This window comes from Stutzerimonas stutzeri (genome assembly GCF_000952685.1).
Lineage (GTDB): Bacteria > Pseudomonadota > Gammaproteobacteria > Pseudomonadales > Pseudomonadaceae > Stutzerimonas > Stutzerimonas stutzeri_E.
The window spans coordinates 1-115,085 of the sequence record NZ_JYHV01000019.1 but is presented as its reverse complement, the minus strand read 5'-3'; the positions used below and the strand labels follow the sequence as shown (position 1 = coordinate 115,085).

Here is a 115,085-nt window from a genome sequence, read left to right as displayed (position 1 = left end):
TGCAGCAATGACGTTGTGAAGGATTGAACTACCGCCCATATGTATTGCGCGCCGTCCTAAGGACGGCGCTTTCATCATGCCACTTCCTACTGCCGAACCAGCACTCCTAACGGCAATCGCTGACTAATAGATACAGCCGCAGCGATAGGAAGCAGATTGTGAACTCAACTCTTGAGCAGAAAGTTTTTCTTGCTCTGTTGCTCATCGTAACCCTTGCGTTCTGCTGGATACTCTTCCCGTTCTACGGGGCAGTATTCTGGGCCGTCATTCTTGCCATCATTTTTGCGCCCCTCCAGCGTCGCCTATACAGCCGTCTTGGTAATAGGCGAAATTTGACTGCACTGATTACCTTGTCGGTATGTCTGGTCGTTGCGATTCTTCCAGTTATCCTGATTGCCGGCCTGCTGGTTCAAGAGGGCACTTCGCTTTATAAACAGATCGAAAGCGGTGAACTCGATATAGGCAGCTTCGTAGGTGGCGCAAAAGAACTGTTGCCCACATCGTTTCAGCTGCAGTTGCAGAGGTTTGGCCTTGGTGATATGGACCAAATACGCGAGCGGCTTGCAAGCGGGGCGCTGGAAGGGAGTCAGTTTCTGGCTACCAAGGCATTTAGTTTTGGCCAAGGAACCTTCCAGTTTCTGATCAGCTTTTTTGTGATGCTATACCTGCTGTTCTTCCTCATTCGAGACGGGCGAGAACTGGTAGCAATGATCCGGCGGGCGCTGCCTTTGAGCGATAATCAAAAACGTAGATTGTTCAGCAAGTTCACGCGCGTGGTCAGGGCAACGGTTAAAGGAAATATCGTCGTAGCGGCCACTCAAGGATTTCTTGGCGGTGTGATTTTCGCTGTGTTGGGTATTCCTGCTGCGTTGCTCTGGGGCGTACTCATGGCGTTCTTGTCATTGCTGCCAGCGGTCGGTGCAGGATTGATATGGACGCCAGTTGCAATTTACTTCCTTATGAAGGGAATGGTCGTACAGAGTGTAATTCTCACCCTGTACGGTGTTTTGGTGATTGGCTTGGTGGATAACATCCTTCGGCCGATTCTGGTAGGGAAGGACACCAAGATGCCCGACTACTTGGTGTTGATCTCGACGCTGGGCGGGCTCGCTCTGTTCGGCCTTAATGGCTTCGTGATCGGCCCGCTCATTGCTGCGCTGTTCATGTCCACGTGGGGGTTGTTTACCGCCCCCGAATCCAAACCGTTAGCTTAGGCGCGCCCGGTCGTACCGGGCGCACCTCGGGATCAAAGCACTCGTCCGCCATCGTCACGAGTGATGATTACCGTAGCAGAACGGGGCCTACGTCCTGGACCATCGGGCCAGGCGCTGGTGTATTCGGTGGAGGTCGAACCTTCTCCAGGGTGCTGAATATTGACGAACAGGGTGCGGAAGTCGGGAGTGGCTGTAATGCCTGTCACCTCGGCTCCTCTTGGCCCAACCAGGAATCTCTTGGTCTCACCCGTCCTGGGGTCCGACACCAGCATTTGGTTGTTGCCAAAAGGACCACCGCTCAGCTGGCTGCCGCTCATGTCAGTCTGGATCCAGAGACGTCCCTCATCGTCGAACCAGAGGCCGTCCGGGCTGGCCAGGATGCTCGCTTCGTCCAGTGATTTGCCACGCGGGTCGAGACTGTCGTTCTGTGGCCCGGCAAGTAGATAAAGGTCCCAGTGGAATTGGGTACCGATGTGATTTCGTCCAACCTCGCGCCAGCGGATGATATGTCCGTAAGGGTTCGGTGCTCGGGGATTGGCTGCGTCGGCCTCCTGTCGAGCGCTGTTGTTGGTCAGTGTGAAATACACTTCGCCCGTGTCAGGATGCACCGCGCCCCATTCCGGGCGATCCATTTTGGTCGCTCCGACAATGTCCGCTGCGACTCGAGTATTGATCATTACATCGCCCTGATCGGCGAATTCGACGCCAGCGTTGGCACACGCCTGTTGAAAACCTGCGTCGTCGATGTCCAGCGGTAACCAATCGCCGCTGCCATCCGGATTGAAGCGAGCGACGTACAGAGTGCCTTCATCGAGAAGGCGGCTATCGCCGCGCATTGGACGGTACTTGTCGCGGCTGACGTATTTATAGATGTACTCGTTTTGCGAGTCGTCTCCCGAATAGCAGACCACTGGCCAACCCGGCTTGACGGGTGCGAACACCAGTCCTTCATGGGCAAAACGGCCCAGCGCGGTGTGCTTTACCGGTGTGGAGTCAGGATCGAACGGGTCGATCTCGACGATCCAGCCAAATGTATTGGGTTCGTTGCGATAGTCGGCACGGGCGTCTTCGGCTGTTATGGTGGCATCGAAGCGCTGGAACTCATCACCTTGAATGGTTTCCCAGCCGTAACGGCTCGTCGAGCGGAGTCCGTAGCGCTGCAGGTGCCGAGGAAGCTCTGCGTCGCGAGTCGCGAAATAGCCCGCCCAGTTTTCCTCGCAGGTCAGATAGGTTCCCCAAGGTGTGTAACCATTTGCGCAATTGTTCAGGGTCCCACGAGTGGAGGTGCCGCTTGGGCTATAGCGGGTTTTCATCAGGTCATGACCGCGGGCGGGGCCTTCGATCCGCATCGGTGTCGCGCCGGTGATGCGTCGGTTGCGGGCGGATGGCAGTACAGCCCACTCGCCGCGGGCATTGCGACGGATTTCTACGATCGATACGCCGTGGGCGTTGATCTCCTTTCGGACCTCATCGGCATCGACGCGTCTGTCGCCCACGACAGTGGGCCCGTTTCGATGCAGCAACGGCGGATCTATATATTCGTGATTCAGTGCGAGCAGGCCATGGTCACTCTTGCGTCCTTTGAACTTTGCGTCCATCGGGAAGAAGTGCATCCCGTCGTGGTGCATTCCGGTCTGTTGCGCTTGGTGTTCCGCGCTGTTGCTGCCGTCTTCCAGATACGCCGGATAGCTTCCGCAGATAGGCGTGCCCCAAGGAATGAACACTTGTGTAGAAAAGCCGGATGGGACCGTGACAGTGTCCGCTCTGGTGACGTTTACGGCGCCGAACGGGAGGCGGGTACGTCGCTGAAAGGGCAACTTGTTGGCTGCGCCTGCAGGTTCGGCTGCGCCCGCGATGGCAGGCAAACCACCTAAAAAGGCCAACGCTCCAAGCGCCGCGCCGCCTGCCAGAACCTTGCGTCGACCCGCACTGACGACATCCTGAATATGGCAGTTGTTTGAGCGGTTGCTCGGCAGTTCATCGCCATTGCCGAACATGATGTTTTGATTATCGTCAGTCACGACGCAGCTCCATAGGTAATCGACGGAACTGTGACGCTAGGCTGAGGTTGCGACAATTTAATGACAGGTGAGCGGCTGCCGACAAGCGGCTCGCTTGTTTGGCTACAGACACCGTGGAGGCGCCGCCCTAGGGGCGGCGCAACAGCTTCAGAGCCAGCCTTTCTCCTTATAGAACCGCTCAGCGCCCTCATGCAATGGCGCGGTGAGGCCGACGTGGATCATGTCCTTGGCGTCCAAGTCGGCAAACGCCGGGTGCAGGCGTTTGAAGCGCTCAAGGTTGTCAAACACGGTCTTAACCAGCTGATAAACGATTTCCGGGTCGGTATTCGCGGTTGTCGCCAGCACCGCCTTGCCGCCGATCGAGGGGACGGCTGCATCTACACCTGGGTAGAGCCCGGCGGGAATCTCGGCTGCGGTGTAGTAATCGGCGCCCTTTAGAAAGGTGTCGATCTGCGCACCATCGACCGGAATCAGCCTGGCTTTAACGTTGGTCAGTGCTTCCTGAATCGCCCCGCTGGGATGTCCGACTACATAGGTAATCGCGTCGAGGTTGTTATCGCCGAGTGCCGAGGCCATCTCTGCTGGCTTGAGTTCGCTGGCCAGGGCGAAGTCGGCGTTGGTCCAGCCTTTGGCCTTCATAACCTCTTCGAACGTATCGCGGCTACCAGATCCCGGTACCCCAATGTTCACTCGCTTGCCCTTGAGGTCATCGAACGACTCGATACCACTATCGCTTCGAGCGACCACAGTGAGAATCTCGGTCTGCAATGAGAATACGGCTCGCAGTTCCTTGATAGGGCCGTCCTTGTCGAAAGGGGCGAGCCCGTTCAGGGCTTTATGCTGATGGTCGGACTGAATGAAGCCGAATTCATATTCGCCGTTTTGCAGCGACATGATGTTGGTCACACTACCGGCGGTAGACGGCGCGTTGCACTTGATCGCTGGCTGCACTTCGGCGCGGTTGAGAAAGCGGCACACCGACTGACCCGCCGTGTAATAGACCCCGGTCTGGCCACCGGTACCGATAGTGACGAAACGCTCCTGGGCCATGCCGGTATTCGCACCCAGGGACCCGGCAAGTACGCAGCCGAGCAAACCGATACGGATCTTCTTATTCATCGTGAGTCCCTCTCATGTTTTTGTTGGTTGGGTTTGCCACCGTATCGTCCGTGACGACCACGGCATCATCTCAGCGATCGCGATAGAGCATGAACCGGTGCTAGCGGATCAGGCGCTGGCGGCGATCACCATGATTTCCACGAGCACGTCTGCTGAGGCGAGGCGGGCTTCCACAGTCGCTCGCGCCGGCGCGCATTCGGCCGGCAGCCATTCGCTCCACACTGCATTCATCGCTGCGAAGTCGGCTTCGATGTCCTTCAGCCAGATCTGCGCACTGAGGATCCTTGAGCGATCGGAGCCGGCCTCGGCAAGCAAGTTGTCTATCTTCGCCAGCACCTGCCGGGTCTGCCCATCCGCGTTCTCGCTGCGGTTATCGGGTACTTGGCCAGCCAGAAAAACCAGGTTGGCGAACGTGACGGCTGCGGACATACGTTCATTACTGCGGATACGTTGCAAAGTCATGCGGAATCCTTTTGGGTGCGTGGTCAGGAAGCAAGAGTGAGGCCGTCCAGAGCAACGGCCGGACGTCGATCGCCAATCAGGTCGCAAAGCAGATCGGCGCTGCCACAGGCCAGGGTGAAACCGAGGCTGCCATGACCCACGTTGAGCCAGAGATTGTCGATTGCAGTGGCACCGAGCAGCGGTGTTCCCTTCGGGGTCGCCGGACGTAACCCCGCCCATTGAGCCGCCGTACGGTAGTCTCCTGCGGCGGGAAAGGTTTCGCTGGCGAGGCGCTGCAACATGGCGATCCGACCCTGATCGAGACTGGCATCCCAGCCACCGATATCGACCATCGCGGCCACCCGCAACTGGTCACCCAAGCGCGCATACACCACCTTATTGTCGTAGTCGGTCACGTTGGTTTCCGGAATGCCGATGTGACTGCTCAACGGCAGCGTCAGGCTGTAGCCCTTGAGTGGATAAATCGGCAATTCGATCCCCAACGGCCGCAGCAATGCGACGCTGGCGGTGCCGGCGGCGATTACCAAGTGGTCCAGCTCCAGCCGCTTGCCACCGACATTCAGCGAGCGAATCCGGCCGTTCTCCTTGTGCAGCGCCCCGACTTCCCATCCACAGTGCAAGCGAAAGTTCGGCGATCGTTCCAGCCGTTCGAGTAGCCGTCGGCAGAACAAGAGGCAATCGGCGACTTCGTCGCCAGGCGAATAGATGCCGCCGTGCAGCTCACCGGATAAGGGCAGCAGCGCCGGCTCGATTTCGATGCACCGCGGGCCATTAAGCACTAATTGGCCTGCGCTTGTATCGAGCCCGGCAGCTGACTTTTCGAAACTGGTTCGGTTGCGATAGATCACCAGCTTGCCATTGGCGCGCCAACCGAAGTCACTGAGGCCGTCTTCTTCCCGCCAGCTGCGCAATACCTGCTGGCTGTGCAGGGCGAGGCGTAGCAGATGCTGTGCGTTGCGCCGATTGGTGGAGCGCCGGCAGGCGAGCAAGAAGCGCAGACACCAGCGCCACTGCTGTCTGCTGATTTTCGGCCGGAACCGCAGGGGCGCATCGTTGCCACGCAGCATCCAGCCCAGCGCCTGCATGGGAACGCCTGCATCGGCCAGCGGCGATACGTAGCGGTAGCTAAGCTGGCCGCCATTGGCGAAGCTGGTCTCCATCGCCACCTGATCGCGCTTTTCGACCAGTTCGACCTGATGCCCCTGGCGCACCAGTGCATAGGCCGTGGTCAGCCCAATGACACCGCCACCGATTACCGCGATTTGCATCGTGCCGCTCCCAGACATTTGATGACAGCAGCCTAGAATCAGCGGGAGCGAAGCGGCCAATGAAAGGATGAAGGTAAGTCATAACCCGGGGTTATGGTTATGCTTCGGCACTCAGATCAGAGGATTGCGCATGCGCCTTCGCCACATCGAATTGTTCCAGGCCATCTTGCAGACGGGCAGCCTGACTGCCGCCGCGCAGCTACTGCACATATCCCAGCCAGCGGCGAGCAAAATTCTCAAACATGCCGAGCAGCAGCTCGGTTTTGCGCTGTTCAATCGGGTGCGGGGCAAGCTCCAACCGAGCGCCGAAGCGCGGATCTTGCAGCAGGAAACGGAGCGGCTCGCGGCCGATCTGCAGAATCTCCGGCGGCTGGCTGGCAATCTCGGTCGGGGCGAGGAGCGTGCGTTGCGACTGATCTGCACGCCTGCATTAGCGCAAGCGCTGGTGCCCGAGGCGCTGCGCCTTTGGCGTACGCGATTCACCAGTACGCAATGCCACCTGGCCACCCAGCACACCGCTGAGATCATCCAGGCCTTGTTATTGCGCGAGGCCGATCTAGGGCTGACTTTGCAGGCGGTGGAACATCCGGGTCTGAGCAGCCAGCTCCTCGCGCAGGGACAGATGATGGTGATCGCTCCGGTCGGCTGGTGGTCAGACGAAACGCTTTCGCATCCCTTTCGGTTGGAGCAATTGGCCGATGCCCCGCTGATCGGTCTGGATACGCATGATGCGCTCGGCGGTCTGCTGCGCGGCCATCTGGAAGCGCTCGATCCGCCGCCGCGCATCGATACCTGGGTACAGACGTACCAACTGGCGCGCACGCTTGTTGCTGCCGGGCAAGGGTTGGCCCTGGTTGATCCTTTGACCGCGCAGGCAGGGGACGGGCAGCGGGTACTGGCACGCCCCTTAGAGCCGCTGATCCCCGTACCGCTCTATGCGCTGGAGAGAACCCAGGAAGCGGCGTCCGCAGCGCAGCTCGAACTGCTTGAGCAGGTACGCAAGCAAGCCAACAGCCTGATGGGCGATCAGCTCCGACCGTAGTCATCGGCTGGCTTGTCCTGCGATTCAGATGTGCCTGAGTTACCATCGCGATACATATCACCATCGCCTATTTTTTCATGGAACTCAGCTCCCCGCTTGCCCTGTACCAGCAGACCATCGTCGATCAAGGCTTTGTCAGTGACGCTGCTCAGCTGCGCGCCGTTGCCTTGCTGCAGCACTGCCACGACGCCTTGCACGGCACTGCCATGGAGACGCCGCGCGGCGTCTATCTATGGGGGCCGGTGGGACGTGGCAAAACCTGGCTGATGAACATGTTTCACCGCAGCTTGCGAGTACCGTCACGCCGGCAGCATTTTCACCATTTCATGCGCTGGGTGCATATCCGGTTGTTCCAGCTCAACGGCACGGCTGATCCACTGCAGGTGCTGGCCAAAGAACTAAGCCAGGAAGTGCGTGTACTGTGCTTCGATGAGCTGTTCGTTGGCGATATCGGCGATGCGATCATCCTTGGACGCCTGTTTCAGGTCATGTTCGAGCACGGGGTGGTCATCGTCGCCACCTCCAATCAGCCGCCTGGCCAGCTATACGCCGATGGCTTCAACCGGGAGCGATTCGTGCCGGCTATCGATGCCATCGAGCGGCACATGAACGTAATCGAAGTGGATGGCGGCGCGGACCACCGACAGCGACCAGGCGCCGCGCTACAGCGCTATTGGTTAACCATGCCAGATAGCGTCAGCGCGCTGTGGTCCGTATTCGATGAGCTGGCGGGCGGCGAGGATTCCAATACAACTGTGGTGACCGTTGGCCATCGTCCGGTGCAGACCGTACGCAATAGCGGATCGGTGATCTGGTGTCGTTTTGCCGATCTCTGTGAGCAGCCGTTTTCGGCTTTGGATTTCATCGAGCTGTGCGACCGCTTCTCTGCGATTCTGATCAGTGAAATTCCGAAGCTCGGCAGCGAGCAGAGGGAAGGGCGCATTGCTCGGGGTACCGAAGATGCTGCGGCGCAGGTAGAGGCGGGGGATCGAGAGTTACCGAGGTTGGCCCCGCGCGACGATGCGGTCAGACGTTTTATTGCGCTGGTGGATGAGTGTTACGACCGCGGTGTGCCGCTGTATCTGGAGGCCCGGGTGCCGCTGGAGGCGCTGTACACCCAGGGATATCTATCGTTCGCGTTTCGTCGCACCCTGAGCCGGCTACGGGAAATGCAACTGCAGCGATTCGGCACAGCCGGGGCAGGCACCGTTTAGTCGCGGTAGAACACTTGCACCAAGTGATAACCGAACTGGCTTTTTACTGGGCCATGTATCTCGCCCAGTGCTTTCTTGAAGATGATCTGATCGATGCTTCGGACCATCTGTCCTGGTCGCACCTCGCCCAGATCGCCACCTTTCTTGCCCGACGGGCAAGTCGAATACTTCCTCGCCAGCACATCGAAGGCCTCGCCGCCGGCTATGCGCTTTTTCAGCTGTGCAGCTTCGGCTTCGGTCTTCACCAGAATATGGCGGGCCATGGCTTTGGGCATTGCGTTTCTCCTTGCGTGCGGCGGCGATTGTAGTCAGGGCAGATGCAAAACCGAAGCAGCATCGCCCAAGGCCGACCGTTCGTCCGCCACCTGACCCGACGAACGGTAGTTATGGGTGCTTCATGTTAGCGCTACCATTCTGCTCAACAATCATAACGCAGCACTTCGATGCTGCTGGAGAGCCGATAGTGGATTCCCACTCCAACAGCGATTTTCCTGCGACCTGTCGAGCGTTGGTGGTGATGGGCGTCAGCGGTTCGGGCAAGACCGATACCAGCCACGCCGTCGCCGAAGCACTGGGTTTTCGACATATCGAAGCCGACCATTTCCATCCCGAAGAAAACGTGGCACGCATGCGTGCCGGCACACCGCTGTCGGACGCTGACCGTGTCGAGTGGTTGCAGAAGCTGACGGTCGAGATGCAGCGCGCCATTGATGACGACGTTGGTTTCGTTCTGGCCTGTTCCGCCCTCAAGTGCCGCTATCGTGACTTGCTGCGCCATGCTGTTCCCGGCCTGCGTTTCGCTCACCTAGCCATCGACTACGACATCGCCGTGCAGCGTGTTGGCGGGCGTGCCGGGCACTTCATGCCTATTTCGCTGGTGGACAGCCAGTTCGCCACTCTCGAATCACCGGAAGGTGAGCCGGGCGTACTTGTAGTTGACGCCAGCCAGCCGCGTGAGCGGGTGCTGGAGGCAATCGTTGGCTGGATGCAGCAAGGCCCGGGTCTGGAGATCAGCGAGCGTGAGGGGCTTTCGGCGGCTCCGCTTGATAGCGCTAACACGTCGACGGTGCGAGGTGCCGAGCTGACCAGCCCGCCAATCTATAGTGGACGAGTCGCCCAGGGCTTCGATCGCATTACCGACTGGCTGATGGCCGCGTTGCTGGCCTTCATGGTCATCGTGGTATTCAGCAGCGTGGTGTTGCGCTACGCCTTTGGCACTGGCTGGACCGGTGCCGAAGAGCTGTCCCGGCTGGCCTTCGTCTGGCTGGTTTTCGTCGGCGTCGCGTCTAGCATGCGGCGAGGCGAGCTGATGGCCTTCAGCATGATCCGGGACCGCTTTCCCTTGCTGTTTCGCCGTGTCGTGGATTCGATCAGCTGGATCATGGTGGCCGTCGCCAGCGGCATGGCCGCCCTGGGCGGCTGGCACCAAATGCAGTTCGGCTGGAACATCAATAGCCCGGTAGTGGGTTATCCGCTGGCGATCGCCATGGTTCCGGTCGCCGCTAGCATGCTCGCGCTGACGGTGCTGGCCTTGCTCCAGCTGATCAACGTCTGGCGTCGACAACCGCCCGCGCATATCGCCGAAGCCAATGTAACGGCCGATTGATTTCCTGATAACAACAAGGGCAGACGCCCAACCGAGGTCCGTACATGACTGTCGTCGTCTTTCTCTCGTCATTATTTGGCTTCATGGCCTTCGGTATGCCGATCGCCTTCGCGCTGATCCTCACTGGCGCGGTGCTGATGTGGTATCTGGATTTCTGGGATGTGCAGCTGCTCGCGCAGAATCTGCAGGCCGGGGCTGACAGCTTCCCGCTGCTGGCCGTGCCGTTCTTCATCCTTGCGGGCGAACTGATGAACGCCGGCGGTATTTCCCGGCGCATCATCAACATGGCGCAGGCTTATTTCGGCCATAAGCGTGGTGGTCTCGGCTACGTGGCGATCGCCGCGTCGGTGCTGCTGGCGAGCATGTCCGGCTCGGCGTTGGCGGACACCGCCGCGCTGGCGACGCTGCTGTTGCCGATGATGCGCGAGCGTGGTTATCCGTTGAGCTCGTCCTCGGGCTTGGTGGCGGCCGGCGGCATCATTGCGCCGATCATTCCACCGTCGATGCCGTTCGTGATCTACGGCGTGGTGACCAACACCTCGATCAGCCAGTTGTTTCTCGCCGGTATGGTGCCGGGCTTGATCATGGGCGCCGGGCTGGTGATTGCCTGGACCCTGATCGCGCGCAAGATCGAAGAGCCACCACAGGCGAAGGCCAGCGGAGCTGAGCGCCGCAAGGCTCTGGTCGATGGTTCGGCTGCGTTGATGCTGCCGGTGATCATTGTCGGTGGCTTGCGTTTTGGCCTGTTCACGCCTACCGAAGCGGCTGTTGTGGCTGCGGTCTATGCGTTGCTGGTGTCGACGCTGCTGTACCGCGAGCTGAGCTGGAGCGGAGTGATAGAAGTGCTGACCCGCGCCAGCCGCACCACGGCTTCGGTCATGTTCCTTTGCGCAGCCGCGATCGTTTCCGCCTACATGATTACGCTCGCCCAGTTGCCAGACGAGATTGCCGCCATGCTCGGGCCTTTGGCCGAGGATCCGAAACTGCTCATGGTTGCCATCATGGTGCTGATGATCGCGATCGGCATGGTGCTCGACCTGACCCCGACGATCCTGATTCTCGGTCCGGTACTTGCGCCCATTGCGGTCAAGGCGGGCATCGATCCTGTGTATTTCGGCGTGATGTTCGTGCTGATCGGCTCGATCGGCTTGATTACACCACCAGTCGGTACGGTGCTCAACGTCGTCGGCGGAATCGGGCGGCTACGCATGGAAACCCTGGTCCGTGGTGTGACTCCGTTCTTCGCCATTTACCTCGTTATCGTCGCACTGCTGGTCGCGGTGCCGTCGATCATCACCGTGCCGCTGCAGTGGCTCAGGTAATCGGTCAAAACAACAATCGCTTCACCCAATCCTCCACAACAACAAAAGGTACGTCAGCATGAAACGTTTTCTGATCGCGGCCCTGGCCGCTACCACCCTTGGCAGTGCCATCAGCGCTGTTACCGCACAGGCGGCCGACGATATCCGTCCGCGGATGATCCGCTTCGGCTACGGTCTCAATGAGGACAGTAACCAGGGGCGCGCGGCCAAGGTACTCGCCGAAGAGATCGCCAAGGCGTCGGACAACAAGCTCAAGGTCCGCACCTTCGGCTCCGCCAGTTTGGGCTCGGACGATCAAATGCAGAACGCGCTGATGGGCGGGGCGCAGGAAATGATGGTCGGCTCGACGGCGACCCTGGTTGGTATCGCCAAGGAAATGGCCGTGTGGGATACACCTTTCCTGTTTGAAAGTGAAAAGCAGGCGGACTACGTGCTGGACGGCCCCGTGGGTCAGAAGGTCATGGATGCGCTGGAAGCCAAGGGCCTGGTCGGCCTCGTTTACTGGGAGAACGGCTTTCGTAACTTGACCAACAACGTGCGCCCGGTCGAGAAGATGGAAGACTTCAACGGCATCAAGTTGCGCGTGATGCCTAACCCGGTGTTCATTGACACCTTCAAACAGATGGGCGCCAATGCGGTGCCTCTGCCGTTCTCTGAGCTGTTTACGGCGCTGGAAACCAAGGCGGTAGACGGCCAGGAAAACCCCTACAACACCATCCTCTCTTCGAAATTCTACGAAGTGCAGAAGTATCTGAGCGTGACCAATCACGTCTACAGCCCATGGATCGTCACGGCGTCCAAGCGCTGGTGGGATGGCCTGTCCGAGACCGAGCAGAAGATCATCATGGACGCCGCGAAGAAATCACGCGATTCGGAGCGTGCGGACACCCGTGCCGAAGCGCAAGAAGCCTTGGCCAAAATCAAGGAGCAGGGCATGGAAATCAACAAGGTCAGCCCTGAAGAGATTCAGCGCATGCGCGAGAAGGCCAAGCCAGCGATTCAGACCGTGGTCGACACGGTGGGCGAGCCCTTGTTCAACGAAGTCCAGGCGGAAATTGCCAAAGCGCCGAAGTGAGCGGCCGCGCCCCTGCGGGGGCGCCGTCCCGTTATAGAATTCCCGTCCTTGGTCGCTGGATGCCGCTATGAGTTCTCGCCGTCGTCGTTCTCTGGAACGGGCCACGCTCTCCGATGTTGCCCGCAGCGCAGGCTGTTCGCTGATGTCCGCCTCACGTGCGCTGTCGCAACCCGAACGGGTGTCGGACGCCTTGCGCGAGCGCGTGATGGCAGCGGTCAAGACACTGGGTTACGTGCCGCATACCGCCGCGCGCAACCTTGCCAGCGCCCGGTCGAATCTGGTCGCGGTGATCATCCCATCGCTATCGAACGCGGTGTTCGTCGATACGGTCGAGGCCATTCAGCGTGTGCTGATGCCGGCTGGCTATGAGCTGATGATCGGTGTCAGCCATTACCACCCCGAAGAAGATGAGCGTCTGCTACGCGCCTATCTGGCGCATCAGCCGGCCGGACTGTTGGTCACCGGATTCGAACGCAGTGACGCCGCGCGCGAAGTGCTCGGCAGTTACAACAGCCCGATCGTTACCCTGATGGAGCTGAGTGATGCGGAGGAAGACTACTGCGTCGGCTTCTCACAGTACGAGGCGGGTGCGGAAATGACCCGCAAGCTGCTCGAACGCGGCTACCGCAATATCGCTTTCGCTGCCGCTCAGCTCGACCCCCGCACGCTGCAACGCGCCGAAGGGTATCGGCAGGCCATGCGCGACGCGTCGCGCTACGCCGCCGCGTTGGAATTGCTGACGCCTGAGGTTTCCTCCATTGGTTTGGGCGCGCAATTGCTGGACCGACTGCTGGCGCAGCATCCTCAGATCGATGCGATTTTCTTCAACAATGACGATTTGGCGCTGGGCGCGCTGTTCCGTGCGCGTCAGCTGCAGCTTGCCGTCCCGCAACGACTGGCGATCGCAGGCTTCAACGACCTGCCAGCGGCCGCCTGGATGCATCCGGCTCTGACGACGGTGCGAACCATTCGTGGCGAAATTGGCAAGCTGGCCGGGCAGATGCTGTTGAGCCTCATGCGTGGCGAAACTCCGTCGCAACGGCGGATCGACGTCGGATTCGAAGTGGTGATGCGCGAAAGTGTGTAGTTGGAGAGCCGGCAAGGGGGCCTGCCGGCCGTATTGCTACTCGGCTTGCTGTGCCGCGGTGACCTGCTGAGCGATCTCGATCATCTGTTCGCGCATCCAGCGGTTGGCGGGGTCCTGATCGGTGCTTTCGTGCCAGTAGATGTGCGTCTCCAATGGCGGAATGTCCACCGGCAACGGGATCTGATGTAGATCGTGACGACGGGCGAAACGCTCTGGCACGGTGACCGCCATGTCGGTCTGCTGAATCACCTGAGTAGCCATCATGTAGTGCTGTGAGCGCAGGGCGATCTTGCGCTGCTGGCCCATCTTCCCCAGGGCCAGATCGACCATGCCCAGACCGCTGCGCCGGCTGGAGATGTGGATGTGCGACAGCGACAGGTATTCCTCGACGCTGAGCTTGTCCTTCGCCATTGGATGGCCACGGCGCATGGCGCATACGTAGCGGTCTTCCAACAGCTTGACGTGGCGAACCTGTGGGTCGGTATTGAGCGGCGCGTCCATGGCGAAATCCAGGCGGCCGGCGGCTAACTCTTTGGTGGTTTCGCGGCGCTTGGCCAGCATGCTTTCGATCTTCACATTCGGCGCCAGCCGTCGCAGCCGCTGGAACAACGGTGGCAGTACCACGGCCTCGGTAAGGTCGGTCATGCTGATGCGGAAAGTCTTGTTTGCCTGTAGCGGATTGAAGGTACGGCTTTCCTGCACCGACACCCGCAGTAACTGCAATGCGTTACGCACCGGCCCGATGATGTTCTGTGCCATCGGGGTCGGCACCATGCCTTGGGCGGTACGCACGAACAGCGGGTCGTTGAAGGTCTCGCGCAACCGTGCCAGGGCATTGGAGACGGCCGGCTGGGTGATGCCTACGATCTGCCCGGCGCGGGTCAGGTTGGCCTCGGTGTAGATGGCGTCGAAGACAATGAATAGATTCAGATCGACCTTGTTCAGGTTCATTGTTGTGCTCTCTGGCGTATATCGGAATTGGCCGATCATATATCGGTGATGAATGTTTATACACGAGGAAAATAGCTTAGATAAATCACTGAGTGTCCTCTAGCATTCAAAACTACAAAACATTACGTGCAGAAGGTCGCCATGAATTTCGCCTATTCCCCCAAGGTTCAAGAGCTGCGTGAGCGCGTCCAGGCGTTCATGGATGCCCATGTCTATCCTGCTGAAAAGATCTTCTACCAACAGGTGAGCGAGGGAGACCGCTGGCAGCCCACCGCGATTGTCGAAGAACTCAAGGCCAAAGCCAAAGCCGAAGGGCTATGGAACCTGTTCTTGCCAGAGTCCGAGCTCGGTGCCGGCCTGACCAACACCGAATACGCACCGCTTGCCGAGATCATGGGCAGCTCAGGTCTCGGCCCGGAGGCATTCAACTGCTCGGCGCCGGACACCGGCAATATGGAAGTGCTGGTGCGCTACGGCAGTGAAGAGCAGAAGAAGCAATGGCTTGAGCCACTGCTGCGTGGGGAAATCCGCTCCGCCTTCGGCATGACTGAACCAGGTGTGGCGTCTTCCGATGCCACCAACATGGAGGCTCGTGCGGTTCGCGAGGGTGACGAGTGGGTTATCAATGGTCGTAAATGGTGGACGTCCGGTGCCTGCGATCCACGCTGCAAGATCATGATCTTCATGGGCCTCACCAACCCGGATGCACCGCGCCACCAGCAGCATTCGATGATCCTCGTACCGATGGACGCGCCTGGCCTGAAGGTGCTGCGTCCACTGCCGGTTTTTGGCTACGACGACGCGCCGCACGGCCACGCCGAAGTGTTGTTGGAAAACGTGCGGGTGCCGTACGAGAACGTGCTGCTCGGTGAAGGTCGTGGCTTCGAGATCGCCCAGGGTCGCCTTGGCCCAGGCCGTATCCATCACTGCATGCGTTCCGTCGGTGTCGCTGAGCGCGCGCTGAAGCTGATGTGCGAGCGATCGGTGAACCGTACTGCTTTCGGCAAGCCGCTGGCGCGCTTGGGGGCGAACTTCGACCACATCGCCGAATGCCGCATCGAAATCAACATGGCACGCCTGCTGACACTCAATGCGGCGTACATGATGGATACCGTGGGCAACAAGATTGCCGCCAGCGAGATCGCTCAGATCAAGGTGGTCGCACCTAACGTCGCGCTGAAGGTCATCGACCGCGCCATTCAGATCCATGGTGGTGCGGGTGTTTCCGAAGACTTCCCGCTGGCGCACTGGTGGGCGATGCAGCGCACCCTGCGCCTGGCTGACGGCCCGGACGAAGTGCATCGCGCATCGATTGCCAAGCACGAGTTGGGTAAGTACTTCCCGCGGGAAATGCTGCGTAGCCGCTGATTCCGGCTCGTTGTTGTTCAAAAGGCAAAGCCACATTCGGTGGCTTTGCCTTTTTTTTGCCTGACCGCTTCGTTGATAGCAGGCGACTGAGTATGGCGTCCCACGTCGCAGCCTGGCACGCCTCAGGGGGCGACCGTCACCAGGTCCGGTGGGGTGTGCCGACCATAGGTGGCGACGATCAGCTCTCGGTAGCGTCGATAGACCCGCTCGTAGGCCTCCACGGCCTCGGCGCGGGGTTCGACAGCGGTTGTTTCGTCGAAGCTGACGCAACGCTCACACAGCTCGTCAAGACTCGCCTGTGGATCGCTTTGCCGCGCATGACACCAGGCGGCCTGAATGGCACCGCCCAGCGCGGCGGCTTCGCTATAGGTGGTGCAGACCACCGGAGTCGCCATCATGTCGGCGATCATCTGCCGCCATAGCGGATTCTTCGCACCGCCACCGATCAGCTGGATCCGTTCGCTGCGAACACCGCTATCACGCAGCAGGTCCAGACCGTAGCGCAGGCCGAAGCTCACGCTTTCGACCACAGCGCGGCACAGGTTGGGGCGGGTGAGATTGTCGCTGGTCAACCCGTGCAGGCTGGCTGTGGCGTGCGGCAGGGCGGGAACCCGCTCGCCGTTGAGAAACGGCAACATGCAGACGCCTTCAGCACCGATCGGCGCCTGGGCCAGCAAAGCATTGAACTGCTCGAGATCCAGTTGCAGCAGGTCGCGAACGGCACCATTGGCATTGGTCAGGTTCATGGTGCAGATCAGCGGCAGCCAGCCACCGCTCGAGCTGCAAAAGGTTGCGACCGAGGGCTGCGGGCTGATACGTGGCTGGTCAGTATAGGCGTACAACGTGCCGGACGTGCCGAGGCTCATGGTGATCGCGCCGGTGCTGATATTGCCGGTGCCGATCGCGCCCATCATGTTGTCACCACCGCCGCTCGATACGATGGCGTGTGGGTTCAAGCCCAGGCACTTCGCCAGCTCTGGGCGCAGCCGGCCGACGGGCTGGTCTGGCTCGATCAGCTCCGGTAGCGCTGCCGCGATGCGACCGCTTGGATCGATATGCCGCAGGATCTCGAAGTCCCATTCCCGGCTGCGCACGTTGAAGTAGCCGGTTCCGGAGGCGTCGCCGTATTCGCTGCAGCAGCGGCCCGTGAGCCAGTAGTTGAGATAATCGTGGGGCAGCAGGGTATGCGCGATGCGTTCGAACAGTTGCGGATGCTGTTCTTTCATCCAGAGGAGCTTGGAAACGGTGTAGCCCGGCGCAATGGCAACACCGAGGCGCTGTAGCGATCCGCTTTCGCCGCCCAGCCAGTCAAGTAGCCGTTGATTTTCAGCCGCTGATTCCGTGTCGCACCAGAGCTTGGCCGGGCGAAGCACCGCACCCTGTGCGTCGAGCGTGACCAGGCCGTGTTGCTGGCCGGAAACGCCGATGCCCAATATCGCACCGCCCTGTACGCCGGCCTCGCTCAAGGCCGCGGCGGTGGCCGTTTCGAAGGCGCAGGTCCACTGTTCGGTGCGCTGTTCGCGGCGGCCATTGGGGCCACTGATCAGCTCATGACTGGCTGAGCCCTGGCCCAAGACGCGGCCGCTGGTGGCATCGAGCAGCAGCGCCTTGGTGCCCTGGGTTCCGCAATCGATGCCGAGAAACATGGTGGCCTCCGTCAGCGTGTCAGCAGGAGATCTAGCGTGCCGCTCACGCCGAGCGTACGCAGCCGCAACAGGTTGCGCTCGAAGGCGTCGCGGAACGCCATGGACCGGGGAATCTGCGCGCCGAAGATCTCTTCGCGCCCGAGCAATCGTTCGGCGAGGCCCTCGTCCTCTTCCACCAGCGCCTGGCAGAACTCGGCTCGCGGATCGGGAATCCGATAGCGGTCACCGTTCTCGTCGACGCCCCGCAAGTACATGGCCCAGGCGGCCACCACCAGCGCGGCGCGGTCCAGCTCTGCGCCGTCGGCGATCAGACGGTTGATGGTCGGTACCGTGAACTTGGGAAATTTCGATGAGCCGTCGGAACAGACGCGCTCCAGCTGATCGGCGATGGCGCAATTGGAGAAGCGCTCGATCAGGGTCTGCTTGTACTCGGTCAGGTCGATGCCAGGCACGGGCGCCAGCTGCGGCGTGACGTCATCGTCCATGTAGCGACGGATGTACTCGACGAACAACGGATCGGCCATGGTCTCGTGGACGAAGCGGTAGCCGCGCAAGAAGCCCAGGTAGGTCAACGCCAGGTGGCTACCGTTGAGCAGCTTGATCTTCATCTCCTCATAGGGCGTGACATCGTCGGTGAACTGCACGCCGACCTTTTCCCAGGCCGGACGTCCGGCAACGAACTTGTCTTCTAGCACCCATTGCACGAAGGGCTCACAGACCACCGGCCAGGCGTCGTCGACACCGTGCTGCTGCCTGAGATCCTTGCGATGCGCGACGCTGGTCATCGGTGTAATCCGGTCGACCATGGCGTTGGGAAAGCTGACGTTGCCTTCTATCCAGCCTGCCAGCTCGGCATCGATCAGGTTGGCGAAGGCCAGGGTCGCCTTGCGGGTGACATCGCCATTGTGCGGCAGGTTGTCGCAGGACATCACGGTAAACGGCCCGCTGCCTTCGCTGCGACGTTTGGCCAACGCGGCGCAGAGTAGCCCGAATACGCTGATCGGCGCGCGCGGATGAGCGAGGTCATGCTGAATTTGCGGCAGTGCGGCGTTGAACTGGCCTGTGCTGTCATCCATGCAGTAGCCGCCTTCGGTGATGGTCAGCGAGACGATGCGAATGGCCGGGTCGGCCAGCCGGGTGACTACCGCTTCGGAGCCATCCTCGGTCACCAGCAGCATGTCGCGGATGCTGCCCATCACCCGCACCTCGGTGTCCGGCCGGTCATCCAGCTCGACCAGGGTGTAGAGGTAATCCTGCGATGCTAGAGCGTTGCGCATGGTGATCTCGCCCGCTCGGGTGCCGATACCGCAGATGCCCCAGTCGAGGCCTTCGCCCGTGTTCATCAGGGCGTCGGTGTAGGCCGCCTCGTGGGCACGGTGGAAACCGCCAACACCGATGTGGGCGATGCCAGTACGCACGGACTGCAGGTCATAAGAAGGCCGGACGATGGATGCCGGCAGCTGTGGCAGATTCTGTCGTTTCAACTTCATATCAGGCCTCGCGGGGCGTGAATTCAAAAAAACGAAGGCGTGACTCGCTGCGACTGGTCAACAGCGACGCGCCAGCAACCTGGTTCGGGCAGGAGCGGAAACTCAGGCGGCCTGTTGTAATGGCTGACCGACCGCCAGCCCGCTGCTGTCGAACAGATGGCAGTGAGCGGCGTCCAGCGTCAGCTGTAACGACTCGCCGTAGCGTGGCGTGAAATCGCCGCGGATTCGCATGGTGAGCGGTTCGCCGGCCTGGCTGATGACGTGGCAATAGGTATCGCTACCCAGCCGCTCACTGACGTCAGCTTTCACTTCCAACTGGCAGCTGCCATCGGTGCTGCGATTGAGGTGCTCCGGTCGAATGCCGAGCGTGACCGGATCGCCCGCAGTCAGCGTCGCGCCGCCCAGCGGCAGGAACAACTTGCAGTTGGCGTCTAGCTCGACTTCGCAGCCAGTTGCATCGACACGACTGACCTTGCCTTTGAGAAAACCCATCTTCGGCGTGCCGAGAAAGCCCGCGACGAACAGGTTGGCGGGGTGGTGGTAGAGCTCCATGGGCGAACCGACCTGCTCGATGCGGCCACCGTTGAGTACCACGACCTTGTCGGCCAGGGTCATGGCTTCGACCTGGTCATGGGTGACGTAGATCATCGTCGCCTGCAGTTCCTGATGCAGGCGCGAGAGCTCCAGGCGCATCTGCACACGCAATGCCGCATCGAGGTTCGACAGTGGTTCGTCGAAGAGGAACACCTTGGGGTTGCGCACGATGGCGCGGCCGATGGCGACGCGTTGGCGCTGGCCGCCAGAGAGCTGACGCGGTTTGCGTTCAAGTAGCGGCTCGAGTTCGAGCGTGCGGGCCGCTGCTTCGATCTTGTGTGCCACCTCCTGCTTGTCCGCACCGGCAAGGTCGAGGGCGAAAGACATGTTCTTGCGAACCGTCATGTGCGGATACAGCGCGTAGGTCTGAAAAACCATGGCCAGGTCGCGCTTGGCCGGGCTGAGATCGGTGATGTCGCGGCCGTCGAGTTCGATCTTGCCGCTGCTGACTTCTTCCAACCCCGCAATCAGGCGCAGCAGGGTGGATTTGCCGCAGCCGGATGGGCCGACGAAGACGACGAATTCACGGTCGCGAATATCCAGGTCGATGCCCTTGATGATGTCGTTGCCGTCGAAGCTTTTCTTCAGGTTGTGGACTTTAAGGTCTGCCATGTTCGAATCCTTTTATTCTTGTCGATCTTGTTAATACCGAGGCGGCGAGCTATTTCACGGCGCCGAACGACAGGCCGCGAACCAGCTGCTTCTGGCTGATCCAGCCGAATATCAGGATGGGCGCGCAGGCGAGGGTGGAGACGGCCGAGAGCTTGGCCCAGAACAGCCCTTCTGGACTGGAGTAGGAGGCGATCAACGCGGTCAGCGGGGCGGCGTTCGAGGAGGTCAGGTTCAGCGACCAGAAGGCCTCGTTCCAACATAGGATCAGCGACAGCAGCATGGTCGAAGCGAGTCCGCCCTTGCTGATCGGCAGCAGCACGCGAACCATTTCCTGCATCAAGGTGGCGCCGTCCATTCGCGCCGCTTCGAGGATGTCGCGCGGGATGTCCTTGAAGTAGGTGTAAATCATCCAGACCAGGATCGGCAGGTTGATCAGCGTGTAGATAATGATCAGCACCGTACGGCTGTCGAGCAGGCCAAACTGCTTGGCCAGCAGGTAGATCGGCACCAGCACGCCCACTGGCGGCAGCATCTTGGTGGAGAGCATCCAGAGCAGCGTGCCCTTGGTCCGCTTGGTCTCGTAGAAGGCCATCGAATAGGCCGCAGGGACCGCGATCAGCATCCCGAGCGCGGTTGCGCCGAAGGAGATGGTTACCGAGTTCCAGGCGTACTTGAAGTAGCCGCTGCGGTCCTGGATGTGCAGGTAGTTCTCCAGCGTCGGGGTGAAAATGAACTGCGGCGGCGTCGCGAAGGCGTCGATCTCGGTCTTGAAGCTGGTCAGCAGCATCCAGAAAATCGGGAAGAACAGCAGCAGCGCCACGGCCCAGGCCAGCAACCCGACCACCAGGGTATTGAGGCGGCGACTTTGTTTGAGCGTCAGCATCGGTCTGTCCTCAGTATTTTTCGGTGAGATTCTTGCCGAGCATCCGCACCAGGATGATCGCCGCGATATTGGCGATCAGCACTGCGATCAGGCCGCCGGCCGAGGCCATGCCGACGTCGAATTGCAGCAGCGCCTGGTTGTAGATCAGGTAGGCAAGGTTGGTCGATGCGTAGCCGGGACCACCGCTGGTGGTAGTGAAGATTTCGGCGAACACCGACAGCAGGAAGATCGTCTCGATCATCACCACCACCGCGATCGGTCGCGCCAGGTGCGGCAGGGTCAGGTGCCAGAAGATGGCGATCGGGCCAGCGCCATCGAGGCGGGCGGCTTCCTTCTGCTCCTGGTCGAGGGACTGCATGGCCGTCATCAGGATCAGGATCGCGAAGGGCAACCATTGCCAGGAGACGATGATTACGATCGACGCCAGCGGGTGCTGGGCCAGCCAGTCCACCGGCTGCGCGCCGAAGAATTTCCAGACGGCGGCGAGAATTCCGGAGACTGGATGGTAGATCAGGTTCTTCCAAACCAGGGCGCTCACCGTGGGCATGATGAAGAACGGCGAAATCAGCATGACGCGCACGATGCCGCGACCGGCAAAGTCCGCTGCTTCCAGCAGGGCGGAAATCAGCACGCCGAGGACCACGCTGATCAGCAGCACGCTGCCGACCAGAATCAGCGTGTTGACCATGCCGGGCATGAAGCCGGCGTCGGTCAGGAAATACTCGAAGTTCTCCAGCCCGACGAAGTCGTTTTCGCCGGGATAGAGCAGGTTGTAGCGAATCGTCGAGAAGTAGATGGTCATCGCCAGCGGCACCAGCATCCACAGCAGCAGAAGCGCAACGGACGGACTGACGAGGAACCAGCTGGGTCCGAACCGTCGTGGCTTGCGCTCGTTCGCCGTGTCGGTGACGGGGACCTTGGGCAAGGCTGTGGTAGTGGTGGCCATGGGCGTGCTCCGGATGAAAGAAGGCCATAAGGGCTCAGGCGAGCCCTGTCCGATGGAGTGCCTACTTGGGATAGCCGGCGCGCTTCATCTCACGGGCGGTGGACTGCTGGACCGCGGTGAGCATCTGCTCGACCGGCATCTGGCCGGTCAGCGCGGCGGAGAACATCTTGCCGACCTGGGTACCGATGGCCTGGAACTCTGGAATGGTCACCAGCTGGATGCCGACATAGGGCACCGGCTTGGTCGACGGCGAGGCGGGATCAGCCTGTTTCAGCGACTCCAGGGTGATCTGGGCAAAGGGCGCAGCGGCCATGTATTCGTCGCTGTAGGTCGATTCGCGGGTGCCCGGCGGTACGTTGGCGACACCATCGGTTTCGGCGACGAGCTTGGCATAGTCTTTCGAGGTGGCCCAGGCGGCGAAGGTCTTGGCGGCGTCTTTCTGCTGCGAACTGGTCGGAATCGCCAATGCCCATGAATACAGCCAGGCCGAGCCCTTGTCAGTCTCCTGCTGCGGCGCGAAGGCGAAGCCGACCTTGTCGGCGACCTTGCTTTGCGATGCGTCGGTGACGAAGGAGCCGGCAACCGTCGCATCGACCCACATGGCGCACTTGCCGCTGTTGAACAGTGCCAGGTTTTCGTTGAATCCGTTGCTGGAGGCACCCGGCGGGCCGTATTTGCTCAGCGTATCGACGTAGAACTTGGCCGCCTTGGTCCACTCCGGACCGTTGAATTCGGGTTGCCACTTCTCATCGAACCAGCGCGCGCCGAATGAATTGGCCACAGTGGTCACCAGCGCCATGTTCTCGCCCCAGCCAGCCTTGCCGCGCAGGCAGATGCCGTATTGGTCTTCTCCCGGCTTGTGCAGCTTCTCGGCGAACTCCGCCATCTGCGCCCAGGTGGGATGCTCGGGCATCTCCAGGCCTGCCTGCTTGAACAGATCGGTGCGGTAGTAGGTCATCGAGCTTTCGGCATAGAACGGCAGGGCGTACAGGGTGCCATCGACCGAAAGACCTTCGCGCACCGAGGGAAAGACATCGTCGAGGTCGTAGTCGTCGGGCAGATCGCTCATCGGTGCAAGCCAACCCTTGTCGCCCCAGAGCGACGCTTCGTACATGCCGATGGTCAGCACATCGAACTGGCCGCCGTCAGTAGCGATATCGGTGGTCAGGCGTTGGCGCAGGACGTTTTCTTCCAGCACCACCCAATTGAGCTTGATGTCGGGGTTCTTTTCTTCGAAGGTCTTGGACAGGCGCTGCATGCGGATCATGTCCGCGTTGTTGACCGTCGCGACGGTCACGGTTTCGGCGGCCTGGGCCATGCCGAACGAGGCGATGCAGGCCGTGCCGAGCAGCAAGTGTGAAATCTTCATTCTTGAACTCCTCTTCCACGGCAGAGCGGTGGAAGTCGCTTATTGTTTTTGTTGTTGCCCGCGTACTGCGCTACGGGCGGCTCGCGAGCATTACAACGCCGGTAGTGTGCGGGCGACAAAGCCCTGACTACACTTCGAACAATACTTTTTTGCACTGAGTTTGAGCGTTCTTGTTGCCTGGATAGACGCAAGATTGAGTCGCGCCAGCCGCTCAAGCGCGAGGGTTTTCCGAGTTCGGTCGGGGGCCTTCGAACGAGTCGGAGCGCGGGTGCACGATGGGTGGCAGCGGCCGGATGCGTATCAGCTGGCCAGGTTCTGCTCGGTGAGGCGCTGCTCGACCAGACGGCGATAGCACGACGGCGTCATGCCTTTTAGCTGCTGGAAGCGGCGATTGAAGTTGGACAGGTTGTTGAAGCCCGACTCGAAGCAGACGTCGGTGACCGGCTTGTCCTGATCCAACAGTAGCTCGCAGGACTTACTGATGCGCAGGCTGTTGACGAATTCGACGTAGCACCGGCCGGTCGCGCGCTTGAAGAAGCGCGAAAAGTAGGTGGGCTTCATACCGAGGTGGCTGGCCACCTCTTCAAGCGGCAGTTCGCGCATGTAGTTATCGAAGATGTAATTGACCGCCATGTTGGTGCGGTCGGCATGGTGTTCGTCGCTCAGTTGTGCCGACGTCGCGCCGGACAGCAGCTGATAGTCGTCACAGCGGGCGAGCAGTTCGAGCATGATCAGAAAGTAGCCGAGGCGGGTGGCGCCGCGGCTGTCAGCGATCTGCTGCATCAGCTGGCGCGCCTGGGTGATGGTCTGCGGGCAGCGGAACTCGATCCCGTAGCGAGAGCGTTCGAGCATCGGTGTGAAGCCGCGCAGCTCGGAGAAAACGTTATGGCCTGCCTCGAACAGCTCATCGGTGAAATTGACCAGCATGTCGCGCTTGGTCACCACTTCGCCTTCCTCGACCTGGCTGATCCAGTTGTGCGGCAGGTGCGGGCCGGTCAGAAACAGGCTGTCCGGAGCGAAGTTGCCAACGTAGTCGCCGACGAAGACCTTGCCGGAGCTGGCGACGATCAGGTGCAGTTCGTATTCCTTGTGGTTGTGCCAGCGCACCAGCGGGCAGGGGAAACCATGTTCACGGTAGATCAGCGAGTTGCCGTGGTGGTCATCCATCAGCTCATAGGATGGGTCGGTGATCTTCAGCGCTTTCATGCAGGTTCCGTCGTCCTAAAAGTCCTCTGGGTTTATAGACGTTCGTGAAGCTACGGCCAACCGGTCAGATGATTTCGTATCGGTAAGGCAGCTCGGGACCACGTCTGGAGCAGGTGATCGATGCCGCCTGCATCGCGAAACTCAACATCGCTTCCAACTGACCAGACTCTATGTCCGCCAATGCGCCTGGGGAATTCAGGCCCTGCTCGTGGAGGTAGCTCAGCAACGCCGCTTGAAAGGTATCGCCGGCACCCACGGTGTCGCGCACCGTGACGGTTCTGGCCGCCGCATACAGCGCGCCATGATGCCGACTGAACAGCTGCGCGCCTGCGCCACCGCGGGTCAGCAGCACCAATTCGCAGCTTCCTTGCAGCCACCGCTGGGCGATAACGTCAGGTGCTTCGCCGGGATAAAGCAGCGCCAGATCTTCATCGCTAACCTTAATCAGGTGTGCGTGCTCGGCAAAGGCCTCGACCCGCTCGCGCCAGCGCAGCACGTCCGGTTCGACATTGAGGCGGATATTCGGGTCCAGGGAAATCAGACGATTGCTGCTTTCGCGGCGTACCAGCGCCAGCAAAGTGTCGGCGATCGGCGCGGTCACCAGCGAATAGGAGCCGACATGAATGCCACGGATATCCTCGCCAAGCGGGGCGAGATGCTCATCGCGTGGTAAGCGGTCGGCGCAGCCTTCGCCACGGAAACTGTAGACCGGCACGCCGCCGGCCCCGAGTGCGACCATCGCGAGGGTGGTGGGCGCATCGAAAGCCGCCAGATAACGGCAATCAACACCTTCCTCTTCGAGCACCTGGCGCAGCTGCTGGCCCAGGTGATCGCTGGATATGCCGGTGAACAGTGCGCAGGGCGTTCCCAACCTGGCCAGCCCGACGGCAACGTTGAAGGGAGACCCGCCGGCGACCGCCTCTAGATTCAAGCGGTTGTTACGAGTGCCCGAGGGCGTCGCAAATACGTCGAACAGGGCTTCGCCACAGACCAGGTACATAGGATATTTCCGATGCCGTAAATCCTCAGAGCTTAGTCGCGGTACGTGCCGTGTGACAGTACGACACAGGCTTTCCGCCAATACGATTTTGCACTGGTGGTTGGCGGTTCAGTACACCCACACTTCGACCCGCCGGTTCTTGATGCGGCCGCTCTCACTGTTCGACGCCACCGGAAGTTGGTCGCCTAACCCGTTGATATCCCTTACGAGTATGCCTCCACGGGAAAGCTCGCGACGGACCGCCATCGCCCGCAGTTTGGACAGAAGAGCGGTGCGTGTCGGGTCGCCTTTCGCGTCACCGAAGCCCACCAGCACCGCTGCGTTCATTATTTTGTCCGTGCCTCGCAGATAATCGATCAGGCGACCGATATCGCGCTGAGCCTTGTTGTCCAGGCGCGCACTGCCTTCGTCGAAGCGAAAGTTGACGGTCAGTCGCTGCGCTGTATTGGCCAGGGCCTGGTAGGGCGGAGGCATGTCCGTCTGCGCTGGCAGTTTGATCGCGGTAATCGCCTGTGCGATGTAGCCGGATTGCGCAACGATGGCTTGGCCAGCGGCGCTGTGGACGAAGTCGAGGTAGGCGCGGGTCCACTCCGACTGCCGACCCGGATCGGCATAGAAGAACAGGCGACGCGACAATGGATAATCTTCGGTTGCGACCAGCGCCGTGGAGGGCAACATCGGCTGTGAGTTGCCGTCGGCTATCGCCAGAGCTTTTGAACGGCCGACCGAGGCGAGACCGACAAATCCGATTGCGCCGGGACGGGTGCTGACCGTGTTCGACAGTTGGTCGTTGGACTCGTAGCGTGCGGCACTTCCGGCCAGCGTCTTGCTCTGCCTGGCAAGCACCAACTCCTTGAAGGTGTCATAGGTACCGGACTGATCATCGCGTGCATGCAGTTCGACTGCTAGATTGTCGCCGCCCAGCTCGCGCCAGTTGCGGACCTCGCCGGCAAAAAGCCTGGCGACCTGCTGGACGCTGAGTGAAGCGACCCGGTTGCCCGGGTGAACGATGATCGCCAGTCCATCGATGGCGATGATCTGTTCGGCCTCTGCACTACGTAAATTACCCAGCGTGGCAAGGCTATCGAATTCACTGTCCTTGATCGGTCGTGAGGCGGCCGCGAGATCGGCGGAGCCGTCCTTCAGCCCGGCGAATCCGGTTCCTGTCCCGTGGGCCGCAACCAGCGCGTGGACTGTACGACCGGAATCGTCGGTGCCACTGACGCGCTGCTCGTTCTCGCGCCCAGCCGGAGCAATCCGTACGGCCGTCAGCCCCTGCGCTTCGAAGAACCCGGCGATCAACATCGGGGCGAGCTTCGCGCCGACGGTGTTCGACCCTTGTATGCGCAAGACCGGACTGTCGTTCACAGGCGGCGCCGGCATGGCAGCTTCGCTCGCTGACATCGGCCCGATGCTGAGCAGGCCGAGAAACGCTAAGCGCAGCACCCGTTTCCCTGTAGTGCGTGCGGACGCAGAAAATGCCATGCAGCGACTCCCTTTCAAAGAAGCGGGGAGATTAAGAAGCTTTGTTTGCCGTTATGTGACGGCCGGTCGCGAACTTGCCGATATGAGCAATGCTTGGCAGTTTCAGTCGCCCGACTCGATGCACCGCGCATCGAGTCCAGTCAAGGCTGTCACTTCAGTTCGATCCAGACCGGGCAATGGTCGGAAGGTTTCTCCATGCCGCGGATGTCGTAATCGACGCCACAATCAATGACGCGCTCATGCAGGCCGGTGGTCGTCAGAATCAGGTCGATACGCAGTCCTCGGCGGGGATCGTCCTCGAACCCACGGCTGCGGTAGTCGAACCAGCTGAAACGATCGGCAACCTCGGGATTGAGCGTACGGAAGCTGTCCTGCAGGCCCCAGTTCTTCAAGCGTGCCAGCCATTCGCGCTCTTCCGGCAGGAAGCTGCACTTGCCTGTGCGCAGCCAGCGCTTGGCGTTCACTTCACCGATGCCGATGTCGCAATCTTCCGGCGAAATATTGAAGTCGCCCATCACGGCAACGGACTGATCGGGAGTGAAACGCTCTTCCAGCAATGCTTGCAGGTCCGCGTAGAACTTGGTTTTGGCGGGAAACTTAGTGGGATGGATGCGGCTTTCTCCCTGCGGAAAATAGCCGTTCATGACAGTGACCGGTTGGCCATCGCCATCGGCGAAGCGACCCCAGATGAAGCGCTTCTGCGACTCCTCGCCATCGCCAGGAAAGCCCTTATGGATTTCCAGAGGCGCGTTGCGAGAGAGCAATGCGACGCCGTAGTGCCCTTTCTGACCGTGAAAGTGGACGTGATAGCCGAGGGCTTCGATCTCGGCCTGGGGGAACTGCTCATCGTCCACCTTTGTTTCCTGCAGGCCGATAACGTCCGGCCGATGCTTGTCGATCAGTGCAGCCAGTTGGTGAGGTCTTGCGCGTAACCCATTGATATTGAAGGATACAATTTTCATTTGGTTCAGGCCCCGGCAAAACCGAGATTCTAATCGTTTCGAGCGGCCCGCTGCGAGCCGTATCAGTAGAGCCGGCTATAAACACGCCTAGATGCAGCACGGCAGCGATGCCGGTGCTAACGTGAGTTCAGGCTCTACAACAATAAAGATCAAAGAGAACCGCCATGCCGATGCCCGCCGAAGTACGAATGCTGGACAGTGGTTACGCCAGGGAAGCTCGCTCGCTCCTGTACAACGCCTATCGACACGAACCCACCTTTGCGTACCTGTTCGAGTCCGATCGGCCGGGCTACGACCAACGAGTGCGCGCAACGGTACGTGAGTTGGTGAATCAACACCTTCTACAGGACCAGCCTTCGCTAGGTTTGCTGGTAGACGATCGGCTGATCGCCGTCGCGCTGATCGCGCCGCCGCAGCGGCGCCTCGACATCACCGAAAGCTGGGCATGGCGCATGCGTATGTTGTTGACTGCCGGCTTTCGCTGCACCCGACGCTATCTCGATTACCACGCCGCGGTGTTGGGCTGCCTGCCGCCGGGCACCTTCCATGTATTACCGATGATGGCCGTCCACCCGCAGTATCAAGGGCAACACTATGGCGAGCAGCTTCTCGAGGCATTGCACAACTGGTGCGCCGCCGACACCACCTCGCAGGGATTGGTGATCGATACCGGGAATCCTCGTTACCTGCACTTTTACGAACGGCAGGGCTATCAAGAGCTTGGCCAGGTGGCCATCGGGCCGGTGGTCGAACATGTGTTTTTCCATCCAGCGCCGCGTCAGGTTGAAGCCAATAGCGGTTGACCGCGAATTTTGCTGGTCGTCCAAAGTCCAACTAATGGATGTCCGATGAAGTTTTCCAATGCCCTGCCTGACGCTGTACGTGCCGTGCCATACGCCTCGATGCCAACCCCGAGCTTCGGCGCGCGTCGTGCTAGCATCGCTCGCCATGCGCTTATTCTCCATGAGTCGAATCCTTCCGACCGGCTTTGCCCTGTTCGTTTCTACCGGTCTCTGCGCCGCGGAGCTCGACGTCAGCGTCGAGCCCTCGAACCGTGCACTGCGTGAAAACGTCGAAAGCTACATTGGCGATCTGGGCGATCGTAACGAGGCGGAACTGCTGCGTTATAGCCGCATCGCCCAGGAGCAGGCGGAAAAAGCACTCCAGGCCCTGGGGTATTACAGCGGCAAGATCGAATCTCAGGTCAGTGGTGGCGAGAACCCGCAGCTGAGGTTACGTATCCAGCCCGGCGAGCCGGTTCGACTGCGCAGCATCACCGTACGTGTGGACGGGCCGGCCGCCGATTTGCGCACCTTCCGCGTGCCTCGCAAAACGCTCAAGAGCGGGGAGGTGCTCAACCATGGCCAGTACGAGGAGGTGAAGCAGCAGATCCTCAACCAGGCTTCACGCTACGGTTTCTTCGATGGCCGCTTCAAAACCCAGCGCCTTGCCATCGATCCCGCTGTGAACGCCGCCGACGTCGAACTGGTATTCGAGAGCGGCCCACGCTACCTGTTGGGCGATGTGCGCTTCGAGGGAGATTCTCCCTTTGATCCGGATCTGCTGGCCCGCATGGTGCCATTCGAAGCCGGTACGCCTTACGACTCGGAACTGGTCGCTGATTTGAATCAGGCGATGCAATCCAGTGGTTACTTCGAAGGGGTGCGAGTCGATGCCAATCCAGCCAATGCTGAGCAACAGCGCATTCCTGTTGCGGTGCAGCTGACCACGCGCGACCCCAGAACACTTGGGCTCGGGCTTGGATTTTCCACCGATGTGGGCCCACGCATGCGTCTGGATTTTCTGCGTCATTGGGTCAATCCGCAGGGTCATAGCTACGGGCTCGAAACGGAACTCTCGGCGCCGCGGCAAAATATCGGACTCTGGTACGACGTGCCGCTGGATCCGCCGCTGACCGACAAGTTGCGCTATGCCGCCGGTTATCAGTTCGAAGAGCTGGCCGACAGGGATAGCCAGAGTCGGCTGCTGACGGTCGGCCCCGAGTGGCACCGTAAGCTGCCCAGTGGGTGGAAGCGGGTCTGGGCACTGAAATGGCGACACGAACAGTACGAGCTCGGGGACGATTCTGGCGTCAGCACGCTGCTGATGCCGGGCGTCGCCTACAGTTATTTGCGCAGCGACAACCGCATCGATCCCAGCCGCGGCTACCGTCTGGAATTCGAGTTGGCCGCGGCCAAGGAGGGGCTGCTGTCCGATGCGGATCTGATCCATGCGAACACGACGGTCAAGGGTTTGATCACCCTCGCCGAACGCCATCGTTTCTTGGGCCGTGTTCAGGTCGGCGGAAACTGGACCAACGAATACACCAAGGTACCGCCATCGCTGCGCTATTTCGCCGGTGGGGATCAGAGCGTACGTGGCTATGACTATCAGAGCTTGTCGCCGACCAACTCCGATGGCGACAAGATTGGCGGGCGCTACCAGTTGGCGGTCAGTGCCGAATACCAGTACTCGCTGACGGACAAGTGGCGGGTCGCGACCTTCGTCGACCAGGGCAACGCGTTCAACTCCTTGGAGCTGCCATCGCTGAAAAGCAGCGTCGGGCTCGGCGTTCGCTGGGTTTCGCCGGTCGGGCCGATCCGCGTCGATCTGGCGCACCCACTCGATGACGAGGGGGGCGTGCGGCTGCATTTTTCCATGGGGCCGGAACTTTGAAGTCTACGGCACGAGTCATTCGTTGGGCGCTGTTGGGTCTTCTGGCCTTGCTGCTCCTGACTCTGCTGGCCGTAGTCCTGGTGCTTGGCACCAGTGTGGGCAGTCGGTGGGCCTTGAGCCAGGTCCCCGGAGTGCAGGTCGAGCAGTTTCGCGGGCGCCTTGGTGGCGATTGGCAGGCGCAGCGGCTGACCTGGGAGCAGGACGGCAGCCGCGTCGAGGTGCAGTCGCCGCGAATGGCATGGTCACCGCTATGCCTGCTCCGCATGACGCTGTGCGTCGAGGAGCTGGTCGTCGGCGATATTGATCTGCGGTTCCCACCGACGCAGGAGGATGCTGCGCCCAGTGAGCCGTTCAGCCTGCCCGACATCAAGTTGCCGCTGCGATTGCGAGTCGAACGGATCGAGATCGGCAGGCTTCGGTTGAATGATGTCGAGCAGTTGCAGCGCCTGCAGCTGCGCGCGGATTGGCGTCAGGACGGCCTGGATATCCAGGCGCTGCAGCTGCGCCGCGAAGACCTCTCGCTGGACATGGCTGGTCGCCTGCAACCGAGCGGCGACTGGCCGCTGGAACTGGCCGGCGATGCAGCGGTGCGCTCGCCCGATGGGCAACCCTGGGCGCTGAAGATTGCGCTGGATGGCGAATTGCGCGAGCACCTGATGCTGGACGTCGAAAGCCAGGGCTATCTCGACGGCACGCTCGGAGGTTGGATACGTCCCTTGGAGTCGGATTTGCCGGCGAATCTGCTGCTGACGGTGGAGCGCTTCAAAGCCGCGGAAGAGCTGCCCGATGCGCTGCGTCTGGACACGCTTGACCTGACCGTTGCTGGCGATCTGCAGCGTGGCTATCGGCTGGTCGGCGAGGGGAGTTTGCAAGGCGAGGGCGGTGCGGTCGGCATCGCCCTGAATGCGCTGGTCGACAAGATCCATGCGCAGGTCGAAGCGTTACAGCTTGAGGCCGGCGAGGGGCAACGGCTCAGCTTGAGTGGCCAGGCGGACTGGCAGGAAGGACTGCAGGGGGAGGGTGAGCTGGCCTGGCGCGACTTCCCATGGCGTCGGTTGTATCCGGACATGGAAGAGCCCCCCGTGACACTTCGCACGCTCAATGCGCAGCTGCAATACGACAGGGGCAACTACCTGGGCAACTTCGATGCAGCGCTGACCGGCCCGTCGGGCGATTTCACCTTGCGAAGTCCTATCAGCGGCGATCTCGAAGAGGTGCATCTGCCGCAGCTCGAATTGCGTGCCGGACAGGGCCGAGCCGACGGGAATCTCAGCGTGGGCTTCGCCAACGGTGTCGATTGGAACACCACGTTGGATCTCAGCGAGTTCGATCCGTCGTATTGGGTTACGGAACTGCCGGGACGGTTGAAAGGCACGCTCAGCAGCCGCGGCGCAATGCGTGATGAACAGCTGCAGGCCGAGGCTCGTCTTGATCTGGACGGTACGTTGCGCCAGCAACCGCTGAATCTTCAGCTGGAGGCGAGCGGGCAGGGTGCCACCTGGGACGTTCCCCGTATGGACCTGCGTCTCGGCGACAACCGGATCCAGGGTAACGGGCGCTGGGCTGAAACCTTGCAGGCAAGCCTCGAGCTGGATTTGCCGCGTTTGGCGCAGCTTTGGCCTGATCTCCAAGGCCAGCTCGCTGGCAACCTCAGCCTGGCGGGCACGCCGGCCGCCCCCCAGGGCGAGCTGACGCTTGATGGCCGCCAAATCGCGTTCCAGGACAATCGCTTGGATCGTCTGCAACTGGCCGCGAACCTCAAGGAAGGCGAGCGCGGCCAACTGCAACTCACCGCCACGGGGTTGCAGACGGGGGATACCGAACTGGGGCAGCTGCACATAAATGCCGAGGGGACTCGTCCGGCGCATCAGGTCAGTCTGAGCCTGCAAGGGCCGCTGCTCGATTTGTCCTTGGGGCTGGATGGGGGATTGCGTGGAGAGGATTGGCGAGGGCGCCTGCTGCGAGCCGAACTGAATGCCAAGGGACAGCAGTGGACACTTCAGCAGCCGGCCACCCTGCAGCGCTTGGCCAGCGGTCGGGTGACCTTGGGCGCGCATTGCTGGGGATCGGGTCCGGCCACGCTCTGTGCCGAGGATCAGCGGCTAATGCCCGATCCGCAACTGCGTTACCGGCTGCGTGATTTTCCACTGGAATCACTGGCCGTTTACCTGCCCGACAATCTGCTCTGGCAAGGGGAGGTCAATGCCGACCTGTCGTTGGACCTGCCGAATGCGGGTCCCAGCGGGAACGTTCGAGTCGATGCGGGGCCCGGCACCTTGCGTATGCGTGACGGCGAGCAGTGGTTGGACTTTCCTTATACAACCCTGGCACTGAACAGCGAGCTTACGCCGCGGCAAGTCGACAGCCGCTTGCGCTTCGAGGGTGGGGAACTCGGCGAGCTCGACGTGCAACTGCGGGTCGATCCGAGTACCGAGGCCAAGGCCATCTCCGGCTCGTTCCGTCTGAGCCGTTTCGATCTTTCCGTAGCCAGGCCCTTCGTGGCTCAAGTCGAGCGATTGAGCGGACAGCTGAACGGCAATGGCGAGTTATCCGGCAGCTTGCAACAGCCGCAGGTCAACGGTGAGCTGAGACTGAGCGACGCGGAGATTGCCGGCAGCGAGCTGCCCGTCAGTTTCGAGCAGCTTCAGGTACGGGCCACCATCGAGGGTGAGCGCGCGCGAGTCGATGGCGACTGGCGCAGCGGTGAGCAGGGGCGAGGGGAGATTGCCGGCACCCTGGATTGGGGCGATGCGCTGGATCTGGATCTACGCGTGAGGGGCAGCCGGCTGCCGGTGATCGTCGAGCCTTACGCCGAGCTCGAGGTCGAGCCGGATCTGCGTCTTGAGCTGGCCGGTGATCAATTGGCGGTGAGCGGCAAGGTGCGCGTACCGCGCGGTGATATCACCGTGCGCGAGTTGCCACCTTCGACCGTTCGGGTTTCCGAAGACGCCGTGATCATCGGTGCGGATACCGAAGAAGCCCAGGCACCGATGGCCATTCGCATGGATATCGATGTCGAAGTGGGCGAGGACCGCTTGCGATTCAAAGGATTTGGTCTCACGGCCGATTTAGCGGGCTATGTACACATCGGCGACAACCTAGACACACGCGGCGAGCTCAATCTCAACAATGGTCGATATCGTGCTTACGGCCAGCGCCTGACCATTCGCCGTGCTCAGCTGTTGTTCACGGGTGTGCTGACGCAACCATTCCTGAATATCGAGGCCATACGACGGATCGAGTCGGACAACGTCATCGCCGGTTTACGCATAACCGGTAGCGCCGAACAACCGAGGGTCGACGTGTTCGCCGAGCCGGCGATGAGCCAGGAGCAGGCGCTGTCGTATCTGGTGCTCGGACGGCCTTTGGGCACCGATGAGGGTGAAAACAACATGTTGGCGCAGGCGGCGCTAGGGCTTGGTCTGGCGGGTAGCTCGTCGATTACCGGCAATGTTGCCCAGCGTCTGGGCATTCAGGATTTCCAGCTCGACACTGAAGGTCGTGGCACGGAAACCAGCGTCGTCGCCAGCGGTCGTCTTACCGATCGATTGACGCTTCGTTACGGTGTTGGGGTGTTCGAATCGGCCAACACCGTTGCCCTGCGCTATCAATTGACCAAGCGGATATTTCTCGAGGCTGCGAGCGGGCTGGCCAGTTCGCTCGACCTCTTCTATCGACGCAACTTCTAGCCGCTCATGCAGCGATACCGCCTGCAAAAAAACGCACCGAATTCGCTGGCGGCATCGCAGCGCTGAGCTACGCTGGTGAGCTTACGTAACCGGCAATCAGGGCTCCGCTCATTCGGTGACCTGCGAGTCGCTCAAGGCTGCGAAAAGTACCTGTCAACGGTGTCGCGCCAAGCACTCGTGGTGATGGTAGGATCGCTCGGTCGCTCCTCGCATGACGGCTGACGCAAGGCTCTAGCATGAGTTTTGCAGGTTGCCGGTAGTACCCAGCACATTGAAGTCGGGGTCATTACCGAGTCGCTTCGGCAGGGGATGGAAATGTGGCGTGTGCGCTGCATTTGTATTTCGCTCCGGCGCGGGCCGCTCGGGCAAGGATGTCTAACATAATTAATAAGGGTGCCTTGAATGGAATTCCTGCAAAACCTGGTCAACAACATTAACGGTCTCGTCTGGGGACCACCCATGCTGGTGCTGATCCTCGGTACCGGTCTCTTCCTTATGGTGATGCTCAAGTTCATGCCGCTGGCGCATATTGGCACCGGCTTCGCATTGATCTGGCGCGGGCGCGTAAAAGGCGACGAGGAGACGGGTGAGATCAGCCCATTCCAGGCGCTGATGACCTGTCTGGCCGCCACCGTCGGCACTGGAAACATCGCCGGTGTAGCCACGGCGATCTTTCTCGGCGGCCCGGGTGCGCTGTTTTGGATGTGGTGTACCGCGCTGGTCGGCATGGCCACCAAGTACTGCGAAGTCGTTCTGGCGGTCCATTACCGCGAGAAGGATGACCGTGGCGAGCATGTCGGCGGGCCGATGTATGCCATCAAGAACGGTCTGGGCAAGCGCTGGTTGTGGCTCGGCAGCGCCTTCGCCATTTTCGGTGGTCTGGCTGGGTTCGGTATCGGCAACATGGTGCAGGTGAACAGCATGGCACTCGCGCTCGAGGCCACATTTTCCGTACCGCTGTGGGTCACCGGTCTGGTCGCCATGCTGTTCGTGGGCTTGGTGATCCTGGGCGGTATCAAGCGCATAGGCGCTGTGGCAGCGGCGCTGGTGCCGTTCATGTGTGTGGCTTACATCATCGCTGGCATCACGGTGCTGGTGGTGCACGCCTCGGAAATTCCTGCTGCATTCGACCTCATCTTCACCCACGCGTTTTCGCCTATCGCGGCCACAGGCGGCTTTGCCGGCGCGGCGGTCATGGCAGCGATTCGTTTTGGTGTCGCGCGGGGTATCTTTTCCAATGAGGCAGGCCTCGGCACTGCCGGCATCGCTCAGGCCGCCGGTACCACCAGAAGCTCGGTACGCTCAGGCATGATCGGGATGATGGGCACATTCATCGATACTCTGATCATCTGCACCATCACGGGTCTGGCGATTATCTGCTCCGGTGTCTGGACCGGAGGCGAAAGCGGTGCTGCACTCTCCGCCGCAGCCTTTGAATCAGCCATGCCGGGAGTTGGCGGGGCGCTACTGACCGTCGCACTGGTGGTGTTTGCTTTCACCACGGTTCTTGGCTGGAGCTACTACGGCGAGAAATGCTGGGAGTTCCTGGTCGGCACCAAGGCGATCTGGCCGTTCCGTATCATCTGGGTGCTGGCAGTGCCGTTCGGTGCGATCGCGCAGCTGGATTTCGCCTGGCTACTGGCCGACACCCTCAACGGCCTGATGGCGATTCCCAACCTGGTTGCGCTGCTGCTACTGAGCCCGGTAGTGGTCAAGCTGACCAAGGAATATTTCGCCCGTAATCAGGCTGCGTGATCAATCCAGGCCGCGAGTGTTCTTCTCGCGGCCCATTCCAACTAGGAGTTCACATGACTGAAGTAACCCTCAGGGGCAACCCGATCCAGGTGGCCGGCGTTTTTCCGCAGGCGGGTCAGAAGGCTAAGCCGTTCAGCCTGGTCGGTGGCGACCTGGCTGATGTCACGCTGAGCAGCTTTGCTGGCAAGCGCAAGGTGCTGAACATCTTTCCGAGCATCGATACGCCGACGTGCGCCACCTCGGTACGCAAGTTCAACGCTCAGGCCAACGAGCTGGCCAATACCGTTGTGCTGTGCATCTCTGCGGACCTGCCGTTCGCGCAGAAGCGATTTTGCGGGGCAGAAGGACTGGAGAACGTAGTCAACCTGTCGACCATGCGCGGTCGGGAATTTCTCGAGGATTATGGCGTGTTGATCGCCACTGGCCCGCTTGCTGGTGTAAGCGCGCGGGCCGTCGTCGTGCTGGACGAGCAGGACCAGGTGCTGCACAGCGAGTTGGTCGCCGAGATCGGTACCGAACCGAATTATGAAGCGGCTATTGCGGCCCTCAAGTAATTACGATCGATAGGAAGCGGTGCAACGCCGCTTCTTTTTCTTCCCGAATCTGGCGACAAAAATCTAGCCCGCTCACCCTTTTCGCTTGCCATTAATCAATTGGCTGAATCGTGCTGCTAACGCTTAGCTTGAGCTATCAAGCGCTCTGCAGACGCAACGGCGTCACGCGATGGCGTTAGGCCAGATTTTTTATTTTGCTACAAAATCTTTTCGTGCCGCTGCGGTCAGAGCATTCGTTGCCTATTGAATGGATTCGCCCTATGTCTACCTCGCATATCAAAAAGAAGATCGGTGTATCCGGCACAGGAATGATTGCCCATTGCTTTATCCGGCTGATCAAGCAGCACTACCAGGATCTGGAAATTTCCGGTGTGCTGACTCGCCGCCCGCTGAATTCCTTCAGCGACTTTCCCCTGACCGAACGGCTCACGAACTCCATCGATCAATTGATCGATGACGCCGACCTGATCGTCGAATGCAGCGGTGATGTCTTTCATGGCACCGAGGTCATCGAGCGCGCGTTCGAGGCCGGCTTGCCGGTAGTGACGGTCAATGCAGAGCTGCAGGTCACCACGGGCTCTTATCTGGCCGGTAAGGGTTTTATCACCGAAGCTGAGGGCGACCAGCCCGGCTCGCTGGCGGCGCTGCATGAAGAAGCCCTGATGATGGGCTTCAAGCCGTTGGTGTACGGCAACATGAAGGGTTACCTGAACCACGATCCGTCGCTCGAAGACATGACGTACTGGTCGAAACGCCAGGGTATCAGCATCGATCAGACCACTTCTTTCACCGACGGCACCAAGGTGCAGATCGAGCAAGTGATCGTTGGAAACGGTTTGGGCGCGACCATTACTCAGCAGGGGCTAGAAGGGCTGGCATCGACCAATCTGACCGAAACAGGGAATTTGCTTGGCATGATGGCTGAGCGCCTCGGTCAGCCATTCGTCGATTACGTCATTCCCTCTGGGTATCCAGCCGGCGGCGTATTCCTGGTCTGTCGGCATGACGACAGCCAGCAGGCCGCTATCGAGTATTTCAAGCTCGGTCCCGGTCCTTATTACACGTTGGTGCGTCCGTTCCACCTGTGTTCATTGGAAGTGGGCAAGACCGTGCGTCGCGTACTCAACGGAGGTGGCGTGCTGCTGAATAATTCCACCGCGCCGACCTTGGGTGTAGGTGCCATTGCCAAACGGGCCATGCGCCCTGGTGAGCTCATTGAGCGCGGCATCGGTGGCTTCCAGTTCCGTGGTGAGGCGCTCAAGCTCGATCAGAATCCAAATCACGTTCCGATCGGCCTGCTGCGCAAGACAGCACTCAAGCGTGCGGTTGAACCCGGTCAGTTGATTACGTTCGACGACGTTGACCTCCTGCCGAGCCGCGCGCTGGATATCGTCATGCAGCAACGTGCGGAGCGTGCTGCTAAGGTCACGCAGACGCCACCAGCAAGCCTGCAGCCCGTTGGAATGATTGCGGTAGGCGGCTGAGAGACCAGTCGATAAAAAAGAGCGATACGCTGTTTGGTGTCGCTCCATGCTGCGCGACCATCGCCCGGGGCGCTGCGCAGGATGGTGTCGGCGTAGTGGGCGTTGCGACGAGACCAGGCGCCTGGCGTGAGAGGGTGACGTGCTTGGCGTCGCCGGACCATAACATCACTCAGCATGGCCGTTCTCGAACCACGCAACAGTTCAAGCTCATCGCCACGCTGTTAAACCAAGCGTACGTATGGGCGTTGACCTTCCGATAAGCCTCGATCCCGGATATTTTCCCGTGCACCGTGGGAGCATGGCAAGGGGCCGCATGCACGCGGTTTGCTCCTCGGCCCAGGAAGCAATCGGATGCAAACCGGACCCGGTCAGGCGTGGCCGGTCAGGTTCCAATAGGCCTCTGTGCAATTGGCACGGCTTAATTACTAATTCGACGCGACGAACCGGCGCACTCTTTTGCCTTGGACTATGCTGCAAGGGCCTCGGTTAATTCCCAAGTAAACGTCGCCGGATGTATATGGAAGGATTATCAGTACTACCTTTCACCATCGGTAACCTCCAGTGTGCCGTACCGCTTGAGAACGTCGTGAAGGTCTTGCCTGCGCTTCTCAATACACCGCTACCGGGGGCTCCAGAGTCAGTCTGTGGGCTGGTCAACTTGCGTGGACAAGTTCTGCCGGTTATCGATCTGTCTGGGCGCTTCGGCTTGCATCCGGCCCAGCAATCCCTCTGGCAACCCTTGATCTGGCTCAAAACCAGCCGGCGCGAACTGCTGCTGTCAGCCGAGTCGGTTGCGGTAGTCCTCGCTTGCGAACCTGAATCGTTCTTTCCGGCGTCCGACCCTAGAGTGCCCTCCAATCTGCTGCACGGCGTGGTACGAAGCGCGACGGGCATGTTGCTAATCCAGGATGTCGAACAGCTGCTGTCGGCCGCCGATGAACAGCGTTTGGCCGAGGCGATGGCCCAGGCTACCGAGGCCGGCAATGAGAGTGTCTGACTTGCAATGCTCACCACGTCTGCTCGACGCCTTGGCTCACAAGGTGCACCAGCACCTGGGCATGGACTTCTCGGGAGAGCGACGAAGCGATCTCTTGCGCCGCCTGCTCAGGCTGGCACGGGAACAACGGTTGCCGGATACCGAGCACTGGTTGGAGGCGCTGGCTTTCGCCGACTGGAACGCGTCCCAGATCCAGGCTCTGGTCCCGGCATTTTCCGTCGGCGAAACCTATTTCAGGCGCGACTCGGAAGCGTTCGGTTGGCTGGCGCGAAATCACCTGAAGCCGTTGCTGGCGCGACGCAGGAGAGAAGGGCAACGCTATTTGCGGCTCTGGAGCGCGGCATGTTGCACGGGTGAGGAAGCTTATGGCCTTTTGTTTCTGATCGATGAACTCCTCGGCACTGAGCGTCGCAGTTGGGATGTGGAGTTGTTGGCCACCGATATCAATGAGGATTTCCTGACGCATGCACGGCGTGGCGTATATGGCCGCAATGCTTTCCGCGGCAATGATGATGCGTTCCGTCGGCGTTATTTCCAGGCGGAGGGTTCCCGCTGGCGAGTGCGCTCTGATTGGTTGGATCGTATTCGCTTCGTCCGTTTCAATCTGACGGATGCTCGGCAACCGAGCCCGATGCCAAGCGCCGATCTGATTCTCTGTCGCAACGTGTTGATGTATTTCTCACCTGCGCGTGCCAGCGCTGCGTTGCATCGTCTGCTCGCCAGCCTGGAACCGAACGGGGTGCTGTTGCTGAGCTCGGTCGAGGCCGGCATCGCGACCCAGGCCGGGTTGAAGGGGTGCATGGCAGCCAGCAACTATGCGTTGACTCTGCCGGGTTCGATAGGTGCGAAGGAATTATGCGTGCCTCGGCCAGTTGCGTCGCCGGCCCAGTTGCTCTGGCCTGGGGGCGATTATGCGGCCGCTGCCCCAGCAGAACCTGCGGCTTTGTCGAGAACCGCTCCGAGACGAGTCACGACGCCTGAAAACGAACCCCGAGTGATCGAGACGGATCCAGCGGTATTTTGGGCACAGGCGCAGCAAGCCCTGGCTCAGGGACAGTCGGAGGTGGCGCGAGAATCCTTGCATGCCTATCTGGGTTGTCCTGGGCTGAGCCCGGGGCAGCAGCATGAGACTTGCTTGTTGCTGGCCAGGAGCTGGGCCGACGAGCTGCGGATCGAACCAGCCAGATGCTACCTCGAGCGTGCGCTCGCCCTCGATGCAGCCTCAACGTCTGCCTATTGGTTATCGGCATTACTGGAACAGCAGGCCGGTAACACCCGTGGAGCGCTATCCGCCTTGCAAAAGGCGCTCTATCTGGAGCCGGATTTCATTCTTGGCTATTTCCTCCAGGCCCGTCTGCTCCGTAGCGATGACCAGGCGCAAGCCAGCAGCAAATCCCTTCAGGTGTGCCGGCAGCTCTTGAGCGAGCAAGCCGAGGACGTTCCAGTGCCTCGCGCCGACGGCATGAGCTGCGCTCAGTTGTTGCGCCTTTGCGATCAGATAGTGACGAGAGACCAGCCATGGCCGAATCGTTGAATAAGGATGGCCATTGGGCCGAAATACACCTGCGTTTGGCGGAATTAGGCCAACGTCTAGACACAGGCTTCAAGCCCGATGCCGCGACGCTCGAGGCGCGATTGCGTGAGCGGACGCAGAAGTGGGCGGCCATGCCAGAGGCGGAACAGGAGGGTGGCTGGATCGAGACGCTGACGTTCAGCCTGAGCGGCGAGACTTACGCAGTAGAAAGCGAGCACGTAAGCCTAGTGATGCCTCTGTCGCAATATACGCCGCTGCCCGGCACCCCGCCTCATGTGCTGGGAATCGTCAATGTGCGTGGCCGTATCGTCTCGGTACTTGATCTACGCGTGCTGTTCGATCTCCCGATTGGAGGACTGTCCGACAAGAATTTTCTGGTCGTCATGCAAGGGCCGGAGATGGAGTTCGGGCTATTGATCGACCGCGTGCTGGGGGTCAAACAGATTCAAACGGCGGCCCTGCAACAGGAGGTCGCCAACCTGTCGGGCATTCGCTCGGCGTATCTGCTCGGCGTCACGGCCGATCAATGGACGGTTCTCGACGGCGCCCGGATGCTGGGCGATCCGGCTATGCGCGTCATCATCGAATAAGGAAAAGAAGTATGAGGCAAGCCTTGCGGTTCAGCATCGGCAGCAAACTGGTGATCATTTTCGCCATTTTCATCTTGGGGTTTGGCTCGCTCCTGTTCACCACCCAGGCGCGCTTCGCCAAGTTGCAAGAACAGGAGGAGGAGCAGTTCCAGCGTCACTATCAGCGCGTTTCCCTGGTGAACCAGTTGCGTGCCAATCTCGCTGATTTACGCGGAGACCTTCTGCTGGCGTTGAACGCCAGTATGCAGGGCAGCCAGACCGGCTCGAGTGGACTGGAGGAATCGATCAGGAAGGGCAGTGAGGACAACGATCGAATTGTCAGACAGCTGCAATCCGATTCGACCAATGACATCGAAGTTATCCGTATCGTTGATCGAATAGTGGAATTACGTACCGCGCTGGTGGAGGTGCGAAATCAACAACTGCAATTGATGAGAGACGGCCGTCCCGAAGTGGCGGTGCAACTACAGACGAGGGAGCAGGCCGAACGGCTCGAACGAATCAATAAGCTTGGCGCGGAGCTCACCCGTCTGACCGATCGTCGTATCAGCGAGTCTTTCGCCGTGTCGCAGCAGCAACTCGAGGCGACACGCACCAGCACGTTTCAGCTATGCCTGATGCTGGTGCTCATCAGCGGCGTGCTGGCGTGGTTGCTCAGTCGCCATATTTCCAAGCCGTTGGCCTGGCTGACGGGGCTCGCTGAGCAGATCGGGCGCGGCGACATCCCCCGCTCGGTCCCCACCAGCTCGCGCCAGGATGAGGTGGGCAGCCTGGCTAAGGCCTTTGCCGACATGAGTCTGTACCTTCGAGAAATGGTGCAGGAAATCAACGAAGGAGTCTCGGTGCTGGCCAGTTCCAGCGAGGAGATTCTCGCGGCTACCAGCCAGGCGGCTTCGAGCACCCAGGAAACCGCTACGGCCATCAGCGAAATCGCCACCACGGTAGAGGAAGTCAAACAGACCGCCGTATTGGCTAGCACCAAGTCGAAAACCGTAACCGAAAGCGCTGAGCGTACCCGGCTGGTCGCCCAGAGCGGCTTTCAGGCAGTGGACGAAGCGCTCAAGGGGATGCAGCAAATCCGCGAGCAGATGCAGGCCGTCGCTGAAAGCATCATGCGACTGGGCGATCAGACCCAAGCCATCGGCGAAATTGTCGCGACGGTAGGCGACCTTGCCGAACAATCGAATCTGCTTGGCGTGAATGCCTCCATCGAGGCCGTGAAGGCGGGGGAGGCGGGCAAGGGTTTCTCGGTAGTGGCGCAGGAGGTCAAGGCGCTGGCAGATCAGTCCAAGCAGGCCACCGCGCAGGTGCGCGGCATTCTCGGCGATATCCAGAAAGCGATGACGAAGGCGGTAATGCTGGCCGAGCAAGGCAGCAAGGCGGTCGAGACTGGTTATGAGCGAGCTCGCGTGAGCGGCGAGTCGATTCGCACGTTGAGCAGCAGTATCGAGGAGTCCAGCGACGTGGCCTTGCAGATCGCCGCCACCAGCCAGCAGCAGATGGCCGGGATGGACCAGATCTCCAGCGCCATGGATTACATCCGTCAGGCAAGCCAGGACAATGTCGGCGGTACGCGACAGGTCGATGTGGCAGCGCGCAATCTGCACGAGGTGGGGTTGAAGCTCAAGACCCTGACCAGTCGCTTCAGGTTGTAACGGCCATGAGCCTGGATCGTGAAGCGCTACAGCGACGATTGCTGAAAGGCTTTCGAACGGAGGCGCGTGAGCGCTTGATGGTGCTTGCCGATCGGCTCGCGGACTGGCGCGAAGGTTTCACTGATCCACAATCCGTTGAGTCACTGTTTCGTGAAGTGCATAGCCTCAAAGGCGCCGCGCGCTCGGTTGGGCTCAGACCCATCGAGCAGATCTGTCATGCCTGGGAGACGCTGCTGGGCGCAGTGCGCAAGGGCGAGCTCGAGCTGACTCCTGAACGGGTAGATATCTGTCGGCAGGCACTGGCTGCCGTACAGAAGCTCGAGGCGGGTACTCCCCTGGATCGAGGCGAGCAACGGCAACTGATCGGGCAGCTCGAGTCCGCGTCGCGTGGCGAAGCGGTGGAGTCCCGAGGAGAAAGGCCCGCGGCGGCGCCTCCTGCTGAATCGAATATGGTCAGGGTGTCCACGGATAATCTTGACGCGTTGCTGTACCACGGCGAAACCCTGTTGCAACACAAGCTCGAGGCCGTGGCGTTGGCTCAGCATCTGCGCGAGCATTCGCGGGGTTTCGACTCCCAGCGCGGCAGGGCGCTTCTTGCCGGCAGTCCGGGCTGGAAACAACTGCGCGAGGAGCTGGAAACACTGCCACTGGGTAGCCGTGATTTGCTTAAGGGGGTGCTTGATCAGTTGGATTGGAGTCAGGCGCAACTGGATCGACTTCATTTCGAGGCGATGAATCTCGAGAAGGCCAGCCGCCAACTTGCCGCTGGGCTGTCACAGCTGTCGGATAGCCATGCCGCGGAGTTGCTCGCTGTGCTTTTGCTGCCCGCCGGTAATCTGGTACAGGGTATCCCGGCGATGGTGCAGGACCTGGCGAGCGGAGCAGGCAAGCGCGTCGATCTGCAGATCCGTGGTACGGAACTGCAGATCGACAAGCGTATTCTCGATGAGCTGCGAACGCCGTTGACTCATCTGTTGCGCAACGCTATCGACCATGGGTTGGAAAGCCCGTCTCAGCGTGAAGCTCTTGGCAAATCGCCGGTAGGGCGACTGCAGATCGAGCTGAGCCAGGAGTCGGCGGATCGTTTCCGATTGAGCGTGCGCGACGATGGCCGAGGAATCGATATCCACCAGCTGAAGGCGCGAGCGCTGGAGACCGGCCTGTTGAGCGAAGAGCAGGTCGCGCAAATGACCATGGAAGAGACCTACAAGCTGGTGTTTGCGTCCGGCCTTTCAACCAGCGCGATGATTACCGAACTGTCCGGACGCGGCTTGGGCATGGCCATCGTCCAGGAAGCGGTCGAGCGCATCGGTGGACGCATCGAGACCGAGTCGAGCCTTGGAGAGGGCACCTGCTTCGAATTGAACCTCCCGTTAAGCCTGTCTACCTTCAGGGCGGTCATCGTGCGCAATGCCGAGCGCACCTTCGCAATTCCAGCACTGGCGGTCGAGCGCTGTTTGCGGCTGCCTCATGACGCCATACGGACCATGGAAAACCGCCCCTCGCTGGCATGGGAGGGAAGGGTCTTGCCGGTCTGGGCTTTGGCTGATGTGCTCGGGCTCGACAGATTGGAGCCGCACGTCGACGAGCTTACGCTGTTATTGCTGCAGGTGCGGGGTGAGCGCTTCGTCCTGCTGATAGATGAGCTGCTCGGCGACCAGGAGATCACGGTCAAGAGCCTAGGGCTGCAATTGCGACGGGTACGCAACCTGATGGGTGCGACCGTACTCGGCGACGGCCGACTGGTGCCGATCCTGCACCCTGTCGATCTGTACCAGAGCGCGTTGTCGACGAACGCCAGCACCCTGGCGAGACCTGCAGGCGAGCCGGCTGGTACTACCGTCCAGCGATTGCTCATCGCCGAAGACTCCTTTACCTCGCGCGGCCTGCTCAAGACGATTCTCGAAGCCGCGGGTTATCAGGTCGCCACGGCCAACGACGGCCTTGAAGCATGGAACGCGCTGAAACAGGAGCCCTTCGATTTGTTGATATCCGATGTCGAAATGCCCCGCATGGACGGTTTCATGCTGGCCGACCGCGTCCGGGCCGATCCGAACCTGGCGCGGCTTCCGATCGTGTTGGTCACCGCGCTTGAGTCTGACGAGGACCGCGCCCGAGGGCTGGAAGCGGGAGCGAATGCGTACTTGGTGAAAAGCGGTTTCGCCCAGGACAGCCTGCTCGACGCCATCCGGCGGCTAATCTGACTGAGGATCAAAAATGCGGGTACTCGTTGTTGATGATTCTGAGGTTGTTCGCATGCTTCTCCAGGCCGTTCTGGAAAGCACTGGTGCTGAAGTGCGGTTGGCCGAGTCGGGTGAGCAGGCGCTCGAAATGCTTGAAAGCTATACGCCCGATATCGTCACCATGGACATCCACATGCCCGGCATCGACGGTTATACGACCATCTCCCGCATCCTCAAGCGGCACGCGTTGCCCGTGGTGGTGCTCACCGCTAGCGCCAATGCGGCGGATTCAACGACCGCCATGAAGGGGTTGGAGGTTGGTGCATTGGCGGTGCTGGAGAAGCCCGCCGGCCCGGACGCGCCGGATTTCGATCAGCATATTGATGAGTTGCTACGAACCTTGCGGGTCATGTCGCAGGTGAAGGTCGTCCGGCGGCAGCGGTTGGTAACGGAGCGGATCCGCGCGGCGCCAACTCTGCAGATAGACCGGGTCGTATCGCAGGTACCCAGGCTCGTGGCGGTTGCCGCTTCTGCTGGTGGGCCCGCGGCACTCAAGATCTTGTTGCAGCGTTTGCAACCTGGCCAACCTTGGACGTTAATACTGGTACAGCACATCGCGCCCGGATTTCTGACCAGCTTCTGTCAATGGTTACAAAGCATCACGTCAATGCCGGTGGAAATTGGCTGTGACGGTCAATTGCTACAGCGCGGCAGGCTTTATTTATCCCCGGACGGATATCAGATCGGCATCACCGCCGATTGTCATTTGCGGTTGGAAGCCTGTCGGCCCGAGCAGGCGTTCTGCCCATCGGCCGATTACCTGTTTCACTCCATCGCCAGGACACTGGGCAGACAGGCGATCGGGGTTCAACTGTCGGGAATGGGGCGTGATGGTGCTGCCGGGCTGGCGGAGTTGAAACGCAACGGAGCGCTCACCTTCGTTCAGGAACCGAGCGACGCGATAATCGATTCGATGCCGCGTGCTGCGATCGATCTGCAGGCGGCCTGCGAGGTCATGTCTGCGCAAGGGATTGCCGAAATGCTCAATACGATTGCGATGCAAGCGACATCGTAAAAGGAATGCGCCGGGACATGCTGATGAATCAAGCTGCGGAAATATTGGTTGTCGAGGATAGTCCAACCCAGGCCATGGAGCTGCAGTATCTGCTCGAATCCGCCGGGTGCTCGGTACGCGTCGCCAGCAACGGCGTCGAGGCGTTGGCGATGGTGGCGGAGCGGCCGCCAACCATTGTCATCAGCGACATCGTGATGCCTGAGATGGACGGCTACGCGCTCTGCCGGCAGCTCAAAAACGACCCGAAGACCTCCCACATCCCCTTGATTTTGATCACCCATTTGAGCAATGCGCTGGATGTGGTCCACGGCCTGGCGTCGGGCGCCGATAACTTCATCGTCAAACCGTATGACCAAAACTATTTGATGTCGCGTATCCGTTATTTCCTGGTGAACCTGGAATTGCGTACCAAGGAGCGGATGCAGATGGGTGTCGAAATCATGCTGGCAGGCGAGCGGCACTTCATCACTGCCGATCGCCAGCAGATCTTTGATCTGCTCATTTCGACGTACGAACAAGGCATTCGCCTCAACAATCAGCTACAGAACAAGCATGACGAGCTCACCCACAGCAATCTTCTACTCAGCTGCCTGTTCGACTTCACCGCTGCCTTGAGTGATGCCCGAAGCGAGCGGGATGTCATTGAGGCTGCGCTCGAACATATCGTGGATTTCCCTGATGCCAGTGGAGCCTGGTTGGTGATGACGGAAGCCGAAGGGGGCGATGCTTCAGCGCAGCTCGCCGGTGTGCGGGGGTATGGCCTGGCAAAAGCGAAGCAGTCCCTTCGGCGTTGCGTTGAAACCTGCCCATGCATGCAGGCCTGGCGCAGCCAGCAGCCCGTCGCGCCGGCCAATATCGAAGCCTGCCCAGCGTTGGAGGACCTTCCCGGGGGAAACACTCACGCGGGGATTCCACTCAATCTTGGCGATGAATGCATCGGCATGCTCAATGTGTTGCGTTGCGATGCCGAGAGCTGGCCGGAGGAATCGCTTGAGGTTCTGACCTCAATCGGCCAACAGCTGTCCATGGCGCTTGGACGAGCGCGACTTTTTGCGAGCATGGAGGAGGCGGTTGAACTGCGCACCCAGGCGTTATCGCGGAGCGAATCGCTGCTGCGCAGCGTGCTCGATAGCTTGCCTGTCGGCGTATTGGTTGGCGATCAGGATGGCGGACTGTTGGATAGCAACGTCGAATGCAGCCGCATCTGGAATGCCGAACAGCCGCTTCAGCGGGCCGATCAGAGCCGCTTTCAGGGCGCGTGGGCCGAGACCGGAGAGCGCTTGACCGAACAGGAATGGCCTCTGCGCCTCGCCGCCAGGCAGGGCAAGGAGCTGCGAAACCAGGTGCTGGACATCGAAGCGTTCGACGGTGCCCAGAAGACCGTCTTGGCTTCGGCTGTGCCGTTCCGCGATGAGCGTGGTTTGCAGCTTGGATCGATCTCGGTTATCCAGGACATTAGCGAACAGCGCCAGCGCGACATGAGCATGCGTGTCCGAACACGTGCGGTGGAGGCAAGCGTCAATGCCATCATCATCACCGATAACCGGCAGCCGGACCAACCCATCGTTTACGTCAACCCGGCATTCGAGCGCATCACGGGCTACAGGCAGGAAGAGGTGCTAGGTAAAAACTGCCGCTTCCTTCAAGCAACGGACCGAGACCAGATTGATCTGATTGGTATTCGCCAGGCCCTGCAGACCGAGCAGGAAGGCTCTGCCGTCCTGCGTAACTATCGTAAGGACGGCTCCGAGTTCTGGAACGAGCTCAACATATCTCCGGTGGTAAACGACCGAGGCAAGATCAGTCATTTTGTCGGCATTCTTCACGACATCACCGAAGCCAAGCGCTATCAAGAGGAACTCGAGCACCAAGCCAATCATGATGGGCTGACCGGCTTGGCGAATCGAAATCTGTTGAACGACCGCATCCAGCAAGCGATTGCATTCTCCGCGCGTAATCAGGAATCCTTCGCGCTCGTTTTCATCGATCTGGATCGTTTCAAGGTGATCAATGACAGCCTTGGACACAACGTTGGCGATTGCTTGCTGAAGCAGGTTGCCGAGCGTCTTCGAGAGTGCACTCGCAATACCGACACGCTCGCCCGGCTTGGCGGCGATGAATTCGTTATTCTGCTGACCGATAGCCGCATGTGCTCCGAGCCGATCGGTTTTCTCGAGCGACTGCAAGCACGTATTGCCGCGCCGCTGATGCTCGATGGGCATGAATTGGTGGTCGGCTGCAGCATCGGCTTCTGCTGTTACCCGACCGACGGCGAGGATATCGATACGCTGCTGCGTAACGCTGACACCGCGATGTATCGGGCTAAGCACCAAGGCCGCAACCGTATTTGCGCCTTTATGCCTGAGATGAATGCGCAAATTCAGAAGCGTCTGGTCCTGGAAAAGCAGATCCGCCATGCGCTACAAAACAACGAATATCACCTGGTTTATCAGCCTCAGCTAGACCTGCTCAGTGGTCGGCTATGCGGCTTCGAGGCACTGGTGCGCTGGCAGCGCGAGGGCAAGCCGATCCCACCGGATGATTTCATTCCATTGGCGGAAGAAACCGGTTTGGTCGTGGGCATCGATTTCTATGTGCTCGACGCCGTGTGCCGGCAGCTACAGTCCTGGCGTGATGCGATGCATGGCGTGAACGTGGCAGTAAACGTCTCTGCAGTTACTTTGATGGAGGCGGATTTCGTTGAGCGGGTTGAGCGGACGCTCGATCAATACCAGATCACCCCGAACCTGATAAAACTTGAGGTGACAGAGACCTGCCTGATGACCGATGCCGATCAGGCACTGGAGAAAATGAAAGCGCTCAGTTCTATGGGCATCCAGTTTTCAATCGATGATTTTGGCACTGGTTATTCGTCTCTCGGGTATCTCAAGCGCTTTCCGTTCAGCGAACTCAAGATCGATCGCAGTTTCGTGAATGACACGCATCTCGACCCGGACAGTGGTTCGTTGGTGCGCTCGATGATTTCCATCGGGCATGATCTTGGCATCAAGGTCATAGCAGAAGGAGTGGAAACGGCCGAACAACTCGGCTTCTTACACCACGCCGGCTGTGATGAACTCCAAGGCTATTTTTATTCGCACCCGTTGAAACCCGAGGAGTGCCTGACGTTTCTGTCCAGCAAATCGAATCTGCAATTACCAGCACACATTCTCGACGAGCAGGTGCGCTATTTGCTGCTGATCAATGACGAGCAGAGCGTTCTCGATGCGCTGCGCCGAGAACTGCGCCTCGAGAACTATCGAATCCTAACTGCCACCACTGCTCGCAAGGCGCTCTCATTACTGGCTTCTTACCCGGTCGACGTAATACTGACCGATCTGCGGCTGGATGAAATGAGCGGCATCGCACTGCTTGGGCAGGTCAGGCTGCTTTACCCCGATGTCATTCGCGTTGTGTTGAGTGCCTCCACGGAGGTGGATAGCATCCTCAAAGCTATCAACGAAGGGGTCATATACCGCTTCATCACCAAGCCATGGGAAGAAGAGCATTTGCGCGCCCAAATACGGGAGGCTTTTACGCAGCGTGAACTGATCCGTGAAAATATGCGCATGCGAATTCAACTGGCCGATCGACGCAGTATGGCGGACTCTCGCAGATTAGACGGTAACGCCGGACCGCTTGGAACATCAATCAACCCCAGTAGGGCATGACCGAACGCTAGGTGATGTGACGTGCCAGATGCAGGCCGCGATTCTCGGTTTGGTTTCCTGCCGTGCTGATGCACTGCCCTAATGTCGTCCCGCACAACGGGCCCCACGGCGCCTGAACTTCCTTGTAGGCGGCAGGCTCTACCTAACAACACGCCTGTTGGGTTCGTTATGCGCAACCGTGATGATGAATATGTCAGTCGGACTTATCCAGTACAGGAAGACATGCCGCTGCAAGTGAAGGTATGGGCAGCAGAGCGCGTCGGTTGGTATCTATTGTGTCTGTTGATGCTTCTGTCACTGGCGGGTTTATTCGGAACCGGCCCGTTGAGCTGGACTGACAAAGCCTCCGTAAATGGCACCCTCAGCGCTCAATACGAGGTGTTCGAACGCAACGGTGCTTCCAGCGAGATGACTATCAAAGCCAAAGCCGATAACGACGGTAAGGTCGTCAGGCTGACTATCGATGGCGATCTGCTCGAAGCGTTTACGATTGAGAGCATTCAGCCACAACCCGTCACGACCGAAAGCTTTAACAAAGGATTACGACTTGAGTTAAAGCCGGATGGCAATGGCTGGGCAACTGCTTATCTTGCTATCAGGCCGTACGGTTTCGGCCGTTCACGCACTACGGTGCGCTCCGGCGAACAAGTTGTGGAATTGCGCCAATTCATCTACCCATAGGGCGTGAGTCATGGAGTCTGTTCTACGCGCAGCGGCTATATATCTGGTGGTCTTGGTAATCTTCCGAATCTCCGGAAGGCGAACGCTCTCGCAAATAACCACGTTCGATTTCGTTCTGCTGCTCATTATTGGCGAGGCCACCCAGCAGGCATTGTTGGGAGATGATTTCTCTGTGGTCAATGCCGTGTTGATCATCGTTTCGCTCGTCACCTTCGATATTCTCATATCGCTAATTAAAAGGCGTTCTCCTTATCTCGGCAGGGTCATCGACGGAAACCCCATGATCATTGTTGAAAATGGCCACCTTTTGAAAAGCAGAGCTCAAAGGGCGCGTATTGAAGAGGAAGATATTCTTGAGGCGGCGCGTTACTCTCAAGGCTTGGCTCGCCTGGACCAAATAAAATTCGCAATTCTGGAGAAAGACGGAAAGATCTCGATAGTTCCGAATGAATAAATACCCACCGAGATATTCTCGGCTCGATCAATCGATCCGCAGCTGTGTGGTTTCTTGGAGAAAACTATCAGCGATAGCCGTCTGCCTCTTCGCGCCGGCTGCACCGGCCTATCCGCAGGGATAGACCGATGTAGGCGGACCGGGGCCGTAGCGGCAGGGGAGCAGATGGGGTGCGTTTCGTCGGCGCTACGTAGCTGGTGCAACGTGCTGGAACGACGATGAGCGTGGGTTGGGCAGATTCACACCGTATACCCCAACACTCTTGGCAGCCACAGCGCGATCTCCGGGAAGATTGCTACCAGCACTAGCGCGCTGCCCATGACCAGGACGAACAGCATGGCCCAGCCGACCGTTTGTTCCAGTCGGATTTTCGCCACTTCGGCGGTGACCATCAGGTTGATCGCAACCGGCGGCGTGAACTGGCCGATGGCGATGTTCATGGCCAACAGGATGCCGAACCAAACCGGGTTCCAGCCGAAGTGTTGCATCACCGGGATCAGGATCGGCATGAGGATCAGGTAGATGGAAATCGCATCCAGCAACATGCCGGCCAATAGCACGGCGATCATCACCAGAATCAGCAGCACAGCGCTGTTATCGGAAAGCGAGATCAGCCATTCGGCCAGATGACGGAAGGTGCCGAGCATCGTGCCGGCCCACGCGAAAATGCCGGCTAGCGCGATGATGAGCATGACCACCCCTGAGATCACCGCCGCCTCCCCGCAGAGCTTCCAGAGATTGCGCCAGTCCAGTTCGCGGGTAACGAACAAACCGATCAGCACGCCATAGGCAACGCCGGCCACCGCAGCTTCGGTCGGGGTAAACAGGCCGCTGCGCAGACCGCCTAGGATGAGCACCGGTGCGAACAGTGCCGGCAGCGCCAGACGGAAGCTTTCGCCCAGCGGCGGCCGCTCGGTGTCCTCCGGGTTTTCCCAGCCGTAACGGCGCGCCAGGAGCCAGGCCGGTAGAAGCAGAACCAGTCCGGCGATGATGCCGGGGAACAGTCCGGCGGCGAACAGCGCTCGTAGATCCACACCCGGTACGACGATGGAGTAGAGAATCAGTGCGATGGAGGGTGGAATCAGGATCGCAGTGGACGCCGAAGCGGCAATCAGAGTGGCCGAAAACGGTTTGGGGTACCCGGCGCGGGTCATGCTTGGGAGCATCACCATGGCCACCGCCGCCGCATCTGCCGGACCCGATCCGCTCATGCCGCCCATGATCAGGCAGACCAGGATGGCAACCATCGCCAGACCGCCGTGTCGAGGGCCGATCAGCGCCTGGGCGAAACGCACCAGACGTAACGCCACACCGGCCTTTTCGAATACCAGACCGGTGAGAATGAACAGCGGGATCGCGATCAACGGATACTTGGCGACGCCGTTGTAGGTATTGGTGCCGAGCGTTGCCAGCATGTCTGGTGAAAGGCCTGCGAGAATTCCGATGGCGCCAGACAACGCCAGGGAAAAGGCTACCGGTACGCCGATCAGCAACAACAGCAAAAAGCTGACGAGCATCCAGACGTCAGGGCTCATCGGAAAGCCTCCCGCGCAGCCGGTCGAGCGTCATCTGGCTCAGCCGTACGGCTATCGCCAGTGCCAACAACGGCAGCCAGACGACGTACCACCAGTTCGGTAGGCCGAGGCCGGGAGACTCCGACTCCCACTGGTATTCCTCCAACGCAAACTGCCCCCCGAACCAAACCACCAATCCCAGGACCAGTATGCTGGCGAGCCACTGAAGGACAATCAGCGGTGCGCGCAGAGCAGGGAACAGCCGCTCGATCAGTCCGATACGAATGTGCCGGTTGCTGCGCATGGCTACTGAGGCACCGGCAAATGTCAGAATGACAAGCAGAAACACGGAAAGCTCTTCGGTGAAGGCAAAGGAGGCGTTAGTGAAATAGCGCACCACTACATTGGCCAGGCTGATCAGGCTGATAATCATAAGCGCCAGAGTGGCCAGCACACGCTCAAGGCGCGCGTCCTGTCGATTGTTCATGGAATCCCTCGAATCCCGGCGGCGGCGCACCGCCGGGCAAAACAGTTTTACTTTGCCATGGCCGCACGGGCCGCTTCGAGCAGGTCAGTGCCAATCTTCGGTGCCCACTTTTCGTGCACCGTTCGGGTCGCCTCGACGAATGACTGATGCTCTTGATCGCTGAGCTCGGTCACTTCGACGCCGCGTGAACGAATGTCGTCCAGGCGCTTGGCTTCTCCGCTTCGCGAGAGCTCGATTTCCCATTTGCCGGCGTCGATGGCTGCCTGGCGCAGGAGCTCTCGGTCGGCTTCCGGCAGCTGTTTCCAGATGCGCTGGTTGACCGCAAAAATCAGTGGGTCGGCCATGTAGTGCCAGAGCGTCAAATATTTCTGGCCGACCTGATCGACACGGGCAACATCAAACACCGATAGGGGGTTTTCCTGGCCATCGACGGCGCCAGTGGTGAGTGCCGGCTTGGCATCGGCCCAGCTCATCTGAGTGGGGTTTGCGCCCAGCGCAGTGAAGGTGTCCTGGAACAGTGGCGAGCCGACAACGCGAATCTTCAATCCGGCGAGATCAGCTGGAGTCTTTACCGGTTTGGCCGAATTGGATAATTCGCGGAAGCCATTCTCACCCCAGGCCAACGGGACGATCCCGCGCTTCTCGATGGCATCGAAGGCCAGCTTGCCGGCCTCGCCTTGAGTAATGGCATCGAGATCGGCGCTATCAGCCATCAGGAACGGCAGAGAGAACAGGTTCAACTCCGGTACTTGCGGCGACCAGTTGATGGTCGAGCCGACCGCCATGTCGATCAGCCCAGAACGCATGGCGGAAAATTCCTTGGTCTGATCTCCCGCGACCAATTGCGCGTTGGGGTAAACGCGCAGGGTGATTTCGCCCTTGGAGCGTTCCTCGACCAGGTCGGCCCATTTTTGCGCGGCTTGCCCCCATGGGAATGCATCGGAAAGTACGGTGGAAACGGAATATTCGCGGGCCGCGGCGGAGAAGCTAGTAGACAGGGCGGCAGCGATGGTCAGCGCGGTAAAACAGCGGGTCAGTTTCATGGGGCGTCCTTGTTCGGATCGGTCTTTCTGGTTGTTATTGGCGAACGGCCAGGCGCTGACGGTCAGCGACGGGCACTGCGATGGCCGACGAGCCATAGCCATAGGGACGCGCGGGTAGCGCGAAAAGTGACGCGTAGGCTGCGGATGGATAGTGCAGCGCAACGTACGGGCGTCACCAATGCCGAATGCCTTGTGAGCGAACGGCGTACCAGCCGCACTGCAACTGGTCGTACAACTATCGCAGAAGGTGCCTGTGAGCGCTATTGCCGGATCTGGTGGCCTCAGGTATTGCGTAGCAGATCGTGAGCGTCGAGCAATCGGTAGGCGATTTCCGGCTGCCGCTCCAATGCGCGCCGAATCGCGGCGGGAATGGATTGGCGGGTCTTTCGGCATAGCCCGGGCAGATCGGCGATATCAATGCGGATACCGCGCATGCTGCGTACCTCGTTGAAGCTCGGTGCAATCTGCATGCGAATGCCCAGCTGTTGGTAAATCCGCTGCTGCATGTGTTCGAGATCATCAAGGCTGGTCAGGTTCTCCAGCCGATGCAGCAGCCGATTCTCCTCATGCCGGGTTAGGCGAAGGATGCGCAGATCGCTGCCAGGCGTTTCCAGCAGTTGCTCGCGCCCGCAAATACAGGAACCTGGCGGGCAGGGGGTGCGGATCGGAACCGAAGCTGTCATGGATATTGATCATAGCGGGCGGCGCGGCCCGATACCCGTTTCGTCGACGAAACGGATGTACCGATTAGCAGGCGAAAGCGCATCGGGAAGGGCTGCATCCAGCTAAAGAGCTACGAAATTCGACATCACCTTCTCTCAAAGGCGCCCACCAGTAGCAGGCGCCCTGATCGCGATTCGCACGATGCCAGCTGCAGCTGGAGGCGACTTACGCTTCTCAGCGCGCGGGCACGCCTTAATTGAACCGCCCATTGGTACCGCCAACGCTATACCTGCCGGCACCGAGCAGCGCGACGGCAATCGAGCCGAAGAGGAACATCCCTTGCAGCTCGAGAGCCCAGCCCCCCATCTGACCGAGGGAGAACAGCTCACCCATATGAGCCAGAGCAAAGGCGACGAGCATGTTGCCGACCATGAGCAATGCTCCAACACGAGTGAACAGGCCGATGATCACTAGTACCGGCCCAACTAATTCACCGAGGTATACGCCGTAGGCAAGAAACGCGGGCAAACCGTGCCCGCTGAGCATTCCGGCGATACCGCCGACGCCGCTCTGTAGCTTGGCGATCCCGTGCAGCAGAATCAGCACGCCTACCGATACCCTCAGTAGCAGTTTTCCAATATCGTCAGTCATGACTCGTCTCGTCCTCTAGCGCGCCAGGGCTCTGGCATAGCGTTTTCTATAACATAGACCAACGAAGAGAGTGCTGCTTTCGACATAAGCGAGGAGCCGAGCCGGGTGATCAGGTTGCTGCGTACTAAATTGGGCCACCTTCGCATCCTCACGTTCGAGCGCATTTTTCGCTGAAAGAGGACGCTGGGCACTTTTGGATGCGCCCTGACGGGCGGGGTGACTTCTGTGATACGAGCCACTAGAATGCTTGCCCATTCTGGGGCCGGAATGCCGGCTTATGTCTGTGCAACGAGGAAAATCCATGCAAGTTTCTGTTGAAAGCACCTCCGCTCTTGAGCGCCGCATGACCATTGGCGTGCCGGTCGAGCGCATCGAGACCGAAGTCAACAAGCGTCTGCAACAGACCGCCAGCCGTGCAAAAATCCCAGGTTTCCGCCCCGGCAAGGTGCCGATGAGCGTCATTCGCCAGCGTTATGAAGCTGCAGCACGTCAGGAAGCACTGGGCGACCTGATCCAGGCCACCTTCTATGAAGCCGTGGTTGCCGAGAAGCTGAATCCCGCCGGCGCGCCTGCGGTCGAGCCGAAGGTGTTCGAGAAGGGCAAGGATCTGGAATACGTTGCGACGTTCGAAGTTTTTCCCGAGTTCAAGGTTGCCGGTTTCGACGGCATCGAGATCGAGCGTTTGCAGGCCGAAGTAGCTGATACCGACGTCGACAACATGCTCGATATCCTGCGCAAGCAGAACACTCGCTACGAAACAGTTGATCGTGCCGCCGAAGACGGCGATCAGCTGAACATCGATTTCGTCGGCAAGATCGACGGTGAGGCCTTTGCAGGCGGTTCGGCGAAGGGTACCCAGCTCGTACTGGGTTCCGGCCGCATGATTCCGGGCTTCGAATCCGCTCTGGTTGGCGCCAAGGCTGGCGAAGAGCGGGTCATCAACCCGACGTTCCCCGAGGACTACCAGAATCTCGATCTGGCCGGTAAGACCGCCGAGTTCACCGTGACCGTCAACAGCGTTGAGGCACCTCAGTTGCCCGAGCTGAACGAGGAGTTCTTCGCCCAGTTCGGTGTTCAGGAAGGTGGCCTGGAAGGTTTCCGCACCGAGGTCAAGAAAAACATGGAGCGTGAACTGCGCCAGGCGATCAAGACCAAAGTGAAGAACCAGGTCATGGAAGGTCTGGTCAGTGCCAACCCGATCGAAGTGCCGAAAGCACTGATCGACAACGAAGTGAACCGTTTGCGCGTTCAGGCCGTTCAGCAATTCGGTGGCAACATCAAGCCCGACCAGCTGCCGGCAGAGTTGTTCGCAGAACAGGCCAAGCGCCGTGTCGTGCTGGGGCTGATCGTCGCCGAGGTAGTCAAGCAAAACGAGCTCAAGCCTGACGATGCACGCGTTCGCGAGCTGATCGAAGAAATGGCTTCCGCTTACCAAGAACCGGAGCAGGTCGTGTCCTGGTACTACAAGAACGACGAGCAGTTGAACGAAGTCCGTTCTGTTGTGCTCGAAGAACAAGTTGTAGATACTGTCCTGCAGCAGGCTAAAGTGACCGACAAGTCGGTCTCCTACGAAGAAGCAGTGAAGCCTGCGGAAGCCCCGCAAGCTGCCTGAGCCTCTTCAACCGTTTAATGCACATTCATAAGCCAGCCTCGTGCTGGCTTATGTCTTTGCGGCGTGACATAGGGAGTATCGTTGGACATGTCCGGCAATTCGTTTATGCAAGCACCAGACATCCAGGCAGCTGGCGGCCTGGTGCCAATGGTCATCGAGCAGTCTGCGCGTGGCGAGCGCGCGTATGACATCTATTCCCGTCTCCTGAAGGAGCGGGTGATTTTCATGGTGGGCCAGGTAGAGGATTACATGGCCAACCTGATCGTCGCGCAAATGCTATTCCTCGAGGCTGAAAATCCCGAGAAGGACATTCATCTGTATATCAATTCTCCGGGCGGCTCCGTCACTGCGGGCATGGCCATTTACGACACCATGCAATTCATTAAGGCGGATGTTTCCACCACCTGCATCGGTCAGGCCTGCAGCATGGGCGCGTTCCTGCTCGCCGGTGGTGCAAAGGGCAAGCGCTTCTGCCTTCCCAATGCCCGGGTGATGATTCATCAGCCTCTGGGCGGTTTCCAGGGCCAGGCGTCAGACATCGATATCCACGCGCGTGAGATTCTCTACATTCGTGAGCGGCTGAACCAGTTGCTGGCCCATCACACGGGGCAGGACCTGGAGACGATCGAGCGCGACACCAATCGCGACTACTTTATGAGTGCTTCGCGAGCGCTGGAGTATGGGGTCGTTGACGCTGTCCACGAAAAACGGCAACTGCCGGTCTAATACCGGTCTTGGAGGGCGTTGTGAGCGGGCATCCGTCATGTGCGCTGTGCGCACCCTTGAAAATGCCCGCATTTGCCTTCATCTTGTATTTCAAGCCTTCCCGATTGGATCGATCGAATGACTGACACCCGCAACGGCGAGGATTCCGGCAAGCTGCTTTATTGCTCTTTTTGCGGCAAAAGCCAGCATGAAGTACGCAAGTTGATTGCCGGGCCCTCGGTCTTTATCTGCGACGAGTGCGTCGACCTGTGCAATGACATCATCCGTGAGGAGGTGCAAGAAGCACAGGCCGAGAGCAGCGCGCAAAAACTGCCTGCGCCAAAGGAAATCAGCGGCATCCTCGACCAGTACGTCATTGGTCAGGAACGTGCCAAGAAGATTCTGGCCGTGGCTGTTTACAACCATTACAAGCGACTCAATCAGCGCGACAAGAAAGAAGAAGTCGAACTGGGCAAGAGCAATATCCTGCTGATCGGGCCGACCGGTTCGGGCAAGACGCTGCTTGCCGAGACGCTCGCACGGCTGCTGAATGTGCCGTTCACGATCGCCGACGCCACCACCCTCACCGAGGCGGGATACGTGGGCGAGGACGTCGAGAACATCATTCAGAAGCTGCTGCAGAAGTGTGATTACGATGTTGAGAAGGCCCAGATGGGCATTGTCTACATCGACGAGATCGACAAGATTTCGCGCAAATCCGATAACCCGTCGATTACCCGCGACGTGTCGGGCGAGGGCGTGCAGCAGGCGCTGCTCAAGCTGGTCGAGGGTACGGTCGCTTCGGTTCCGCCACAGGGTGGCCGTAAGCATCCGCAACAGGAATTTCTGCAGGTCGATACGCGCAACATCCTGTTCATCTGTGGCGGGGCGTTTGCGGGCTTGGAAAAGGTCATCCAGGGGCGATCGACCCAGGGCGGTATCGGCTTCAACGCCGAGGTTCGCAGCAAGGATCCGGGCAAGAAGATCGGTGAGTCGCTGCGAGCAGTAGAGCCTGATGATCTGGTCAAGTTCGGCCTGATTCCCGAGTTCGTGGGACGGCTGCCAGTCATCGCCACCCTTGATGAACTGGACGAGGCTGCGCTGATTCAGATTCTGACTGAGCCCAAGAATGCGCTGACCAAGCAGTATGCCAAGCTGTTCGAGCTTGAAGGTGTGGATCTCGAGTTCCGCACCGACGCGCTCAAGGCCGTCGCGTCCCGCGCTTTGGAGCGCAAGACCGGAGCCCGTGGGCTGCGCTCGATTCTCGAGGGAGTGCTGCTGGACACCATGTACGAGATCCCGTCGCAAAAGGATGTCAGCAAGGTGGTCATCGACGAGAGCGTCATCGAGGGTACGTCTCAGCCGCTTCTGATTTATGAGAACAGTGAGCCGCCTGCAAAGGCTGCGCCAGACGCGTGACAGCACAAGGGGCCTCCGGGCCCCTTTGCTTTTCTGCAGCATCCTTGTTTTTTGCCCTGCGTGCCCTCATCTTGATTGCCAAGGTGTTTCCCGTTTACCGCCGTATGGCCGTCGTAGAGCTGAATTTATGAAGACAACCATCGAATTGCCCCTTTTGCCGCTGCGCGACGTAGTGGTTTACCCGCACATGGTGATTCCGCTGTTCGTTGGCCGGGAAAAATCCATCGAGGCCCTCGAATCCGCCATGGCTGGTGACAAGCAGATACTGCTCCTGGCCCAGAAGAACCCGGCTGACGACGATCCGGCCGAAGAGGCTCTGTACCGTGTGGGTACGGTTGCGACTGTGCTGCAGCTGCTCAAGCTGCCGGATGGCACCGTCAAGGTGCTCGTCGAAGGCGAACAGCGTGGCGTCATTGACCGTTTCTTTGAGGTGGACGACCACTGTCGCGCCGAAGTCTCGCTGATCGATGAGTCGGAAGTCGAAGAGCGCGAGGCGGAAGTCTTTACCCGCAGTCTGCTAAGCCAGTTCGAACAATACGTACAGCTCGGTAAGAAGGTTCCCTCCGAGGTGCTCTCATCGCTCGCTAGCATCGATGAGCCCGCACGCCTGGTCGATACCATGGCCGCGCACATGGCGCTCAAGATCGAGCAGAAGCAGGCTATCCTCGAGATCACCGATCTGCCGGCTCGTGTCGAGCACGTGCTGGCGCTGCTTGATGCAGAGATCGATCTGTTGCAGGTCGAAAAGCGCATCCGCGGCCGTGTCAAGAAGCAGATGGAGCGCAGCCAGCGAGAGTACTACCTGAATGAGCAGATGAAGGCAATTCAGAAGGAGCTGGGCGATATCGATGAAGGTCATAATGAAATTGATGACCTGAAGAAGCGCATTGAAAATGCCGGTTTGAGCAAAGATGCATATGCCAAGGCGACAACCGAGCTGAACAAACTCAAACAGATGTCGCCGATGTCGGCCGAGGCCACCGTGGTCAGGACTTACATCGACTGGCTCGTCAATGTGCCGTGGAAGTCTGCCAGCAAGGTGCGCCTGGATCTGGCGAAGGCTGAGGAAGTGCTTGATACCGACCACTACGGTCTCGAGGAAGTGAAAGACCGTATTCTGGAGTACCTCGCCGTCCAGAAGCGCGTGAAAAAGCTCAAGGGGCCGGTGTTGTGCCTGGTTGGTCCGCCTGGCGTGGGTAAGACTTCGCTGGCGGAGTCCATCGCGCGTTCTACCAACCGCAAGTTTGTCCGGATGGCATTGGGTGGTGTGCGTGACGAGGCCGAAATCAGAGGCCATCGCCGCACCTACATCGGCTCGATGCCTGGCCGGTTGATTCAGAAGATGAGCAAGGTCGGGGTTCGCAATCCGCTGTTCCTGCTCGATGAGATCGATAAGATGGGCAACGACATGCGAGGCGATCCGGCTTCCGCGCTGCTCGAAGTGCTGGACCCCGAGCAGAACCATAATTTCAACGACCATTACCTCGAGGTCGATTACGACCTGTCCGACGTGATGTTTCTATGTACCGCAAACTCCATGAACATTCCGGCGCCGCTGCTGGACCGCATGGAAATCATCCGTCTTCCGGGTTATACCGAAGACGAAAAGATCAACATCGCGATTCGCTACCTGGTGCCGAAGCAGGTTCAGGCCAATGGCCTGAAAAAGACCGAGCTGCTGTTTGACGAGGACGCCATCCGCGACATCATCCGTTATTACACCCGTGAGGCTGGCGTTCGTGGGCTGGAGCGCCAGGTTGCGAAGGTCTGTCGCAAGGTGGTCAAGGAGCATGCGGCGGAGAAGAACTTCGAAGTGAAGGTTACCGCTGAGTCGCTGGAGCATTTCCTCGGTGTTCGCAAATTCCGCTACGGACTTGCCGAGCAGCAGGACCAGGTCGGTCAGGTAACTGGTTTGGCGTGGACTCAGGTTGGCGGCGAGTTGCTCACGATCGAGGCAGCCGTAGTTCCTGGAAAGGGCCGGTTGACCAAGACCGGTTCGCTGGGTGATGTGATGGGTGAGTCGATCACCGCGGCGCTCACGGTTGTGCGTAGCCGAGCCAAGAGTCTAGGCATTCCGGTGGATTTCCACGAGAAGCAGGACATACACATCCATGTGCCTGAAGGCGCAACGCCGAAGGACGGTCCGAGCGCAGGAATCGGGATGTGCACCGCACTCGTTTCGGCGCTGACGCAGATTCCGGTTCGCGCCGAAGTGGCTATGACCGGAGAAATCACATTGCGTGGTCAGGTCTTGGCGATCGGTGGTTTGAAGGAGAAATTGCTTGCCGCGCATCGAGGCGGAATCAAGACGGTGATCATTCCGGAAGAAAATCAGCGTGATCTGAAAGAGATTCCTGAGAATATTAAGCAGGACCTACAGATTAAACCGGTTAAGTGGATTGACGAAGTCCTCCAAATTGCGCTGCAATACGCGCCGGAGCCCTTGCCCGATGCGGCTCCCGATATTGTTGCAAAGGACGACAAGCGCGAGTCTGATTCCAAGGAGCGAATCAGCACGCATTAGTCTGAAAGGCTTTGTTGACACATTTTCGGTAGCCTTGATATAAGCCGGCCCTCTGTGTTGCTGCTATTTCAGCACCGCTTTGCTTACACCCAAAAATTAAAGATACGACTCAACAGAAATAAGGGGACTTAGAGTGAACAAGTCGGAACTGATCGATGCCATCGCTGCATCTGCTGATATCCCGAAAGCTGTTGCTGGCCGCGCGCTGGATGCAGTGATTGAATCTGTCACTGGCGCTCTGAAGGCTGGTGATTCCGTGGTGCTGGTTGGTTTCGGTACTTTCGCTGTCAAGGAACGCGCTGCTCGTACTGGCCGTAACCCGCAGACTGGCAAGCCGATCAACATCGCTGCGGCCAAGATCCCGGGCTTCAAAGCTGGCAAGGCGCTGAAAGACGCTGTGAACTAAGCGTTTTCGATCCGGCCAGTTGCCAGTTAGCGCTGGTCCTGGCTTGGAGCGGTTAATCGAACAGGTGGTTGCCTGTTGCGTTCGGGCTTGGGGGATAAAGCCCAACCGCTCCAAAAGCTCCGAGAAGGCGCATCCCTGGATGCGCCTTTCTTTTATCCAGTTTCCACCCGTGCTGCAGTGAATATTGCGCAGCTGACTCCTGGGGGACGCATGCTTCAGAACATCAGGGACAATTCACAAGGCTGGATTGCCAAAACCATCATCGGCATCATCATTATGCTGTTGGCGTTGACCGGCTTCGACGCCATCTTCAACGCCGCCAGCAACAGTCGTAATGCCGCTGAGGTGAACGGTGAGGAAATCTCGCTGGACGAGCTCAACCAGGCGATGAATATGCAGCGTCGGCAGCTGGCTCAGCAGATGGGAGGCAATTTCGATCCGTCGCTGCTGGATGACAAACTGGTACGCGAGTCATCCCTGCGTGCGCTCATCGATCGTGCGTTGTTGCTGCAAGGTGCACGTGACGCCGATTTCGCCTTCTCCGAGGCCGCACTCGACCAACTGATTCTACAAACGCCAGAATTTACCGTAGACGGCGCCTTCAACGCAGCTCGGTTCGACCAAGTCATTCAGCAAATGGGCTACACGCGGCTGCAATTCCGCGAGCTGCTGAAGCAGGAAATGCTGATTGGTCAGCTGCGCGCTGGCATTTCCGGTTCCGGCTTCGTTACGGACGAGCAGATTGAAGCCTTTGCTCGCCTGGAACAGCAAACCCGTGACTTCGCCACCATCACCGTGCAGGCGGATGCCGGTGCGGCTGAAGTCAGCGACGAAGAGGCGCGTGAATATTACGAGCAGAACACTGACCGTTTTCGATCTCCAGAGCAGGTTGTTCTTGAGTACGTGGAGTTGAACAAGGAATCGTTCTTCGATCAGGTCGATGTTTCGGATGACGAGGTGAATGACCTCTATCAGCAGCGCATCGCTAACCTAGCGGAGCAGCGCCGTGCGGCACATATTCTGATCGAGGCCGATGACGCCAGCGACGCCGACGCCAAGAAAAAGATCGAGGAGATTGCCAAGCGGTTGGCTGCCGGCGAGGATTTTGCTGCATTGGCGAAAGAGGTCTCCGAGGATCCGGGTTCGGCCAATGAAGGGGGCGATCTGGGCTTTGCCGGTCCGGGCGTGTATGACCCGGCTTTCGAAAAGGCGCTGTATGCGCTTGAAGAAGGTCAGGTGTCGGCGCCTGTGCGTTCCGATTTCGGCTGGCATCTGATCAAGTTGTTGGGCGTGCAATCACCTGAGGTTCCGACGCTGGAGAGCCTGAAGCCGGAGCTGGTGCGTGAGCTCAAGGCGCAGCAGGTTGAACAGCGTTTTGTCGAGGCGAGCAAGCAACTAGAGGACACTGCTTTCGAGTCGTCCGATCTTGCCCAGCCCGCCCAGGAGTTGGGTTTGTCCGTGCAAACGACCGAGGCGTTCGGGCGCGAGGGTGGCGCTGGCATCGCAGCCAACAGCCAGGTTATCCAGGCGGCGTTCAGCGACGAGGTTCTGATTGATGGTGCTAACAGTAGCGTTATCGAACTGGATCCGGACACTGTCGTTGCGGTGCGTGTGAAAGAGCACCTGCAGCCAGAACTTCTGCCTTTCGATTCGGTGAAGGATGACATCGTTGCCCAGCTACAGCGCAGCAAGGCAGCCGAGCAGGCGCGTGAAGCGGGTGAGCGGATGATCGCGACGCTGCGGGACGGAGGCGAGGCAGACCAGCAGTGGGTGCCGGTGGAGGCCGCTTCGCGCAATCAGGACGGCATCGAACCCGCGGTGCTGCAGCAGGTGTTCCGGATGCCAAAGCCCGAGGCGCCTGACAAGCCAACTTACGGCAGTGTCCGTCTCGCAGATGGGGATTTTGTCGTTGTTCGTCTGAGCGGAGTCAGCGAGCCGAAAAGCGAGCTCTCGGAACAAGACAAGCAGAACTATCGTCGTTTCCTGGCCTCGCGCAGTGGTCAGCAGGATTTCGCAGCGTACCGCCAGATGCTGCACGCCGACGCTGAGATCGAAACCTTCTGATCAAGCGCGGATAACTGCAGGCAAAAAAAACCGCATCCAGGATGCGGTTTTTTTTGGAGTGGTGAATCAGTCTTCCATCGCGCCCATTGCGGTGGTGTTGAAGCCGCCGTCGACGTAAAGAATTTCACCGCTGATACCGGACGCCAAATCCGAGCAGAGGAACGCGCCGGCATTGCCGACCTCCTCGATGGTGACGTTACGGCGTAGCGGCGTCTGCTTCTCGTTGGCTGCGAGCATCTTGCGGAAGCTCTTGATTCCGGATGCCGCCAGCGTACGGATTGGGCCTGCCGATACGGCGTTTACGCGAGTACCCTCAGGGCCGAGGCTGCCGGCAAGGTAACGAACACCTGCTTCGAGACTGGCCTTGGCCATGCCCATCACATTGTAGTTAGGCATGGTGCGCTCGGCGCCCAGGTAGGAGAGGGTCAGGATGCTGCCGTTACGGCCTTTCATCATTGGGCGTCCGGCCTTGGCCAGTGCGACCAGGCTGTAGGCGCTGATGTCGTGCGCGATGCGGAAGCCTTCGCGGGTGGTAACTTCGGTGAAGTCACCGTCGAGCTGATCGCCCGGGGCAAAGCCGACTGAGTGAACGATACCGTCCAGGCCGTCCCACTTCTGGCCCAGCGCTTCGAAAACCTTGACGATCTCTTCGTCGCTGGCCACATCGCATGGGAAGCACAGCTCTGGGCCCGAGCCCCAGCTGGCGGCGAACTCTTCGACGCGTCCCTTGAGTTTCTCGTTCTGATAGGTGAAAGCCAGCTCGGCGCCTTCACGATGCATGGCCGCGGCGATGCCGGAGGCAATCGACAGTTTGCTGGCGACGCCGACGATCAGTACGCGCTTACCGGTAAGAAAACCCATGTGCTTGTCCCTCTTCTGGTTGTTCATCAGTGGCCGGGGCCATAAAGGCAGACTCCAGCAACTGCTGTGTATACGGATGTTGGGGAGCGGCGAAGATAGCCTCGGCTGCTCCTTGTTCAACGACCTTTCCTTGCTTGATCACCATCATCTGGTGACTGAGCGCCCGTACCACCGCCAGATCATGGCTGATGAACAGGTAGGTCAGGTTGTACTTGGCCTGTAGCGAGCGTAGTAGCTCCACCACCTGCCGTTGTACGGTACGATCCAGCGCCGAGGTTGGTTCATCAAGCAGAATCAGCTCAGGCTTGAGTACCAGTGCTCTGGCTATGGCGATTCGTTGCCGCTGCCCCCCGGAAAATTCGTGAGGGTAGCGATGGCGACTTTCCGGGTCGAGCCCAACCTCGACCAGCGCATCGATGATCGCCTGCGCTTGTTCCTCAGCGGAGCCCTTTCCATGGATGCTGAGCCCCTCTCCGACGATCTGGCAGACCGACATCCGAGGGCTGAGACTGCCGAAAGGATCCTGGAACACGACCTGCATCTGGCGTCGTAATGGGCGTACCGCCCGTTGCGACATTTTTTCCAGGGCCTGATCCTGAAATCTAATCTGCCCAGTGCTGGACAACAGTCGCAAAATCGCCAATCCCAGTGTTGATTTTCCCGAGCCGCTTTCACCGACGATGCCCAGCGTCTGACCCTTCGGCAAGCTGAACGTGACTCCATCAACCGCTTTGACATGGTCGACGGTTTTCCTGAACAGCCCCTTTTTGATCGGAAACCAGACCCGCAGATCGCTTACTTCCAGCAACGTCGGCGACGAGGCCTCAACTGCTACAGGTCCGCCGCTAGGTTCCGCTGCGAGCAGTTCCTTGGTGTAAGGATGCTGCGGCGAGCGGAACAATTCTTCGCAAGGTGCTTGTTCGACGACGCGACCGCTCTGCATGACACATACATGATCAGCGATTCGGCGTACGAGGTTCAGATCGTGGCTTATCAGCAACAGAGCCATGCCCAGGCGGGCCTGCAACTCCTTGAGCAACTCCAGTATTTTCAGTTGTACCGTCACGTCCAGCGCGGTGGTTGGTTCGTCAGCGATAAGTAGCTCGGGCTCGTTCGCCAACGCCATGGCGATCATCACACGCTGACGCTGGCCGCCTGACAGTTCGTGGGGATAGGCTCGAATCCGCTTGGCGGGTTCGGGTATTCCGACCAGTTCGAGGAGCTCGAGGGTGCGTGCCGTGGCGGCCTTGCCGTTGAGCCCCTTGTGAATCTGCAGTACTTCGTTGATCTGTTTGCCGATGGTATGCAGCGGGTTGAGCGACGTCATCGGCTCCTGAAAGACCATGGCGATACGGTTGCCGCGTATTCGGCGCATGCGCTTTTCGCTTGCTTTGATCAGATCTTCACCGGCGTAGCGAACCTCACCGGCCGGATGCTGCGCGAGCGGATAGGGCAGCAGGCGCAAGATCGAGTGAGCCGTAACGGACTTGCCGGACCCACTTTCACCGACCAGCGCCAGGGTCTCGCCTTTGCGGATATCGAAGCTCACGGCCTCGACAACTCGCTGTGCCTGACCGCCGGTTACGAACTCGACGGCCAGATCGCGGACCTCTATCAGATTCTCAGCCATGCTATTTCCTAGGATCGAAGGCGTCGCGAGCGGCCTCGCCGATGAATACCAGCAAGGTCAGCATGATCGCGAGGACCATGAATGCGCTGATGCCGAGCCATGGCGCCTGCAGATTCGCTTTCCCTTGTGCCACCAGTTCGCCCAGAGACGGAGCTCCGGGTGGCAGGCCGAAGCCAAGGAAATCCAAGGCCGTTAGCGTGCCGATCGCGCCGGTCAGGATGAACGGCATGAAGGTCATGGTCGAAACCATCGCGTTGGGCAGGATGTGACGGAACATGATCGCGCCGTTGCGCATACCTAGTGCTCGTGCCGCGCGTACGTATTCGAGGTTGCGGCCGCGGAGAAACTCGGCACGGACCACGTCGACCAAGCTCATCCAGGAAAACAGCAGCATGATGCCGAGTAACCACCAGAAATTGGGCTGCACGAAGCTTGCGAGAATGATGAGCAGGTAAAGCACGGGCAGTCCGGACCAGATTTCCAGCAGTCGCTGTCCAACGAGATCGACCCAGCCTCCATAGAATCCTTGCAACGCACCGGCAATGACGCCGATCACCGAGCTGATCAGCGTCAGCGTCAGCGCAAACAGAACCGAAATACGGAAGCCGTAGATGACTCGCGCAAGCACGTCCCGGCCCTGGTCGTCGGTGCCTAGCCAGTTATCCCATGAGGGTGGGGCGGGCGCGGGGACCTGAAGGTCATAGTTGATACTGGAATGATGAAACGGGATTGGGGGCCAGATCATCCAGCCGCCCTTCTTTGCGATCAGTTCCTGGATGTACGGACCCTTGTAATCGGCCTGTAGCGGAAACTCACCGCCGAAAACCGTCTCCGGATAACGTTTGAATACCGGAAAATACCAACCGCCATCGAAACGCACCACGATCGGTTTGTCGTTGGCGATCAGTTCGGCACCCAGGCTTAGGGTGAACAAGGTGAGAAACAGCCACAGCGACCACCAGCCGCGCTTGTGAGCTTTGAACAGGGCGAAGCGGCGCTGATTCAGCGGCGATAGCTGCATGTCAGGCCTCTCTGCTTTCGAAATCGATTCGCGGGTCGACGAGCGTGTAGGTCAAATCGCCGATCAGCTTGACCACGAGGCCGAGCAGGGTGAAGAGGAACAGTGTGCCGAACACGACGGGATAGTCGCGGTTGACGGCCGCTTCGAAACTGAGCAAGCCCAGCCCATCGAGCGAGAAGATCACCTCGATCAGCAGCGAGCCGGTGAAGAACATGCCGATGAAAGCCGATGGAAAGCCAGCGATGATGATCAGCATTGCATTGCGGAACACATGACCGTAGAGCACGCGATTCTTGCTCAGTCCTTTCGCCCGCGCTGTGATCACGTACTGCTTGTTGATCTCATCGAGAAAGCTGTTTTTGGTCAAAAGGGTCAGGGTCGCAAAGTTGCCGATCACCAAGGCCGTGACCGGAAGTGCCAAGTGCCAGAAGTAATCGATGATCTTGCCGGTGAGTGTCAGATCGTCAAAGTTGCTGGAGGTCAGCCCCCTCAGTGGAAACCAATTCCAATAACTGCCGCCGGCGAACAGGACAATCAACAGGATCGCGAACAGAAACGCCGGTATCGCATAGCCGACGATAATGGCCGAGCTGGTCCAGACGTCGAATGGGCTGCCATGGCGGGTCGCCTTGGCAATGCCAAGTGGTATCGACGCCAGATACATGATCAGTGTGCTCCAGAGACCCAGCGAGATCGACACCGGCATCTTTTCGGCGATCAGTTCCGTCACCGTTGCGTCGCGAAAGAAGCTTTCACCGAAATCCAGGCGCAGGTAGTTGCTGAGCATGATCCAGAATCGTTCGGGGGCCGGCTTGTCGAAGCCGTACAGACGCTCGATCTCGGCGATCAAATCCGGGTCCAGACCTTGTGCGCCCCGATAACTGTTGCTGCCGGTGGCCACTTCCGAGCCGCCGCCGGCGATTCGACTCGTAGCACCTTCAAAGCCTTCAAGCTTGGCGATTGCCTGTTCGACCGGACCGCCGGGGGCTGCCTGGATGATGATGAAGTTGATCAGCAGGATGCCGAACAGAGTGGGGATGATCAGCAGCAACCGCCGGAAAATATACGCGAGCATGCTTAGCGCTCCGTCCCGGAGGAGGGGCGCTTAGAGACGATCGGCGCGTCGGCCTGGTTTGCGGGCGGCTCCGGCGTTGGCCTCTTTACGTCGGGTTTTTCCCACCAGGTCATGAGACCGATGTCGTAATCGGGTGTGATCTCCGGATGCGCCAGATGATTCCAATAGGCGACACGCCAAGTTTTGATGTGCCAGTTTGGAATTACGTAGTGACCCCAGAGCAGCACACGATCCAGCGCTCGCGTTCGGGTGATCAACTCATCACGGGAGTCGGCGGCGATCAGCTTTTCTACCAGCGTATCGATGGCGGGGTCCTTGAGACCAATGAAGTTTAAGCTTCCAGGGTTGTCGGCACTTGTCGAATGCCAATATCCGCGTTGCTCGTTACCCGGTGAGTTCGATTGGCCGAAGCCGCTAACGATCATGTCGTAATCACGCGAGCGGCGTCGATTGACGTACTGCGAGACGTCGACGCGGCGAATCTCCAGATCGATGCCCAGGCTGGCCAAGTTGCGCTTGTAGGGTAAGAGTACGCGCTCGAAATCGGCCTGAAACAGCAGAAACTCGAATTTGACCGGTTTCCCATCGGCATCGACCATGCGGTCGTTTTCGATCTTCCATCCCGCAGCGGTGAACAACTCATACGCTTTGCGCTGCTGCTCCCGAATCATGCCATCGGCATTGGTCTGAGGCAGCTTGAAGGGCTTTTCGAACACTTCGTCGGGTATCTGGCCGCGTAGGGGTTCGAGCAATTTCAGCTCTTCCTCGCTGGGCAGCCCGGACGCAGCCAGCTCGGAATTGTCGAAATAGCTGGCCGTACGGGTATAGGCGCCGTTGAACAGTTGCCGGTTGGTCCATTCAAAGTCGAATAGCAGCGAAAGTGCTTCTCGAACTCGGACGTCCTGCAGGCGTTTCCTGCGGGTATTGAAGATGAAACCCTGCATGCCTTGCGGGTTCCGATTGGCGATCTCCTCCTTGATGATTCGCCCGCCTTTGACTGCATCGATATCGTAAGCGGTGGCCCAATTCTTCGCGCTAGTTTCGAACCAGTAGTCGAAGTGCCCAGCCTTAAAGGCTTGCAGTGCCACCGTGTTATCGCGGTAGTAGTCGAAGTGCACATGATCGAAGTTATATAAGCCCCGGTTGACCGCCAGGTCCTTGCCCCAGTAATCCTCGACGCGGGCATAGCGTATCGAACGGCCGGCTTCCAAATGCTCGATGCGATAGGGGCCGCTGCCCAGGGGTGGCTCCATGCTGCCTGAGGTGAAGTCTCTTTCCTCCCACCAGTGCTTCGGCAGGACCGGAAGTTGTCCCAATATCAATGGCAGCTCACGATTACCTGCGTGCTTGAAATCGAAACGAACGCGACGGGGACCCTCGACTACGGCTTTTTCGACATCGACGTAGTAGCCGCGATAATGCGGCGCACCTTTGCTGAGCAAGGTTTCGAAGGTGAACACGACATCCTCGGCCGTTACCGGCTCGCCGTCGTGGAAGCGCGCTTCGGGGCGCAGGTAAAAACGTACCCACTCGTTTTTCGGCCCCTTCTCTATTTTTTCCGCCAACAGGCCATATACCGTAAAGGGCTCATCCAGACTGTTGGTTGTCAGGGTGTCATAGATAAGGCCGATGTCATCAGCGGCTACGCCTTTGCTGATGAAGGGGTTGAATGAGTCGAAACTGCCGAAGCCTGCCTGGCGCAGGGTTCCGCCCTTGGGGGCGTCCGGGTTGGTGTAATCGAAATGGGAGAAATCCGCGGGGTACTTGGGCTCTTCGCCGTACAGCGTCAGCGCATGCCGTGGCGCTGCCTCGATTGTGTTTACCAGACAAAGGAAGGCCAGGACGCCTGCATGCAAGATCGACAGTCGTGCGTTTTTTGTCATTGAGCCTTCTCCAGGTCCTTCAACCACCACGCACGCAGCCCGAGGGTATAAGGCGGTGTGGTGACATGCGCGAACCGATTGCGATATGCCAGGCGGTGGTAACTGATGTACCAGTTGGGGATGATGTAGTGGTTCCAGAGCAGGACCCGATCGATTGCGCGTGCTGCGGCAATCTGTTCTTCCCGGGTCTTGGCTGCAAGCAGTTTCTCAAGCAGCCGGTCGACCACCGGGTTGGCGACACCCGCATAGTTGCGGCCTCCCTTGATGTTCACCTGACTGGAATGGAAATACAGCCACTGTTCGAGCCCCGGGCTGAGGCTCTGGGCCAGCGTGGTCAAAATCATGTCGTAATCGTACTGATCCAGGCGCTGCTTGTACTGCGCGCCGTCAACGCTGCGCAAGCGGGTATGGATGCCGATGCGCGCCAGGTTCTCCACATAGGGTTGGAGGATACGCTCGAGTCCCGGATTGACCAGCAGGATTTCGAACCTAAAAGCGCGGCCTGCCTTGTTGCGAAGACCGTCAGGAGTCAGTTTCCAGCCGGCTTGGCCAAGCAACGTCAGCGCCTTGCGCAAGGTGTCTCGCGGAATACCGCGCCCATCTGTCTTCGGCAGCGCGAACGGTTCGGTGAACAGGTGCGCCGGTAGTTGGTCTCGGAAAGGCGATAGCAGCAACCATTCGCCTCCTTCTGGTGTGCCGGTCGCGGAGAACTCACTGTTCGGATAGTAGCTTTCGCTGCGCTGATAGGCGCCATAGAACAGGGCGCGGTTGGTCCATTCGAAGTCGAACAGCATGCCCAGTGCTTGACGGACCTTGATGTCGGCAAATACCGGCCGGCGCCCGTTCATGAACAGTGCTTGCGTCTGGGTGGGGATCTGATGCGGAATCTCCGCACGGATCACATCACCACGAAGAACCGCCGGGAACTGATAACCGTTGGCCCAGTTTTTCGCCTGATGCTCAATATAGAAATCGAACTCGCCAACCTTGAAGGCTTCGAACGCGACCGTCGTGTCGCGGTAAAACTCTACATCGATCCGATCGAAGTTGTACTTTCCGCGGTTGGCAGGAAGATTGGCACCCCACCAGTTCTTCACGCGCTCGAAGCTCACTCTACGTCCCGGTTGGACATTGCTGACGCGGTACGGACCGCTGCCGAGTGGCGGCTCGAAGGTGGTGGCGCGAAAGTCACGGTCTTTCCAATAATGTTGCGGCAGTACCGGTAGTTCGCCGAGGCGCATGATCAGCAATGGCTGATCCGGTTTGTCGAACACGAAGCGAATTCGGTGGCTATTGAGAATATCGACGCGCTTGATACCTTTTAGATCGGTGCGGTATCGAGGGTGGCCATCCTTGATCAGCAAACGATAGGAAAAGGCCACGTCATAAGCCGTGATCGGGTGACCATCATGAAAGCGGGCCGAGTCGCGCAGATTGAACACTACCCAACTATGGTTATCGCTGTACTCGATCGTCTCGGCGATAAGTCCGTACGCCGAAGCCGGTTCGTCGCCGGACGGATCGTAAACACCGGTGCCCACCATCAACGGTTCATTCAATTCGCTGATGCCGTACTGGAAGAAGCCCGGCGTCGCGCTTGGACTGGTCCCTTTGAAAGTATAAGGGTTGAGCGTGTCGAATGTGCCGGACGCCATCAGTTGCACTCGGCCGCCCTTCGGCGCATCGGGGTTCACCCAGTCGAAATGAGTGAAGCCTTCCGCATATTTCAGAGTCCCAAACTGCGCATAACCGTGGCTCTCGCTGATAGTCGCGAACGACGGAAAGCTCAATCCCAGACAGCTTAATAACAATAGGATGGGTCGCATCAAACGGTGAATCCGATCCATGGCGCTTTCGGTCTTTTCGGCGGAGTACAGTAACAGCTTGTATCCGCTGGAAAAAGGCCGACTATCTGGGCAAACTGCCTTTCCTTACTAGCCGCCCGGTCACAGGGTGAGGTCGCAGATTTTGAGTGAAACGAGCTATGGCCTGCAGTCTTGGATAGACCGCTTGAACCAGTCTGAGCTGCCCGCGCTGGCGGCGGTCGTGCAGGATCTGCAGCGCCTCACGGAGCAGGAACATGCGTCCGTGCAGCAGCTTGCGGACGTGCTATTGCGCGACGCTGCGCTGACCTCCAAGGTGCTTCGTGTCGGCAATAGCAGTTACTACAATCCGTCGCAGGAAACCATCAAGACCATCTCGCGTGCCATCGTCATGATCGGCTTCGACAATGTTCGCTTGATCAGTCTTTCGGTCAGCCTGATCGATGGCCTGCTCGATCGCGCGCCGCGCCAACAATTGCAGGAACTGCTGGCACGCTCGTTTCACGCTGCCGTGCAAGCACGCAATATCGCCGGTTACGTACTGACGAAGCACGAGGAGGAAGTTTTCATTGCAGCACTGCTTCATGAAGTGGGTGAACTTGCCTTCTGGGGCTGCGGTGGCAAGCAGGCCGACGAGCTTGGTGAGGCTCTCGCGGCTAGCGATGCGGATCATGATCAGGCTGTCGAGCGAGTGCTTGGCACCAGTTTTCGCCAGCTGAACCTGGGGCTGATTAAAAGTTGGAATATCGGTGAACTCGCCAGTTTTGCTCACGGATCGGCGAATCTGCGTGACCCCGCGGTGCACGCGGTCAGCCTGGGTGTTCGCATTGGTTCGGCAGCCTTGAACGGTTGGGGGTGTCCGGAGATGGAAGGCCTGGTCAAGGAGCTTGCCGAGTTCAGCGGTATATCTGAAGCAGACGCGATGCAACAGGTCCTTGCCAGCGCGGATGAAGCCGTCAACGTGGCGGCGACGTTCGGGGCCAGCCGGCTGTGCAAGCTGATTCCGTCAACCGATCCTGAGCAAGTGCAGCTGCAACAGGCGCAACGCGCAGCTAGCCTTTTGCAACCGAATCTGTTGCTGATGCAACAGGCCATGCAGGACCTTGGAATGATGGCTGCGAGTCGCGGTGACGTCGGGCTGATTCTCGATGCGTTGCTCAAGGGGCTGCATGAAGGAGCAGGGCTGGAGCGCGTGATGCTGACTGTTCTGGCCGATCACCAAACTGCGTTCCGCGCCAAGCGCGTTGCGGGGGAGCATACCCAATCCTGGCTTGACACCTTCGTCTTGCCTGTCGATCCATCGGGTCAATCGCACATTTTCAGCTACGTGCTTCGTCAACGCCAGCCGCTATGGATGGGGGTGCCAGCTAGCTATAACCTTGAGGAAATGGTGACCTTGCCGCTTCGCCAGCAGTTGGGTAAAGGAATGTTTTTCATTGCGCCGTTGATGGCGGGCGCGCGCGAGATCGGTGTGCTCTACGCTGACAATCGGATATCCGGTCGCGCGCTGAAGCATGAGCAGTTCGTTGCTTTCCAGCGATTCACACAGCTGGCCGGGCGTTGTCTCGATGCGCTGGGCAGGCGCTAAGGGGGCGCCTTGCCCAGGCGAATTACTGGGGGATATACAGCGTGAGGGTCTGGCCTGGCTTGAGCAGCGCGCTGTCCCTGGGATTCCAGGTTTTCAGGTGATTGATCTGGACATTGAAACGCTTGGCGATCTCGTAAAGTGAGTCACCTTTCTTGACCTTGTAATAGGTCGGCCTCGGGTTAGCCCGTTGGTTGCCGCCGGCAGCCTGTAAAAACAGTGCTTGACCTACCTTGATGTTGCTGCCTGAAAGGTTGTTCCAGCGCTGCAGATCATGAACCGAGACTTTTTGGGTCTTGGCGATATCCCAGAGATTGTCACCCTTGCGGACCCGATAGCTGCGCGGTGCCGGTTGGCTCCGCGCTACGGCATGCAGGAGTTCGCGAGATTGTCCCGTTCCGGCCGACTGCGGGATGCTCAGGACCTGCCCGATCTGCAAGCGATCGCCTCGAAGACGATTGATATCACGAATGATGTTGACCGATAGGCGGTGCCTGTTGGCGATTGCGCCAAGCGTGTCGCCCGGGCGGACCTTGTATTGCTGCCAATCAACCAGATCTTGCGGTTTCATCATTGCTAGATTGGCGGCGAACATCTCGGCCTTAGCGCTTGGAACGAGGAGATGTTGTGGGCCGTCCAGCGTAATGCGACGGGTGAACGCGGGGTTCAACTGATAGATTTCGTCTTCTTCGAGATCCGCCATTTTGGCGACCCTGGCGAGATCCATGCGTTGTTTCAGCGCGACCACTTCGAAATAGGGCTCGTTGGCGATCGGAGTCAGGTTGAGGCCATATGCTTCGGGGCTTTGCACCATCTGCGAGAGCGCCAGCAGCTTGGGTACGTAGTCGCGCGTTTCGCGGGGCAGAGGCAGGTTCCAGTAGTCGGTCGGCAAGCCGAGCTTCTGGTTGCGCTCGATGGCCCGGCTGACGGTTCCTTCGCCCGCGTTATAAGCTGCCAGCGCCAGTAGCCAGTCGTCATTGAACAAGCCGTGCAGGTAGGTCAGATAGCGTAATGCGGCGGTGGTAGAGGCGGTGATGTCGCGCCTGCCGTCGTACCAGCTGGTTTGTTGCAGATTAAAGTGGCGACCGGTCGAAGGAATGAATTGCCATAGGCCTACCGCCTGGGCTGGAGAATAGGCAAAGGGGTTGTAGGAACTCTCGATTATAGGCAGTAGCGCCAGCTCGAGCGGCATATCCCGCTCTTCCAATTGCTCGACGATATAGTGAATGTAGGGGCTACCTCGCTCGCTGGCCGCCTCGATGGACTGTGGGCGACTTGAGAAAAGCAGGCGCTGTTGCTCGATGCGAGGGTTGCTGTCCAGATAATCCTGCAGTTTGAAGCCCTGCCGCATGCGATCCCAGACGTCCGAGTGGGTCGGCGCGGCGGTTTTCACGTCCGTGAGCCACAGTGTGTCCTGGACCTGAGGTTCAGGTCGTGTTTGAGCTTCGCGGTCTGGCGAGGTGCGCGAACCGGTGCTTTGGCAGCCGGTGATAACGAGACAGATGGCCAGCGCCAGGGCCCGGCCGGAGGCTGCCAAGGCGTCCGGATGAGGGCTATTTGATGAGTCAGACGGCATTGGCTGAAGGTTTCCCTAGCGCAAAATTCGAGGGAGTGTAGGAATGCCGTTCCGGTGGGTCAACCCGGTGCCTTGGTTTTTGGAGACTGGTCGACTTAGTCAGAAGCTGTCTTTCCAGGTGCGCAATGCCGTGAATACGCTTTCTGGCGTGGTTAATTGACGGCCGGCATGGCGACTTGCTGCAGCCGCGACGGTGGGTTCGGTGCTGCGCAGGAACGGGTTGGTAGCCTGTTCGATGCGCATGTCAGTGGGAAGGGTAATGCGTTTTGCCTCACGCCAACGAATGACCTGTTCGATGCGCCCTGCGATTTCCTGGTTGTCCGGCTCCACTGCCTGGGCAAATCGCAGATTGCTCAGTGTGTATTCATGAGCGCAGTACACCCGGGTGGACGCGGGCAGCGCCGCCAGTCGTTGCAGAGAGTTGAACATCTGGGCTGCGGTGCCCTCGAAAAGGCGGCCGCAGCCTGCGGCGAACAAAGTGTCGCCGCTCAATAGCCATGGCTCCTTTGCGTTGTCGTGAAAGTAGGCGATGTGGCCGCTGGTATGCCCGGGCACTTCGATCACCTCCAGCTCCTGGTCGAGGACGCGGATACGCTGCCCATCAGCCAGCGCATTGTCCTTGCCAGGAATATTCTCTGCAGCCGGCCCATGGACCTTCGCCCCATGCGTGGCCTTGAGTTGTTGCACGCCGCCAACGTGATCGTGGTGGTGGTGGGTGATCAGAATATCGGTCAGGCGCCAGTCGGGACGGGCATCCAGCCAGCGCTGGACGGGGCCCGATTCACCCGGGTCCACCGCCGCGCAAAGGCGGCTTTGAGGATCCAGCAGCATCCATATGTAGTTGTCAGTGAAGGCCGGCAGAGCTTCTATCTTCAACATATGTACGGGTCGCCAAGTCATTAGCAAAAGCGCATCCTAACAGCGATATCGGAAAGTTGAACCGGCCGGTAGCTCCGATCTGACCGACCCAGCCGATGAATGGAGGCTAGCCATGAGTGAGTCTTGTACCAAGTCGGATGAAGATTGGCTGTCGCTGATGAACGAGGCGAGTGCCTGGTTCGATAGCCCAACGGGTCGACAGCTGTTGCAGCAGGAAGAGTGGGTGATCAGTCAGGAATTGTCGCGTTGCTTCGGCAGCTACCTGGTGCATTACGGACCGTTCGCCAATACGCCAATCGAGCCGCAGAAGATCAAGCGTAGTGTGCGATTGGGGCCACCGTTGGCGGGCGTCGAGATCGTTTGCGAAGAGCAGAGCTGGCCGATCGGTGAGCACGCCGCCGACGTCGTGGTGGTTCAGCACGGCCTTGATTTCAGTCTGTCGCCACACGCTTTGCTGCGCGAGGCGGCGCGTAGCGTCAGGCCGGGCGGGCACTTGTTGATCGTTGGAGTCAATCCGTGGAGTGCTTGGGGAGCGACGCGCCTGGTGTCACGCAAGGCCTTTCGTCGTGCTCGCTGCATCCGTTCCACACGCGTCGGGGACTGGTTGAACCTGCTTGGATTCGCGCTGGAGAAACGTCGGTTCGGATGCTATTGTCCGCCGCTTTCCTCGGGTCAGTGGCAGACACGATTGTCCGGCCTGGACATCGTCGGCCAGCGACTGCAGATGCCGACCGGCGGTTTCTATCTGCTGGTGGCGCGAAAGCTGATGGTGGGCCTGCGACCTCTGCGACAGAGCCGTCGCGAGCGTATGGGTCAGCTGCTGCCAATGCCTGTGGCAAAGGTCAGTCGCCGTGATGCCGAACAGTAAAATTAGGCAAATAATCCTTCATGAGTGATGAAACGGTCGAGATATACACGGATGGCGCCTGCAAGGGTAATCCGGGTCCCGGTGGTTGGGGTGCGCTGCTTGTTTACAAGGGCGTTGAGCGCGAGCTGTGGGGCGGCGAAGCGGAAACCACCAATAATCGAATGGAGCTGATGGCAGCTATCCGTGCACTGGAAGAGCTGAAAAGGCCTTGCCAGGTCAAGCTGGTGACCGACTCCCAGTACGTCATGCAAGGCATCAACGACTGGATGCCCAACTGGAAGAAACGGGGTTGGAAAACCGCTGCCAAGCAGCCGGTAAAGAACGCCGATCTGTGGCGCCAGCTCGATGAGCAAGTCAATCGCCATCAAGTGAGCTGGCAATGGGTGCGCGGGCATACCGGCCACCCGGGAAACGAACGCGCCGATCTGCTGGCCAATCGCGGCGTAGTACAGGCTAAACGACAAACCGCTTGAGTGAGTTGAAACATGCGTAGCGTAGTGCTGGACACCGAAACCACTGGCATGCCGGTGACCGATGGGCACCGGATCATCGAGATCGGCTGTGTCGAAGTCATCGGCCGACGCCTCACGGGGCGGCATTATCACGTGTACCTTCAGCCGGACCGTGAGGTGGACGAGGGTGCCATCGCCGTTCACGGTATTACCAATGAGTTCTTGACCGATAAGCCCAGGTTCAAGGATGTCGCCGATGAGTTCTTCGATTTCATCAAAGGCGCGCAACTTATCATTCATAACGCAGCGTTCGACGTTGGCTTCATCAATAACGAGTTCGCCCTGCTCGGGCAGCAGGACCGTGCCGAGCTGAGCGACCACTGTAGCGTTCTCGATACATTGTTAATGGCGCGCGAGCGCCATCCGGGTCAGCGCAACAGCCTCGATGCGCTTTGCAAACGCTATGGCGTGGACAACTCCGGTCGCGACCTGCACGGCGCGCTGCTCGACGCCGAGATTCTCGCCGACGTCTACCTGACCATGACCGGCGGGCAGACCAATCTGTCCCTAGCAGGTGAGGGCGCCGAGTCTGAAAACGGCGGTCGGCAGCAGGCAACGCCAATCCGTCGGTTGCCGGCTGATCGTCCCGGCACGCTGGTCATTCGCGCCAGTGCCGAAGAAGTCGCCGCGCATGCGGCACGCATGCAAGCGATCGAAAAGGCTGCGGGTGCGGCGCCGCTCTGGGTGCAGCTGGAACAATCCTCTGAGATCGAGACTGAAGCCTTGCCGGCCTGATCCGTCGGCGCTGTCTGACGCGCCTATTGTCGCGTCGACTCGGCGCCATCGCATTTCACGCTTGGTGCTTGAGGGCGGACCTTCTACGCTGGGGGGAGTACGCCTCCAGGAAGCACCCATGTATAAAGACCTCAAGTTTCCCATCCTCATCGTTCACCGCGATATCAAAGCCGATACCGTCGCTGGCGAGCGTGTCCGCGAGATCGCTGCCGAGCTCGAACGGGACGGCTTCCATATTCTTCCCACGGGTAGCGCTGCCGAAGGTCGCATCGTCGCTTCTACGCACCACGGACTCGCCTGTATTCTGGTCGCTGCCGAGGGTGCCGGTGAGAATCAGCGGCTGCTGCAGGACGTGGTGGGACTTATTCGCGTCGCACGGCGGCGCGCGCCACAATTGCCGATCTTCGCGCTTGGTGAGCAGATCACTATCGAGAATGCCCCGGCCGAAGCGATGGCAGACCTGAACGAGCTGCGCGGGCTGCTCTACCTGTTCGAAGACACTGTTCCGTTCCTTGCACGACAAGTCGCGCGGGCCGCCCGGAGCTATCTGGACGGCTTGCTGCCTCCGTTCTTCCGCGCACTGGTTCAGCACACCGGCGATTCCAACTACTCGTGGCACACTCCGGGTCATGGCGGTGGCGTTGCGTTTCGCAAGAGCCCGGTCGGCCAGGCTTTCCATCAATTCTTCGGCGAGAACACCCTGCGTTCCGATCTGTCGGTCTCGGTGCCGGAGCTCGGCTCGCTGCTCGACCACACGGGGCCGCTGGCCGCAGCCGAAGCTCGGGCGGCGCGCAATTTCGGTGCGGACCATACTTTTTTCGTCATCAACGGAACGTCGACCGCGAACAAGATCGTCTGGCACTCGATGGTGGCGCGGGATGACCTGGTCCTGGTGGACCGCAACTGCCACAAATCGATACTGCATTCGATCATCATGACCGGGGCGATTCCGCTCTACCTGACGCCTTCGCGCAACGAGCTCGGCATTATCGGTCCGATTCCTCTCGAGGAGTTTTCCCCGGAATCGATTCAGGCCAAGATCGATGCCAACCCGCTAGCGCGCGGGAGACCGCCACGAGTCAGACTGGCCGTCGTCACCAATTCCACTTACGACGGGCTCTGTTATAACGCCAATCTGATCAAGCGCACCCTGGGCAACAGTGTCGATGTCTTGCACTTCGATGAGGCCTGGTATGCCTATGCGGCCTTTCACGAGTTCTACGATGGCCGCTATGGGATGGATACGCGCGAGCAGGGGCCGCTGGTGTTCACCACGCATTCGACGCACAAGGTATTGGCGGCCTTCAGCCAGGCCTCGATGATCCATGTGCTCGACAGTCAGCAGCGACAGTTGGATCGGGATCGCTTCAACGAAGCGTTCATGATGCATATCTCGACGTCGCCGCAGTACGGCATTCTTGCCTCGCTCGATGTGGCTTCGGCGATGATGGAAGGCCCCGCCGGGCGCTCGTTGATACAGGAAACCTTCGACGAGGCACTAAGTTTCCGTCGTGCACTGGCCAATCTCCGTCAGCATCTGGCGCCGGACGATTGGTGGTTCAGTATCTGGCAACCCACCGCGGCGGATGGCGCGGACGAACTGGTTACCGCTGACTGGCTGCTGCAGCCGGAAGCGGACTGGCATGGTTTCGGTGATGTGGCGGATGACTACGTATTGCTTGACCCCATCAAGGTCACGCTGGTCACACCTGGCCTCACTGCTGGCGGTAGGCTGAGTGAGCGGGGCATTCCCGCAGCGGTTGTCAGCAAGTTTCTCTGGGAGCGGGGGCTGGTCGTCGAAAAGACTGGTCTTTATTCGATTCTGGTGCTGTTTTCCATGGGCATCACCAAGGGCAAATGGAGCACGTTGCTAACCGAGTTACTGGAGTTCAAAAGGCACTACGACGATAACGTCCCGTTATGCGACGCGTTGCCCACCGTCGGGCAGACCGGCGGCAGCCAGTACGCCGGGATGGGGTTGCGCGACCTGTGTGACTCCTTGCACGAGTGCTACCGCGACAACGCCACCGCAAAAGCCATGCGGCGGATGTATACGGCGCTGCCGGCGCTGGCGATAAAACCGGCCGATGCCTATGACAAGCTGGTTCGGGGAGAGGTCGAAGCTGTACCCATCGAAGCGCTGGAGGGCCGTATTGCCGCGGTAATGTTGGTGCCGTACCCGCCAGGTATTCCCCTGATCATGCCGGGCGAGCGGTTTACTCCCGAAACGCGCTCAATACTCGACTACCTTGCTTTCGCCCAACGCTTCGCCGCCCGCTTCCCCGGATTCGACGCCGATGTGCATGGGCTGCAGCACGAAGAGCATGCTGGGGGAACGCGGTATACGGTCGATTGCATCCTTGAGGAATAGGCAATACTTGGTATTGACCTGCTATCGCGAGATGTCAAAGCCGATGATGTGCAAGGGCGTGGGCTGCTTCACAACGTCCCGCATCGACTTTCACCCGGCTGTTGTTATAGTTGTTCGGCTGAGAACAGTCCCTGCGAAGGGCCTGTCCAACCTGTTTAAGGCACATGAGTGCCTCGGCTGTCGAGGATGATAGCGTGACTGAGTACCAAGCCTTCCGTGTGGAGTTGAAGGACAAGATCGCCCATGTAGCGATCAATCGACCTGACAAGGTCAATGCCATGAACGCTGCGTTCTGGAGTGAGATTGTCGATATTTTCGAGTGGATCGACGATACGGACGATGTCCGTGTAGTGGTGCTTTCAGGCGAGGGTAAACATTTTTCGGCCGGTATCGATCTGCAGTTGTTAGCGCAAGCCGCAACCCAGATGGGGAATGATGTCGGACGCAACGCCGAGCGCCTGCGCCGTCAGATTCTCAAGCTGCAAGCGTCGTTCAATGCCGTGGACAACTGCCGCAAGCCGGTTATCGCAGCCATCCAAGGATATTGCATAGGCGGTGCGATCGATCTGATCGCTGCTTGCGATATGCGTTACAGCACGCTCGACGCGCAATTCTCCATCAAGGAAATCGACATGGGCATGGCGGCTGATGTCGGAACACTGCAACGGCTGCCGCGAATCATCGGCGATGGAATGATGCGAGAGTTGGCTTATACCGGACGCACCGTTGAAGGCCAGGAAGCGCAGGCCATAGGATTGGTGAATCGAGCCTATCCTGATCAGCCGAAGCTGATGGCCGCGGTGTTCGCTCTGGCAGCTGACATCGCTGCGAAGTCGCCGGTGGCGATTCGCGGCACCAAGGAAATGATCCGCTATATGCGCGATCACCGCGTCGATGACGGTCTCGAGTACATTGCCACCTGGAATGCTGCAATGCTTCAGTCGGCAGACCTCAAGGTGGCCATGGCTGCCCATATGAGCAAACAGAAACCGGATTTCTCCGACTGATGCATCATCTAAACGTTGCGCGGGAGGCGCGCTAGGCATGGTTACCGGAGCTACTTCACTCAGCCTGGTCCGCGATGAACTATTCGCAACCATGGAGGAAGCCGAGCAGAGCCTCGAGCATTTCATCATTGATCGGAACAACGGAAGTCTGCTGCAACAGGCCGTGGAAAATCTCAAGCAGGTTCGGGGGACACTCAATCTCATCGAATTGACCGGGGCCGAGTTGCTGGCGCAGGAAATACTCCAGCTCGCCACCGATATTCCGGTTGGCGCAGGCGAAGAACGGGATACTCAGCTGGCAGCGCTGAGCAATGCCCTGTATGTGCTCGGGCGCTATCTTGAAAGTGTTGATGCCAGCCGTCAGGAAATGCCGGAACTGCTCCTGCCGCCGATCAACGCGCTGCGGCTCGTCAGTGCACAGTCCCCGTTACCCGAGAGTTTCTTCTTCAGTGCCCGACTCGATCATGCGCGACCACCAGTGGTGGCGGCAGTGCGAGAGCCTGCCGCGCGGATGACCGAAGCACGACGCTTACGACAGATGTATCAGGTCGGTCTGCTGGGTTTCATTCGTGAAGATAATGCTGCCGCGAGCCTCAAGCTCATGGCGCGAGCCCTCAGTCGATTGGATCTGCTGTTCGCCAATACTCCTGCTGGCCGCCTATGCTGGTTGGGCAGTGCGGCGTTGGAGGCCCAGCTGGATGGCCAGCTGCTGCCGCGTCAGTCACGCAAGCAACTGTTTTCCCGGCTCGACCGTGAGCTTCGACAACTCAGCATCAATACGGCCTACGAGCCGCCGCGTGTCCTGCTCAAGGAATTGCTGTATCTGGTTGCGTTGGCGGAAAGCAGCGGGCCCATGGCGACTCAGGTTCGCGAGACGTTCTCGCTTGGTCCGCTGCCCTTTACCGATCATCTGCTCGAGGACGAGTCCCAGCGCCTCGCTGGTCCCGGTCAGGCAGTGATGCGTTCGCTGTCATCGGCGATTCGTGAAGAACTGGCGAGCCTCAAGGATCTGCTGGACCTCATCGAAAGGCAGACGGCTCCGAGCGAATCGTACGCCAACCTGCACAGTCTGTTGGGGAAGCTGGCGAAGACCCTGGGTATGGTGGGGCTGTCTTCCGCTTCGAGTACCTTGCACGCTCAGCTTGCCACGGTCGCCGGCTGGAGCGCCGAACAGGCTCCGGACTCCCAGGCGCTGCTGAAGCTGGCCGACGCGGTGCTCTATGTCGAAAGCATGGTGGCAAGCCTGGAGCGCGGCGAGCGCCGTGATTCGCGGCCTCCAATTGCCCAACCGGGCCAGGAAGCTGAAGCCTTCGCCAATCATCAGCTCACCGAGGCCTGCATTGTTGTGATCGGCGAAGCGACCGCGGGCCTGGCGTTGGCCAAGCGCGCTATCACAGCCTATCTGGAGTCCAATGGGGAAAAGCTGCATCTGGCTAACGTCCCGTTCAGCTTGATGGCGGTTCGTGGCGGGTTGCGTTTCCTTGAGCAAGATCGGGCGGCCGAGCTGATCGGTGCTTGTGCCGACTTCATTCAGAAGCAGATGCTCGAAGGCGTGCAGATGCCTCCAGAGCAGATGCTCGAAACCCTTGCCGATGCCTTGACCAGCCTCGAGTACTACCTCGACGGTGGCGCAATACTGCGGCGCGACGACTCTCGCGCCAGCGTGCTGGATATTGCGTCCGAGAGCGTTCGCGCATTGGGTCTTCCGGTGGCTGCCTGATGAGCCTTCGCTGGCAGCCTGCACTGCTCGATCCCGCGAACGAAGGCGGGTGGGCCGTTGTGCATTGTCAGCAGGGTTTTCTTTTCGATGCCAACGGTGTGCTGTTTCCGAGAGGCTGGCTCAAGCGGCTTGAATTACCTGTGATAAGTGAGCAGGGCTTGGGTTACTTCGACGGCGACCCGGTGTTTCTGTTGGAGCTGGCTCACCCTGCCGAAGTGCCTGGTGCAGCCTGGCAGGGCTTGCGTCAGTTCATGATGCAGGACGATGATGTCGACAGGTTCCGTATGCTCGGCTTCGCCGCACAGATCGGCACCTGGGCCAATCATCATCGCTTCTGCGGAAGCTGTGGCAACCCGATGCGTCAGCATCCGACAGAGCGGGCAATGCAGTGCGAGAGTTGCGGCATTCATCATTACCCGCGTATATCTCCGAGCATGATCGTTCTGGTGACTCGTGGCGATGAATTGCTGCTGGCGCGTTCACCGCGCTTCGCGCCGGGTGTATACAGCACGCTGGCGGGCTTCGTTGAGCCTGGCGAGTCGGTCGAGCAGTGCGTCCGGCGAGAGGTGCATGAGGAAGTCGGTGTTTCGATCCAGGAGCCTCGCTACATCTGCAGCCAGGGCTGGCCGTTTCCGCACTCGTTGATGCTTGGCTTCCACGCGGAATATGCGTCGGGAGAGATCGTCATGCAGCCTGAGGAGATCGAAGATGCCGGCTGGTTCTCGATCCACGATCTGCCGGCACTACCAGCGCCAAAATCCATTGCCCGCTACTTGATCGACTTGTATGTGGCTCGACGTTCAGGCCGCCCCGAACCAGTGCTGCCAAGCTAATCTCAGGCTCAATGCCAGCACGACCGAAATAAAGATCGGTCGAATGAACTTCGATCCACCTTGGATCGCTGTGCGTGCCCCCAGGTAGGCGCCAACCATCAATGCGAGCCCCATGCCGATCCCCAATGCCCAGGCAACCTGGCCACTGATCACGAATACGGCAAGCGCAACACCGTTGCTGACGAAGTTCATGCTGCGCGCCACGCCGCTCGCTTTTAGCAGATCCAGTGGGTAGATCAGCATGTTGCTGACGGTCCAGAAGGCGCCGGTGCCGGGGCCGGCCACGCCATCGTAGAAACCCAGCGTCAGCCCCTGCGGCCATTGTCGGCGTTTGCCGATCGGCGCTGAATCTTCTCGTGGTGTGGTCGGCACCCGACCGAACAGCAGGTACAACCCACAGGCGAAGACCACCAAGGGCAGCATTTGATTAAGCCAGCGGGCGGGAATCCAGTGCGCCAGTCCTGCGCCTAGTGCTGCGCCTACGGCTGTAGCCGTGAGTGCGAATCGCCATTGCCCGGGATCGAAGAGCTTACGGCGATAAAACGTGAAGCTTGCCGTGGCCGAGCCGAAGGTCGCGCACAGTTTGTTGGTGCCGAGAACCAGATGTGGCGGTAAGCCGGCCGTGAGTAATGCGGGTAGGGTCAAGAGACCACCACCCCCAGCGATCGCATCGATAAAACCCGCAAAGAAGGCAACGGCCATCAGAGCGGCCAGTACCAGCGGGTCTGTGGCGAATTCAAGCATTGGCATGCGCGTCACTCATGAGCAAATTGGTGAAGACAGGCGGCGCATGATGCCGCTTGCGTTGCCGCAAGCCAATCGCGAGCTAATAAACGTCGTTTCACCGTATCGTTAGGAGGCAACAAAGCAGAATGTCGACTCGTAGTCAGTGTCCCCATCTGCTGCTGGCTGCGCTGCGTGACCCTGTCGATAATGTGCCGTCAAATTTTCGGGAATGTGGCGATGCAATATCTGGGGCTTGCAGTGGTTGTCGCGTTGCTTGCGCTGATCACTGCGCTGATAGCGGTGCGTATGCTGGTCGGCGGCCGCTGGCTGTTGGGGTGGCTGCGAGGCACCGTCGGTATGCTGGTCCTCGCGCTGGGTGGTCTGATTGGCTTGATCGCCTGGGACGTCACCACTTATCAGCCGCTGGAGCAGGGTGCACCGTTGGCGTCCTTGTCGTTTCAGGCCGATGGCCAGCAGCGCTATCAAGTAAAGGTGGAGGAGGGGCAGCAGATCCGTTTTGTCACGCTGGAGGGTGATCTTTGGCAACTCGACCTGCGTGCACTTCATTGGAAAGGTCTGGCAACGCTGATCGGTTTGAAATCGGGCTATCGGCTGGAGAAGCTTTCTGGTCGCTACCTCGCCGTCGAACAGCAGGATCAGGCTCGCCACCCTCATGTGGCGCTCGGACGGAGCCAAGCTGGGGTCGACTTCTGGGCTTGGCTGCAGCGCTGTCAGTGCGCACCGCTGGTCCTCGAGGCCCAGCCGCGACGGGTGAGCTTTCTACCGATCGCCGACGGCGCTACCTATACGGTTGAGATGGCACCCACGGGTCTGTTGGCGAAACCGGCAAACGCTGCAGCGGAACAGGCGATGAAAGACTGGTAACGGCGAAGATTTCAGCTAGTGAAGAAAGGGAACCCTGAGGTTCCCTTCTTTGTTTCAGACCCGTTAGGCGAGGTAGCCACCGTCCACGTTGAGCGACAGGCCTGTGGTGTAGCTCGATGCGTCGCTGGCCAGATACAGCACGGCGCCGGCCATTTCACTCGGGTCGGCGACGCGATTCAGCGGGATATGACGCAGCGCTTCTTCACGGATCGAGTCGTTCTTGACCAGCGCCGAGGCGAACTTGGTGTCGGTCAGGCCCGGCAGCAGCGCGTTACACCGAATGCCTTGCGGTGCGCATTCCTTGGCGAACGCCTTGGTCATATTGATCACCGCAGCTTTGGTGACTGAATAGATGCCCTGGAAGTTGCCTGGCGTCACGCCATTGATGGAGGCGACGTTGATGATGCTGCCGCCACCATTTGCACGCATCAGCTTGCCGGCCTCGACGGACATGAAAAAATATCCACGGATGTTCACGTCGACAGTTTTCTGAAAAGCCGAAACGTCGGTATCGAGGATGTGGCAGAACTGTGGGTTGGTCGCTGCGTTATTGACCAGGATGTCCAGCCGACCGAATTGCTCGCGAATCTGAGCGAATACCGTTTGAATCTGTTCCAGCTCACCGATGTGGCAGGCAACCGGCGTCGCTTTGCCACCAGCTGCGACGATTGCATCCGCGACAGCCTGACAGCCTTCGATTTTGCGACTGGAAACAATGACATGGGCGCCTTGCTGGGCCAGCAGTTTAGCGATGGCCTCGCCGATGCCGCGGCTGGCGCCAGAGACGAAAGCGATCTTGCCATCCAGGTCGAACAGGGTGGTTTTGCTCATGAACTGTATTCCTCTTGGTGAGCTGTATTACAGCTTCGATTTATGGATGACCTGCAGGCTTACTTGTTCGAGCAGGGCGTTCATTTGAACGAATTTAGCGAACCGCTGATCCTGGGTCTGGCCGTGGAAGTAGCGGTAGTAAATTTGTTGCACGATAGCCGCTAGACGAAACAGGCCGTAGGTGTAGTAGTAGTCGAAGTTATCGATATGAATGCCGGCACGCTCGGCGTAGTAATCGACGAACTCCTGGCGCGTTAGCATGCCTGGAGCATTGCTGGGCTGTTTGCGGATCAGTTGCATAGGCGGCGGATCTGTCGCTTCTATCCAATAGGCAAGCGTATTGCCCAGATCCATCAGCGGGTCACCAATGGTGGTCATTTCCCAGTCCAGCACGCCGATGATCTCCATCGGGTTCTCCGGGTTGAGGATGACATTGTCGAAGCGGTAGTCGTTGTGCACGATACCGGGCTTGTGGTGGTCAGCAGGCATCTTGTCGCGCAGCCAGGTTTTGATCGGTTCCCAACCAGGGGCATCCGGTGTGGCGGCCCGCTCGTAACGATCGATCCAGCCGGTAATCTGACGCTGCACGTAGCCTTCGGGCTTGCCCAAGTCGCCAAGGCCGCAGGCGCTGTAGTCCACGTTGTGCAGCTCGACGAACTGGTCGATGAAGCTCTTGCACAGCGCGGTCGTCTGTTCTGGCGTAAATCCGAGTTCAGCCGGCATGTCTTCACGCAGGATGATGCCCTGGACGCGCTCCATGACATAGAACTCGGCACCGATAAGCGCCTCGTCAGTGCAGTGGACGTAGGCTTTCGGGCAGTAAGGAAAGCCCGCGTTGAGCTGATTGAGGATTCGGTATTCGCGGCCCATGTCGTGTGCGGACTTGGCTCTGTGGCCAAACGGTGGGCGACGTAGCACGAATTCCTGCCGAGGATACTCCAGGAGGTAGGTCAGGTTGGACGCGCCACCCGGAAATTGCGAAATGTTCGGGCTGCCTTCCAGTCCCGAAATATGGGCTTTGAGGTATTGATCGATGACTGCAGCGGGCAGTTCTTCACCTTCACGGATGCGGCTGGTCTGATCTGTTAGCGCCATGCTTGTCCCTTCTTGTAATCGATGCCTTGATGAGCAGGTTCATGGCGGCTGTACTCCGCAACGCCAGCTGACCATCCAGCACCCGTAATCTAATGGGCGCCCATGACAGCACCAAGCAAAGACGGTCTTTATTGGTCGGGGTGTTGCTATGTAATCACGATGCTTGATGCTTGAACGTCACTAAAAAAGCGCACAAAAAAGCCGAAGTCGCAAAACTTCGGCCTTTGCGTCACATCTCGGCAAGTTAGGCCGGGAACAGCTCGCTCAGCTTCAGCGCGAGCATCATGTCGCCCTCGGCGCGCAGCTTGCCTGCCATGAACGCCTGCATGCCGTCGGTCTCGCCACTGATGACGCCCTGCATGGTTTCGCTGTCCATGATCAGCGTAACGTTGGCATCGGCGGACTCGCCTTTGTGAAAGTCACAGGTGCCATCCTTAACGACCAGATAGTAGTTTTCCGCGTCGGTGATATTGAACTGGAAAACCAGGTCCAGACCGGCTGCAGCGCTGGGGTTGAACTTGGCTTTCATGCCCTGGATGGTGTCGTCGACGTTGCTCATCGGATATGTCCTTTTTTTATCGTGGAAATTGCAGCCTCGGGCTGCAGTCGGGTTGGAGCTTATCGATAGGTGACGAGCTCCGGATTCTTCAGCAGTTCCAGATGCACATGGCTGTTGAACGAAGCCAGCGCTACGTCGTTGTCGCGATACTTCAGGCAGCTGAGCGAGGTGTTGACGATCTGCCAGTTCAATTCGAACGCCTTGATGGGCGGCACGCCGATGATCAGTTGAAGCAGTGCGGTGATGGTCCCGCCAGACGTGAAAACGGCGATGTGATCCTTTTTGTTCGCCTGATCGAGCAAACGGTTCAATCCGTTTTGGACACGGTCGATAAAGCTCTGCCAGCTTTCCAGCCCTGCTTTTTCATGCTCGCCAGAAACCCATCGATGAATCACGTAACTGAACAGTCGCTGGAACTCGGCACGGTGACTGGCAGCATTGCTGAATATCTGCATCGCGTCAGGCTCAACGGCCAACAGATCGGCCATGTGAGCACGAATCACCTCGTCAGCGTGAAACTCATTGAACGCTGAATCGATTTCGATGGGACATTCATCTAGATCATGAGTGCTCATCCGCGCCAGGGTGGCCCGAGCGGTATCTTGCTGCCGGCTCAACTCTCCGCTCACGCAGCGGTCGAAACGAACACCTAATTGCTCCAGGTAATCTCCCAGGGCTGCTGACTGTCGAAAGCCAAGCGGCGATAGGACATCGTAGTTTTCCGCGCCGAATGACGCCTGACCATGCCTGATCAGGTAAATACTGCCCATGTTCAGCTCCAGGACCCTGTTTTTCGCGAGGGTAGGGGGATCGATTAGGAGTGTCAACGATAAATCATACGTTTGTTTGAATCGGCTTCCGCTGGCTCAGGTGTCTATGCAATCGGTATGCTTGAGCGCTTTACGCCATGCCGTGTCCCGCTGGCAACCGTAGGTGATCCGAGGAGGATATGTGGAATTTCTTGCTGACTATGCAAGCTTTCTGATTAAGACCGTCACGCTAGTGGCGGCTGTGCTGGTAGTGCTAGCTGCGCTCGCCACACTGCGGCGCGGAAGGAGCAAGCAGACGGGTGGCCATCTGGAAGTCCATAAACTTAACGACTTCTATAAATCGATGCGTGAGCGTCTCGAACAATCGCTGATCGATAAGGATCAACTCAAACTGCAGCGCAAGCGTGAAGCCAAGGCAGCCAAGCTGGCGAAGAAAAAGCCGGAAACCCGCCCACGGGTGTTCGTGCTCGACTTCGACGGCGACATCAAGGCGTCGGCCGTCGACAACCTGCGGCATGAAATCACTGCACTGCTGACCTTGGCCACGCCACAGGACGAAGTGGTCCTTCGTCTGGAAAGTGGCGGCGGCATGGTCCACGGGTACGGACTCGCTGCCTCGCAGCTGGTGCGCATCCGTGATGCAGGTGTGCCGTTGACGGTGTGTGTCGACAAAGTTGCAGCGAGCGGCGGATACATGATGGCGTGTATCGGCCAGAAGATCCTCAGCGCACCTTTTGCAATTCTCGGCTCCATTGGGGTCGTAGCGCAGCTGCCCAATGTCCATCGATTGCTGAAGAAGCATGATGTCGATGTCGAGGTGCTCACCGCAGGTGAATACAAGCGTACCCTGACGATCTTTGGTGAAAATACCGATAAGGGACGGGAGAAATTCCAAGACGATCTGGAAACTACGCACGAGCTGTTCAAGAACTTCGTCGCCCGCTATCGCCAGCAGCTGTCTATCGACGATGTTGCCACTGGTGAGGTCTGGCTGGGTATCGCCGCTCTTGGCAAGCAGCTCGTTGATGAATTGAAGACGAGCGATGAGTATCTGGCTGCTCGCGCCCGCGAGGCGGATCTGTTCCAGCTGCACTATGCGGAGAAAAAAAGTCTTCCAGAGCGATTCGGCATGGCGGCGAGTGCCACCTTGGAGCACGGCTTGCTGAAGGGCTGGACACGTCTCAACGAACAGCGATTCTGGCAATAAGGAGCAACTGATGGGTAGCTTCAAAGCACTGCAAACCAGCGAACATGCCGATGGCCGTTTCGAAACACGTGTCGTCGAGAGAGTCATCGACGAACTCCCTGTGGGTGAGGTGTTGATTCGCGTTAGCTACTCATCGCTGAACTACAAGGATGCGTTGTCGGCCAGCGGCAACCGCGGCGTTACCCGAAGCTTTCCGCACACACCGGGCATTGATGCGGCCGGCACAGTTGCCGAATCGAGCGTCCCGGAGTTTTCCAAGGGCGATGAGGTCATCGTTACCGGATATGACCTTGGAATGAATACGGCGGGCGGTTTCGGTCAGTTCATTCGCGTGCCGTCGGCGTGGGTAATCAAGCGCCCTGCCGGGCTTTCCTTGCGCGAGGCCATGGCGCTTGGAACGGCAGGGCTGACTGCGGCACTCTGCGTGGACAAGCTCGAGTTGGCGGGCCTTGAGCCAACAACCGATGCGCCAGTTTTGGTGACCGGTGCTACGGGTGGAGTCGGCAGTATTGCGGTGGCCTTGCTGTCCCGTCTTGGTTACAGCGTCGCTGCGGTGACCGGTAAGGCCGATCAAGTCGATTTCCTAACCCGGCTTGGCGCCGCGCAGGTCATTGAGCGTGGTGTGCTTCAGGCGGGGGCGGAGAAACCTTTGTTCAAAGAGCAATGGGCCGGCGCGGTCGACACCGTCGGTGGCGAAATTCTTTTCAACGTCGTCAAATCGTTGCGGCGTGGCGCCAGTGTCGCCTGTTGCGGTCTGACTGCCGGGACGAATTTTCAGGCCAACGTCATGCCCTTCATTCTGCGCGGCGTGAATCTGCTTGGAGTCGACTCGGTGGAAATCCCGCTGGTCGTCAAAGCGTCGATGTGGGACAGACTGTCCGTGCAGTGGAAATTGCCGAATCTGGATGATCTGGTGCAGGAGATTTCGTTGGAGGAGTTGCCTGCAGCTATCGAGCGAATCCTGGCGGGGCAGCAGGCCGGTCGAGTACTTGTGCGGCTTGACTGACTGTGTGGCCCCTTCGGTTAACCGGCTATTGATGACATAGCTAAAACCGATTTTGTTGCGTTGATCGAGTGAGCGAAGCTAGCGCCACTCCAACGCAACAGGAATGGGTCATGAAAGCACTGGCAGAGAAGATCATCGAAGCATTCGGCAAGAAGCAGCCGACCGAGGTCCTTCAGGTCGAGCACCCCAACTTCTGGATGTATCAATAAAAAACCGCCGAAAGGCGGTTTTTTTATTGCAGCACGAGCGTGGATTCAGCCTTGTCGGCGGCGAAACAAGGGCAACGGTTCATCGACGGCCGATTGGTAGGTGACGGAGAAATCCTTCAAACCTTCCAGCGCCTCATAGGGGTCGCGGTCAGCGCGCACCGCGAAGGCGTCGAAACCGCAACGACGCATATAAAACAGTTGATCGCGCAGCACATCGCCTATGGCTCGGATCTCGCCTTTGTAGCCGTAACGCTCGCGCAGCAGGCGAGCGCTGGAGTAGTGGCGACCATCGGTAAAGGCAGGGAAGTTCAGTGCGATGACTTGGAAATGCTCAAGGTCGTCGGCGATTTCTTCCACGGCTTCGTCGGCGTCCAGCCAAACCCCGAGACCGCCGTCGCGAGCTTTCAATGCATGAGCATGATCGAGCCATAGCTGGAACGGCACGATCAGATCGTCACAATTGGACAGACCATCAAGCGTTACGTCCTTGGGTAGCAGATGCCAGGTTTCGTCGATGACCTGGCCGTCCTTAATGATTCGCTGCATAGACGCGCTCCTTGAAGGGGTCGATGCCGATACGGCGGAAGGTGTCGAGGAACTGTTCATCTTCTGTACGTTGCTCCACATAGACGCCGATGATCTTTTCGATCACGTCGGGCATAACGTCCTGAGCGAAGGACGGGCCAAGTATCTGGCCGAGGCTCGCATTGCGGCCGGAACTGCCGCCGAGCGAGACCTGGTAGAACTCGGCGCCTTTCTTGTCCACGCCCAGAATGCCGATGTGACCCACGTGGTGATGTCCACATGCGTTCATGCAGCCGGAGATGTTCAGATCGATGTCGCCGATGTCGAACAGGTAGTCCATATCATCGAAACGGCGCTGGATGGCTTCGGCGATCGGAATCGACTTGGCATTGGCCAGTGAGCAGAAATCGCCGCCAGGGCAGCAGATGATATCGGTCAGCAGGCCGATATTCGGGGTGGCGACGCCCAGTTCGCGCAGCTCGCTCCACAACTCGAACAGCCGCGACTGTTCGACATCTGCGAGGATCATATTTTGTTCGTGGGAGTTGCGCACTTCACCGAAGCTGTAGCGATCGGCCAAATCGGCGATGGTATCGAGCTGCTTATCGGTCACATCGCCTGGAGCCACTCCGGTGCTCTTGAGCGATAGGGTGACGGCTGCGTAACCGGGCTTCTTGTGTGCCACCACGTTACGCTGGCGCCAGCGGGCGAAACCGGGATGCTCGGTATCGAGTTGAGCGAGCGCGGCGCTTTGATCTTCCAGAGGCTTGTAGGCCGGGTCGACGAAAAATTTGCTGACGCGCTCGACTTCGGCTTCGGTCAGCGTGCTAGGGCCATCTTTGAGATGGGACCACTCGGCCTCGACGCGCTCGGCGAAGACCTCCGGCGTGAGCGCCTTGACCAGAATCTTGATGCGCGCCTTGAACTTGTTGTCGCGACGGCCATAGCGGTTGTACACACGCAGGATGGCGTCGAGGTAGGTCAGCAGATGCTGCCAGGGAAGGAATTCGTTGATGAAGCTGCCCACGATCGGTGTGCGGCCCAAACCACCCCCGACTGACACGCGGAAGCCCAGCTCACCAGCCTCGTTGTTCACTGCTTCGAGGCCGATATCGTGCACTTCGATGGCGGCGCGGTCGCTCGAGGCTCCGTTCACGGCAATCTTGAACTTACGCGGCAGGAAAGCGAATTCCGGATGGAAGGTCGACCATTGGCGAATGATCTCGCACCAGGGGCGTGGGTCGATCAGCTCGTCTTTGGCTACACCGGCAAACTGGTCGGTAGTGGTATTGCGGATGCAATTGCCGCTGGTCTGGATCGCATGCATCTGCACCGTTGCCAGCTCGGCGAGAATCTCAGGGACATCTTCGAGTTCCGGCCAGTTGAACTGCACATTGGTCCGGGTACTGATGTGGGCGTAGCCCTTGTCGTACTTGCGGGCAATTTCAGCCAGCTTGCGCACCTGGGTCGAAGACAGCAGCCCATAGGGCACCGCGATACGCAACATGGGCGCATAGCGTTGAATGTACAGGCCGTTCTGCAGGCGCAGGGGGCGGAATTCCTCGCCACCGAGTTCACCCGCCAGAAAGCGACGGGTTTGATCGCGAAACTGGCGAACGCGATCCTCGATGATGTGTTGGTCGTACTGGTCGTAAACGTACATGGGATGTCCTGTTCTCAGGGCTGTCTACAGCTTATCGCGCGCACGGCCGCGCACCCATTCAGGGAGGGCGGCACGATACCAGCTAGCGGTTATGCGCAAAAGTGATGTTTGGGAATATGTTTAGAACGAAACGCTGCTTTATTGGCATTTGAAGCGGTGAGCTTGAGCGACTCGCTGGCGTGGTCTTAACTGCAAGCAACGTGAGCCCGATAACAAGGAGAGCAGCCGTGTCAGAGCAGTCCAATCAACGCGGTAATGACAGCGTGGCGGATGCCACCGCTATTTTCGTCCTGATAATTCTAGTCGTCGCAACGGCGGTTTTCTGGGTCAGTCACCAATAAAGCATGCTACCTGTGCCGGGGCTGTCACAGACCGGCAAGATACAGCACCAGCTTGACCACGCCGAGGATGATCAGTACGAACGCCACTGTGAAGCCGACACCCAACAGAATGAAGTGGCTCGGTTTTCCCTGACTGAAATCCCTTTCTCGGTTTTTTCCGCTCTGCACACCGAGCGCGCCAGCCAGAACGCTTTGTAGCATTTGCCGAAACGTGAGTGGTTTTGGTTGCTTGTCGTCGTTCATAGCCGCCCCGATATGACTGATCCCCTCGAAGTCTAGCCACCATCAAGCAAGCCGTCGCATCTAAGTTCCGAGGGTGCCTGCAGCGGCTAGGGTTTGTTGCTTGATCTTGTCGGGTGCGCCGCGTAAGGTTCGCGCCTTCAGCCGCCAAGCGGCTGTCTTCATGGAGTGCGCGGTGCCCGGATCAAGGTTCGGGTTAAATGGGAAATCAGTACCAAGCTGATGCTGCCCCCGCAACGGTAGAGCCGAACCTTCGGCCAAGCCCGATACCAGCCCGTACTCCCCAAGGAATTGTCGCGGTGGGCGACATCCTCAGAACGCCTTGCGCCTGTTCCAGGCTGTGCGGCCGTTCTGCCGCCCGCGCGTCTCGAGACGGAGTGGGCATGTCTATCGTTTTCCGCTGGGCTGGTTTGGTGCTTTCGCTGCTGCTCGCTCCTCCCGCCCTGGGCGGGCAGGTTAAGGCGATCATCTCGCAGTACAGCGCGGCTGAATTCGCCTCGGCAGTGGCCCTGTTCAAACAGCGCCAACCGGACGAAATCATCGATGCACGGACCCCGGAACAGCTGAGCGAGATGGATGATGCCCGCATAGCCGAATGGCTCCAGGGCGGAGACACGCTGCTCGCTGTCGGCGTCTTCGGGTCCGAGGTGGAGCGCTTGCGGCCGCTGATCGAGGGGTACAGCTCCGGTGATCGTTACATCATGCACAGCGATCAGGGGCTGGTTGCGATGAGCCGTATCGATGGCACGCCCGTGTTCCGCGACCGTGAACAGGCATCACGTCTCGGCGCAGAAAAGCCCGGCGAGGATCTGGCCGGCTGGGTCCGCGAGCTTGGCGATGCCAATCCCGATCAGACCGGGTGGATCGAGGCGCGTAGCTACTGGATTGCCGGTGGGAGCGATAACATCGCGCGCCTGCTGAGCTGGCTGTCCGACGATGGTTCGAGGCGGATCATGCCTGCCGAGCCGCGTCCAGCGCTACGCTTCTACCAGGACGGGCGTACTCTCAACGCATCTGAGCTCGTCTGGCGCGGCGACAGCATGGTCGCGGTGATCGATCATGGCCGTGCCGATCGCCGGGGCGACGCCGACCTCAACAACGCGCTCTGCCAGACGCTGCAACAGCGTGATATCGCCTGCGTCAGCCTGCTCGCTGGATGGGGCGAGGGCACCCTGCAGGCGCTGCGTTGGCTCGAAAGCGGTGCGCATCCGACGCTGGCGGCGGTGGTCGTGCTGCAGGATTTCGTGCTCGGCGGTGGCGAGGGGCGAGAAGAGGCCACCGAGATACTCAAGCGCCTCGATGTGCCTGTGCTCAAGGCCTTGCGCCTGGATGACCGTGACGAGAGCGCCTGGCAGCTCTCCAGTGACGGGCTCGGGCGCGACAAGGTCCACTACCAGTTGGCCATGCCGGAGCTGCAGGGCAGCAGCCAGCCGATGGTGCTGGCCGCGTGGGAGTCGGCGCAGATCGATCCGAATTCCGGTATCCGTTTTGGTTTCAGCCAGCCCTTGCCGTCCCGGATCGAAGCGTTCGCCGCTCGGATCCATCGCTGGCAGCGGTTACAGCGCAAGGCCAACAAGAACAAGCGTGTCGCCATCATCTATTACAACCATCCGCCGGGACGGCACAACATTGGTGCCGACAACCTGGACGTACCGCAATCCTTGCTCGCGATACTGCGGCGTCTCAAGGCTGAGGGCTACGAAACAGGCGAGTTGCCGCTGTCGTCCGAGGCGCTGCTGGGTATGCTGCAAGACCATGGCGTGAATCTGCCTGAGCAAGGGGATGCGTTGGCCAACATGGCCGAGAAGGTGCCCGGGCTCGACCGCGATGGATATCTGCGCTGGTTCCGTACCTTGCCGCCGGCCTTGCAGGCCGAGATGGTGCATGGCCCGTTGGGCCACTGGAGCGCGCAGATGCGTCGGGCACTGCAGGCGTCGCATCTGGATATCGCCCAGCAGACCTTGCGTGATGGGTCGAGCGAGCTGCATCACCTGCTCGATGGCGTCGAGCATCCGGCCAGAGCCCGCGCGCTGGATCTGCTCGGGCAACTCGAGCACTTCTACGAACGAGCGCTCGAGCAGCCCGGGCTGGCCAACTGGAGTGAAGCGGATGAGCTGATCGACGCGCTGGCGGCTACAGGCATCGAGGGGCTGCGTGGTTGGGGCGAAGCGCCTGGACGGGTGATGGTGCAAGGGGAGCGGATGGTTTTTCCAGGTCTACGTCTGGGCAACGTCTTCCTCGGTCCGCAGCCGCCGCGAGGCTGGGAAGTGGACGAGGAATTGCTCCACGCCAACCTGGTCTTTCCGCCAACGCACCAGTATCTGGGCTTCTATCACTGGCTGCGCGACGACTTTCGTGCCGATGCCTTGGTGCACCTGGGGCGTCACTCTACCTACGAATTCCTGCCGCGGCGGCGTGCCGGGCTGAGTGCCGAGGATTACCCGCTGCAGATCGTCGGTGATCTGCCGAGCATCTATCCCTACATTGTCGATGGCGTGGGTGAGGGCATCCAGGCCAAGCGTCGAGGGCTCGCGGTGATGATCGATCACCTCACGCCGCCTCTGGTGGCGACGCCGCTGTACGACGATCTGCTCAAGCTGCGTCAGCTAATCGAGAGTTTCGAGGCCGGGACTGGCAGCACCGAAGGGCCCGCTCGGCGCGCGACCATCGCTGAGATCAAACGGCTGCTGAGCGAGTCCGGGTTGGAACCCGAGCTGCGCGATTCCATGGCCGAGCCGCTCGCCGCGCGCGGTATCGATTTCGATCAGGTCGACGACGATCTGCTGGTCCACGAGGTCGGTCATTACCTAACCAATATCCAGGAGCGCTTCATGCCGCTCGGTCTGCACGTGTTCGGCAAGCCCTGGTCCGAGGAGGCGGTCGATACTCTGATGGCGTCGATGGGCGCCGAACGGACCGAGTACCGCCAGGCATTGGTCGATTCCCCGGCAGCCGAGATGCGGGCGCTGATCCACGCGCTAGAGGGAGGCTTCGTCGCGCCGGGTAAAGGCAACGATCCGATCCGCACGCCGGAGGCGTTGCCCACGGGGCGCAACTTCCACGCGCTGGACAGCAGCCTGCTGCCGAGTCGTATCGGTTGGGGGATCGGTCGAGAACTGGCCGATCGCGCCCGTGAGCGAGCCATGCCGGAGGGCGGCCGTGAAGCGGTCATCCTTTGGGCCTCGGACACCGTACGAGACGAAGGCGCCATGGTTGCGTTCGGCCTCGATCTGCTCGGCGTCGAGCCGGTCTGGAACAGTCGGGGAATCGTCGAGGGGATCGAGCGGGTGCCGCTTGAGCAGGGTCATGAACGCCGTGACTTGATGTTCACCACCTCCGGCCTGTTCCGGGATTTGTACGCCGACCAGCTTGCGCTGCTCGAGCGCGGTGTGCTGTTGGCGCTGGACGGCGCCAGCAACACCATCCGCCGGGATTATCCCGCTCTGCGTATCGCTTTGGATGCCGCGCTGCAACCGATCGGTGCGCTGGCGACCGGGGGAGATGAGACCCTTTCACAGAACCGGATCGCCGCCAACTGGGTCGAGGACGCGGCGCGCCGATTGGACGGCGGCGCCGATGCCGAGCAGGCTGGAAGCCTGTCGGCGCTGCGCCTGTTTGGGGTGGCACCAGGCGCCTATGGTGCAGGCATCAACGCGCTGGTGGAACGCTCCGGCAGTTGGCAGGACCGTAGCGAGTTGGCGCGCAGCTACGTCAACCGGATGGGCCATGCCTACGGCCTGCAGCACAATGGCGAGCCGGTCCAGGCAGTGTTCGAGGCTGGCTTGAAGCAGGTCACACGTACCTATCTAGGACGTTCCAGCAACCTCTACGGGCTGATGGACAACAACGATGCGTTCGACTACCTCGGTGGCCTGAGCATGGCCGTCGAGCATTTGGCCGGCCAGGCGCCCGAAAATTTCGTCAGCTGGCACAACGACCCGACCAAGGTGCGCCTGGAACCCTTGCAGCAGGCGTTGCTGGCGGAGCTTCGCGGCCGCTTCCTCAATCCGGCCTGGATCAAGGCGTTGATGCAGCATGATTACGCTGGCGCGCGGACCATGGGCAGCGAGTTCCTGGAATATCTCTGGGGCTGGCAGGTGACCAACCCGGACATTATCCAGGACAGCGCCTGGGAGGAGGTCAAGGCGGTGTATCTCGATGATCACTACCAGTTGGGGATCGATTCCTTTCTTGAACAGGGCGCCAATGTGCATGTGAAGACCAACATGCTGGCGATCATGCTGGTGGCCATTCACAAGGGCTTCTGGCAGGCCGACGAGCAGACCCGGAGTGAGTTGGCTGAGGCCTTCGCCACGCTGGTTTCTGCGAATGGGCTCCCCGGCAGCGGCCACACCCGCCCCGACCATCCGATGATCGAGTGGCTGCTGCCCCAGCTGAAGCCAGACGTTCGGGAGGCTTTGCAGGCGCGTCTGGATGCCGCGAAGCGCGAGCCGCAGCACACCATGAAGGCGCCCAGCAGTATCAGCGAGATCCAGCCAGACGTAGCCGAGCAGTCTGTCGAGGCGCAGGAGTCGCAAGGCGAGAGCGATACCAGTGCCAGCCAATACTTGTGGCTGGTTGCGCTAGTCATGCTGTTGCTGCTGGGCATCGGTATCTGGCGAGGCCGCCGAGCACCATCCAGGGGTGGCTCATGAGTATGCTCGATGACCGTTTGTTCGGCTGGTTGCACCTGCTGGTGGGGTGGCTGCTGCAGCCCGTGACCTGGGCGCTGTTCGGACTCATGGCCATGATGATCTGCGACGCAGGCGTCGCGGCGGGAGAGCGGTTTGGTGGGCTTCGGCGCTGGCGCATGCTGACGGTGGCCGAAATCGAGAGGCGTGCAAGGCGGCGGCTTGATCGCGCCGATCTGATCGCTCGCGTCGGGCCGATGCTCGGCCTGATGGGCACATTGATACCCCTCGGTCCGGGCCTGGCTGCGCTGGGAGACGGCAATGTGCAGATACTCAGCGTCGCGATGCGAGTGGCCTTCGATACCACCGTGCTCGGGCTGTTGATCGGGGTGGGCGGCTTTGCGCTCGGCCGTTTGCGACGACGTTGGTATGACGAGCTGCTGGATGAGATCGAAGCGGCGGAGGCGCGCGACAATGAGTCGACGGTGGCGATCTAGTCGATTTGCGGCTGGCGATGACGATCCGTTGGGACCCTTGGCCAATCTGGTCGACGTAGTCCTGGTATTCGCCTGTGGCTTGATCGCCGCGTTAGTCGCCCAGACCGATCTACTGGAGCAACTCGATGCCGCCAAACAGCCCGTGACGGTCGAACGCGGGCGTGAGCTGCCGCGCTTGCCAGACAGTCTGGAGGGCAGCTCCGGCCAAGGCCTGGAAAGTGTCGGGCAGGTCTACCGTGATCCCTTGACCGGCAAACTCATCCTGATCGGAGACTGACTACCGAGTCCTATCGTCTCAGCCGCCGCCTTTGAACCAGTCCCACAGCCCCAGCGAATAGTTCGGCAACAGGTTGATCCCGAGCGCCGACTTGATCAGATAGAGCACCACCAGGCCGACCAGCACGGAGAACATCAGGAACAAGGTGATCGCGCCGGCCTTTGCAGCCAGCGAAAGGCTGCGCTGCGCGCGGGACAGGTTGCGTTTGTTGCGCCCGCCAACCAGTACGAAATAGTACTGGTTGCTCCACAGGCTGAACGTACCGCGCCAGTCAATCTTGTGACGGCCCCAGGAACGCGTGGCGAAGGCGCTGCGCAATCCTTCCAACTGCTGTTCACTAAAGCTTTCACGCAAGTGTTCGGGCAGTCGTTGCTTGAGTCCGACGATGAATGGGTCGTGCTCGAGCGCAACGTTAGCGTTGGCCGCTGGCGACTGGGCGTTTGTGTCGTTATTGCGTGGTTCGGAGTGAGACATGCGTCAGAAAGCCGTCAGAGCTGGAAAAGTCGATTCCCTCCATGCAACTAATCGGCCGTATCGGTCCGTCCGGCGCAAATTGCTTCGAGCGCCTGGTTCAGTTGCGCGAAGTCCGGTCTTTCCAGTACGGCGTCAAGGAGGCAGCGGCGCTTCAGCTCGCCGAGGTCTCGCAGAGCCGGATCGTGGTTGGCGACCGCGCAATGCGCCAGTAGCTCTTCCAGCAGGCATCCGAACGCGCGTGCTTCGAGTCGCTGCAATGCAGGTGCTTGCGCGCCTTGCGGATCATAGAACGATGCAGCACCAAAATCGCTGAGCAGGGTCTGACCGCGCGGATCCACCATCAGATTGTGTGCGTAGAGATCGCCGTGCAGGATGCCTCGTGCGTGCAGGTGGGCGACGACAGATCCAACGCTGGCTGCGATGCGAAGCACCTGTGCAGGGCTGAACTGGCAGCTCGCTGGATAGCAATCGCGTGTACAACTAGACAGCGATGGCGGGCCGGCGAGCGTCTGGAAGGCGGGATCGATCAGGGTCAACAGCAGCCCCGGAAGGGCACCAGCCTGCTCGGCCAGTGGTCCCGCTACGGGAATCAGGTTGGCGTGCGCGCCGGCTGCGATGCTGGCGGCCATCTCGCTATGAGGCAATCCATCGCTGGTCAGGTTGCCTTTGAACAGCTTGGCTGCCATGACTTGTCCGGCGCTCCCCGGGCGCTGCCATTCGGCACGATGGACAACCCCGGACGCGCCCTGGCCAAGCACATCTTCGAACGACACCTGCGCGCGATCAATGGGCGGCAATGGATGCTGGGCCAGGATCTCCGCCTCCATCTTGTCGCTAAAGGGATTGCCGGCAAATGCCAGCCAGCTCAGCCGGGGCATACGCAGCAGCCAGCCAGGAAGGGCGGGGAGCTGGTTGGCAGCGATTCGCAGCAACTCCAGGCGCCGGCAGTCGGCGAGCGATTCAGGAAGTTCACGCAGCCGGTTTCCCGCCAGCATCAGTTTCTGCAGGCGGTCGCATCGGCCGATCTCGGTGGGCAACGCTTCGAGCTGGTTGTCGGTGAGAATCAGCCAGCGCAGCAGGGGGGGTAGTGCTTCGGCCGGTAGCGTGCGGATGCGGTTTGCTTTGAAACCGACCATTTCCAGTTGGGCGCAGCGGCCAATCACAGCGGGCACGGCGGTAAAGGCGTTATCGGAGCAGAACAGGATGCGCAGTTTGTGCAGGCGCGGAAGGTCATCAGGAAGACGGGTCAGTCTGTTGCCGGACAGGTTGAGCACTTCCAGGCTGTCGGCCAGTTCGAAGATTTCCGATGGGAATACGTCGAGTCCTTCGGAAAGGTCGAGACGGGTGATGTCCGTCAGCTCACCGCGCTTCAGTTGTTCCAGTGTGTGCATGCTGTTCTCGTAGCCCGTCACTGGGCATGGTTGTGCGATCGCCGCAGTCTGTATCGGCCGGTCGGGGCCTAGTTCGACTCAGTCGCGCTAGGACAACGGCATGCGACACTTGTTCAGCGCAACGGCTCTGGCCTGGATGTTTGGGAGGATTGGCGGCGATCGCGCACGATGCGTTCGGCGCGCGCACGCAGTTGTCCACAACCGCCGTCGATGTCCTGTCCGGCAGAATTGCGCACTTTGGTCAGCACGCCATTGTCGTGCAGATAACGCATGATCTGGCGAATCCGATCGGCTTCGGGGCGTTGATACTCATCGTCGTCCAGGCTGTTGTACGGAATGACGTTCATGATCGCGAGCTTGCCGCGCAATAAACGGATGATGCCGTCCATCTCGTCCTGGCTGTCGTTGATGCCCTTTAGCAGCGTCCACTGGTACTGGATCGGATAATCGACCAGCCGCGCATAGCGCTCGCCCAGTTCGACCAGCTCGGCGGGGTCGAATACCGGTGCGCGCGGCAGTAGCTCGCGCCGCAGCGCGGCGTCGGTAGTGTGCAGCGAAAGTGCCAGTGCGGGTTTGATCTTTTGGCTCGGGAGGCGTTCGAACACGCGTGGATCGCCAACGGTAGAGAACACCAGGTTCTTGTGGCCTATGCCTCCGTCGGTGCCCAGCAGATCGATCGCGTCGAGGACATTGTCGAGGTTGTGCGCGGGTTCGCCCATGCCCATGAACACCACCTTCTTCACCGGGCGGTAGCGGCGGGCAAGGGCAACCTGGGCGACGATCTCGGCGCTGCCGAGCTGGCGCAACAGGCCGCTTTTACCCGTCATGCAGAACACGCAACCGACTGCGCAGCCGATCTGGCTCGATACGCACAGACCGTCGCGCGGCAACAGCACGCTTTCGACCATCTGGCCGTCCGCCAGCTCGACCAGTAACCGGGCCGAGCCATCGCCACCGGGGTGTTCGGAGCGCAGGCGAGCCAGCCCAGCGACGGTTTCGCTGATCTTAGGCAGCCCGTTGCGCACCGACAATGGCAGGAAGTCTTCGGTCTTCTGGTGACGGGTTCCGACATCCAGCGCCTGCCCTTTGAGCCAGGCACGCGTGATCCGACCGATATGGACGGGCTTGGCACCGATCTCGGCGAGCTGTCGATGGATGTCTTGGATGCGCATAGGGCGCGCATTCTAGCCAAAGGTCGAGGCCTGGTCTGTAGTGTGGCGAAGATTGCCAGCTCCCGCGCCGGGACATTCATTCCTTGAAGCGACGACTGCCCAGGGTGAGCCCGAACAACAGTATCGCGAGCAAGCCAAAAGCAAGCGTCAGCGAACTGTAGTGAGCGATCACGCCAATCACGGCTGGGCCTGCAAGTACGCCGGCAAAGCCGATGGTGGTCGCCGCGGTGATGGCCTGATGAACCGGCATGCTGTGCTGCCGGCTCAAGGAGGAAATAAGCACTGGCGAGACATTGGCGCAACCCAGGCCACACAGGCCGTAACCGAGGAGGGCGAACCCCCAATGCTCGGTTAGGATACTCAGGCCGATGCCAAATCCCGCCAACAGTCCGCCGAAACCGATCACCCGTGCGGTCCCTAGGCTGTTTACCACAGGCGCTCCGGCGAAGCGGCCGACGGTCACCATCAAGGCGAAGCTTGCGTAACCCAGGCCGCCCTTGGCGGTTTCCAATGCCTTGTGCTCGGTGAGGTAGAGCGCGCTCCAGTCCAGTACTGCACCCTCGGCCAGGTAGACGACGAAACACAGGGCGCCCACCAGCAGCACCATCCCGGTCGGGCGGATGAGCGCGACCCCGCCGCCCGGCGCCTTGTTCCTTAGAAACCCGGATGATACGGCGAGGTTGGCCAAAGCGATCACGGCAATCATCAACAGTGTGCCGGTTGCCGGTGCGAGGCCCAGGGTCAGCGCGCCGGTCAGTGCCAGCGCACCGCAGATTGATCCCAGGCTGAACATGCCATGGAAGTTCGACATGTGTCGCTTGCCGGAGCCACGCTCGATGAGCACACCCTGAATATTGAGCACCACATCGATGACACCCAGGCTGCCACCGAAGCAGAACAACGCCAAGGCGAGGACCCAGATCGATTCGGTCAGCGCCATTCCGGTCAGTGCAAAAAGCAATAGCGCGACGCTCGACAGCACCACAGGACGGATGCCGCAGCGGGTCACCAGCAATCCAGATAACGGCATCCAGCTCAACGAGCCGATGCCGATGCATAGCAACAGCGTGCCGAACAGGGCATCGCTCATCTCGATGCGCTCGCGCACATAGGGCACCAGCGGCGCCCATACGGACAGACCGAATCCGGCCATGAAGAAACCGACCCGAGTCGCGCGGCGCGCGAGGGGAGATGTAGCATCAACGCAACGGGGCACCGGCGACATTCGTGGGTGTCCTTGATCAGCAGGAGTGAAAGCCAGCGCTAGCGCGCCAAAGGCCGTGTACAGGCGTCATTGTGGCAAATTCCAGCGTGCCGGGTGTGCCCAGCGTCGCTCGTGCCCATGGTAATCTTCGCCTTTGCCAGAACGCGGTCCGGAGCGGTACATGAAGTTCATTCACCAGCGCGAACATCTCAACGAAGACGACTTCGTGATCATCGAATGTTCGCAGCCTTGCAATATCCGTCTGATGAACGACAAGAATTTCCGCAGCTTCAAGAACGGCGGGCGTCATGCGTATCACGGCGGTGCGTTTGACAAGTTTCCAGCGAAGATCAAGGTGCCCAACACCGGCTTCTGGAATATCACCATCGACACCGTGACGCGCAAGGCTATCAGTGTCACTCGTAAGCCTGCGCTCACACACTCGATCAAAATCGTTCGTAATTCGCCGTCCGAGCTGAAGTAACGCTGTCCATCGGGCGCGCAGCTCCGGTTGCCGCCCGGTTCCTGGTTGATCAAACGTCACTCGTCGATCAGTGCGCCGCCTGAGCCGTAATCGCTTGCCTTTGGTTCTTCGTTTAAATACCTTCACATGAAGATTCTTTTCGTGGAGATATCTATGCGCAAGCCCAAAGGCGGCGATCACGTCGATGGCGTGCTCGCTCAATGGCAAAACGTCCGCCCGGAAGGCGACGCATCGCCGATGGCAATCTTTACGCGTGTGTATCGGCTGTCCAAATACCTCAACCGGCGCATCGCCGACGTATTTCGCAAGCACGGTCTGCACGACGGCGAGTTCGATCTGCTCGCGACGCTTTATCGCAGCGGCCAACCGCAAGGACTGACACCGAACGCCTTGCGGCATGCCGCCGTACTCAGCTCGGGTGCCATGACCAATCGGCTCGATCGACTGGAGACGGCCGGTCTGATCCAGCGCGTTCCCAACCCGAACGATCGGCGCAGCCTGTTGATACGCCTCACCGATGAAGGACAGGCCGTATTGCTCGGCTGCCTCGATGAATATCTCGCGACCCTGGACGGTCTGCAGGCGCCGCTCGATAACCAGCAGCGACAGGCCTTGGCGAGCGGGCTGCGCATATTGCTGCGGACACTAGAGGAGCAAGGCGATGACTGAGGCGAAGCGTGGCGCCACTCGTGCGCATTTGGGCATGCTGCTCTGGGCATTGTTCGTTGGCCTGTCTTTTCCTGCGGTGGGGTTGATGAGCGAAGGCTTGCCGCCGCTGCTACTGACCTCTATCCGGTTCAGCATCGCCACGCTGGCGTTGTTGCCGCTGCTGGTGCGTCAGGGTGCACGTTGGCCAAGTATGCCCGGATTGCTGCTGTATGCCCTGATGGGCCTGAGTCTGGCCGGTTTCTTCGGCACCATGTTCTGGGCGGCGCACCGTATCAGTGCGCTGTCGATGGCTACTCTGTTCGTCACTGTACCGCTGCTGGCTTACTGCATTGGCCGTGGCCTGGGTGTCGAGCAACCAGCGGGTCGGCTACTGGCGATTCTTGCGTTGGGTGCGCTGGGTGCGCTGGGGCTGGCTGTTGCGGAAAACAATGGAGACCTTGCGCAGCTCAAGTTCGGCTTTGGCGAGCTGGCGTTTTTCTTCGGTTGTATTGCTTCGGCGATGTACCCGGTGCTGAGCAAGTGGGGGTTGCAGCGCGGCATATTGGCTCCGCAGGCCGGTTTGCGAACATTCTGGAGCCTGCTGACAGGCGCGATCCTGATCGGCCTGCTCGGGGCGATCTGGGAGCAACCGGCGACATTGTTGCGGATGGACCTGCGCGACGTGATGCTGGTTATCTATCTGGGTGTGTTTTCCAGCGGCATGACCTTCTTCCTGCAACAGCGGGCCACGGCAGTGCTGACGCCGGGTGCCGTTACTGCCTACAGCTACCTGGTGCCGTTTGTGTCGATGTTGTTGCTGTTCTTCACCCAGCCACAGCGCATCGGCTGGCAGTGGCTACCGGGCAGCCTGCTGGTGCTGCTGGCGATCGCCCTGTTGCTGCGCCGCGGCGCGCGCGAAGGCTGACAGGCAAGCGCGTGTTACGACCATCGAGCAACCGCTTACGTCAGCACCACTGACGGGGCGGGGTCGAAGGACAGGTCTGGCGCCAAAGCGGTGTACCAGCACTGAAGCAACAGGTGGCGGCTTGTCGCGCTTGGCGGGCGCTTCAGACGTCTTCGCTAACGATTACCGCTCCGAGGCAGCGCAGGTGATGTTTGCCTTCGTCCAGTGACCAGGCATCGTCCGCTTCGAGATAGGTCGCCTCCATGACCTGGTTGTAGCTGAAGCGCCACACCCGTCGTTCCCGGCCATCGAGTCCTTCGATGGTGACCACGGTTTCCTCGCTGTCGAATGCCAGCTCTGCTTCGGCGGCGGCGTCAGCTTGGTCGAGGAGGGCATCGTTAAGCTCGAACTGCCAGGCATGCAGGCCGTCGATTTCCAGCATGTCCGCAACTTCAAGTTGATCGAGTAGGTAGAGCGTGTCGCTTGGCATGGTTTCGTCATCCAGAGGGAAATGTGGCGGAGCCGAGCGGTGCTCGCAGGGTAGCTATTTAAACCCGCCCAGCACATGCGCAGCCAGACCTTGGTCAAGTCAATGGTGAACATGGCCCATGATCTGGGTTGCAGCGTCGTCGCCGAGGGCATTGAGGAGGCCGAAGTCTATGACCTACTGAGAGCGCTCGGCGGCGAGAGGCCCAGGGCTATCTGCTCTCGATGCCCCTGCGCGCGGAAGCCTTCGAGCACTGGCTTGCCGAGCACTAGCACTAACCGTGCGGTGGTCGGTTGACGCGTCTGCGACTTGAGCGTGGGGGCATGGCAGGCGGCCTGGGGAATCCGGCCGCCGTCGTTGACAGCACGCGCCTTTCGACAGGCGCAGTGCTTCTCAGGCGTCGTAGCCCAGGTTTGGCATCAGCCAGCGCTCGGTTACGGCAAGATCCTGCCCTTTGCGCTTGCTGTAGCTTTCGGCCTGGTCCCTGTCGATCTTGCCGACCGCGAAGTATTGCGCCTTGGGGTGAGCGAAGTACCAGCCACTAACGGCCGCGGTTGGCAGCATGGCGAAGTGCTCGGTCAGAGTTACCTGGCTGGCACCGTCGGCATCGAGCAACCTGAACAGTGTGGCTTTCTCGGTGTGATCGGGGCAGGCCGGATAACCGGGGGCAGGGCGGATGCCCTTGTACTGCTCCTTGATCAGCTCTTCATTGCTCAGATGCTCTTCCGGATCATAGCCCCACCACTGCTTGCGCACCTGTTGGTGCAGCCACTCGGCGCAGGCTTCGGCCAAGCGATCGGCTAGCGCCTTGACCATGATCGAGTTGTAGTCATCACCGGCGTCCTGATAAGCCTTGGCGACTTCCTCTGCACCGATGCCTGCGGTGGTGATGAAACCGCCCACGTAATCGGTCACTCCGCTGCTCTTCGGTGCCACGAAGTCGGCCAGCGAGAAGTTCGGTTTGCCGTCGGTCTTCACCGTCTGCTGACGCAGATGATGCAGCGTGGCCAGGGCTTCGCCGTCGTCGCCATAGACCTGGATATCATCTTCGTCGACCTGGTTGGCTGGCCAGAAGCCGAACACCGCGCGAGCCTTGATCAGCTTTTCATCGACCAGTTTGGTGAGCATCGCCTGGGCATCGTTGAACAGCGAGGTGGCGGCTTCGCCGACGATTTCGTCCTCGAGAATGCGCGGATACTTACCAGCCAGGTCCCAGGCGATGAAGAATGGCGTCCAGTCGATGTAGTCGACCAGGGTGCGCAGATCGATGTCTTCGAGCACCTTGCGGCCGGTGAAGCTCGGCTTCACCGGGTTGTAGTCGGCCCAGTCGAATTTGGGTTTGACGGCAACCGCTTCGGGGTACGTCAGGCGTTCGGTGCGAGCGCTGCGGTTGGCGGTGCGCTCGCGGATCATCGCGTACTCTTCGCGAGTCTTCTGCACGAAGGCCGGCTTCAGTTCCTTCGACAACAATGTCGTCGCAACCCCGACGGCACGTGAAGCGTCGGTGACATAGACCACTGCATCGTTCTTGTAGTGCGGGTCGATCTTCACCGCCGTGTGCGCCTTGGAGGTGGTGGCGCCGCCGATCATCAATGGCAAATGGAAGTCCTGACGTTGCATTTCGCGGGCAACGTGGACCATCTCGTCCAAGGAAGGCGTGATCAGGCCGGACAGGCCGATGATGTCGCATTTCTCGGTAATCGCCGTCTGCAGAATTTTTTCTGCTGGGACCATCACGCCCATGTCGACCACGTCGTAGCCGTTACAGCCGAGCACCACGCCAACGATGTTCTTGCCGATGTCGTGGACGTCGCCCTTTACCGTCGCCATGAGGATCTTGCCCTTGGCTTCAGGCTTGTCGCCTTTCTCAGCTTCGATGAAGGGAATCAGATGCGCAACGGCCTGCTTCATCACACGGGCTGACTTCACCACCTGAGGCAGGAACATCTTGCCCGAGCCAAACAGGTCGCCGACCACGTTCATGCCCGCCATCAGCGGACCTTCGATGACCTCGATGGGGCGCGCGCACTGCTGGCGGAACTCTTCGGTGTCCTGGACGATGTGGGTGGTGATGCCCTTGACGAGCGCGTGCTCGAGCCGCTTCTCGACCGTATAACCACGCCATTCCTCTGTTTCCGCTTCCTTGACGCTGCCGTCGCCCTTGAATTCGTCGGCGATGGCGAGCAAAGCCTCGGTGCCGTTGGGCGTGCGGTTGAGCACCACGTCTTCGACCGCGTCGCGCAGCTGCTTCGGGATCTCGTCGTAGATCTCAAGCTGGCCGGCATTGACGATGCCCATCGTCAGCCCATTCTGGATCGCGTAATAGAGGAAGACCGAGTGGATTGCCTCCCGCACCGGGTTATTGCCGCGGAACGAGAAGGACACGTTGGACACGCCGCCCGAGGTCAGGGCATAGGGGAGGTGGTCGCGGATGTAAGCGCAGGCTTCGATGAAGTCCACGGCGTAATTGTTGTGCTCTTCGATGCCGGTGGCGACGGCGAAGATATTCGGGTCGAAGATGATGTCTTCCGGCGGGAAGCCGACCTCGTTTACCAGGATGTCGTAAGAGCGCTGGCAGATCTCACGCTTGCGCGCGGCGGTATCGGCCTGGCCGGCCTCGTCGAAGGCCATCACCACTACGGCGGCCCCGTAGCGCTTGCACAGGCGGGCATGATGCTTGAAGGCTTCGACGCCTTCTTTCATCGAGATCGAGTTAACGATGCCCTTGCCCTGGATGCATTTCAGACCGGCTTCGATCACCTCCCATTTGGAGGAGTCGATCATGATCGGCACGCGGGAAATGTCCGGTTCACCGGCGATCAGGTTGAGGAAGGTCACCATGGCCTTCTTCGAATCCAGCATGCCCTCGTCCATGTTGATGTCGATGACCTGCGCGCCGGCCTCGACCTGCTGCAGGGCGACTTCCAGGGCTTCGGTGTAGTTCTCCTCGCGGATAAGGCGGGCGAACTTGGCGGAACCGGTAATGTTGGTCCGCTCACCGACGTTGACGAACAGCGAGCTGCGATCGATCGTGAACGGCTCGAGGCCGGACAGGCGGCAGGCTTTGGGAATGTCGGGAATGACGCGTGGCGCATATTTCGCAACGGCCTTGGCAATCGCCTCGATATGCGCCGGTGTCGTACCGCAGCAGCCGCCGACGATGTTGAGAAAGCCGCTGGCGGCGAATTCCTCGACCACCCGGGCCATCTCCGCCGGGCTTTCGTCGTACTCGCCGAAGGCGTTCGGCAGGCCGGCGTTGGGGTGTGCCGAGACGTGGGTTTCGGCCTTGTTAGACAGTTCTTCCAGGTAGGGCCGTAGCTCCTTGGCGCCCAGAGCACAGTTCAGACCGACCGAGATCGGCTTGGCGTGGCGTACGGAGTTCCAAAAAGCTTCGGTGGTCTGTCCAGACAGGGTCCGGCCTGAAGCATCGGTAATGGTGCCGGAAATCATGATCGGCAGTTCGAACCCGATTTCCTCGAAGACTTCCTGAACCGCAAAGATCGCCGCCTTCGCATTGAGCGTATCGAATATGGTCTCGATCAGTATCAGGTCAGAGCCGCCTTCAATGAGGCCTCGGGTGGCTTCGGTGTAGTTCTCGACCAGCTCGTCGAATGTAACGTTGCGGTAGCCTGGGTTATTCACGTCCGGCGACAGCGAGCAGGTTCGGCTGGTCGGGCCCAGCACCCCGGCGACGAAGCGCGGGCGGTCTGGCGTCTCGGCAGTCTTGGCATCGGCTGCCTGGCGAGCGAGGCGGGCGCCTTCCACGTTCAACTCGTACACCAGCTCTTCCATGCCGTAATCGGCCTGGGAAACGCGCGTGGCGTTGAAGGTGTTGGTTTCGACGATATCGGCGCCGGCATCGAAGTAGGCCTTTTCGATGGCGCTGATTGCATCTGGGCGTGTCAGGATCAGCAAGTCATTATTGCCTTTGAGGTCCTGCGGCCAATCGGCAAAGCGCTCGCCGCGGTAATCGGGCTCGTCCAGTTTGTAGCTCTGGATCATGGTGCCCATGCCGCCGTCGAGAATCAGGATGCGCTCCTTGAGGGCCTTCTGGAGAGCCTGGAGACGGGCGTTGCGGTCTAGCATGGGGACTACCTGAAAAGCTGATTTCTAGAAGCGCGAATGATAACAAAGCTGCATGCTTTTTGATCATCAGCGCTTTTGTATGAGTGGCGCTCATATTCGTTGCTGGGTGTGACGTCTTGCGAACCGGTTCTGACGCTCCGCGTGAAGGGGGCTGGACAGCTATCGGAGCCTCCAGCTCGGAAGGTTCTATTTCCTACTAAAACACTGGGACTTTATCCGGGGAGAGGGTTGGCGTACACTGCCCATCATGTCTGAGAGGAGTTCCCATGAGCGCCATTACCATTACCGAAGCTGCACACGATTACCTGGCAGACCTGCTCGAGAAGCAGAACACCACAGGGATCGGCATCCGGGTCTTCATCACTCAGCCCGGTACGCCCTATGCGGAAACCTGCATTGCCTATTGCAAGCCTGGTGAAGAAAAGCCGGATGACGTTCCCGTCGCACTGAAGCGTTTTACAGCCTGGATCGATAGTGTCAGCGAGCCCTTTCTGGAAGACGCCCTGGTGGATTACGCCACTGATCGCATGGGGGGGCAGCTGACGATCAAGGCGCCGAACGCCAAGGTGCCGATGGTCAACGAAGATAGCCCGCTGAACGAGCGCATCAACTACTACCTGCAGACCGAAATCAATCCAGGGCTTGCCAGCCATGGCGGCCAGGTCACCTTGATCGATGTGGTTGACGAGGGGGTCGCGGTGTTGCAGTTCGGTGGTGGTTGCCAAGGTTGCGGCCAGGCTGACGTTACGCTCAAGGAAGGCATCGAAAAAACCCTGCTGGAGCGAATTCCTGAGCTCAAGGGCGTGCGCGACGTGACCGATCACACCAATCGGGATAACGCTTACTATTAAGGCGGAACTGCCCAAACGGTGGTTGTTTCAGTCACTTCTTGGGCAAAGTGCCATTATAGTTTTGTGTCACCAACCCAGCGACCGTTTGCTGAGATAAGCTGTCCAGGTTTCTGATGCCTGGCTAAGTGAGCGAGCGCTGCATGTCTGCCGTTTCCCTGTTGATTTGCGATGATTCGAACCTGGCGCGCAAGCAATTGCTGCGTGCGCTGCCGGTTGCCTGGCCGCTGAACATCCGTCAGGCCGCCGGCGGCAGTGAGGCCCTTGAGCGCATACGCGAGGGCGGAATCGATGTGCTACTGCTCGACCTGACCATGCCGGATGTGGACGGCTATCAGGTGCTTGCTGCGCTTCGTGATGAGCAACTCGACTGCAAGGTCATTGTGGTCTCGGCGGATGTTCAGGAAGAGGCTGTACGGCGGGTGCTGGAGCTGGGAGCGCTGGCATTCATTCGTAAACCGGCAGATCCGGTGCACTTGCGACAGACCCTGGCCAGTCTGGGGATTGTGGGCAACGAGTTGCCAGCGCTGGGTGAGAGAGCGACAGGGCCCATCCCGTTTCGTGATGCCTTCCGCGAGGTGGTGAACGTTGCGATGGGGCGCGCGGCTGCGCTGCTTGCAAAGGTGCTTGGGGTTTTTGTTCAGCTACCGATTCCCAACGTGAACATCCTCGAAGTCGGCGAGTTGCACATGGCACTTGCCGATGCGGCCCAGGGAGACAAGCTGACCGCGGTTTGCCAGGGTTATATCGGCGGTGGAATCGCCGGTGAGGCATTGCTGATCTTTCATGACTCGGAAGTGGCCGACATGGCGCGCCTGATGCGCGCAAAGGACTTCCGTGAACTGGAAATGCTGCTCGATCTGTCCAGTCTCCTGATCAGTGCATGCCTCAGCGGCATCGCCGATCAAATTGACGTGGTGTTCTCCCAAGGGCATCCGCAGGTGCTGGGCCAGCACGCGTCGATCGACGAGCTCATCCGGCTCAATCGGCAGCGTTGGAAAAACACCCTTGCGGTGGAGATCAGCTACAGCCTGGAAGGCCATGATGTCCATTTCGATCTGTTGTTGCTGTTCACCGAAGACTCGGTTGAGCTGCTGTCTCGCAAACTCGCCTACCTGATGGCCTGAGCATGTCCGACTCGATGAATCTGAGCGAACTTCATTGGCTTCTGGCGATCGTCCAGAGCATCGACGTTGGTGTTGTGGTCCTGGATCGCGAATACCGCATCGATGTGTGGAATACCTTCATGGAAAACCGCTCCGGGCGGTTGCCTGAAGATGCGCGGGAAAAATCTTTTTTCGAGCTGTTTCCCGAAGTGGATGAGCAATGGTTTCGGCGCAAGGTGGAGAACGTTGCGACGCTCGGCACGCCGTCGTTCACCATCTGGGAGCAACGTCCCTATTTGTTACGGTTCAAGAATTACCAGCCGATCACCGGGTTGGAAGATTTCATGTACCAGAACACCACTTTGATGCCCTTGAAAGGCCTCAGCGGCAACATTGACCAGATTTGCCTGATCATCTACGACGTGACCGACGTCGCCATCAACCGGCGCCAGCTACAGGCGGCCAACCAGGAGCTGCAGCGGTTATCGAGCACTGATCGCCTGACGGGTCTGTTCAACCGCGGCCATTGGGAAGAAATGCTGCGTCAGGACTATGCTCGGCACCGACGTTACGACCGTAATGCCGCACTGGTGATGTTCGATATAGATCACTTCAAGCGGATCAATGACAGCTACGGTCATCAGGCAGGCGATGCGGTCATTCAGCGGGCCGCCGAGCTCATCCGCCAAAGCATGCGAGACGCCGACATAGCTGGGCGCTACGGCGGTGAGGAGTTCGTGGTACTGCTGCCGGATACAGACAGCGAGGGGGCCGTGACCTTCGCGGAAAGGCTGCGGCAGTCCATCGAGGCGCATGAGGTCATCCATGAAGGGCGCAGCATCCATTTTACCGTCAGCCTCGGCATCGCGGATCTCAGTCAGCCCACCAGCGGCTATGCGCAGCTGATCGAGCGAGCTGACAGCGCGATGTATATGTCGAAATCGGCAGGCCGCAATCAGGTATCGCTCTACCGCTGACCAATATTCAAAGACGTCAGGTGGGATTGCGCTCGGTCAGGAAATTCAACAAGGTGGCTTCCTCGCTGCTCAGCCACTTGCGCTTTCTTGCCTTGGACAACCGGGCGAGCTCGCCTGAGGTGAAGGCCTGGAGTACGTCGGGGTGGATATAGCACTGGCGGCAGATGGCCGGGGTGTTGCCAAGCTGGCGGGACACCTGGGCGACCGTCTCGACCAGATTGCGCCGGGCAACGGCGTCCGGTTGCCAGTCGCGCTTGCGCAGGTAGTCCAGGGCCAGCGCACTACCGGCCCAGGTGCGGTAGTCCTTGGCAGTGAAGTCACCACCAGTCATATCTTGAATGAACTGATTCACGTCGCTGGAGCTCACCGGGTGGCGTAAACCGTCCTCGTCCAGGTACTGGAAAAGGTGTTGCCCGGGCAATTCCATGCAGCGACGCAGGATGCGCGCCAGTCGTTGATTTTTCAGCGTGACCTGATGCTTTACACCGCTCTTGCCTCGAAACTGGAAGCGGATCGCGGCGCCATGCACATCGACATGGCGTGTACGCAGCGTGGTCAGGCCGTAGGAGCGGTTTTCCCGCGCATAGCGTGAGTTGCCGACACGAATCAACGTCGACTCGAGCAGTTGCACCACCAGCGCCATGACTTTCTCTCGCGGCAGTCCGCGCAACGCCAGATGTTGCTCCAGACCAGCACGCAACCGGGGTAATGCTGCACCGAATGCCAGAAGGCGTTCATATTTTGTGCTGTCCCGGATTTCCCGCCAGCGGGCGTGATAGCGATACTGTTTGCGACCCCGGGCGTCACGTCCAGTGGCCTGAAGATGCCCTTGCGGATCGGGGCAGATCCAGACATCGGTATAGGCCGGGGGGATCGCCAGTTTATTGATCCTGGCAATCTCGGTCGCGTCGCGAATGCGCTCTCCGTTCGGTTGGAAGTAGGCGAACTTGCCCCGCAGTATCCGTCGCCCGATTCCCGGACTGCGATCATCAACGTAATGGAGATCGGCTGGAAGCGGAGGGCACAGGGCGGTGCCTGTATCGGACTGCTCGTCCGTCGGTACCGGACGAATACCCTCCGCCAATGGCAGAGGAACTTCACCGCCTTGATCGATCAGCATGCGGAACACACCTCGCGATACGCACAGCTTGATGGCGCAGACTGGTCTGGCCTGCGCGCTCCCCTTTCAGCATGAACCCGGCGAGTGAACGAATTGCGATCAGTCTTCGCTTTCCGGGCTGTTGCGCATCAGCAACCGTATCGCGGCTACCAGTTCGTCGATTGCTTCTCGGTAGATTGCAGGATCCGCCTTGGTTTCAGCGCTGTCAGCAAGCCTGCGTGCAGTTTCCAAATGATCATTTATCGATGAATAGTCGCCAATCATGTGAACGCTCCTGGATCGCGGAATAAAAGGCAGCCGTGGCGGGGGGGGGGG

96 protein-coding genes and 1 riboswitch (1 of these 97 running past the window's edge) are annotated in these 115,085 nt (G+C 59.6%); of the genes, 51 read left to right on the top strand and 45 right to left on the bottom strand.

What is annotated here, in order from left to right; translation table 11 throughout:
* On the top strand, nucleotides 1–19 hold the final stretch of the coding sequence (locus UF78_RS11805; RefSeq protein ID WP_045162418.1) for a Na+/H+ antiporter family protein. It extends 1,298 nt beyond the left edge of the window; the window shows 19 of its 1,317 coding nt (coding positions 1,299–1,317); the start codon falls outside the window, past its left edge; it ends in the stop codon at nucleotides 17–19.
* Nucleotides 20–155: 136 nt separating this feature from the next.
* Nucleotides 156–1,214, top strand: a complete 1,059-nt coding sequence (locus tag UF78_RS11800) for an AI-2E family transporter (RefSeq protein WP_045162417.1) — start codon at nucleotides 156–158, stop codon at nucleotides 1,212–1,214.
* A 32-nt stretch (nucleotides 1,215–1,246) separates the two neighbouring features.
* On the opposite strand, the gene UF78_RS11795 is transcribed toward UF78_RS11800, so the two are convergent.
* The 4 genes from UF78_RS11795 to UF78_RS11780 form a co-directional block, all read right to left on the bottom strand.
* Nucleotides 1,247–3,211: a PhoX family protein gene (locus tag UF78_RS11795; RefSeq protein ID WP_423831471.1), complete on the bottom strand. Its 1,965-nt coding sequence runs from the start codon at nucleotides 3,209–3,211 to the stop codon at nucleotides 1,247–1,249.
* 171 nt (nucleotides 3,212–3,382) lie between these two features.
* Nucleotides 3,383–4,354, bottom strand: coding sequence for a TAXI family TRAP transporter solute-binding subunit (locus UF78_RS11790; protein WP_045162415.1), 972 nt, complete (start codon nucleotides 4,352–4,354; stop codon nucleotides 3,383–3,385).
* Nucleotides 4,355–4,462: 108 nt separating this feature from the next.
* Complete coding sequence (locus UF78_RS11785) at nucleotides 4,463–4,816, bottom strand: RidA family protein (protein WP_045162414.1); 354 nt, start codon at nucleotides 4,814–4,816, stop codon at nucleotides 4,463–4,465.
* Nucleotides 4,817–4,839: 23 nt separating this feature from the next.
* Entirely contained in the window at nucleotides 4,840–6,084 is a 1,245-nt protein-coding gene (locus UF78_RS11780) for a D-amino acid dehydrogenase (RefSeq protein ID WP_045162413.1), read from the bottom strand.
* 130 nt (nucleotides 6,085–6,214) lie between these two features.
* On the opposite strand from UF78_RS11780, the gene UF78_RS11775 reads away from it, so the two are divergent.
* Together UF78_RS11775 and zapE are read left to right on the top strand one after the other, a co-directional pair.
* Complete coding sequence (locus UF78_RS11775) at nucleotides 6,215–7,126, top strand: LysR family transcriptional regulator (protein ID WP_045162412.1); 912 nt, start codon at nucleotides 6,215–6,217, stop codon at nucleotides 7,124–7,126.
* A gap of 77 nt (nucleotides 7,127–7,203) precedes the next feature.
* The gene (zapE, locus tag UF78_RS11770) at nucleotides 7,204–8,340 is read left to right on the top strand and encodes a cell division protein ZapE (RefSeq protein ID WP_045162411.1); all 1,137 of its coding nucleotides are present in this window, start codon (nucleotides 7,204–7,206) and stop codon (nucleotides 8,338–8,340) included.
* Here the strand turns inward: zapE and UF78_RS11765 are convergent.
* Entirely contained in the window at nucleotides 8,337–8,615 is a 279-nt protein-coding gene (locus UF78_RS11765; RefSeq protein WP_045162410.1) for a peptidylprolyl isomerase, read from the bottom strand. The two genes, zapE and UF78_RS11765, sit on opposite strands and share 4 nt — an antisense overlap.
* A gap of 242 nt (nucleotides 8,616–8,857) precedes the next feature.
* Between UF78_RS11765 and UF78_RS11760 the strand changes: the two genes are divergently transcribed.
* From UF78_RS11760 to UF78_RS11745, 4 genes are all read left to right on the top strand, one after another.
* The gene (locus UF78_RS11760; protein WP_045162428.1) at nucleotides 8,858–9,946 is read left to right on the top strand and encodes a gluconokinase, GntK/IdnK-type; all 1,089 of its coding nucleotides are present in this window, start codon (nucleotides 8,858–8,860) and stop codon (nucleotides 9,944–9,946) included.
* Nucleotides 9,947–9,990: 44 nt separating this feature from the next.
* Nucleotides 9,991–11,268, top strand: coding sequence for a TRAP transporter large permease (locus UF78_RS11755; protein WP_045162409.1), 1,278 nt, complete (start codon nucleotides 9,991–9,993; stop codon nucleotides 11,266–11,268).
* A gap of 58 nt (nucleotides 11,269–11,326) precedes the next feature.
* Nucleotides 11,327–12,343 carry a TRAP transporter substrate-binding protein gene (locus UF78_RS11750; RefSeq protein ID WP_045162408.1) on the top strand — a complete coding sequence of 339 codons (1,017 nt, stop codon included), beginning with the start codon at nucleotides 11,327–11,329 and terminating at the stop codon, nucleotides 12,341–12,343.
* 67 nt (nucleotides 12,344–12,410) lie between these two features.
* Nucleotides 12,411–13,430 (top strand): LacI family DNA-binding transcriptional regulator, encoded by a 1,020-nt coding sequence (locus UF78_RS11745; RefSeq protein WP_045162407.1) that lies wholly within the window; start codon nucleotides 12,411–12,413, stop codon nucleotides 13,428–13,430.
* 36 nt (nucleotides 13,431–13,466) lie between these two features.
* Here the strand turns inward: UF78_RS11745 and UF78_RS11740 are convergent, their stop codons facing one another.
* Nucleotides 13,467–14,381, bottom strand: a complete 915-nt coding sequence (locus UF78_RS11740; protein ID WP_045162406.1) for a LysR family transcriptional regulator — start codon at nucleotides 14,379–14,381, stop codon at nucleotides 13,467–13,469.
* Between the two features lie 141 nt (nucleotides 14,382–14,522).
* Here UF78_RS11740 and UF78_RS11735 point away from each other — a divergent pair, with 141 nt between their 5' ends.
* Nucleotides 14,523–15,749: an acyl-CoA dehydrogenase gene (locus UF78_RS11735; protein WP_045162405.1), complete on the top strand. Its 1,227-nt coding sequence runs from the start codon at nucleotides 14,523–14,525 to the stop codon at nucleotides 15,747–15,749.
* Nucleotides 15,750–15,871: 122 nt separating this feature from the next.
* On the opposite strand, the gene xylB is transcribed toward UF78_RS11735, so the two are convergent.
* The 10 genes from xylB to xthA form a co-directional block, all read right to left on the bottom strand.
* Nucleotides 15,872–17,395: a xylulokinase gene (gene xylB, locus UF78_RS11730; RefSeq protein ID WP_045162404.1), complete on the bottom strand. Its 1,524-nt coding sequence runs from the start codon at nucleotides 17,393–17,395 to the stop codon at nucleotides 15,872–15,874.
* Between the two features lie 11 nt (nucleotides 17,396–17,406).
* Complete coding sequence (locus UF78_RS11725; RefSeq protein ID WP_045162403.1) at nucleotides 17,407–18,885, bottom strand: mannitol dehydrogenase family protein; 1,479 nt, start codon at nucleotides 18,883–18,885, stop codon at nucleotides 17,407–17,409.
* 102 nt (nucleotides 18,886–18,987) lie between these two features.
* Nucleotides 18,988–20,091, bottom strand: coding sequence for an ABC transporter ATP-binding protein (locus tag UF78_RS11720; protein ID WP_045162402.1), 1,104 nt, complete (start codon nucleotides 20,089–20,091; stop codon nucleotides 18,988–18,990).
* A 49-nt stretch (nucleotides 20,092–20,140) separates the two neighbouring features.
* Nucleotides 20,141–20,974: a carbohydrate ABC transporter permease gene (locus tag UF78_RS11715; protein WP_045162401.1), complete on the bottom strand. Its 834-nt coding sequence runs from the start codon at nucleotides 20,972–20,974 to the stop codon at nucleotides 20,141–20,143.
* Nucleotides 20,975–20,984: 10 nt separating this feature from the next.
* Complete coding sequence (locus UF78_RS11710) at nucleotides 20,985–21,920, bottom strand: carbohydrate ABC transporter permease (RefSeq protein ID WP_045162400.1); 936 nt, start codon at nucleotides 21,918–21,920, stop codon at nucleotides 20,985–20,987.
* A 61-nt stretch (nucleotides 21,921–21,981) separates the two neighbouring features.
* Entirely contained in the window at nucleotides 21,982–23,289 is a 1,308-nt protein-coding gene (locus UF78_RS11705) for an ABC transporter substrate-binding protein (protein ID WP_045162399.1), read from the bottom strand.
* 300 nt (nucleotides 23,290–23,589) lie between these two features.
* Nucleotides 23,590–24,495: an AraC family transcriptional regulator gene (locus UF78_RS11700; RefSeq protein ID WP_045162398.1), complete on the bottom strand. Its 906-nt coding sequence runs from the start codon at nucleotides 24,493–24,495 to the stop codon at nucleotides 23,590–23,592.
* Nucleotides 24,496–24,559: 64 nt separating this feature from the next.
* Entirely contained in the window at nucleotides 24,560–25,495 is a 936-nt protein-coding gene (locus UF78_RS11695; protein ID WP_045162397.1) for a carbohydrate kinase family protein, read from the bottom strand.
* 108 nt (nucleotides 25,496–25,603) lie between these two features.
* Complete coding sequence (locus UF78_RS11690) at nucleotides 25,604–26,980, bottom strand: substrate-binding domain-containing protein (RefSeq protein WP_045162396.1); 1,377 nt, start codon at nucleotides 26,978–26,980, stop codon at nucleotides 25,604–25,606.
* Nucleotides 26,981–27,129: 149 nt separating this feature from the next.
* Complete coding sequence (xthA, locus tag UF78_RS11685; protein WP_045162395.1) at nucleotides 27,130–27,942, bottom strand: exodeoxyribonuclease III; 813 nt, start codon at nucleotides 27,940–27,942, stop codon at nucleotides 27,130–27,132.
* 164 nt (nucleotides 27,943–28,106) lie between these two features.
* Between xthA and UF78_RS11680 the strand changes: the two genes are divergently transcribed.
* The 15 genes from UF78_RS11680 to UF78_RS11610 all read left to right on the top strand — a co-directional run bounded on the left by UF78_RS11680 (nucleotide 28,107) and on the right by UF78_RS11610 (nucleotide 50,940).
* Nucleotides 28,107–28,745, top strand: coding sequence for a GNAT family N-acetyltransferase (locus UF78_RS11680; RefSeq protein ID WP_045162394.1), 639 nt, complete (start codon nucleotides 28,107–28,109; stop codon nucleotides 28,743–28,745).
* Nucleotides 28,746–28,890: 145 nt separating this feature from the next.
* Complete coding sequence (locus UF78_RS11675; RefSeq protein WP_080890611.1) at nucleotides 28,891–30,618, top strand: autotransporter assembly complex protein TamA; 1,728 nt, start codon at nucleotides 28,891–28,893, stop codon at nucleotides 30,616–30,618.
* Between the two features lie 32 nt (nucleotides 30,619–30,650).
* A complete protein-coding gene (locus tag UF78_RS11670) occupies nucleotides 30,651–34,307 on the top strand; it encodes a translocation/assembly module TamB domain-containing protein (protein ID WP_045162393.1) in 3,657 nt (1,218 codons plus the stop codon).
* 402 nt (nucleotides 34,308–34,709) lie between these two features.
* Nucleotides 34,710–36,062, top strand: a complete 1,353-nt coding sequence (locus UF78_RS11665) for an alanine/glycine:cation symporter family protein (RefSeq protein ID WP_045162392.1) — start codon at nucleotides 34,710–34,712, stop codon at nucleotides 36,060–36,062.
* Nucleotides 36,063–36,115: 53 nt separating this feature from the next.
* Nucleotides 36,116–36,616 carry a thiol peroxidase gene (gene tpx / locus UF78_RS11660; RefSeq protein ID WP_045162391.1) on the top strand — a complete coding sequence of 167 codons (501 nt, stop codon included), beginning with the start codon at nucleotides 36,116–36,118 and terminating at the stop codon, nucleotides 36,614–36,616.
* 308 nt (nucleotides 36,617–36,924) lie between these two features.
* The gene (locus UF78_RS11655; RefSeq protein WP_045162426.1) at nucleotides 36,925–38,100 is read left to right on the top strand and encodes an NAD(P)-dependent oxidoreductase; all 1,176 of its coding nucleotides are present in this window, start codon (nucleotides 36,925–36,927) and stop codon (nucleotides 38,098–38,100) included.
* A 517-nt stretch (nucleotides 38,101–38,617) separates the two neighbouring features.
* The gene (locus tag UF78_RS11650; protein WP_196298661.1) at nucleotides 38,618–39,097 is read left to right on the top strand and encodes a chemotaxis protein CheW; all 480 of its coding nucleotides are present in this window, start codon (nucleotides 38,618–38,620) and stop codon (nucleotides 39,095–39,097) included.
* Complete coding sequence (locus UF78_RS11645; RefSeq protein ID WP_045162389.1) at nucleotides 39,084–40,631, top strand: CheR family methyltransferase; 1,548 nt, start codon at nucleotides 39,084–39,086, stop codon at nucleotides 40,629–40,631. Before UF78_RS11650 ends, UF78_RS11645 begins: the two co-directional genes overlap by 14 nt.
* Nucleotides 40,616–41,221, top strand: a complete 606-nt coding sequence (locus tag UF78_RS11640) for a chemotaxis protein CheW (RefSeq protein ID WP_045162388.1) — start codon at nucleotides 40,616–40,618, stop codon at nucleotides 41,219–41,221. Before UF78_RS11645 ends, UF78_RS11640 begins: the two co-directional genes overlap by 16 nt.
* Before the next feature lie 11 nt (nucleotides 41,222–41,232).
* Complete coding sequence (locus tag UF78_RS11635) at nucleotides 41,233–42,876, top strand: methyl-accepting chemotaxis protein (protein ID WP_045162387.1); 1,644 nt, start codon at nucleotides 41,233–41,235, stop codon at nucleotides 42,874–42,876.
* A 5-nt stretch (nucleotides 42,877–42,881) separates the two neighbouring features.
* Complete coding sequence (locus tag UF78_RS11630; protein ID WP_045162386.1) at nucleotides 42,882–45,080, top strand: hybrid sensor histidine kinase/response regulator; 2,199 nt, start codon at nucleotides 42,882–42,884, stop codon at nucleotides 45,078–45,080.
* 13 nt (nucleotides 45,081–45,093) lie between these two features.
* Nucleotides 45,094–46,134 carry a chemotaxis protein CheB gene (locus UF78_RS11625; protein WP_045162385.1) on the top strand — a complete coding sequence of 347 codons (1,041 nt, stop codon included), beginning with the start codon at nucleotides 45,094–45,096 and terminating at the stop codon, nucleotides 46,132–46,134.
* 17 nt (nucleotides 46,135–46,151) lie between these two features.
* A complete protein-coding gene (locus tag UF78_RS11620) occupies nucleotides 46,152–49,805 on the top strand; it encodes an EAL domain-containing protein (protein ID WP_052679321.1) in 3,654 nt (1,217 codons plus the stop codon).
* 168 nt (nucleotides 49,806–49,973) lie between these two features.
* Nucleotides 49,974–50,486, top strand: a complete 513-nt coding sequence (locus tag UF78_RS11615) for a hypothetical protein (RefSeq protein ID WP_045162384.1) — start codon at nucleotides 49,974–49,976, stop codon at nucleotides 50,484–50,486.
* A gap of 10 nt (nucleotides 50,487–50,496) precedes the next feature.
* Nucleotides 50,497–50,940 (top strand): DUF421 domain-containing protein, encoded by a 444-nt coding sequence (locus UF78_RS11610; RefSeq protein ID WP_045162383.1) that lies wholly within the window; start codon nucleotides 50,497–50,499, stop codon nucleotides 50,938–50,940.
* Nucleotides 50,941–51,179: 239 nt separating this feature from the next.
* Here UF78_RS11610 and UF78_RS11605 read toward each other — a convergent pair whose 3' ends face one another.
* The 5 genes from UF78_RS11605 to UF78_RS11585 all read right to left on the bottom strand — a co-directional run bounded on the left by UF78_RS11605 (nucleotide 51,180) and on the right by UF78_RS11585 (nucleotide 55,298).
* On the bottom strand, nucleotides 51,180–52,475 hold the full coding sequence (locus UF78_RS11605) for a TRAP transporter large permease (RefSeq protein ID WP_045162382.1): 1,296 nt from the start codon (nucleotides 52,473–52,475) through the stop codon (nucleotides 51,180–51,182).
* Nucleotides 52,465–52,941, bottom strand: a complete 477-nt coding sequence (locus tag UF78_RS11600) for a TRAP transporter small permease (protein ID WP_045162381.1) — start codon at nucleotides 52,939–52,941, stop codon at nucleotides 52,465–52,467. The genes UF78_RS11605 and UF78_RS11600 overlap by 11 nt, the downstream gene beginning before the upstream one ends.
* A 47-nt stretch (nucleotides 52,942–52,988) precedes the next feature.
* Nucleotides 52,989–53,984 (bottom strand): DctP family TRAP transporter solute-binding subunit, encoded by a 996-nt coding sequence (locus tag UF78_RS11595; protein ID WP_045162380.1) that lies wholly within the window; start codon nucleotides 53,982–53,984, stop codon nucleotides 52,989–52,991.
* A gap of 281 nt (nucleotides 53,985–54,265) precedes the next feature.
* Complete coding sequence (locus tag UF78_RS11590; RefSeq protein ID WP_045162379.1) at nucleotides 54,266–54,667, bottom strand: hypothetical protein; 402 nt, start codon at nucleotides 54,665–54,667, stop codon at nucleotides 54,266–54,268.
* A 232-nt stretch (nucleotides 54,668–54,899) separates the two neighbouring features.
* Entirely contained in the window at nucleotides 54,900–55,298 is a 399-nt protein-coding gene (locus UF78_RS11585; RefSeq protein ID WP_045162378.1) for a DoxX family protein, read from the bottom strand.
* A gap of 301 nt (nucleotides 55,299–55,599) precedes the next feature.
* Between UF78_RS11585 and tig the strand changes: the two genes are divergently transcribed.
* The 6 genes from tig to UF78_RS11555 all read left to right on the top strand — a co-directional run bounded on the left by tig (nucleotide 55,600) and on the right by UF78_RS11555 (nucleotide 64,028).
* Entirely contained in the window at nucleotides 55,600–56,910 is a 1,311-nt protein-coding gene (gene tig / locus UF78_RS11580) for a trigger factor (RefSeq protein WP_045162377.1), read from the top strand.
* An 87-nt stretch (nucleotides 56,911–56,997) separates the two neighbouring features.
* On the top strand, nucleotides 56,998–57,636 hold the full coding sequence (gene clpP / locus UF78_RS11575; RefSeq protein WP_045162376.1) for an ATP-dependent Clp endopeptidase proteolytic subunit ClpP: 639 nt from the start codon (nucleotides 56,998–57,000) through the stop codon (nucleotides 57,634–57,636).
* 117 nt (nucleotides 57,637–57,753) lie between these two features.
* A complete protein-coding gene (gene clpX, locus UF78_RS11570; RefSeq protein WP_045162375.1) occupies nucleotides 57,754–59,034 on the top strand; it encodes an ATP-dependent Clp protease ATP-binding subunit ClpX in 1,281 nt (426 codons plus the stop codon).
* A gap of 127 nt (nucleotides 59,035–59,161) precedes the next feature.
* Nucleotides 59,162–61,558: an endopeptidase La gene (lon, locus tag UF78_RS11565; RefSeq protein ID WP_045162374.1), complete on the top strand. Its 2,397-nt coding sequence runs from the start codon at nucleotides 59,162–59,164 to the stop codon at nucleotides 61,556–61,558.
* Between the two features lie 133 nt (nucleotides 61,559–61,691).
* Nucleotides 61,692–61,964, top strand: a complete 273-nt coding sequence (gene hupB, locus UF78_RS11560; RefSeq protein WP_003282502.1) for a nucleoid-associated protein HU-beta — start codon at nucleotides 61,692–61,694, stop codon at nucleotides 61,962–61,964.
* A gap of 210 nt (nucleotides 61,965–62,174) precedes the next feature.
* Complete coding sequence (locus UF78_RS11555) at nucleotides 62,175–64,028, top strand: SurA N-terminal domain-containing protein (protein WP_045162373.1); 1,854 nt, start codon at nucleotides 62,175–62,177, stop codon at nucleotides 64,026–64,028.
* A gap of 66 nt (nucleotides 64,029–64,094) precedes the next feature.
* Here the strand turns inward: UF78_RS11555 and fabI are convergent, their stop codons facing one another.
* From fabI to UF78_RS11525, 6 genes are read right to left on the bottom strand one after another with little or no spacing between them, the layout of a single operon-like run.
* Nucleotides 64,095–64,889, bottom strand: coding sequence for an enoyl-ACP reductase FabI (gene fabI / locus UF78_RS11550; protein ID WP_045162372.1), 795 nt, complete (start codon nucleotides 64,887–64,889; stop codon nucleotides 64,095–64,097).
* Nucleotides 64,870–66,519, bottom strand: coding sequence for an ABC transporter ATP-binding protein (locus UF78_RS11545; RefSeq protein ID WP_045162371.1), 1,650 nt, complete (start codon nucleotides 66,517–66,519; stop codon nucleotides 64,870–64,872). Before UF78_RS11545 ends, fabI begins: the two co-directional genes overlap by 20 nt.
* Nucleotide 66,520: 1 nt before the next feature.
* Complete coding sequence (locus UF78_RS11540) at nucleotides 66,521–67,540, bottom strand: ABC transporter permease (protein WP_045162370.1); 1,020 nt, start codon at nucleotides 67,538–67,540, stop codon at nucleotides 66,521–66,523.
* Nucleotide 67,541: 1 nt separating this feature from the next.
* Nucleotides 67,542–68,615 carry a microcin C ABC transporter permease YejB gene (locus tag UF78_RS11535; RefSeq protein WP_045162369.1) on the bottom strand — a complete coding sequence of 358 codons (1,074 nt, stop codon included), beginning with the start codon at nucleotides 68,613–68,615 and terminating at the stop codon, nucleotides 67,542–67,544.
* A gap of 2 nt (nucleotides 68,616–68,617) precedes the next feature.
* Nucleotides 68,618–70,498, bottom strand: a complete 1,881-nt coding sequence (locus UF78_RS11530) for an extracellular solute-binding protein (RefSeq protein ID WP_045162368.1) — start codon at nucleotides 70,496–70,498, stop codon at nucleotides 68,618–68,620.
* Complete coding sequence (locus tag UF78_RS11525) at nucleotides 70,495–72,324, bottom strand: extracellular solute-binding protein (protein WP_045162424.1); 1,830 nt, start codon at nucleotides 72,322–72,324, stop codon at nucleotides 70,495–70,497. Before UF78_RS11525 ends, UF78_RS11530 begins: the two co-directional genes overlap by 4 nt.
* 142 nt (nucleotides 72,325–72,466) lie before the next feature.
* Between UF78_RS11525 and UF78_RS11520 the strand changes: the two genes are divergently transcribed.
* Nucleotides 72,467–73,909, top strand: coding sequence for an HDOD domain-containing protein (locus UF78_RS11520; RefSeq protein WP_423831470.1), 1,443 nt, complete (start codon nucleotides 72,467–72,469; stop codon nucleotides 73,907–73,909).
* A 22-nt stretch (nucleotides 73,910–73,931) separates the two neighbouring features.
* Here the strand turns inward: UF78_RS11520 and UF78_RS11515 are convergent, their stop codons facing one another.
* Entirely contained in the window at nucleotides 73,932–75,482 is a 1,551-nt protein-coding gene (locus UF78_RS11515) for a LysM peptidoglycan-binding domain-containing protein (RefSeq protein ID WP_080890607.1), read from the bottom strand.
* A gap of 99 nt (nucleotides 75,483–75,581) precedes the next feature.
* A complete protein-coding gene (gene gloB / locus UF78_RS11510) occupies nucleotides 75,582–76,361 on the bottom strand; it encodes a hydroxyacylglutathione hydrolase (RefSeq protein WP_045162367.1) in 780 nt (259 codons plus the stop codon).
* Nucleotides 76,362–76,473: 112 nt separating this feature from the next.
* Here gloB and UF78_RS11505 point away from each other — a divergent pair, with 112 nt between their 5' ends.
* From UF78_RS11505 to nudC, 7 genes are all read left to right on the top strand, one after another.
* On the top strand, nucleotides 76,474–77,229 hold the full coding sequence (locus tag UF78_RS11505; RefSeq protein WP_045162366.1) for a class I SAM-dependent methyltransferase: 756 nt from the start codon (nucleotides 76,474–76,476) through the stop codon (nucleotides 77,227–77,229).
* 20 nt (nucleotides 77,230–77,249) lie between these two features.
* Nucleotides 77,250–77,702: a ribonuclease HI gene (gene rnhA / locus UF78_RS11500; RefSeq protein ID WP_045162365.1), complete on the top strand. Its 453-nt coding sequence runs from the start codon at nucleotides 77,250–77,252 to the stop codon at nucleotides 77,700–77,702.
* 12 nt (nucleotides 77,703–77,714) lie between these two features.
* On the top strand, nucleotides 77,715–78,476 hold the full coding sequence (dnaQ, locus tag UF78_RS11495) for a DNA polymerase III subunit epsilon (RefSeq protein ID WP_045162364.1): 762 nt from the start codon (nucleotides 77,715–77,717) through the stop codon (nucleotides 78,474–78,476).
* 118 nt (nucleotides 78,477–78,594) lie between these two features.
* Nucleotides 78,595–80,847: an Orn/Lys/Arg decarboxylase N-terminal domain-containing protein gene (locus UF78_RS11490; RefSeq protein WP_045162363.1), complete on the top strand. Its 2,253-nt coding sequence runs from the start codon at nucleotides 78,595–78,597 to the stop codon at nucleotides 80,845–80,847.
* 194 nt (nucleotides 80,848–81,041) lie between these two features.
* Complete coding sequence (locus UF78_RS11485) at nucleotides 81,042–81,854, top strand: crotonase/enoyl-CoA hydratase family protein (RefSeq protein ID WP_045162421.1); 813 nt, start codon at nucleotides 81,042–81,044, stop codon at nucleotides 81,852–81,854.
* A 37-nt stretch (nucleotides 81,855–81,891) separates the two neighbouring features.
* On the top strand, nucleotides 81,892–83,574 hold the full coding sequence (locus UF78_RS11480) for a hypothetical protein (protein WP_045162362.1): 1,683 nt from the start codon (nucleotides 81,892–81,894) through the stop codon (nucleotides 83,572–83,574).
* Entirely contained in the window at nucleotides 83,574–84,407 is an 834-nt protein-coding gene (nudC, locus tag UF78_RS11475) for an NAD(+) diphosphatase (RefSeq protein WP_045162361.1), read from the top strand. Before UF78_RS11480 ends, nudC begins: the two co-directional genes overlap by 1 nt.
* On the opposite strand, the gene UF78_RS11470 is transcribed toward nudC, so the two are convergent.
* Entirely contained in the window at nucleotides 84,375–85,157 is a 783-nt protein-coding gene (locus tag UF78_RS11470) for a TSUP family transporter (RefSeq protein WP_045162360.1), read from the bottom strand. The genes nudC and UF78_RS11470 overlap by 33 nt on opposite strands.
* Before the next feature lie 213 nt (nucleotides 85,158–85,370).
* Between UF78_RS11470 and UF78_RS11465 the strand changes: the two genes are divergently transcribed.
* The gene (locus UF78_RS11465) at nucleotides 85,371–86,018 is read left to right on the top strand and encodes a hypothetical protein (protein WP_045162359.1); all 648 of its coding nucleotides are present in this window, start codon (nucleotides 85,371–85,373) and stop codon (nucleotides 86,016–86,018) included.
* Between the two features lie 63 nt (nucleotides 86,019–86,081).
* Here the strand turns inward: UF78_RS11465 and UF78_RS11460 are convergent, their stop codons facing one another.
* The 4 genes from UF78_RS11460 to UF78_RS11445 form a co-directional block, all read right to left on the bottom strand.
* Complete coding sequence (locus tag UF78_RS11460) at nucleotides 86,082–86,858, bottom strand: SDR family oxidoreductase (RefSeq protein ID WP_268988819.1); 777 nt, start codon at nucleotides 86,856–86,858, stop codon at nucleotides 86,082–86,084.
* A gap of 18 nt (nucleotides 86,859–86,876) precedes the next feature.
* Nucleotides 86,877–87,944 (bottom strand): phosphotransferase family protein, encoded by a 1,068-nt coding sequence (locus tag UF78_RS11455; RefSeq protein WP_045162357.1) that lies wholly within the window; start codon nucleotides 87,942–87,944, stop codon nucleotides 86,877–86,879.
* A 244-nt stretch (nucleotides 87,945–88,188) separates the two neighbouring features.
* The gene (locus UF78_RS11450) at nucleotides 88,189–88,503 is read right to left on the bottom strand and encodes an SCP2 sterol-binding domain-containing protein (protein ID WP_025241974.1); all 315 of its coding nucleotides are present in this window, start codon (nucleotides 88,501–88,503) and stop codon (nucleotides 88,189–88,191) included.
* Between the two features lie 59 nt (nucleotides 88,504–88,562).
* Entirely contained in the window at nucleotides 88,563–89,273 is a 711-nt protein-coding gene (locus tag UF78_RS11445; RefSeq protein ID WP_045162356.1) for a histidine phosphatase family protein, read from the bottom strand.
* Between the two features lie 181 nt (nucleotides 89,274–89,454).
* On the opposite strand from UF78_RS11445, the gene sohB reads away from it, so the two are divergent.
* Together sohB and UF78_RS11435 are read left to right on the top strand one after the other, a co-directional pair.
* On the top strand, nucleotides 89,455–90,480 hold the full coding sequence (gene sohB, locus UF78_RS11440) for a protease SohB (RefSeq protein WP_045162355.1): 1,026 nt from the start codon (nucleotides 89,455–89,457) through the stop codon (nucleotides 90,478–90,480).
* A gap of 10 nt (nucleotides 90,481–90,490) precedes the next feature.
* The gene (locus UF78_RS11435; protein ID WP_045162354.1) at nucleotides 90,491–91,486 is read left to right on the top strand and encodes a YhdH/YhfP family quinone oxidoreductase; all 996 of its coding nucleotides are present in this window, start codon (nucleotides 90,491–90,493) and stop codon (nucleotides 91,484–91,486) included.
* Between the two features lie 254 nt (nucleotides 91,487–91,740).
* Here UF78_RS11435 and UF78_RS11430 read toward each other — a convergent pair whose 3' ends face one another.
* The 3 genes from UF78_RS11430 to UF78_RS11420 form a co-directional block, all read right to left on the bottom strand.
* The gene (locus tag UF78_RS11430; protein WP_045162353.1) at nucleotides 91,741–92,241 is read right to left on the bottom strand and encodes a DUF934 domain-containing protein; all 501 of its coding nucleotides are present in this window, start codon (nucleotides 92,239–92,241) and stop codon (nucleotides 91,741–91,743) included.
* Nucleotides 92,225–93,883, bottom strand: a complete 1,659-nt coding sequence (locus UF78_RS11425) for a nitrite/sulfite reductase (protein ID WP_045162352.1) — start codon at nucleotides 93,881–93,883, stop codon at nucleotides 92,225–92,227. Before UF78_RS11425 ends, UF78_RS11430 begins: the two co-directional genes overlap by 17 nt.
* A 365-nt stretch (nucleotides 93,884–94,248) precedes the next feature.
* Nucleotides 94,249–94,467 (bottom strand): DUF2970 domain-containing protein, encoded by a 219-nt coding sequence (locus tag UF78_RS11420; protein WP_045162351.1) that lies wholly within the window; start codon nucleotides 94,465–94,467, stop codon nucleotides 94,249–94,251.
* A gap of 152 nt (nucleotides 94,468–94,619) precedes the next feature.
* Nucleotides 94,620–94,756, top strand: a riboswitch (cobalamin riboswitch).
* A gap of 91 nt (nucleotides 94,757–94,847) precedes the next feature.
* Here UF78_RS11420 and UF78_RS11415 point away from each other — a divergent pair.
* From UF78_RS11415 to UF78_RS11405, 3 genes are read left to right on the top strand one after another with little or no spacing between them, the layout of a single operon-like run.
* Nucleotides 94,848–99,119, top strand: coding sequence for a cobaltochelatase subunit CobN (locus UF78_RS11415; RefSeq protein WP_080890606.1), 4,272 nt, complete (start codon nucleotides 94,848–94,850; stop codon nucleotides 99,117–99,119).
* Entirely contained in the window at nucleotides 99,116–99,592 is a 477-nt protein-coding gene (locus UF78_RS11410; RefSeq protein ID WP_230623633.1) for a MotA/TolQ/ExbB proton channel family protein, read from the top strand. Before UF78_RS11415 ends, UF78_RS11410 begins: the two co-directional genes overlap by 4 nt.
* A gap of 37 nt (nucleotides 99,593–99,629) precedes the next feature.
* Entirely contained in the window at nucleotides 99,630–99,869 is a 240-nt protein-coding gene (locus UF78_RS11405) for a DUF2149 domain-containing protein (protein WP_230623632.1), read from the top strand.
* Nucleotides 99,870–99,887: 18 nt separating this feature from the next.
* Here UF78_RS11405 and UF78_RS11400 read toward each other — a convergent pair whose 3' ends face one another.
* From UF78_RS11400 to UF78_RS11385, 4 genes are all read right to left on the bottom strand, one after another.
* Entirely contained in the window at nucleotides 99,888–100,343 is a 456-nt protein-coding gene (locus UF78_RS11400; RefSeq protein WP_045162348.1) for a hypothetical protein, read from the bottom strand.
* 47 nt (nucleotides 100,344–100,390) lie between these two features.
* Nucleotides 100,391–101,734 (bottom strand): leucine-rich repeat-containing protein kinase family protein, encoded by a 1,344-nt coding sequence (locus UF78_RS11395; RefSeq protein ID WP_045162347.1) that lies wholly within the window; start codon nucleotides 101,732–101,734, stop codon nucleotides 100,391–100,393.
* A gap of 113 nt (nucleotides 101,735–101,847) precedes the next feature.
* Nucleotides 101,848–102,906: an RNA methyltransferase gene (locus UF78_RS11390; RefSeq protein WP_045162346.1), complete on the bottom strand. Its 1,059-nt coding sequence runs from the start codon at nucleotides 102,904–102,906 to the stop codon at nucleotides 101,848–101,850.
* A 76-nt stretch (nucleotides 102,907–102,982) separates the two neighbouring features.
* Nucleotides 102,983–104,131, bottom strand: a complete 1,149-nt coding sequence (locus UF78_RS11385; RefSeq protein ID WP_045162345.1) for an MFS transporter — start codon at nucleotides 104,129–104,131, stop codon at nucleotides 102,983–102,985.
* Between the two features lie 160 nt (nucleotides 104,132–104,291).
* Here UF78_RS11385 and UF78_RS11380 point away from each other — a divergent pair, with 160 nt between their 5' ends.
* The 3 genes from UF78_RS11380 to UF78_RS11370 all read left to right on the top strand — a co-directional run bounded on the left by UF78_RS11380 (nucleotide 104,292) and on the right by UF78_RS11370 (nucleotide 106,167).
* Nucleotides 104,292–104,594: a DUF1883 domain-containing protein gene (locus UF78_RS11380; RefSeq protein WP_045162344.1), complete on the top strand. Its 303-nt coding sequence runs from the start codon at nucleotides 104,292–104,294 to the stop codon at nucleotides 104,592–104,594.
* A gap of 153 nt (nucleotides 104,595–104,747) precedes the next feature.
* On the top strand, nucleotides 104,748–105,263 hold the full coding sequence (locus UF78_RS11375) for a MarR family winged helix-turn-helix transcriptional regulator (RefSeq protein ID WP_045162343.1): 516 nt from the start codon (nucleotides 104,748–104,750) through the stop codon (nucleotides 105,261–105,263).
* Nucleotides 105,256–106,167: a DMT family transporter gene (locus tag UF78_RS11370; protein ID WP_045162342.1), complete on the top strand. Its 912-nt coding sequence runs from the start codon at nucleotides 105,256–105,258 to the stop codon at nucleotides 106,165–106,167. The genes UF78_RS11375 and UF78_RS11370 overlap by 8 nt, the downstream gene beginning before the upstream one ends.
* A gap of 142 nt (nucleotides 106,168–106,309) precedes the next feature.
* Here the strand turns inward: UF78_RS11370 and UF78_RS11365 are convergent, their stop codons facing one another.
* A complete protein-coding gene (locus tag UF78_RS11365) occupies nucleotides 106,310–106,636 on the bottom strand; it encodes a DUF5629 family protein (protein WP_045162341.1) in 327 nt (108 codons plus the stop codon).
* A gap of 75 nt (nucleotides 106,637–106,711) precedes the next feature.
* Between UF78_RS11365 and UF78_RS23285 the strand changes: the two genes are divergently transcribed.
* Entirely contained in the window at nucleotides 106,712–106,930 is a 219-nt protein-coding gene (locus UF78_RS23285) for an EAL domain-containing protein (protein WP_080890605.1), read from the top strand.
* 96 nt (nucleotides 106,931–107,026) lie between these two features.
* Here UF78_RS23285 and metH read toward each other — a convergent pair whose 3' ends face one another.
* Nucleotides 107,027–110,719: a methionine synthase gene (gene metH, locus UF78_RS11360; protein ID WP_045162340.1), complete on the bottom strand. Its 3,693-nt coding sequence runs from the start codon at nucleotides 110,717–110,719 to the stop codon at nucleotides 107,027–107,029.
* A 266-nt stretch (nucleotides 110,720–110,985) separates the two neighbouring features.
* Here metH and nfuA point away from each other — a divergent pair, with 266 nt between their 5' ends.
* The 3 genes from nfuA (at nucleotide 110,986) to UF78_RS11345 (ending at nucleotide 113,650) form a co-directional block, all read left to right on the top strand.
* Nucleotides 110,986–111,570, top strand: a complete 585-nt coding sequence (gene nfuA, locus UF78_RS11355) for a Fe-S biogenesis protein NfuA (protein WP_045162339.1) — start codon at nucleotides 110,986–110,988, stop codon at nucleotides 111,568–111,570.
* Nucleotides 111,571–111,710: 140 nt separating this feature from the next.
* A complete protein-coding gene (locus tag UF78_RS11350) occupies nucleotides 111,711–112,694 on the top strand; it encodes a response regulator (RefSeq protein ID WP_045162338.1) in 984 nt (327 codons plus the stop codon).
* A 2-nt stretch (nucleotides 112,695–112,696) separates the two neighbouring features.
* Nucleotides 112,697–113,650 carry a sensor domain-containing diguanylate cyclase gene (locus UF78_RS11345; RefSeq protein WP_045162337.1) on the top strand — a complete coding sequence of 318 codons (954 nt, stop codon included), beginning with the start codon at nucleotides 112,697–112,699 and terminating at the stop codon, nucleotides 113,648–113,650.
* Nucleotides 113,651–113,666: 16 nt separating this feature from the next.
* Here UF78_RS11345 and UF78_RS11340 read toward each other — a convergent pair whose 3' ends face one another.
* Entirely contained in the window at nucleotides 113,667–114,770 is a 1,104-nt protein-coding gene (locus UF78_RS11340; protein WP_045162336.1) for a DNA topoisomerase IB, read from the bottom strand.
* Nucleotides 114,771–114,869: 99 nt separating this feature from the next.
* A complete protein-coding gene (locus UF78_RS23005; RefSeq protein ID WP_196298660.1) occupies nucleotides 114,870–115,034 on the bottom strand; it encodes a hypothetical protein in 165 nt (54 codons plus the stop codon).
* Nucleotides 115,035–115,085 lie beyond the last annotated feature (51 nt).

What these genes read in the sequence shown, in the direction of transcription:
- UF78_RS11795 (WP_423831471.1), bottom strand. Translation starts at nt 3,211, where the DNA reads ATGTTCGGCAATGGCGATGAACTGCCGAGCAACCGCTCAAACAACTGC.
- UF78_RS11790 (WP_045162415.1), bottom strand. Translation starts at nt 4,354, where the DNA reads ATGAATAAGAAGATCCGTATCGGTTTGCTCGGCTGCGTACTTGCCGGG.
- UF78_RS11785 (WP_045162414.1), bottom strand. Translation starts at nt 4,816, where the DNA reads ATGACTTTGCAACGTATCCGCAGTAATGAACGTATGTCCGCAGCCGTC.
- UF78_RS11780 (WP_045162413.1), bottom strand. Translation starts at nt 6,084, where the DNA reads ATGCAAATCGCGGTAATCGGTGGCGGTGTCATTGGGCTGACCACGGCC.
- UF78_RS11775 (WP_045162412.1), top strand. Translation starts at nt 6,215, where the DNA reads ATGCGCCTTCGCCACATCGAATTGTTCCAGGCCATCTTGCAGACGGGC.
- zapE (WP_045162411.1), top strand. Translation starts at nt 7,204, where the DNA reads ATGGAACTCAGCTCCCCGCTTGCCCTGTACCAGCAGACCATCGTCGAT.
- UF78_RS11765 (WP_045162410.1), bottom strand. Translation starts at nt 8,615, where the DNA reads ATGCCCAAAGCCATGGCCCGCCATATTCTGGTGAAGACCGAAGCCGAA.
- UF78_RS11760 (WP_045162428.1), top strand. Translation starts at nt 8,858, where the DNA reads ATGGGCGTCAGCGGTTCGGGCAAGACCGATACCAGCCACGCCGTCGCC.
- UF78_RS11755 (WP_045162409.1), top strand. Translation starts at nt 9,991, where the DNA reads ATGACTGTCGTCGTCTTTCTCTCGTCATTATTTGGCTTCATGGCCTTC.
- UF78_RS11750 (WP_045162408.1), top strand. Translation starts at nt 11,327, where the DNA reads ATGAAACGTTTTCTGATCGCGGCCCTGGCCGCTACCACCCTTGGCAGT.
- UF78_RS11745 (WP_045162407.1), top strand. Translation starts at nt 12,411, where the DNA reads ATGAGTTCTCGCCGTCGTCGTTCTCTGGAACGGGCCACGCTCTCCGAT.
- UF78_RS11740 (WP_045162406.1), bottom strand. Translation starts at nt 14,381, where the DNA reads ATGAACCTGAACAAGGTCGATCTGAATCTATTCATTGTCTTCGACGCC.
- UF78_RS11735 (WP_045162405.1), top strand. Translation starts at nt 14,523, where the DNA reads ATGAATTTCGCCTATTCCCCCAAGGTTCAAGAGCTGCGTGAGCGCGTC.
- xylB (WP_045162404.1), bottom strand. Translation starts at nt 17,395, where the DNA reads ATGTTTCTCGGCATCGATTGCGGAACCCAGGGCACCAAGGCGCTGCTG.
- UF78_RS11725 (WP_045162403.1), bottom strand. Translation starts at nt 18,885, where the DNA reads ATGAAGTTGAAACGACAGAATCTGCCACAGCTGCCGGCATCCATCGTC.
- UF78_RS11720 (WP_045162402.1), bottom strand. Translation starts at nt 20,091, where the DNA reads ATGGCAGACCTTAAAGTCCACAACCTGAAGAAAAGCTTCGACGGCAAC.
- UF78_RS11715 (WP_045162401.1), bottom strand. Translation starts at nt 20,974, where the DNA reads ATGCTGACGCTCAAACAAAGTCGCCGCCTCAATACCCTGGTGGTCGGG.
- UF78_RS11710 (WP_045162400.1), bottom strand. Translation starts at nt 21,920, where the DNA reads ATGGCCACCACTACCACAGCCTTGCCCAAGGTCCCCGTCACCGACACG.
- UF78_RS11705 (WP_045162399.1), bottom strand. Translation starts at nt 23,289, where the DNA reads ATGAAGATTTCACACTTGCTGCTCGGCACGGCCTGCATCGCCTCGTTC.
- UF78_RS11700 (WP_045162398.1), bottom strand. Translation starts at nt 24,495, where the DNA reads ATGAAAGCGCTGAAGATCACCGACCCATCCTATGAGCTGATGGATGAC.
- UF78_RS11695 (WP_045162397.1), bottom strand. Translation starts at nt 25,495, where the DNA reads ATGTACCTGGTCTGTGGCGAAGCCCTGTTCGACGTATTTGCGACGCCC.
- UF78_RS11690 (WP_045162396.1), bottom strand. Translation starts at nt 26,980, where the DNA reads ATGGCATTTTCTGCGTCCGCACGCACTACAGGGAAACGGGTGCTGCGC.
- xthA (WP_045162395.1), bottom strand. Translation starts at nt 27,942, where the DNA reads ATGAAAATTGTATCCTTCAATATCAATGGGTTACGCGCAAGACCTCAC.
- UF78_RS11680 (WP_045162394.1), top strand. Translation starts at nt 28,107, where the DNA reads ATGCCGATGCCCGCCGAAGTACGAATGCTGGACAGTGGTTACGCCAGG.
- UF78_RS11675 (WP_080890611.1), top strand. Translation starts at nt 28,891, where the DNA reads ATGCGCTTATTCTCCATGAGTCGAATCCTTCCGACCGGCTTTGCCCTG.
- UF78_RS11665 (WP_045162392.1), top strand. Translation starts at nt 34,710, where the DNA reads ATGGAATTCCTGCAAAACCTGGTCAACAACATTAACGGTCTCGTCTGG.
- tpx (WP_045162391.1), top strand. Translation starts at nt 36,116, where the DNA reads ATGACTGAAGTAACCCTCAGGGGCAACCCGATCCAGGTGGCCGGCGTT.
- UF78_RS11655 (WP_045162426.1), top strand. Translation starts at nt 36,925, where the DNA reads ATGATTGCCCATTGCTTTATCCGGCTGATCAAGCAGCACTACCAGGAT.
- UF78_RS11650 (WP_196298661.1), top strand. Translation starts at nt 38,618, where the DNA reads ATGGAAGGATTATCAGTACTACCTTTCACCATCGGTAACCTCCAGTGT.
- UF78_RS11645 (WP_045162389.1), top strand. Translation starts at nt 39,084, where the DNA reads ATGAGAGTGTCTGACTTGCAATGCTCACCACGTCTGCTCGACGCCTTG.
- UF78_RS11640 (WP_045162388.1), top strand. Translation starts at nt 40,616, where the DNA reads ATGGCCGAATCGTTGAATAAGGATGGCCATTGGGCCGAAATACACCTG.
- UF78_RS11635 (WP_045162387.1), top strand. Translation starts at nt 41,233, where the DNA reads ATGAGGCAAGCCTTGCGGTTCAGCATCGGCAGCAAACTGGTGATCATT.
- UF78_RS11630 (WP_045162386.1), top strand. Translation starts at nt 42,882, where the DNA reads ATGAGCCTGGATCGTGAAGCGCTACAGCGACGATTGCTGAAAGGCTTT.
- UF78_RS11625 (WP_045162385.1), top strand. Translation starts at nt 45,094, where the DNA reads ATGCGGGTACTCGTTGTTGATGATTCTGAGGTTGTTCGCATGCTTCTC.
- UF78_RS11620 (WP_052679321.1), top strand. Translation starts at nt 46,152, where the DNA reads ATGCTGATGAATCAAGCTGCGGAAATATTGGTTGTCGAGGATAGTCCA.
- UF78_RS11615 (WP_045162384.1), top strand. Translation starts at nt 49,974, where the DNA reads ATGCGCAACCGTGATGATGAATATGTCAGTCGGACTTATCCAGTACAG.
- UF78_RS11610 (WP_045162383.1), top strand. Translation starts at nt 50,497, where the DNA reads ATGGAGTCTGTTCTACGCGCAGCGGCTATATATCTGGTGGTCTTGGTA.
- UF78_RS11605 (WP_045162382.1), bottom strand. Translation starts at nt 52,475, where the DNA reads ATGAGCCCTGACGTCTGGATGCTCGTCAGCTTTTTGCTGTTGTTGCTG.
- UF78_RS11600 (WP_045162381.1), bottom strand. Translation starts at nt 52,941, where the DNA reads ATGAACAATCGACAGGACGCGCGCCTTGAGCGTGTGCTGGCCACTCTG.
- UF78_RS11595 (WP_045162380.1), bottom strand. Translation starts at nt 53,984, where the DNA reads ATGAAACTGACCCGCTGTTTTACCGCGCTGACCATCGCTGCCGCCCTG.
- UF78_RS11590 (WP_045162379.1), bottom strand. Translation starts at nt 54,667, where the DNA reads ATGACAGCTTCGGTTCCGATCCGCACCCCCTGCCCGCCAGGTTCCTGT.
- UF78_RS11585 (WP_045162378.1), bottom strand. Translation starts at nt 55,298, where the DNA reads ATGACTGACGATATTGGAAAACTGCTACTGAGGGTATCGGTAGGCGTG.
- tig (WP_045162377.1), top strand. Translation starts at nt 55,600, where the DNA reads ATGCAAGTTTCTGTTGAAAGCACCTCCGCTCTTGAGCGCCGCATGACC.
- clpP (WP_045162376.1), top strand. Translation starts at nt 56,998, where the DNA reads ATGTCCGGCAATTCGTTTATGCAAGCACCAGACATCCAGGCAGCTGGC.
- clpX (WP_045162375.1), top strand. Translation starts at nt 57,754, where the DNA reads ATGACTGACACCCGCAACGGCGAGGATTCCGGCAAGCTGCTTTATTGC.
- lon (WP_045162374.1), top strand. Translation starts at nt 59,162, where the DNA reads ATGAAGACAACCATCGAATTGCCCCTTTTGCCGCTGCGCGACGTAGTG.
- UF78_RS11555 (WP_045162373.1), top strand. Translation starts at nt 62,175, where the DNA reads ATGCTTCAGAACATCAGGGACAATTCACAAGGCTGGATTGCCAAAACC.
- fabI (WP_045162372.1), bottom strand. Translation starts at nt 64,889, where the DNA reads ATGGGTTTTCTTACCGGTAAGCGCGTACTGATCGTCGGCGTCGCCAGC.
- UF78_RS11545 (WP_045162371.1), bottom strand. Translation starts at nt 66,519, where the DNA reads ATGGCTGAGAATCTGATAGAGGTCCGCGATCTGGCCGTCGAGTTCGTA.
- UF78_RS11540 (WP_045162370.1), bottom strand. Translation starts at nt 67,540, where the DNA reads ATGCAGCTATCGCCGCTGAATCAGCGCCGCTTCGCCCTGTTCAAAGCT.
- UF78_RS11535 (WP_045162369.1), bottom strand. Translation starts at nt 68,615, where the DNA reads ATGCTCGCGTATATTTTCCGGCGGTTGCTGCTGATCATCCCCACTCTG.
- UF78_RS11530 (WP_045162368.1), bottom strand. Translation starts at nt 70,498, where the DNA reads ATGACAAAAAACGCACGACTGTCGATCTTGCATGCAGGCGTCCTGGCC.
- UF78_RS11525 (WP_045162424.1), bottom strand. Translation starts at nt 72,324, where the DNA reads ATGCGACCCATCCTATTGTTATTAAGCTGTCTGGGATTGAGCTTTCCG.
- UF78_RS11515 (WP_080890607.1), bottom strand. Translation starts at nt 75,482, where the DNA reads ATGCCGTCTGACTCATCAAATAGCCCTCATCCGGACGCCTTGGCAGCC.
- gloB (WP_045162367.1), bottom strand. Translation starts at nt 76,361, where the DNA reads ATGTTGAAGATAGAAGCTCTGCCGGCCTTCACTGACAACTACATATGG.
- UF78_RS11505 (WP_045162366.1), top strand. Translation starts at nt 76,474, where the DNA reads ATGAGTGAGTCTTGTACCAAGTCGGATGAAGATTGGCTGTCGCTGATG.
- rnhA (WP_045162365.1), top strand. Translation starts at nt 77,250, where the DNA reads ATGAGTGATGAAACGGTCGAGATATACACGGATGGCGCCTGCAAGGGT.
- dnaQ (WP_045162364.1), top strand. Translation starts at nt 77,715, where the DNA reads ATGCGTAGCGTAGTGCTGGACACCGAAACCACTGGCATGCCGGTGACC.
- UF78_RS11490 (WP_045162363.1), top strand. Translation starts at nt 78,595, where the DNA reads ATGTATAAAGACCTCAAGTTTCCCATCCTCATCGTTCACCGCGATATC.
- UF78_RS11480 (WP_045162362.1), top strand. Translation starts at nt 81,892, where the DNA reads ATGGTTACCGGAGCTACTTCACTCAGCCTGGTCCGCGATGAACTATTC.
- nudC (WP_045162361.1), top strand. Translation starts at nt 83,574, where the DNA reads ATGAGCCTTCGCTGGCAGCCTGCACTGCTCGATCCCGCGAACGAAGGC.
- UF78_RS11470 (WP_045162360.1), bottom strand. Translation starts at nt 85,157, where the DNA reads ATGCCAATGCTTGAATTCGCCACAGACCCGCTGGTACTGGCCGCTCTG.
- UF78_RS11465 (WP_045162359.1), top strand. Translation starts at nt 85,371, where the DNA reads ATGCAATATCTGGGGCTTGCAGTGGTTGTCGCGTTGCTTGCGCTGATC.
- UF78_RS11455 (WP_045162357.1), bottom strand. Translation starts at nt 87,944, where the DNA reads ATGGCGCTAACAGATCAGACCAGCCGCATCCGTGAAGGTGAAGAACTG.
- UF78_RS11450 (WP_025241974.1), bottom strand. Translation starts at nt 88,503, where the DNA reads ATGAGCAACGTCGACGACACCATCCAGGGCATGAAAGCCAAGTTCAAC.
- UF78_RS11445 (WP_045162356.1), bottom strand. Translation starts at nt 89,273, where the DNA reads ATGGGCAGTATTTACCTGATCAGGCATGGTCAGGCGTCATTCGGCGCG.
- UF78_RS11435 (WP_045162354.1), top strand. Translation starts at nt 90,491, where the DNA reads ATGGGTAGCTTCAAAGCACTGCAAACCAGCGAACATGCCGATGGCCGT.
- UF78_RS11430 (WP_045162353.1), bottom strand. Translation starts at nt 92,241, where the DNA reads ATGCAGCGAATCATTAAGGACGGCCAGGTCATCGACGAAACCTGGCAT.
- UF78_RS11425 (WP_045162352.1), bottom strand. Translation starts at nt 93,883, where the DNA reads ATGTACGTTTACGACCAGTACGACCAACACATCATCGAGGATCGCGTT.
- UF78_RS11420 (WP_045162351.1), bottom strand. Translation starts at nt 94,467, where the DNA reads ATGAACGACGACAAGCAACCAAAACCACTCACGTTTCGGCAAATGCTA.
- UF78_RS11415 (WP_080890606.1), top strand. Translation starts at nt 94,848, where the DNA reads ATGTCTATCGTTTTCCGCTGGGCTGGTTTGGTGCTTTCGCTGCTGCTC.
- UF78_RS11410 (WP_230623633.1), top strand. Translation starts at nt 99,116, where the DNA reads ATGAGTATGCTCGATGACCGTTTGTTCGGCTGGTTGCACCTGCTGGTG.
- UF78_RS11400 (WP_045162348.1), bottom strand. Translation starts at nt 100,343, where the DNA reads ATGTCTCACTCCGAACCACGCAATAACGACACAAACGCCCAGTCGCCA.
- UF78_RS11395 (WP_045162347.1), bottom strand. Translation starts at nt 101,734, where the DNA reads ATGCACACACTGGAACAACTGAAGCGCGGTGAGCTGACGGACATCACC.
- UF78_RS11390 (WP_045162346.1), bottom strand. Translation starts at nt 102,906, where the DNA reads ATGCGCATCCAAGACATCCATCGACAGCTCGCCGAGATCGGTGCCAAG.
- UF78_RS11385 (WP_045162345.1), bottom strand. Translation starts at nt 104,131, where the DNA reads ATGTCGCCGGTGCCCCGTTGCGTTGATGCTACATCTCCCCTCGCGCGC.
- UF78_RS11380 (WP_045162344.1), top strand. Translation starts at nt 104,292, where the DNA reads ATGAAGTTCATTCACCAGCGCGAACATCTCAACGAAGACGACTTCGTG.
- UF78_RS11375 (WP_045162343.1), top strand. Translation starts at nt 104,748, where the DNA reads ATGCGCAAGCCCAAAGGCGGCGATCACGTCGATGGCGTGCTCGCTCAA.
- UF78_RS11370 (WP_045162342.1), top strand. Translation starts at nt 105,256, where the DNA reads ATGACTGAGGCGAAGCGTGGCGCCACTCGTGCGCATTTGGGCATGCTG.
- UF78_RS11365 (WP_045162341.1), bottom strand. Translation starts at nt 106,636, where the DNA reads ATGCCAAGCGACACGCTCTACCTACTCGATCAACTTGAAGTTGCGGAC.
- UF78_RS23285 (WP_080890605.1), top strand. Translation starts at nt 106,712, where the DNA reads ATGCGCAGCCAGACCTTGGTCAAGTCAATGGTGAACATGGCCCATGAT.
- metH (WP_045162340.1), bottom strand. Translation starts at nt 110,719, where the DNA reads ATGCTAGACCGCAACGCCCGTCTCCAGGCTCTCCAGAAGGCCCTCAAG.
- nfuA (WP_045162339.1), top strand. Translation starts at nt 110,986, where the DNA reads ATGAGCGCCATTACCATTACCGAAGCTGCACACGATTACCTGGCAGAC.
- UF78_RS11350 (WP_045162338.1), top strand. Translation starts at nt 111,711, where the DNA reads ATGTCTGCCGTTTCCCTGTTGATTTGCGATGATTCGAACCTGGCGCGC.
- UF78_RS11345 (WP_045162337.1), top strand. Translation starts at nt 112,697, where the DNA reads ATGTCCGACTCGATGAATCTGAGCGAACTTCATTGGCTTCTGGCGATC.
- UF78_RS11340 (WP_045162336.1), bottom strand. Translation starts at nt 114,770, where the DNA reads ATGCTGATCGATCAAGGCGGTGAAGTTCCTCTGCCATTGGCGGAGGGT.
- UF78_RS23005 (WP_196298660.1), bottom strand. Translation starts at nt 115,034, where the DNA reads ATGATTGGCGACTATTCATCGATAAATGATCATTTGGAAACTGCACGC.